At 63.8% G+C, this 112494-nt stretch carries 108 protein-coding genes, 2 pseudogenes and 1 riboswitch (1 of these 111 only partly in view); of the genes and pseudogenes, 67 read left to right on the forward strand and 43 right to left on the reverse strand.

Features of this window, described 5'->3' with window-relative positions:
* Positions 1 to 134: 134 nt before the first annotated feature.
* The 3 genes from Q4G22_RS01715 to Q4G22_RS01725 are packed head-to-tail and all read right to left on the reverse strand — an operon-like array spanning position 135 to position 3326.
* Complete coding sequence (locus tag Q4G22_RS01715; protein WP_303384170.1) at positions 135 to 830, reverse strand: ATP-binding cassette domain-containing protein; 696 nt, start codon at positions 828 to 830, stop codon at positions 135 to 137.
* Entirely contained in the window at positions 823 to 2373 is a 1551-nt protein-coding gene (locus Q4G22_RS01720; RefSeq protein WP_303384171.1) for a thiamine/thiamine pyrophosphate ABC transporter permease ThiP, read from the reverse strand. Before Q4G22_RS01720 ends, Q4G22_RS01715 begins: the two co-directional genes overlap by 8 nt.
* Positions 2349 to 3326 carry a thiamine ABC transporter substrate binding subunit gene (locus Q4G22_RS01725; RefSeq protein WP_303384172.1) on the reverse strand — a complete coding sequence of 326 codons (978 nt, stop codon included), beginning with the start codon at positions 3324 to 3326 and terminating at the stop codon, positions 2349 to 2351. The genes Q4G22_RS01720 and Q4G22_RS01725 overlap by 25 nt, the downstream gene beginning before the upstream one ends.
* A gap of 32 nt (positions 3327 to 3358) precedes the next feature.
* Positions 3359 to 3455, reverse strand: a riboswitch (TPP riboswitch).
* Between the two features lie 46 nt (positions 3456 to 3501).
* Between Q4G22_RS01725 and mutS the strand changes: the two genes are divergently transcribed.
* The 8 genes from mutS to phoB all read left to right on the forward strand — a co-directional run bounded on the left by mutS (position 3502) and on the right by phoB (position 13343).
* Positions 3502 to 6144 (forward strand): DNA mismatch repair protein MutS, encoded by a 2643-nt coding sequence (gene mutS / locus Q4G22_RS01730; RefSeq protein ID WP_303384173.1) that lies wholly within the window; start codon positions 3502 to 3504, stop codon positions 6142 to 6144.
* Positions 6141 to 7241, forward strand: coding sequence for a chorismate synthase (aroC, locus tag Q4G22_RS01735; RefSeq protein WP_303384174.1), 1101 nt, complete (start codon positions 6141 to 6143; stop codon positions 7239 to 7241). Before mutS ends, aroC begins: the two co-directional genes overlap by 4 nt.
* A 148-nt stretch (positions 7242 to 7389) precedes the next feature.
* On the forward strand, positions 7390 to 8415 hold the full coding sequence (locus Q4G22_RS01740; protein ID WP_303384175.1) for a substrate-binding domain-containing protein: 1026 nt from the start codon (positions 7390 to 7392) through the stop codon (positions 8413 to 8415).
* Between the two features lie 91 nt (positions 8416 to 8506).
* On the forward strand, positions 8507 to 9712 hold the full coding sequence (pstC, locus tag Q4G22_RS01745; RefSeq protein WP_303384176.1) for a phosphate ABC transporter permease subunit PstC: 1206 nt from the start codon (positions 8507 to 8509) through the stop codon (positions 9710 to 9712).
* Positions 9709 to 11070, forward strand: a complete 1362-nt coding sequence (gene pstA / locus Q4G22_RS01750; protein ID WP_303384177.1) for a phosphate ABC transporter permease PstA — start codon at positions 9709 to 9711, stop codon at positions 11068 to 11070. The genes pstC and pstA overlap by 4 nt, the downstream gene beginning before the upstream one ends.
* A 22-nt stretch (positions 11071 to 11092) precedes the next feature.
* Positions 11093 to 11890 carry a phosphate ABC transporter ATP-binding protein PstB gene (pstB, locus tag Q4G22_RS01755; RefSeq protein ID WP_303384178.1) on the forward strand — a complete coding sequence of 266 codons (798 nt, stop codon included), beginning with the start codon at positions 11093 to 11095 and terminating at the stop codon, positions 11888 to 11890.
* A gap of 18 nt (positions 11891 to 11908) precedes the next feature.
* Positions 11909 to 12646 carry a phosphate signaling complex protein PhoU gene (gene phoU, locus Q4G22_RS01760; protein ID WP_303384179.1) on the forward strand — a complete coding sequence of 246 codons (738 nt, stop codon included), beginning with the start codon at positions 11909 to 11911 and terminating at the stop codon, positions 12644 to 12646.
* A gap of 4 nt (positions 12647 to 12650) precedes the next feature.
* Positions 12651 to 13343, forward strand: a complete 693-nt coding sequence (phoB, locus tag Q4G22_RS01765; RefSeq protein WP_303384180.1) for a phosphate regulon transcriptional regulator PhoB — start codon at positions 12651 to 12653, stop codon at positions 13341 to 13343.
* A gap of 50 nt (positions 13344 to 13393) precedes the next feature.
* On the opposite strand, the gene Q4G22_RS01770 is transcribed toward phoB, so the two are convergent.
* From Q4G22_RS01770 to Q4G22_RS01810, 9 genes and pseudogenes are all read right to left on the reverse strand, one after another.
* Entirely contained in the window at positions 13394 to 14044 is a 651-nt protein-coding gene (locus tag Q4G22_RS01770; RefSeq protein WP_303384390.1) for a fumarylacetoacetate hydrolase family protein, read from the reverse strand.
* 5 nt (positions 14045 to 14049) lie between these two features.
* Entirely contained in the window at positions 14050 to 14919 is an 870-nt protein-coding gene (locus Q4G22_RS01775) for a ribokinase (protein WP_303384181.1), read from the reverse strand.
* Positions 14920 to 15013: 94 nt separating this feature from the next.
* Positions 15014 to 15832 (reverse strand): cytochrome c1, encoded by an 819-nt coding sequence (locus tag Q4G22_RS01780; protein WP_303384182.1) that lies wholly within the window; start codon positions 15830 to 15832, stop codon positions 15014 to 15016.
* A gap of 12 nt (positions 15833 to 15844) precedes the next feature.
* Complete coding sequence (gene petB, locus Q4G22_RS01785) at positions 15845 to 17167, reverse strand: cytochrome b (RefSeq protein WP_303384183.1); 1323 nt, start codon at positions 17165 to 17167, stop codon at positions 15845 to 15847.
* A gap of 11 nt (positions 17168 to 17178) precedes the next feature.
* The gene (petA, locus tag Q4G22_RS01790) at positions 17179 to 17739 is read right to left on the reverse strand and encodes a ubiquinol-cytochrome c reductase iron-sulfur subunit (RefSeq protein WP_303384184.1); all 561 of its coding nucleotides are present in this window, start codon (positions 17737 to 17739) and stop codon (positions 17179 to 17181) included.
* A gap of 235 nt (positions 17740 to 17974) precedes the next feature.
* Entirely contained in the window at positions 17975 to 18754 is a 780-nt protein-coding gene (radC, locus tag Q4G22_RS01795) for a DNA repair protein RadC (protein ID WP_303384185.1), read from the reverse strand.
* 51 nt (positions 18755 to 18805) lie between these two features.
* Entirely contained in the window at positions 18806 to 19966 is a 1161-nt protein-coding gene (gene dnaJ, locus Q4G22_RS01800; protein WP_303384186.1) for a molecular chaperone DnaJ, read from the reverse strand.
* A 75-nt stretch (positions 19967 to 20041) separates the two neighbouring features.
* Positions 20042 to 21985, reverse strand: a pseudogene (gene dnaK / locus Q4G22_RS01805) (molecular chaperone DnaK); the annotation flags it as partial.
* A 191-nt stretch (positions 21986 to 22176) separates the two neighbouring features.
* Positions 22177 to 22998, reverse strand: a complete 822-nt coding sequence (locus tag Q4G22_RS01810; protein ID WP_303384187.1) for an ABC transporter permease — start codon at positions 22996 to 22998, stop codon at positions 22177 to 22179.
* 125 nt (positions 22999 to 23123) lie between these two features.
* Here Q4G22_RS01810 and cysQ point away from each other — a divergent pair, with 125 nt between their 5' ends.
* The 8 genes from cysQ to Q4G22_RS01850 all read left to right on the forward strand — a co-directional run bounded on the left by cysQ (position 23124) and on the right by Q4G22_RS01850 (position 32032).
* Entirely contained in the window at positions 23124 to 23921 is a 798-nt protein-coding gene (gene cysQ, locus Q4G22_RS01815) for a 3'(2'),5'-bisphosphate nucleotidase CysQ (RefSeq protein ID WP_303384188.1), read from the forward strand.
* Positions 23922 to 23923: 2 nt separating this feature from the next.
* Entirely contained in the window at positions 23924 to 24724 is an 801-nt protein-coding gene (locus tag Q4G22_RS01820) for a 3-deoxy-manno-octulosonate cytidylyltransferase (RefSeq protein WP_303384189.1), read from the forward strand.
* Positions 24725 to 24912: 188 nt separating this feature from the next.
* Positions 24913 to 25806 (forward strand): UTP--glucose-1-phosphate uridylyltransferase, encoded by an 894-nt coding sequence (locus Q4G22_RS01825; RefSeq protein WP_303384190.1) that lies wholly within the window; start codon positions 24913 to 24915, stop codon positions 25804 to 25806.
* A gap of 12 nt (positions 25807 to 25818) precedes the next feature.
* Positions 25819 to 26805 (forward strand): UDP-glucose 4-epimerase GalE, encoded by a 987-nt coding sequence (gene galE, locus Q4G22_RS01830; protein WP_303384191.1) that lies wholly within the window; start codon positions 25819 to 25821, stop codon positions 26803 to 26805.
* Entirely contained in the window at positions 26802 to 27860 is a 1059-nt protein-coding gene (locus Q4G22_RS01835; RefSeq protein ID WP_303384192.1) for a glycosyltransferase family 2 protein, read from the forward strand. The genes galE and Q4G22_RS01835 overlap by 4 nt, the downstream gene beginning before the upstream one ends.
* Before the next feature lie 110 nt (positions 27861 to 27970).
* Positions 27971 to 28963 carry a glycosyltransferase family 2 protein gene (locus Q4G22_RS01840; RefSeq protein WP_303384193.1) on the forward strand — a complete coding sequence of 331 codons (993 nt, stop codon included), beginning with the start codon at positions 27971 to 27973 and terminating at the stop codon, positions 28961 to 28963.
* Positions 28960 to 30630, forward strand: a complete 1671-nt coding sequence (locus tag Q4G22_RS01845; protein ID WP_303384194.1) for a beta-1,6-N-acetylglucosaminyltransferase — start codon at positions 28960 to 28962, stop codon at positions 30628 to 30630. The genes Q4G22_RS01840 and Q4G22_RS01845 overlap by 4 nt, the downstream gene beginning before the upstream one ends.
* Entirely contained in the window at positions 30623 to 32032 is a 1410-nt protein-coding gene (locus tag Q4G22_RS01850; RefSeq protein ID WP_303384195.1) for a hypothetical protein, read from the forward strand. Before Q4G22_RS01845 ends, Q4G22_RS01850 begins: the two co-directional genes overlap by 8 nt.
* Positions 32033 to 32395: 363 nt before the next feature.
* Here Q4G22_RS01850 and Q4G22_RS01855 read toward each other — a convergent pair whose 3' ends face one another.
* The gene (locus tag Q4G22_RS01855; protein WP_303384196.1) at positions 32396 to 33784 is read right to left on the reverse strand and encodes a phosphomannomutase; all 1389 of its coding nucleotides are present in this window, start codon (positions 33782 to 33784) and stop codon (positions 32396 to 32398) included.
* Between the two features lie 79 nt (positions 33785 to 33863).
* Entirely contained in the window at positions 33864 to 35957 is a 2094-nt protein-coding gene (locus Q4G22_RS01860) for an ATP-binding protein (protein ID WP_303384197.1), read from the reverse strand.
* Positions 35958 to 36096: 139 nt separating this feature from the next.
* Here Q4G22_RS01860 and Q4G22_RS01865 point away from each other — a divergent pair, with 139 nt between their 5' ends.
* The 5 genes from Q4G22_RS01865 to Q4G22_RS01885 all read left to right on the forward strand — a co-directional run bounded on the left by Q4G22_RS01865 (position 36097) and on the right by Q4G22_RS01885 (position 38927).
* On the forward strand, positions 36097 to 36498 hold the full coding sequence (locus tag Q4G22_RS01865) for a ketosteroid isomerase-related protein (protein ID WP_303384198.1): 402 nt from the start codon (positions 36097 to 36099) through the stop codon (positions 36496 to 36498).
* A complete protein-coding gene (locus Q4G22_RS01870) occupies positions 36495 to 37076 on the forward strand; it encodes a GNAT family N-acetyltransferase (RefSeq protein ID WP_303384199.1) in 582 nt (193 codons plus the stop codon). Before Q4G22_RS01865 ends, Q4G22_RS01870 begins: the two co-directional genes overlap by 4 nt.
* A complete protein-coding gene (locus tag Q4G22_RS01875) occupies positions 37073 to 37927 on the forward strand; it encodes a carbon-nitrogen hydrolase family protein (protein WP_303384200.1) in 855 nt (284 codons plus the stop codon). The genes Q4G22_RS01870 and Q4G22_RS01875 overlap by 4 nt, the downstream gene beginning before the upstream one ends.
* Before the next feature lie 86 nt (positions 37928 to 38013).
* Positions 38014 to 38442 (forward strand): alternative ribosome rescue aminoacyl-tRNA hydrolase ArfB, encoded by a 429-nt coding sequence (gene arfB / locus Q4G22_RS01880; RefSeq protein WP_303384201.1) that lies wholly within the window; start codon positions 38014 to 38016, stop codon positions 38440 to 38442.
* A 5-nt stretch (positions 38443 to 38447) separates the two neighbouring features.
* Positions 38448 to 38927 (forward strand): NUDIX hydrolase, encoded by a 480-nt coding sequence (locus tag Q4G22_RS01885; RefSeq protein WP_303384202.1) that lies wholly within the window; start codon positions 38448 to 38450, stop codon positions 38925 to 38927.
* 254 nt (positions 38928 to 39181) lie between these two features.
* On the opposite strand, the gene pncB is transcribed toward Q4G22_RS01885, so the two are convergent.
* Both pncB and pncA read right to left on the reverse strand, forming a co-directional pair.
* Entirely contained in the window at positions 39182 to 40474 is a 1293-nt protein-coding gene (gene pncB / locus Q4G22_RS01890; RefSeq protein ID WP_303384203.1) for a nicotinate phosphoribosyltransferase, read from the reverse strand.
* A 4-nt stretch (positions 40475 to 40478) separates the two neighbouring features.
* Entirely contained in the window at positions 40479 to 41075 is a 597-nt protein-coding gene (gene pncA, locus Q4G22_RS01895; protein WP_303384391.1) for a bifunctional nicotinamidase/pyrazinamidase, read from the reverse strand.
* Between the two features lie 188 nt (positions 41076 to 41263).
* Here pncA and Q4G22_RS01900 point away from each other — a divergent pair, with 188 nt between their 5' ends.
* The 4 genes from Q4G22_RS01900 (at position 41264) to Q4G22_RS01915 (ending at position 45911) form a co-directional block, all read left to right on the forward strand.
* Positions 41264 to 42850 (forward strand): SLC13 family permease, encoded by a 1587-nt coding sequence (locus tag Q4G22_RS01900; protein WP_303384204.1) that lies wholly within the window; start codon positions 41264 to 41266, stop codon positions 42848 to 42850.
* A gap of 36 nt (positions 42851 to 42886) precedes the next feature.
* Positions 42887 to 43792 (forward strand): rhodanese-related sulfurtransferase, encoded by a 906-nt coding sequence (locus Q4G22_RS01905; RefSeq protein WP_303384205.1) that lies wholly within the window; start codon positions 42887 to 42889, stop codon positions 43790 to 43792.
* Positions 43793 to 43858: 66 nt separating this feature from the next.
* Positions 43859 to 44725: a 3-mercaptopyruvate sulfurtransferase gene (gene sseA / locus Q4G22_RS01910; RefSeq protein WP_303384206.1), complete on the forward strand. Its 867-nt coding sequence runs from the start codon at positions 43859 to 43861 to the stop codon at positions 44723 to 44725.
* A 1-nt stretch (position 44726) separates the two neighbouring features.
* Entirely contained in the window at positions 44727 to 45911 is a 1185-nt protein-coding gene (locus Q4G22_RS01915; RefSeq protein ID WP_303384207.1) for an amino acid aminotransferase, read from the forward strand.
* 106 nt (positions 45912 to 46017) lie between these two features.
* Here Q4G22_RS01915 and Q4G22_RS01920 read toward each other — a convergent pair whose 3' ends face one another.
* Together Q4G22_RS01920 and greA are read right to left on the reverse strand one after the other, a co-directional pair.
* Positions 46018 to 46953, reverse strand: a complete 936-nt coding sequence (locus tag Q4G22_RS01920) for a hypothetical protein (RefSeq protein ID WP_303384208.1) — start codon at positions 46951 to 46953, stop codon at positions 46018 to 46020.
* A complete protein-coding gene (gene greA, locus Q4G22_RS01925; RefSeq protein WP_303384209.1) occupies positions 46950 to 47420 on the reverse strand; it encodes a transcription elongation factor GreA in 471 nt (156 codons plus the stop codon). The genes Q4G22_RS01920 and greA overlap by 4 nt, the downstream gene beginning before the upstream one ends.
* Before the next feature lie 204 nt (positions 47421 to 47624).
* Here greA and Q4G22_RS01930 point away from each other — a divergent pair, with 204 nt between their 5' ends.
* From Q4G22_RS01930 to Q4G22_RS01985, 12 genes are all read left to right on the forward strand, one after another.
* Entirely contained in the window at positions 47625 to 49280 is a 1656-nt protein-coding gene (locus Q4G22_RS01930; RefSeq protein WP_303384210.1) for an electron transfer flavoprotein-ubiquinone oxidoreductase, read from the forward strand.
* Positions 49281 to 49368: 88 nt separating this feature from the next.
* Complete coding sequence (locus tag Q4G22_RS01935; protein ID WP_303384211.1) at positions 49369 to 51204, forward strand: tetratricopeptide repeat protein; 1836 nt, start codon at positions 49369 to 49371, stop codon at positions 51202 to 51204.
* Entirely contained in the window at positions 51204 to 52007 is an 804-nt protein-coding gene (locus tag Q4G22_RS01940) for a 4-(cytidine 5'-diphospho)-2-C-methyl-D-erythritol kinase (RefSeq protein ID WP_303384212.1), read from the forward strand. The genes Q4G22_RS01935 and Q4G22_RS01940 overlap by 1 nt, the downstream gene beginning before the upstream one ends.
* Before the next feature lie 31 nt (positions 52008 to 52038).
* Positions 52039 to 52773 carry a pyridoxine 5'-phosphate synthase gene (locus tag Q4G22_RS01945; RefSeq protein ID WP_303384213.1) on the forward strand — a complete coding sequence of 245 codons (735 nt, stop codon included), beginning with the start codon at positions 52039 to 52041 and terminating at the stop codon, positions 52771 to 52773.
* On the forward strand, positions 52770 to 53231 hold the full coding sequence (locus Q4G22_RS01950) for a hypothetical protein (RefSeq protein WP_303384214.1): 462 nt from the start codon (positions 52770 to 52772) through the stop codon (positions 53229 to 53231). Before Q4G22_RS01945 ends, Q4G22_RS01950 begins: the two co-directional genes overlap by 4 nt.
* A gap of 8 nt (positions 53232 to 53239) precedes the next feature.
* Positions 53240 to 53647: a holo-ACP synthase gene (acpS, locus tag Q4G22_RS01955; RefSeq protein ID WP_303384215.1), complete on the forward strand. Its 408-nt coding sequence runs from the start codon at positions 53240 to 53242 to the stop codon at positions 53645 to 53647.
* Positions 53648 to 53701: 54 nt separating this feature from the next.
* Positions 53702 to 54496 carry a signal peptidase I gene (gene lepB, locus Q4G22_RS01960; protein ID WP_303384216.1) on the forward strand — a complete coding sequence of 265 codons (795 nt, stop codon included), beginning with the start codon at positions 53702 to 53704 and terminating at the stop codon, positions 54494 to 54496.
* Positions 54493 to 55176, forward strand: coding sequence for a ribonuclease III (rnc, locus tag Q4G22_RS01965; RefSeq protein ID WP_303384217.1), 684 nt, complete (start codon positions 54493 to 54495; stop codon positions 55174 to 55176). Before lepB ends, rnc begins: the two co-directional genes overlap by 4 nt.
* 87 nt (positions 55177 to 55263) lie before the next feature.
* Entirely contained in the window at positions 55264 to 56172 is a 909-nt protein-coding gene (gene era, locus Q4G22_RS01970) for a GTPase Era (protein WP_303384392.1), read from the forward strand.
* Positions 56165 to 56500: a DUF1491 family protein gene (locus Q4G22_RS01975; protein WP_303384218.1), complete on the forward strand. Its 336-nt coding sequence runs from the start codon at positions 56165 to 56167 to the stop codon at positions 56498 to 56500. Before era ends, Q4G22_RS01975 begins: the two co-directional genes overlap by 8 nt.
* 45 nt (positions 56501 to 56545) lie before the next feature.
* Positions 56546 to 57481 carry an EamA family transporter RarD gene (rarD, locus tag Q4G22_RS01980; protein WP_303384219.1) on the forward strand — a complete coding sequence of 312 codons (936 nt, stop codon included), beginning with the start codon at positions 56546 to 56548 and terminating at the stop codon, positions 57479 to 57481.
* A gap of 143 nt (positions 57482 to 57624) precedes the next feature.
* On the forward strand, positions 57625 to 58659 hold the full coding sequence (locus Q4G22_RS01985; protein ID WP_303384393.1) for a glycosyltransferase family 2 protein: 1035 nt from the start codon (positions 57625 to 57627) through the stop codon (positions 58657 to 58659).
* On the opposite strand, the gene ade is transcribed toward Q4G22_RS01985, so the two are convergent.
* Positions 58614 to 60410, reverse strand: a complete 1797-nt coding sequence (gene ade, locus Q4G22_RS01990) for an adenine deaminase (RefSeq protein WP_303384220.1) — start codon at positions 60408 to 60410, stop codon at positions 58614 to 58616. The two genes, Q4G22_RS01985 and ade, sit on opposite strands and share 46 nt — an antisense overlap.
* Before the next feature lie 62 nt (positions 60411 to 60472).
* Here ade and recO point away from each other — a divergent pair, with 62 nt between their 5' ends.
* Entirely contained in the window at positions 60473 to 61201 is a 729-nt protein-coding gene (gene recO, locus Q4G22_RS01995) for a DNA repair protein RecO (RefSeq protein WP_303384221.1), read from the forward strand.
* Complete coding sequence (locus Q4G22_RS02000) at positions 61198 to 61563, forward strand: glyoxalase/bleomycin resistance/extradiol dioxygenase family protein (protein WP_303384222.1); 366 nt, start codon at positions 61198 to 61200, stop codon at positions 61561 to 61563. The genes recO and Q4G22_RS02000 overlap by 4 nt, the downstream gene beginning before the upstream one ends.
* Before the next feature lie 6 nt (positions 61564 to 61569).
* Here Q4G22_RS02000 and Q4G22_RS02005 read toward each other — a convergent pair whose 3' ends face one another.
* Together Q4G22_RS02005 and Q4G22_RS02010 are read right to left on the reverse strand one after the other, a co-directional pair.
* Positions 61570 to 61980 carry an META domain-containing protein gene (locus tag Q4G22_RS02005; RefSeq protein ID WP_303384223.1) on the reverse strand — a complete coding sequence of 137 codons (411 nt, stop codon included), beginning with the start codon at positions 61978 to 61980 and terminating at the stop codon, positions 61570 to 61572.
* 162 nt (positions 61981 to 62142) lie between these two features.
* A complete protein-coding gene (locus Q4G22_RS02010) occupies positions 62143 to 63759 on the reverse strand; it encodes an acyl-CoA dehydrogenase family protein (protein ID WP_303384224.1) in 1617 nt (538 codons plus the stop codon).
* A gap of 170 nt (positions 63760 to 63929) precedes the next feature.
* Between Q4G22_RS02010 and Q4G22_RS02015 the strand changes: the two genes are divergently transcribed.
* The 4 genes from Q4G22_RS02015 to rnr are packed head-to-tail and all read left to right on the forward strand — an operon-like array spanning position 63930 to position 68535.
* A complete protein-coding gene (locus tag Q4G22_RS02015) occupies positions 63930 to 64694 on the forward strand; it encodes a sulfite exporter TauE/SafE family protein (protein ID WP_303384225.1) in 765 nt (254 codons plus the stop codon).
* On the forward strand, positions 64691 to 65830 hold the full coding sequence (gene dapE, locus Q4G22_RS02020) for a succinyl-diaminopimelate desuccinylase (protein ID WP_303384226.1): 1140 nt from the start codon (positions 64691 to 64693) through the stop codon (positions 65828 to 65830). The genes Q4G22_RS02015 and dapE overlap by 4 nt, the downstream gene beginning before the upstream one ends.
* Complete coding sequence (locus Q4G22_RS02025) at positions 65827 to 66243, forward strand: GNAT family N-acetyltransferase (RefSeq protein WP_303384227.1); 417 nt, start codon at positions 65827 to 65829, stop codon at positions 66241 to 66243. Before dapE ends, Q4G22_RS02025 begins: the two co-directional genes overlap by 4 nt.
* A 45-nt stretch (positions 66244 to 66288) precedes the next feature.
* Positions 66289 to 68535, forward strand: a complete 2247-nt coding sequence (gene rnr, locus Q4G22_RS02030; RefSeq protein WP_303384228.1) for a ribonuclease R — start codon at positions 66289 to 66291, stop codon at positions 68533 to 68535.
* Between the two features lie 76 nt (positions 68536 to 68611).
* Here the strand turns inward: rnr and Q4G22_RS02035 are convergent, their stop codons facing one another.
* From Q4G22_RS02035 to argH, 5 genes are all read right to left on the reverse strand, one after another.
* Positions 68612 to 69496: a hypothetical protein gene (locus Q4G22_RS02035; RefSeq protein WP_303384229.1), complete on the reverse strand. Its 885-nt coding sequence runs from the start codon at positions 69494 to 69496 to the stop codon at positions 68612 to 68614.
* A gap of 85 nt (positions 69497 to 69581) precedes the next feature.
* Complete coding sequence (locus tag Q4G22_RS02040; RefSeq protein ID WP_303384230.1) at positions 69582 to 72119, reverse strand: DUF4175 domain-containing protein; 2538 nt, start codon at positions 72117 to 72119, stop codon at positions 69582 to 69584.
* Entirely contained in the window at positions 72110 to 73375 is a 1266-nt protein-coding gene (gene lysA, locus Q4G22_RS02045; RefSeq protein WP_303384231.1) for a diaminopimelate decarboxylase, read from the reverse strand. The genes Q4G22_RS02040 and lysA overlap by 10 nt, the downstream gene beginning before the upstream one ends.
* Complete coding sequence (locus tag Q4G22_RS02050; protein ID WP_303384232.1) at positions 73375 to 73506, reverse strand: hypothetical protein; 132 nt, start codon at positions 73504 to 73506, stop codon at positions 73375 to 73377. Before Q4G22_RS02050 ends, lysA begins: the two co-directional genes overlap by 1 nt.
* A gap of 146 nt (positions 73507 to 73652) precedes the next feature.
* Positions 73653 to 75050 (reverse strand): argininosuccinate lyase, encoded by a 1398-nt coding sequence (gene argH, locus Q4G22_RS02055; RefSeq protein ID WP_303384394.1) that lies wholly within the window; start codon positions 75048 to 75050, stop codon positions 73653 to 73655.
* A gap of 25 nt (positions 75051 to 75075) precedes the next feature.
* Here argH and Q4G22_RS02060 point away from each other — a divergent pair, with 25 nt between their 5' ends.
* Entirely contained in the window at positions 75076 to 75630 is a 555-nt protein-coding gene (locus Q4G22_RS02060; protein WP_303360432.1) for a TlpA disulfide reductase family protein, read from the forward strand.
* On the opposite strand, the gene Q4G22_RS02065 is transcribed toward Q4G22_RS02060, so the two are convergent.
* Positions 75608 to 76189 carry a DNA-3-methyladenine glycosylase I gene (locus tag Q4G22_RS02065; RefSeq protein WP_303360431.1) on the reverse strand — a complete coding sequence of 194 codons (582 nt, stop codon included), beginning with the start codon at positions 76187 to 76189 and terminating at the stop codon, positions 75608 to 75610. The two genes, Q4G22_RS02060 and Q4G22_RS02065, sit on opposite strands and share 23 nt — an antisense overlap.
* Before the next feature lie 88 nt (positions 76190 to 76277).
* Between Q4G22_RS02065 and Q4G22_RS02070 the strand changes: the two genes are divergently transcribed.
* Complete coding sequence (locus Q4G22_RS02070) at positions 76278 to 77093, forward strand: EAL domain-containing protein (RefSeq protein ID WP_303384233.1); 816 nt, start codon at positions 76278 to 76280, stop codon at positions 77091 to 77093.
* A gap of 269 nt (positions 77094 to 77362) precedes the next feature.
* Complete coding sequence (gene phbB, locus Q4G22_RS02075) at positions 77363 to 78088, forward strand: acetoacetyl-CoA reductase (protein WP_303384234.1); 726 nt, start codon at positions 77363 to 77365, stop codon at positions 78086 to 78088.
* Between the two features lie 1099 nt (positions 78089 to 79187).
* Here phbB and Q4G22_RS02080 read toward each other — a convergent pair.
* The 3 genes from Q4G22_RS02080 to Q4G22_RS02090 are packed head-to-tail and all read right to left on the reverse strand — an operon-like array spanning position 79188 to position 80885.
* Positions 79188 to 79322: a hypothetical protein gene (locus Q4G22_RS02080; protein ID WP_303384235.1), complete on the reverse strand. Its 135-nt coding sequence runs from the start codon at positions 79320 to 79322 to the stop codon at positions 79188 to 79190.
* A 57-nt stretch (positions 79323 to 79379) separates the two neighbouring features.
* Positions 79380 to 79973: a hemerythrin domain-containing protein gene (locus tag Q4G22_RS02085; protein WP_303384236.1), complete on the reverse strand. Its 594-nt coding sequence runs from the start codon at positions 79971 to 79973 to the stop codon at positions 79380 to 79382.
* 51 nt (positions 79974 to 80024) lie between these two features.
* Positions 80025 to 80885: a pirin family protein gene (locus Q4G22_RS02090; protein ID WP_303384237.1), complete on the reverse strand. Its 861-nt coding sequence runs from the start codon at positions 80883 to 80885 to the stop codon at positions 80025 to 80027.
* A gap of 392 nt (positions 80886 to 81277) precedes the next feature.
* Here Q4G22_RS02090 and Q4G22_RS02095 point away from each other — a divergent pair, with 392 nt between their 5' ends.
* The 5 genes from Q4G22_RS02095 (at position 81278) to Q4G22_RS02115 (ending at position 83535) form a co-directional block, all read left to right on the forward strand.
* On the forward strand, positions 81278 to 81565 hold the full coding sequence (locus tag Q4G22_RS02095) for a hypothetical protein (protein ID WP_303384238.1): 288 nt from the start codon (positions 81278 to 81280) through the stop codon (positions 81563 to 81565).
* Positions 81566 to 81952: 387 nt separating this feature from the next.
* On the forward strand, positions 81953 to 82108 hold the full coding sequence (locus Q4G22_RS02100; RefSeq protein ID WP_303384239.1) for a hypothetical protein: 156 nt from the start codon (positions 81953 to 81955) through the stop codon (positions 82106 to 82108).
* A gap of 50 nt (positions 82109 to 82158) precedes the next feature.
* The gene (locus Q4G22_RS02105; RefSeq protein WP_303384240.1) at positions 82159 to 82467 is read left to right on the forward strand and encodes a GNAT family N-acetyltransferase; all 309 of its coding nucleotides are present in this window, start codon (positions 82159 to 82161) and stop codon (positions 82465 to 82467) included.
* 11 nt (positions 82468 to 82478) lie between these two features.
* Positions 82479 to 83126, forward strand: coding sequence for an isochorismatase family protein (locus Q4G22_RS02110; protein WP_303384241.1), 648 nt, complete (start codon positions 82479 to 82481; stop codon positions 83124 to 83126).
* Between the two features lie 232 nt (positions 83127 to 83358).
* Positions 83359 to 83535 (forward strand): hypothetical protein, encoded by a 177-nt coding sequence (locus Q4G22_RS02115; RefSeq protein WP_303384242.1) that lies wholly within the window; start codon positions 83359 to 83361, stop codon positions 83533 to 83535.
* Between the two features lie 9 nt (positions 83536 to 83544).
* Here Q4G22_RS02115 and Q4G22_RS02120 read toward each other — a convergent pair whose 3' ends face one another.
* The 5 genes from Q4G22_RS02120 to Q4G22_RS02140 all read right to left on the reverse strand — a co-directional run bounded on the left by Q4G22_RS02120 (position 83545) and on the right by Q4G22_RS02140 (position 85201).
* On the reverse strand, positions 83545 to 83847 hold the full coding sequence (locus Q4G22_RS02120) for a type II toxin-antitoxin system RelE/ParE family toxin (RefSeq protein ID WP_303384243.1): 303 nt from the start codon (positions 83845 to 83847) through the stop codon (positions 83545 to 83547).
* A gap of 7 nt (positions 83848 to 83854) precedes the next feature.
* The gene (locus Q4G22_RS02125; RefSeq protein ID WP_303384244.1) at positions 83855 to 84121 is read right to left on the reverse strand and encodes an antitoxin; all 267 of its coding nucleotides are present in this window, start codon (positions 84119 to 84121) and stop codon (positions 83855 to 83857) included.
* Between the two features lie 80 nt (positions 84122 to 84201).
* Positions 84202 to 84582, reverse strand: a complete 381-nt coding sequence (locus Q4G22_RS02130; protein WP_303384245.1) for a type II toxin-antitoxin system VapC family toxin — start codon at positions 84580 to 84582, stop codon at positions 84202 to 84204.
* A complete protein-coding gene (locus Q4G22_RS02135) occupies positions 84582 to 84794 on the reverse strand; it encodes an AbrB/MazE/SpoVT family DNA-binding domain-containing protein (RefSeq protein WP_303384246.1) in 213 nt (70 codons plus the stop codon). Before Q4G22_RS02135 ends, Q4G22_RS02130 begins: the two co-directional genes overlap by 1 nt.
* Positions 84795 to 84895: 101 nt before the next feature.
* Positions 84896 to 85201, reverse strand: a complete 306-nt coding sequence (locus Q4G22_RS02140) for a hypothetical protein (RefSeq protein WP_303384247.1) — start codon at positions 85199 to 85201, stop codon at positions 84896 to 84898.
* A gap of 151 nt (positions 85202 to 85352) precedes the next feature.
* Here Q4G22_RS02140 and Q4G22_RS02145 point away from each other — a divergent pair, with 151 nt between their 5' ends.
* From Q4G22_RS02145 to mprF, 3 genes and pseudogenes are all read left to right on the forward strand, one after another.
* Entirely contained in the window at positions 85353 to 86309 is a 957-nt protein-coding gene (locus tag Q4G22_RS02145; RefSeq protein WP_303384248.1) for a cation diffusion facilitator family transporter, read from the forward strand.
* A gap of 121 nt (positions 86310 to 86430) precedes the next feature.
* Positions 86431 to 87902 (forward strand): annotated as a pseudogene (locus tag Q4G22_RS02150) (acetyl-CoA hydrolase/transferase family protein).
* Between the two features lie 61 nt (positions 87903 to 87963).
* A complete protein-coding gene (gene mprF, locus Q4G22_RS02155; RefSeq protein ID WP_303384249.1) occupies positions 87964 to 90588 on the forward strand; it encodes a bifunctional lysylphosphatidylglycerol flippase/synthetase MprF in 2625 nt (874 codons plus the stop codon).
* Between the two features lie 58 nt (positions 90589 to 90646).
* Here the strand turns inward: mprF and Q4G22_RS02160 are convergent, their stop codons facing one another.
* Complete coding sequence (locus Q4G22_RS02160; RefSeq protein WP_303384250.1) at positions 90647 to 92050, reverse strand: ferric reductase-like transmembrane domain-containing protein; 1404 nt, start codon at positions 92048 to 92050, stop codon at positions 90647 to 90649.
* A 268-nt stretch (positions 92051 to 92318) separates the two neighbouring features.
* Between Q4G22_RS02160 and Q4G22_RS02165 the strand changes: the two genes are divergently transcribed.
* Complete coding sequence (locus Q4G22_RS02165) at positions 92319 to 93047, forward strand: cytochrome c oxidase assembly protein (RefSeq protein ID WP_303384251.1); 729 nt, start codon at positions 92319 to 92321, stop codon at positions 93045 to 93047.
* Complete coding sequence (locus Q4G22_RS02170; RefSeq protein ID WP_303384252.1) at positions 93044 to 93538, forward strand: CopD family protein; 495 nt, start codon at positions 93044 to 93046, stop codon at positions 93536 to 93538. The genes Q4G22_RS02165 and Q4G22_RS02170 overlap by 4 nt, the downstream gene beginning before the upstream one ends.
* 5 nt (positions 93539 to 93543) lie before the next feature.
* On the opposite strand, the gene Q4G22_RS02175 is transcribed toward Q4G22_RS02170, so the two are convergent.
* Positions 93544 to 94059 (reverse strand): DUF2231 domain-containing protein, encoded by a 516-nt coding sequence (locus tag Q4G22_RS02175; protein WP_303384253.1) that lies wholly within the window; start codon positions 94057 to 94059, stop codon positions 93544 to 93546.
* A 15-nt stretch (positions 94060 to 94074) separates the two neighbouring features.
* Here Q4G22_RS02175 and Q4G22_RS02180 point away from each other — a divergent pair, with 15 nt between their 5' ends.
* From Q4G22_RS02180 to Q4G22_RS02190, 3 genes are all read left to right on the forward strand, one after another.
* The gene (locus tag Q4G22_RS02180; protein WP_303384254.1) at positions 94075 to 94803 is read left to right on the forward strand and encodes a cytochrome c oxidase subunit II; all 729 of its coding nucleotides are present in this window, start codon (positions 94075 to 94077) and stop codon (positions 94801 to 94803) included.
* 89 nt (positions 94804 to 94892) lie between these two features.
* On the forward strand, positions 94893 to 97331 hold the full coding sequence (gene ctaD / locus Q4G22_RS02185; protein WP_303384395.1) for a cytochrome c oxidase subunit I: 2439 nt from the start codon (positions 94893 to 94895) through the stop codon (positions 97329 to 97331).
* Positions 97331 to 97639, forward strand: coding sequence for a hypothetical protein (locus tag Q4G22_RS02190; RefSeq protein ID WP_303384255.1), 309 nt, complete (start codon positions 97331 to 97333; stop codon positions 97637 to 97639). The genes ctaD and Q4G22_RS02190 overlap by 1 nt, the downstream gene beginning before the upstream one ends.
* Before the next feature lie 61 nt (positions 97640 to 97700).
* Here the strand turns inward: Q4G22_RS02190 and Q4G22_RS02195 are convergent, their stop codons facing one another.
* The 3 genes from Q4G22_RS02195 to Q4G22_RS02205 are packed head-to-tail and all read right to left on the reverse strand — an operon-like array spanning position 97701 to position 102763.
* Positions 97701 to 100853, reverse strand: coding sequence for an efflux RND transporter permease subunit (locus Q4G22_RS02195; RefSeq protein ID WP_303384256.1), 3153 nt, complete (start codon positions 100851 to 100853; stop codon positions 97701 to 97703).
* A gap of 3 nt (positions 100854 to 100856) precedes the next feature.
* Complete coding sequence (locus tag Q4G22_RS02200) at positions 100857 to 102026, reverse strand: efflux RND transporter periplasmic adaptor subunit (protein WP_303384257.1); 1170 nt, start codon at positions 102024 to 102026, stop codon at positions 100857 to 100859.
* Positions 102027 to 102076: 50 nt separating this feature from the next.
* Positions 102077 to 102763, reverse strand: a complete 687-nt coding sequence (locus Q4G22_RS02205; RefSeq protein ID WP_303384258.1) for a TetR family transcriptional regulator — start codon at positions 102761 to 102763, stop codon at positions 102077 to 102079.
* A gap of 208 nt (positions 102764 to 102971) precedes the next feature.
* Here Q4G22_RS02205 and Q4G22_RS02210 point away from each other — a divergent pair, with 208 nt between their 5' ends.
* The 5 genes from Q4G22_RS02210 to Q4G22_RS02230 all read left to right on the forward strand — a co-directional run bounded on the left by Q4G22_RS02210 (position 102972) and on the right by Q4G22_RS02230 (position 107784).
* Positions 102972 to 104030 carry a methionine ABC transporter ATP-binding protein gene (locus Q4G22_RS02210; protein WP_303360035.1) on the forward strand — a complete coding sequence of 353 codons (1059 nt, stop codon included), beginning with the start codon at positions 102972 to 102974 and terminating at the stop codon, positions 104028 to 104030.
* On the forward strand, positions 104020 to 104688 hold the full coding sequence (locus Q4G22_RS02215; protein WP_303384259.1) for a methionine ABC transporter permease: 669 nt from the start codon (positions 104020 to 104022) through the stop codon (positions 104686 to 104688). The genes Q4G22_RS02210 and Q4G22_RS02215 overlap by 11 nt, the downstream gene beginning before the upstream one ends.
* A 26-nt stretch (positions 104689 to 104714) precedes the next feature.
* A complete protein-coding gene (locus Q4G22_RS02220; RefSeq protein WP_303384260.1) occupies positions 104715 to 105488 on the forward strand; it encodes a MetQ/NlpA family ABC transporter substrate-binding protein in 774 nt (257 codons plus the stop codon).
* 149 nt (positions 105489 to 105637) lie between these two features.
* Complete coding sequence (locus tag Q4G22_RS02225; protein WP_303384261.1) at positions 105638 to 107038, forward strand: FAD-binding oxidoreductase; 1401 nt, start codon at positions 105638 to 105640, stop codon at positions 107036 to 107038.
* Positions 107039 to 107199: 161 nt separating this feature from the next.
* A complete protein-coding gene (locus Q4G22_RS02230; protein ID WP_303384262.1) occupies positions 107200 to 107784 on the forward strand; it encodes a transferrin-binding protein-like solute binding protein in 585 nt (194 codons plus the stop codon).
* A 49-nt stretch (positions 107785 to 107833) separates the two neighbouring features.
* Here Q4G22_RS02230 and Q4G22_RS02235 read toward each other — a convergent pair whose 3' ends face one another.
* Together Q4G22_RS02235 and Q4G22_RS02240 are read right to left on the reverse strand one after the other, a co-directional pair.
* A complete protein-coding gene (locus Q4G22_RS02235; RefSeq protein WP_303384263.1) occupies positions 107834 to 108367 on the reverse strand; it encodes an adenine phosphoribosyltransferase in 534 nt (177 codons plus the stop codon).
* Positions 108364 to 108960 carry a flavin reductase family protein gene (locus Q4G22_RS02240; protein WP_303384264.1) on the reverse strand — a complete coding sequence of 199 codons (597 nt, stop codon included), beginning with the start codon at positions 108958 to 108960 and terminating at the stop codon, positions 108364 to 108366. Before Q4G22_RS02240 ends, Q4G22_RS02235 begins: the two co-directional genes overlap by 4 nt.
* A 112-nt stretch (positions 108961 to 109072) precedes the next feature.
* Here Q4G22_RS02240 and Q4G22_RS02245 point away from each other — a divergent pair, with 112 nt between their 5' ends.
* Both Q4G22_RS02245 and Q4G22_RS02250 read left to right on the forward strand, forming a co-directional pair.
* A complete protein-coding gene (locus tag Q4G22_RS02245; protein ID WP_303384265.1) occupies positions 109073 to 109690 on the forward strand; it encodes a GNAT family N-acetyltransferase in 618 nt (205 codons plus the stop codon).
* Positions 109650 to 110447 (forward strand): EcsC family protein, encoded by a 798-nt coding sequence (locus tag Q4G22_RS02250; protein WP_303384266.1) that lies wholly within the window; start codon positions 109650 to 109652, stop codon positions 110445 to 110447. The genes Q4G22_RS02245 and Q4G22_RS02250 overlap by 41 nt, the downstream gene beginning before the upstream one ends.
* Positions 110448 to 110582: 135 nt before the next feature.
* On the opposite strand, the gene Q4G22_RS02255 is transcribed toward Q4G22_RS02250, so the two are convergent.
* Positions 110583 to 112109, reverse strand: a complete 1527-nt coding sequence (locus tag Q4G22_RS02255; RefSeq protein ID WP_303384267.1) for an ATP-dependent RecD-like DNA helicase — start codon at positions 112107 to 112109, stop codon at positions 110583 to 110585.
* A gap of 119 nt (positions 112110 to 112228) precedes the next feature.
* Between Q4G22_RS02255 and Q4G22_RS02260 the strand changes: the two genes are divergently transcribed.
* Positions 112229 to 112494: the 5' portion of a septum formation initiator family protein gene (locus Q4G22_RS02260; protein WP_303384268.1), read on the forward strand. It continues 28 nt past the right edge of the window; 266 of the gene's 294 nt are visible here — the first part of the coding sequence; its start codon is at positions 112229 to 112231; its stop codon lies off the right edge, out of view.

Genomic DNA, 112494 nt, shown 5'->3' on the forward strand with positions numbered 1-112494 from the left:
TCGATCTCGCATGCGCTATGGCATGGATCACTTAAATGAAGACGCCGCCTAGCCGCCAGATCTGACAAAACCGTGAATATGATGTGTTGATATGATGACAGATCAGAGGGTTGGCCCCGTGTGGGTGCTGCCCGTTATCCGCCCAGATAATCGCGCAGGCCGGGCGGCGGGTTATCCAGCAGCGGCGCGGTGGACATGGGCGGATGCGCGCGCCTGTCCTGCACCAGCAGCGTTTCCGGGGCAAAGGTGCGGGCATCGGCGGGGTCATGGGTGACCATCAGCACGGTGGCGCCGGTGTCGGTCGCGATTTCGGCCAGCAGCGCCAGCATTTCGGCCTTTAGCGCCGGGCCAAGTGCACCAAAGGGTTCGTCCAGCAACAGGATGGGCCGCGCCCGCAGCAGGACGCGGGCCAAGGCGACCCGGCTTTGCTGGCCGCCCGACAGTTGTGCCGGGCGGCGCGTTTCCATCCCTGACAGACCGACGCGGGCAAGGGCTGCGGCGACGGCGGCCTTTTGGTCGCGGTTCAGCCTCAGGTCGGGACGCAGGCCAAGGCCGGTGTTCTGCGCGACGGTCAGGTGTGGGAACAGGTTCTGGTCCTGAAACAGGATCGAAACCGGGCGCTGCCCCGGCGGCACCGGGGCCAGATCGCGCCCGTTCCAGCGGATCGCGCCCTGATCCGGGTGCAGGAACCCGGCGATCAGCGACAGCAGCGTGGATTTGCCCGACCCCGATGGCCCGATCACCGCCACGCGTGCGCCGGAGGAGATGCTGAAATCGGCGCTCAGCCGGAAATCGCCCAGTGTTAGCCGGACCCCCTGAAACTCAAGCATTCAGCCGCCCCCCTTGGTCAAAGGCCCAGAACAGCGCAAAGCTGATGCCCATAAGCAGCACCGCACAGGCCGCCGCATCGGTCAGCCGATAGGTGGACATCAACTGATATAACATCAGCGGCAGCGTGGCGCGCCCGGCATCGGCAAAAAGCGCGATGACCCCCAGATCACCCATTGCCAGCGCCGCCGCCAGCCCGCCCGAAAAGCCCAAAGGCCGGGCCAGACGCGGCAGCACCAACAGCCGCAGCCGCGCAATCCCGCGCAGGTTCAGCGATTCCGCCAGCCGCCCGTAATCGGCCTGCAAGGCCCGCGCCGCCGGGATCAGCGCGCGCAGGGCAAAGGGCAGCGCCATGATCGCGTTGATCGCTACCGTGACGGGCAGGGCGATCTGCCCCGGCGTCACATAGGGCCGCAGGATCAGGAACAGCCCCGTTCCCAGCACCAGGGGCGAGGCGACGATGGGCAGCATCCCCGCGCCCTCGACCCAGCGGCCTCCGCGACGGACGGCGGCCAGCGCGATCATCAGCGTCAGCGCCAGCGTGGCAAAGGCGGAAATCAGCGCCATCGTGACAGACCGCCCCGCCGCCGCCCAGACCTGATCCGGCAGGGCCGGGATACGCGGCAGGCCGGTTGTGATCACGCTGGCCATCGGCAGGATCAGAAAGCCCGCCGCAACTGTGATCACAAGCGCATCCGCCCCGCGCCGCCAACCGCCCGACCCGCTCATTTGTGCGCGCCCGTCCATCCCCGCGCCAAAGGCCGCCGGCATGGCGACAAAGGCAGCCAGCACCATCGCCCCGATGGACAGCACCACCTGCACCAGCCCCAAGGCAGCAGCGCGGCCAAGGTCGAAATCGAACCGGAACGCCTGATAGATGGCCAGTTCTACCGTGGTCGCCCTCGGCCCGCCGCCAAGCGCCAGCGCCACCGCGAACGAGGTCAGGCAGACAAGAAAAACCGCCAGCCAGACGCCGGGCAGCACTTCGCGCAGCATCGGGCGTTCCAGATGGCGGGCGATGTCGCGCGGGGTAAAGCCAAGGCTTTGCGCAAGGCGGAACCGCTCGGACGGGATCGCCTGCCAGCCGTGCAGCACCAGCCGCACCGACAGCGGCAGGTTAAAGAACACATGCGCCAGAATGACCCCCTGCCAGCCATAGATGCTGACGGTTGGCAGCCCGGCCCACGTCAGCGCCGCATTCGCCATGCCATTGCGCCCGAACACCGCGACCAGCCCCATGATCGCCACGATCACCGGCAGGATGAACGGCGCCCCCAGCAGCGTGACCAGCCCCGCGCGCCCCGGAAAATCGCGCCGCGCCAAAGCCTTGGCGACCGGCACTGCCAGCACTGCGGACAGCGTGGCCGACAGCGCCGCCTGCCACAGCGTGAACCGCACCGCCGCCCAGTCCCACGGGCCAAGCCGCGTCAGCCCGCCCGCCTGCCACGCAACAGCGGCCAGCGTGCCAAGGATCAGCGCGGTCAACCCGGCGGCGGCAATCGTGCCGGGCCAGCCCGGCCTTAGCGCGACAGCGCCGTCAGCCATTCGTTCAGCGTGGGTTGACGCAGCGCCTCGGCCTCGGTTTCGCTATAGAACAGCGTTTTTTCGGGCCGGGGCAGATCGCGCATCACCTGCGGCCATTCGTCCTGCGGCAGTTTCACCGGCAGCGACCAGTTGGCCAGCGGGATCACGCGCTGAAATTCGGGCGTCAGGATCCAGTCCATGAATTGCTGCGCCAGTTCCGGCTGATCGGTGCCAGCCACCTTGGCGGCCAGTTCGGCCATGAAATAATGCCCCTCGGGGAAGATGGCGGCGTGTTTCGTCGTGTCGTTTTCAGCCGCGATGTGATAGGCGGGCGAGGTGGTGTAGGACAGCACCATATCCGCCTCACCCTCGGAAAACATGCCGTAAGATTCCGACCAGTCGCGGGTCACGGTCAGGATTTTCGGGGCCAGCTTGCGCCAGGCGTCTTCGGCCTCGTCCCCGTAAACCGCCTTGACCCACAGCAGCAGCGCAAGGCCCGAAATCGAGGCGCGCGGGTCCTGGATCACGATCTTCAGATCATCGGGCGCGTCCAGCAATTCGGCAAAGCTGGCGGGCGGGTTGTCCAGCCGGGTTTCGTCATAGATGAACGCCGTCTCGCCCCAGTTATAGGGCAGGAAAATCTCGTCCGTCCATTCGATCGGCAGGTTCAGCGCGCTGGTATCCTGTCCGTGGGGGGCAAAAATCCCCGCTTCGCGCGCGCGGGCGGTGGTGTCGGTGTTCAGGCCGAACACGATGTCGGCCTGCGTGCGCGCACCCTCCATCAGAATGCGGGGCAGGATGTCGCCTGCGACGAATTGCAGATCGCATTCACAGAATTTCTCGAATTCTTCTTCGATCTTTGGCCCCGGCCCCCATTCCGAGGTGATGTAATCGCCTGCATAGACGGTCAGCACGGGGCGGTCTTGCGCCATTGCGGGGCTGGCCAGCACGGCGATCAAGGCAGCATATTTCATCGCTTGTCCTCCTGTCGTTAGGGTTCCGAAAGAAAGGGCAGCGAAACCTTCCCTCCGCCGGGGTGAGCCGGATCAGGTTCAACGGGTTCGCGGTTGCGTCTCAGCCATGTGGCACCCCGAGGTGAAATTGAATGTAGGGATTTCCCCGTGCGGCACAAGCGGATAGAACGCCGCCATGACCGATCAACCAACCCCCATGATGGCGCAATATCTGGCGATCCGGGATGCCAACCCCGGCGCGCTGCTGTTCTATCGTATGGGCGATTTCTACGAGATGTTCTTTGACGATGCCGTGGCGGCGGCGGCGGCGCTGGATATTGCGCTGACAAGCCGCGGCACGCATCAGGGCGCGCCGATCCCGATGTGCGGTGTGCCGGTTCATGCCGCCGAAGGATACCTGCTAACGCTGATCCGCAAGGGTTTTCGCGTCGCCATTGCTGAGCAACTGGAAGACCCGGCCGAGGCGAAAAAGCGCGGCTCGAAATCGGTCGTCGCCCGCGATGTGGTGCGGCTGGTCACGCCCGGCACCCTGACCGAAGAATCGCTGCTCGAGGCGCGGCGGCACAATTATCTGGCCGCCTTTGCGCAGGTGCGCGATGAATCGGCGCTGGCCTGGGTCGATATTTCTACCGGCGCGTTCCGGGTGATGGACTGCCCGCCCGCGCGGCTGGCCCCCGAACTGGCCCGTCTGGCCCCGCGTGAGGTGCTGGCGGCGGATCGTTCGGGTCTGGATGATCTGGCGGCGGATGCGGGGGCGGCTTTGACCGAACGCCCGGCGGGGGCGTTTGACAGCGGCGCGGGCGCGCGGCGGCTATGCGCGCTGTTCGGCGTTGAAACGCTGGATGGGTTCGGCAGCTTTGGCCGGGCGGAACTGGCCGCGATGGGCGCGATTGCCGATTATCTGGACCTGACGCAGCGCGGGCGCCTGCCCTTGATCCGCCCGCCCGTGCGCGAGGTGGCGGGCGGTTTGATGCAGATCGACGCGGCGACCCGGCGCAATCTGGAACTGACACAGGCTTTGTCCGGTGGGCGCGATGGCAGCTTGCTGGCGGCGATTGATCGCACGGTGACGGCGGCAGGCGCGCGGCTGCTGGAACGGCGGATCAGCGCGCCGTCGTGTGATCTGGCCGAGATTTCGGCGCGGCATGATGCGGTTGCGGCCTTGGCTGATGACGCGCGGCTCGCGGCGGATTTGCGCGCTGATCTGGCCCGCGTGCCGGACATCGACCGCGCGCTGTCGCGGCTGGCGCTGGACCGGGGCGGGCCGCGCGATCTGGCGGCGATCCGGGCCGGGCTGGCTCAGGCGGCGGCGATTGCGGCGCGGCTGCCGGGCGATGCGCCTCGGGTGCTGGCGGATGCGGCGCGCGATCTGCGCGGCCACGATGATCTGACCGCGCTATTGGACGATGCGCTGGTGGCCGAGCCGCCCTTGCTGGCGCGCGATGGCGGGTTTGTGGCGCAGGGCTATGACGGCGATCTGGACGAGACGCGCCGCCTGCGCGACGAAGGCCGGGGCGTCATCGCCGGGATGCAGGCGGATTATGCCGCCAAGGCCGGGGTCAGCAGTCTGAAGATCAAACATAACAACGTCTTGGGTTACTTTATCGAAACGACGGCCACCCATGCGGAAAAGATGCTGGCCCCGCCGCTGAATGAAATCTTTATCCACCGCCAGACCACCGCCAACCAGATCCGCTTTACCACGGTCGAGCTGTCCGAATTGGAAACCCGCATCCTGAACGCCCGCGACCGCGCCTTGCAGATCGAACAGGGCATCTTTGCGCTGCTTCGCGGGGCGGTGCTGGAACTGGCCGGGCCGATTGGCGCGGCGGCGCGGGCCTTGGCGGACATCGACCTGACCGCCGCCTTTGCCGATCTGGCCACGGGCGAGGGCTGGACCCGCCCCCGCGTCGATGACAGCCGCGCCTTTAAGGTGCAGGGCGGGCGGCATCCGGTCGTGGAACGTGCTCTGCGCCGCAAGGGCGAGGCGTTTGTGGCCAATGACTGCGACCTGACAGCGGGGACGACGCCTGCGATCTGGCTGCTGACCGGGCCGAATATGGCCGGGAAATCGACCTTTCTGCGGCAGAACGCGCTGATCGCGGTGCTGGCGCAGGCGGGGGCGTTTGTGCCTGCGCGCACGGCGCACATCGGGCTGGTCAGCCAGCTGTTCAGCCGCGTGGGGGCCGCCGATGATCTGGCGCGGGGGCGGTCCACCTTTATGGTCGAAATGGTCGAAACCGCTGCCATTCTGAATCAAGCCGACGACCGCGCCCTTGTTATCCTTGACGAAATCGGGCGCGGCACGGCGACCTGGGATGGCCTTTCCATCGCTTGGGCGGTGATGGAGCATCTGCACGGCGTCAACCGCTGCCGCGCGCTGTTCGCCACCCATTACCACGAGATGACGGCCCTGACGGCGCGGCTGGAGGGGGTGGAAAACGCCACCGTTACCGTGCGCGAATGGGACGGCGAGGTGATCTTTCTGCACGAGGTCCGCCGGGGTGCCGCCGACCGCAGCTATGGTGTGCAGGTGGCGCGGCTGGCCGGTCTGCCCGCCGCCGTTGTCGCCCGCGCGCGCGAGGTGCTGGACGCGCTGGAATCGGGCGAGCGAGAGGGGGCGGCCCGCCCCGCCGCGCTGATCGACGATCTGCCGCTGTTCCGCGCCGCGCCGCCTGCCGCGCTACCCGCACCCGCGCCCGCCAAGGCGTCGCCCTTGGATGCACGGATGAAAGACATTCACCCGGACAGCCTGACCCCGCGCGAGGCGCTGGACCTGATTTATGACCTGAAAGCCATGACCGAGGACACGCCATGAGCTATAATACCTTTGGCCGCGAATTTCGCGTGACGACATGGGGCGAAAGCCACGGTCCGGCGCTTGGCGCAACCGTCGATGGCACCCCCCCCGGCATTCCGCTGGACGAGGCGTTCATCCAGCAATTCCTGGACCGCCGCCGCCCCGGCACCAGCAAGCATACGACTCAGCGGCGTGAAGCCGACGCGGTGCGCATCCTGTCGGGCACCTTTGAAGGCCGCAGCACCGGCACGCCGATCCAGCTGATGATCGAGAACACCGACCAGCGCAGCAAGGATTACGGCGAAATCGCGCAGGCGTTTCGGCCCGGCCATGCCGACATCACCTATCATCAGAAATACGGGCTGCGTGATTATCGCGGCGGCGGGCGCTCATCCGCGCGGGAAACGGCGGCGCGGGTGGCGGCGGGGGGCGTCGCGCAGGCGGTGCTGGCGCAGCTGCTGCCCGATCTGCGCATCACCGGCTATATGGTGCAGATGGGGGTGAAACATCTGGACCGCGCGCGTTTCAACGCTGCGGACATCAATGAAAACCCGTTTTTCCTGCCCGATAGTGTCGCCGCGGCCGAATGGGGCGATTATCTGGATGCGATCCGCCGCGATCAGAACAGCGTCGGCGCCGTGATCGAGGTCTTGATCGAGGGCTGCCCCCCCGGCCTTGGTGCGCCGGTCTATGCCAAGCTGGACACCGATCTGGCTGCGGCTATGATGTCGATCAACGCCGTAAAAGGCGTCGAAATCGGCGAGGGCATGGCCGCCGCCACCCTGACCGGTGTCGATAACGCCGATGAAATTCGCATGGGGCCGAACGGGCCGGAATATCTGTCGAATCACGCGGGCGGAATCCTAGGTGGCATTTCCACCGGGCAGGACATCACGGTGCGATTCTCGGTCAAACCGACCAGTTCCATCACCACGCCGCGCCGGTCGATCACCCAAAAGGGCCAGGAAATCGACCTTATCACCAAGGGCCGTCACGATCCTTGTGTCGGGATTCGTGCCGTTCCCGTGGCCGAGGCGATGGCGGCCTGCGTGATTCTGGATCACCTACTGATGGACCGCGCCCAGACCGGCGGTGTGCGCGGCCACATCGGCTGATTTTCTGCAAAGACCCAAAAGGCGCGGAATATGTCGCGCCTTCCTGCGTTGTCACAAAAGCGTCACGCCTTTTTTGCATAAGCGTCACGCGCCCCCGATAGACGGGCGGCAGGCCGCGAAGGCCCTGTTAACGACTCAGGAGAGGTCAATGAAATCCGTGAAATTCACCGCCTCGGCAATCGCGCTGCTTGCTGCTTCGGCGACCGTGGCGACCGCACGCGATCAGGTTCAGGTTGCTGGCTCGTCCACCGTGCTGCCCTATGCGACCATCGTTGCTGAACTGTTTGGCGAAAACACCGACTTTGCCACGCCGGTTATCGAATCAGGTGGTTCGTCCACGGGTCTGCGCCGCTTCTGCGAAGGCGTGGGTGAAAACACCACCGACATCGCCAACAGCTCGCGCCCGATCCGTGACAGCGAAAAGCAGACCTGCCATGACAACGGCGTGACCGACATCATGGAAGTGCGCATCGGTTACGACGGTATCGTGTTTGCGAACCTGGCCTCGGGCAATGCCTTCCAGTTCACCCCGACTGAATGGTTCAACGCGATGGCGGCCCGCCGCGTGGTTGACGGCCAGATCGTGGACAACACCACCACCAACTGGAACGAGATCAACCCGGAACTGCCCAGTCAGGAAATCATGGCTTTTGTGCCCGGCACGCGTCACGGCACCCGTGAAGTGTTCGAAGAAAAAGTCATCATGGTCGGCTGCGAGGAATCCGGCGCGAAAGCCGTGTTCGAAGCCGAACTGAGCGAAGAAGACGCCAAAGAAGCCTGCCACGTTCTGCGCGCCGATGGCCGCGCCGTGGACATCGACGGCGATTACACCGAGACGCTGGCCCGCATCAACAGCTCGCCCAACGGGATCGGGGTATTCGGTCTGTCGTTCTATGAAAACAACACCGACACCCTGCAAGTGGCGACCATGGGCGGCGTCACCCCCTCGACCGAAACCATCGCTTCGGGCGAATACCCGGTGTCGCGTCCGCTGTTCATCTATGTGAAAAAAGCGCACATCGGCGAAATCGCCGGCCTGAAAGAGTTCGTCGAATTCTTTGTGTCGGATGACGTTGCCGGTCCGAATGGCCCGCTGGCGGAATATGGTCTGGTTTCCGACCCGGAACTGGCCGCAACCCAGCAGGCTGTCGCCGACGAAGCGACCATGAACTGATAACGACGGGGTGGTGCGGGCACAGCCCCGCGCCACCTGTTTCTTTTTGCAATTTTCCGCATCAATCCGCCCCTTTGCGAGGATTTGACCGATGCCAATGTCCTGGGCTTTGCTGGCCAGTCTGCTGCTGGCGATCGCCGGTTACGTCGTCGCGCGCAGCCGCGCGCTTGCCTCTGTCGGCCACGACATCCGCCAGTTGCACAGCCGCCCCACCTATCACGGCATGAATGCCGCGCTGAACGCCTTTCTGCCGCCGATCATCATCATGGCGCTTGCCTCGCTGCTGCGTATGGCCGGGGTGCTGACTGCCGGAGCCATGCCGATTGTCGCGGTGATCGCACTGGCCGCGGGGATCGCCGGGCTGGGCTGGGGCCTGACCCGTGTCAACGCCGCCTTTCGCGCCCGCAACACGGTTGAAAAAATCATCCTTGGCATTCTGATCTTTTGTTCGTCGATCGCCATCGCCACCACCATTGGTATCGTGCTGTCGCTGATCTTTGAAACCGGACGGTTCTTCCAGTTGCATTCATGGCAGGATTTCCTGTTCGGCACGCAATTCGCTCCACGCCCCGAAGGCATTTCCCGCCTGGGGATGCTGCCGCTGCTGTGGGGGACGCTGTATATCTCGCTTATCGCGCTGCTGTTTTCGGTGCCCATCGGGCTGTTGGCCGCGATCTATCTGTCGGAATACGCCAGCCCCCGGATGCGCAGTATCGCCAAGCCGGTGGTCGAAGTTCTGGCCGGTATCCCGACCATCGTTTACGGCTTGTTCGCGCTGGTGACGGTTGGCCCGATGCTGCGCGATTACTTTGCCGCGCCACTGGGGCTGGGTAATTCGGCATCTTCGGTGATGACCGCCGGTCTGGTCATGGGCATCATGCTGATCCCCTTTGTCAGCTCGCTGTCCGATGACATCATCAACGCCGTGCCGCAAAGCCTGCGCGACGGTGCGCTTGGCCTTGGCTCGACGCCTTCGGAAACGGTGAAGCAGGTGGTGCTGCCCGCCGCCCTGCCGGGCATCGTCGGTGCCGTTCTGCTGGCGGCCAGCCGCGCCATCGGTGAAACGATGATCGTGGTGCTGGGGGCTGGTGCCGCCGCCACCATGAGCCTGAACCCGTTCGAGGCGATGACGACGATCACTGTGAAAATCGTGGGTCAGTTGACCGGCGATAACGACTTTTCCTCGCCCGAGATGCTGGTGGCCTTTGCCCTTGGCCTGACCCTGTTCATCATCACGCTGGGGCTGAACATTGTCGCGCTGTATATCGTGCGCAAATATCGCGAGCAGTACGAATGACCGATATGCCCGTTGAAAACAACCGCTCCGCACAGCCCCGCGGCACCAGTTCGCTGTTGGCCAAGGATGTGCGCACCCGCCGCCGCAATGCCGCCGAAAGCCGGTTCCGCAGCTATGGTCTGGCCGCCATCGGTATCGCCGTGCTGGCGCTGATTATTCTGGTCTCGACCATCCTGCGCGACGGTTCGTCCGCCTTTCGGCAGACCTATCTGGACCTGCCGGTTTACCTGAACCCCGAGGTCGTGGACCCGCAGGGCAACCGTGATCCGGCCGAAATGTCGCGCGTGCTGACGCTGGCCTACAGCCGGGTTCTGGACGCCTCGCTGGATGCCGCAGTGGCCGGGATGAACCTGAATATCGAAGGTCTGACCGAACGCGACATTCAGGGGATCATCTCGCGCGAGGCGGCGGCGCAACTGCGTTCCAGGGTGCTGAACGACCCGGAACTGGTGGGCCAGACCGTCGATGTGAACGTGCTGGTGAATGGCCGCGTGGACGGTTATTTCAAGGGCCGCGTGACCATGGCCAGTGCCGAACGCGACAGCAACACCTCGCCCGCGCAGCTGATGCTGGCTGACGAGCTAAAGCGTCAGGGCCTGCTGGTCACGCGCTTTAACCGCGAATTCATCACCAATCCCGACGCATCCGACCAGCGCCCCGAAGCGGCGGGTCTGGGCGTGGCCATTCTTGGTTCGCTCTACATGATGCTGGTGGTGCTGTTTTTGTCGGTTCCCATCGGGGTTGCCGCCAGCATCTATCTGGAAGAATTCGCCCCCAAGAACCGTTGGACCGACGTGATCGAGGTGAACATCGCCAATCTGGCCGCCGTGCCGTCCATCGTTTACGGTATCCTTGGTCTGGCCGCCTTCATCAGCTTTGCCGGCCTGCCGCAATCGGCGCCCATCGTTGGCGGTCTGGTGCTGACGCTGATGACCCTGCCCACGATCATTATCGCTACCCGCGCGTCGCTGAAATCGGTGCCGCCGTCGATCCGTGATGCCGCTCTTGGGATCGGTGCCAGCCGGATGCAGACGGTGTTTCACCATGTTCTGCCGCTGGCCATGCCCGGTATCCTGACCGGCACCATCATCGGTCTGGCGCAGGCCCTGGGTGAAACCGCGCCGCTGCTGCTGATCGGGATGGTTGCCTTTGTGCGGACCTACCCTGACGCACCCTGGGCGGGCGGTCTGATGGACCCGGCCTCGGCCCTGCCGGTGCAGGTCTATAACTGGACCCAGCGGTCTGACCCGGCCTTTATCGAGCGCGCCTCGGGGGCCATTATCATCCTTCTTATCTTCCTGCTGTGCATGAACGTGCTGGCCATCTATCTGCGCCGCAAGTTCGAGCGTCGCTGGTAAGCGCGGCGCAAGGAGTATTATCATGTATGACGCCAATCGCGCGGAGACCAACGTGACCAACGACGACATCAAGATCGCTGCCCGCAAAGTGCAGGTCTATTATGGCGATAAACATGCCATCAAGGACGTGGACGTTGATATTCTGGACAAGACCGTGACGGCCTTTATCGGCCCGTCTGGTTGCGGCAAGTCCACCTTTTTGCGCTGTATCAACCGCATGAACGATACGATCGACATCTGCCGGGTCGAAGGCTCGATCACGCTGGATGGCGAAGACATCTATGACAAGCGCGTCGATCCGGTGCAATTGCGCGCCAAGGTAGGGATGGTGTTTCAGAAACCCAACCCCTTCCCCAAATCGATCTATGACAACGTGGCCTATGGCCCGCGCATTCACGGTCTGGCCCGTGGCAAGGCCGAACTGGATGAAATCGTCGAAAAGGCGCTGCGCGGCGCCGCGCTGTGGGAAGAGGTCAAGGACCGCCTGAACGAAACCGGCACCGGCCTGTCGGGCGGTCAGCAACAGCGCCTGTGCATCGCCCGCGCCGTCGCCACCGCACCCGAAGTCCTGCTGATGGACGAACCCTGTTCGGCGCTGGACCCCATCGCCACCAGCCAGGTCGAGGAACTGATCGACCAGCTTCGGCAAAAGTTTTCGGTGGTGATCGTGACCCACTCGATGCAGCAGGCCGCGCGTGTCAGTCAGAAAACCGCGTTTTTCCACCTGGGCAACCTTGTGGAATACGGCAACACTGACGAGATCTTTACCAATCCGCGCGACCCGCGCACCGAGAGCTATATCTCGGGCCGGATCGGCTAAGTCAAAGGGCAGATGAATATGAATCGTGACAAACACATCTCCAGCGCCTTTGACCGGGATTTGGAAACCGCGCAGGCTCTGGTCGTCAAGATGGGTGGTCTGGTCGAACAGGCCATTATCGACGCTGCCGCCGCACTGGAAACCCGCGACGCCGAACTGGCCGAGGAAGTGCGCCTGCGCGACCGCACCATCGACGCGCTGGACCAGCAGATCAACGAAGAAGCGGCGCGTCTGATCGCCTTGCGCGCGCCGACCGCCACCGATCTGCGTCTGGTGCTGTCGGTCATCAAAATCGCGGCCTCGCTGGAACGGGTCGGGGATTACGCCAAGAATATCGCCAAGCGCAGCAATGTGTTGCTGGCGATGAGCCAGGTCAACGGCTCGGCTGCGGCGTTGCGCCGGATGGCCGGCACGGTCGAGGCGATGCTGAAAGATGCGCTGGACAGCTATATCCGCCGCGATGTCCAGCTGGCCGCCGATGTGCGGTCGCGCGACATCGAGGTGGACCAGATGTATAACGCGCTGTTCCGTGAATTCCTGACCTATATGATGGAAGACCCGCGCAATATAACCGCCTGTATGCATCTGCATTTCATCGCCAAGAATATCGAGCGCATGGGCGACCACGCCACCTCGATTGCAGAACAGGTGATTTATCTGGTCACGGGCGACATGCCCGATGAAAGCCGCCCCAAAAGTGACAGCGTGACCAAGGCCGGTGTGGCCGAGGCCCTGAACCAGCAACCGCAGGAATAAGCAGATGAGCGCGCGTCAGGTCTCGAAAGTGTTGGTGGTCGAAGACGAAAGTGCGCAGCGCGAGGTTTTGCAATACAATCTTGAGGCCGAGGGTTTCGGCGTCGTCATGGCCGAAAACGGTGATGAGGCGCTGTTGCTGGTGGCCGAAGAACAGCCCGACCTGGTGGTTCTGGATTGGATGCTGCCGAACGTTTCCGGGATCGAGGTGTGCCGTCGGCTCAAGGCTGATCCGATGACCCGCCCGATCCCGATCATCATGCTGTCCGCCCGTGGTGATGAAGGCGACCGTGTGCGGGGGCTGGAAACCGGGGCTGATGATTACATGGTCAAGCCCTATTCCGTGGTCGAACTGATGGCACGGTTGCGCACGCAGCTGCGCCGCACCCGTCCCGCCAGCATGGGCGAGCGGCTGTCTTTTAACGACATCGTTCTGGATGCCGCCGAACACCGCGTCTTTCGCGGCGGCCAACCGCTGCATCTTGGTCCCACCGAATTCCGGTTACTGTCTACGCTGATGGAAAAGCCGGGCCGGGTCTGGACGCGCGAACAACTGCTGGATCGCGTCTGGGGGCGCGATATTTACGTGGATACCCGCACCATTGACGTGCATGTCGGGCGTCTGCGCAAGGCGCTGATGGCCAATGGCGGCGACAATCCGGTGCGCACGGTGCGCGGCACCGGCTATGCTTTGGGCTGATCTATCGGTCTGGTTGCGCGGTTGCCGGGGTATTCGGGCAGGCAAGATAGCTAGGTGATATGGGCGGTCAGCGCGGGCAGGCCGTCCACTTCAGCCCGGATCGTGTCGCCGCGCTGCAAGGGGCCGACGCCGGCGGGCGTGCCGGTCATCACCAGATCGCCGGGCTGAAGGTGATACAGCGTGGACAGATAGGCGATCAGCGCCGCTTCGGGAAAGATCATATCGGTCAGTTTGCCATTTTGCCGTTCCGTGCCGTTAACCGACAGACGGATGCCCGGTCCGGGCGTGGCGGATGACAGCGGTGCCATGACCGCACTGGCGTCGAAATCCTTGGCGGCGTCCCAGGGGCGGCGCTTGTCCTTGGCTTCGGCCTGAAGGTCGCGGCGCGTCAGGTCCAGCCCGACGGCGCGGGCGATAATGGCGGCGGCGGCCTGTTGTTCGGTGGCGTTCGACAGCGGCACGCCGATGGCCAGCACCAGTTCGACTTCGTGGTGCAGATCGGCGGTGCCTGGCGGATAGGGGATCGCGCCGGGACGGGCCAGCGCATGGGCGGATTTGGTAAAGAAAAACGGCTTTTCGCAGTCGGCTGTCGTGCCCATTTCTGCGGCGTGATCGGCATAGTTGCGCCCGATGCAGAAAATGCGGCGCACTGGAAAGCTGGCACCCTCCAGCGGCAGGGTGGGGCAGGGCAGGCTGAACATGGCGGTCACGGCTGATCCTTTAGAAAGCGGTCCACTTGGGCGGTGTCGGGCATGGCGTCGCTGGCACCGGGGCGTGTGACCTGAATGGCGGCAGCGGCCGATGCGCGACGCAGGGCGGCGGCGATGTCGTGCCCGGCGTCCAGCCCGGCGGCGAACCAGCCCGCAAAGCAATCGCCCGCGCCCGTGGTATCGACCGGACGAACCGGAAAGGCCGGGCAATGCGTAATAGTGCCGCTGCGCAGATTGCGGTAATCCGCACCATCGGCCCCGCGTGTCACCAGCATCCCCTCGACCGGCAGATCCTGACCCAAGGCGGCAAAAACGGCCTTGGCTTCGCCCGCATTCATGGCCAGAATTGTGGTCAGGCCCAGCATCTTGCGCACGGCATCCACATCGAACGGCGCGGCGGAATAGATCACGCGCAGCCCCTTGTCGCGGGCAATAGCGGCGGTTTCTGCCTGAAGATTGGTCTCGTTCTGGATCAACAGCGTGTCGCCAGCGCGCATCGCATCGACCACAGCCTGAGGCAGAGACAGCGCGCGGTTGGCACCGGGGTGGATGATAATGGCGTTTTCGCCCGCTGCATCCAGTTGGATGATCGCATGGCCGGTGGCGTGATCGGGCAGGCGAGCAATATGTGTGGTGTCGATTCCGGCCCCCTGCAACTGATGGATCACCCAATCATCGCCAGTGCCTGTCGCACCGATATGGCGCACGGCCGCGCCTGCCCGTGCCGCCGCGACCGACTGGTTTGCGCCTTTACCGCCCAGCCCCTGCGCAAAGCTGTGTGCGGCGATGGTTTCGCCGGGCTGAACCAGATGGTCCAGCCGATACACATGGTCGATGTTGATCGAGCCGAGATTCCAGATCGTCATAGCGCCCCCTTGGCGGCATCAGACGCCGGGCAGGCGTGATTGTCCAGAAACGAAAACGCGCCCCGAAGGGCGCGCTCGTAACATGATGTCAGGATCAGCTCTGATTTTCGGGCAGATGCTTGTGCTTGTAGGGCGCCCACAGCCGCTTGTTCGTCAGATACAGCAGCGCGGTCAGCAGGATCAGGAACAGAACCGAGATAAAGCCAACCTGCTTGCGCTCCATCATCTTGGGTTCCGCCGTCCAGGTCAGGAAAGCGGCCACATCACGGGCCATCTGATCGACGGTCGCGGGAGTGCCATCCTCGTAGGTGACCTGATCGGGGTTCAGCGGGGGTGGCATACCGATCAACCCGCCGGGAAAGGCCGTGTTGTGATAGAAGATGCTACCGGCCTGTTCGGTGTCTTCGCCGGTGTAATCCACCAGAATGGCGTGGATATATTCCGGCCCGCCGATGCCCCGGAACAGCTGGTTCAGGCCAGTGCCATAAGGGCCGTGGAACCCGGCGCGTGCCTTGGCCATCAACGACAGGTCAGGCCCCATGCCGTCGGTGTGCGGGATGGTCGGGAAGTGGTCGGTCAGAATGCGCGGACGCTCTTCGCCGGTTTCCTCGTCCATGATCGGTGCCAGATTGGCGGCATAAGCGCGCACCTGATCTTCGGGCAGGCCCGGCCCGTTGGGGTCGGACAGCGTGCGGATCGGCACATACTGAAGCCCGTGGCAGGCCGAGCAGACCTCGGTATAGACCTGAAGCCCACGCTGAAGCTGGTGCTGGTCATATTTGCCGAACGGACCTTCAAAGCTGAATGTGATGTCCTGAACGTGACCTTCGGCCCCCGCCGCATGGGACACAACCGGCATCGACAGCAGCGACAGCGCCGCAACAGCCGAGAGCGTAAGTTTTCTCAGTGTCATTGCAGCCTCTCCTTATTCGGCCGGGTGGGCTTTGGGACCATAATGGTCGTTGAAATCTTCCTCGATCGTGGCCGGCATCGGTTCCGGTTTTTCGATCACGCCAAGGATCGGCAAAATCACGAGGAAATAGGCGAACCAGTAAGCCGCGCCGACCAGCGAGATATAGGGGTAGATTCCCTCGGCAGGCATGGCACCGGCCCAGGTCAGGATGATGAAGTTCGCGGCGAACAGCCAGAACCACCACTTGAACTGCGGACGATAACGGCCCGAACGGACGCGGCTGGTATCCAGCCACGGCACCAGCGCCATGACCAGAATGGCCCCGAACATCGCGATCACACCAAAAAACTTGGCGTCGATGATGCCAAAGGTCAAAAAGCTGACCAGTTGCACCAGCCAGACATCGGCGGTGAAGGCACGCAGGATCGCATAGAAGGGCAGGAAATACCATTCAGGCACGATATGCGCAGGCGTCGCCAGCGGGTTCGCCTCGATATAGTTGTCGGGGTGGCCCAGATAGTTCGGCATAAAGCCGACGATGGCAAAGAACACCACCAGAATCAGCGCCAGTGCGAACAGGTCTTTGATGACGAAATAGGGCCAGAAGGGCAGGGTGTCCCGCTCGGCCTCTTCTTTCGAAGTGCGGCGCACTTCGATGCCGGTCGGGTTGTTGTTGCCGGTGTGGTGGAAGGCCCAGATGTGGACGATCACCAGCGCCGCGATCACGAAGGGCAGCAGATAGTGCAGCGAGAAGAAGCGGTTCAGCGTCGCGTTATCCACCGCCGGGCCACCCAGCAGCCAGGTCTGGATATCGGGACCGATGCCGGGGATGGCGCCGAACAGGCCGGTAATCACGGTCGCACCCCAGAAGGACATCTGCCCCCAGGGCAGCACATAGCCCATGAATGCGGTGCCCATCATGCACAGATAGATCAGCATGCCCACGATCCAGGTCACTTCGCGCGGGGCCTTGTAGGAACCGTAATACAGGCCGCGGAAGATGTGGATATAGACCGCCACAAAGAACAGCGAGGCACCGTTGGCGTGCAGGTAACGCAGCATATAGCCGCCGTTCACGTTCCGCATGATATGTTCGACGCTGGCAAAGGCCAGATCGACATGCGGGGTATAGTGCATGGCCAGCACGATGCCGGTCGCGATTTGCAGGACAAGGCAGAACGCCAGAACGATACCCCAGATCCACCACCAGTTGAGGTTTTTCGGGGTGGGGATCATCAGCGTGTCATAGACCAGCCCAACGATGGGCAGGCGGCGGTGCAGCCACCGCTCGATGCCCGTCTTGGGCTCATAATGGTCGTGCGGAATTCCCGACATTGGTGTCCCCCTCAGCCCAATTGGATCGTTGTGTCGTTGATGAATTCGGCCACCGGAACGTGCATGTTCTCGGGGGCCGGGCCACGGCGGATGCGGCCAGACGTGTCATAGTGGCTGCCGTGGCAGGGGCAGAACCAGCCGCCGAAATCACCGGCGCCATCACCGATCGGAACGCAACCCAGATGGGTGCAGACGCCGATCTGCACCAGCCATTCGCCCGCCTCGTCCAGAGAACGGTTCACGTCGTCGGAATTGGTGCCGGGTTTGTTGGCGTTCTGCGAGGTCGGGTCGATCATCGGATCGCTGTCGGCGGCGCGGGCCGCGTCGATTTCCTCTTGCGTGCGGCGACGGATGAACACCGGTTTGCCCAGCCATTTCACGGTCAGTTGCGTGCCTTCGGCCACGCCGCTGATATCGACCTGGATCGAGGACAGGGCCTGCACATCGGCCGAGGGGTTCATTTGGTTAATCAGCGTCCAGCCGGCGGCACCGGCGGCCACCGCACCAGCGCCCGCGGTGGCATAGTAGAGGAAATCCCTCCGGGTGCCTGCGTGATCTTCTGCGTGGGACACGGCTTTTTCTCCAATTCAGGCCGCGTTTGCAGGGCGGCCGATACGACAATCCGGGCCGCCAGATCGCAGCCTTCGCCCGGCGTTTCTAGCGATCAATTCCCCGTCAGTCCAGCGGGTTCGCGCCCGCGCGTATGGGCAAAAGGCCGCATGTGGCGCAAATGACCCGGCCCCGTGACAGCGGCAAAATGCGTCCGTGTCGGGACAGCCGAACGGCCCGGACGCACAATGAACTCACCTACAGATAGCCTGATGATCTGAGGCTCACCTCCTGCGATTTGCCGATAATCAGGTGATCGTGCAGCGTGATTCCCAAGGGTGCGCAGGCATCCTGAACCTGAAGCGTCATCGTAATATCGGATTGCGAGGGGGTCGGGTCGCCGGATGGATGATTATGCACCAAAATTAATGCTGAAGCATTCAGCTCAAGCGCGCGGCGGACGATCTCGCGCGGATAGACAGGAACGTGATCGACGGTGCCGCGGCCTTGTTCCTCGTCTTCGATCAGGACGTTTTTGCGATCCAGATACAGCACGCGAAACTGTTCGGTTTCACGATGCGACATGGCGGTGTGGCAATAATCCAGCAAGGCGTCCCAGCCTGACAGAACCGGACGGTTCATCACACGGGCGCGGGACAGGCGCTGTGCTGCGGCCTCGACGATTTTCAGTTCGGTCACAACGGCAGGGCCAACGCCGGATAGTGCAGTCAGCCGTGCGGGCGGGGCAGACAGAACGCGGTTGAAATCGCCGAAATGTTCGATCAGTCGCCGCGCCAGAGGTTTGACATCCTGACGCGGAATGGCGCGAAACAGCACCAGTTCCAGCATTTCGTAATCGGGCATGGCAGCCGCTCCGCCCGCCATGAAACGTTCGCGCAACCGGGCGCGGTGATCGGCCAGATAGGACGGCGCTGCCCGCGCCGCGCCCGGCTGAACCGGGATCATCGCCTCATCCGTGGCGGGCGCGAACAGAGGCATCGGTGCCTCGGCAAAGTGGTTGGGACGATTCGCTTCCATACCGACAGGGTGGCATGGAAGCGATGAATAAAGCGTTAAGACCCGGCGACCCTAGCTGCGCATTCCGTCCCAGAAGCCTTTCACCTTGTCGAAAAAGCTGGCGGATTGCGGACTGTTATCGGCCTTGATCGATTCGAATTCGCGCAGCAATTCGCGCTGGCGATGGGTCAGGTTGACCGGCGTCTCCACGGTGAGTTCGATCAGCAGATCGCCTGCCTCGCCGTTCATGCCGGCTCCATGACGCAGCGGGGGCATCCCCTTGCCGCGCAGGCGCATCTGCCGGCCCGACTGGCTACCCGGCGGAACCTTGACGCGCGACCGCCCACCGTCGATGGTGGGCACCTCGACTTCGCCGCCCAAGGCAGCCGTGACCATGCTGACCGGCACCTGACAGGCCAAAGCCTTGCCGTCGCGCATGAAAATCTCGTGCTCGCGCACGTCGATAAAGATATACAGGTCGCCCGGATGGCCGCCGCGCATTCCGGCCTCGCCCTCGCCGGCCAGACGGATGCGAGTGCCGGTTTCAACCCCGGCGGGGATGTTGACCGACAAGGTGCGTTCGCGTTCGGTGTGGCCTGCGCCGCCACAGGCCTTGCACGGGTTCTTGACGATCTGACCCTGCCCGCCACAGGTGGGGCAGGTGCGTTCGACAGTGAAAAAGCCCTGCTGCGCCCGCACCTTGCCCATGCCTGCACAGGTCGGGCAGGTGGCCGGTTGGGTTGCACCCTCGGCCCCGGTGCCGTTGCAATCGTCACAGGCGGCCGAGCCGGGGACAGTGATGGTTTTCTGAATGCCGGTATAGGCTTCTTCCAGGGAAACCCGCAGGTTATAGCGCAGATCCTGCCCGCGCTGTGCCCGGTTGCGACCGCCGCCGCCACCGGCCCGACGACCCATCATATCGCCGAACAGATCCTCGAACACATCGGCAAATGCCGTGCCAAAATCGCCCGGATGGCCGCCGCGCGCGCCGCTGAAGCCGTTGCCACCTTCAAACGCGGCATGGCCAAAGCGGTCATAAGCCGCCTTGCGCTGATCGTCTTTCAGGCAATCATAAGCCTCGTTCACCTCTTTGAAGGCGGATTCGGCGTGTTTGTCATCCTTGTTGCGATCAGGATGCAGTTCTTTTGCCTTCTGGCGGTAGGCGCGCTTGATTTCATCGCCCGACGACCCGCGCGTTACCCCCAGAACTTCGTAATAACAGCGTTTTGCCATGTCGTTCCCACCGGCCCTTTACGCAGTGGGCCGGCCCGCAGGGTCGCGGACCGGCCCGGTTGATGACAGTCCAGATCAGTTGCGCTTTTTGTCTTCGCCCAGATCTTCGAAGTCGGCGTCCACGATGTCGTCATCGACACCACGAGGGCCGGGTTCGCCCGCGTCGTCGCCACCGGGGCCTTCGGACTGCGCCTTATAGATCGCCTCGCCCAGCTTCATCGAGGCATCCATGACGTTCTGGATTCCGCCGCGGATCTTGCCCGCGTCGTCACCTTTGAGCGTGTCTTCCAGCGCGCCGATGGCCAGTTCGATCGCCTCGACCGTCGAGCCGTCCACCTTGTCGCCATGCTCGTCCAGCGATTTCTTGGTCGTATGGATCAGGCTTTCGGCCTGGTTCCGGGCTTCGACCAGTTCGCGGCGGGATTTGTCGGCCTCGGCGTTGGCTTCGGCGTCTTTCACCATCTTTTCAATGTCTTCGTCGGACAAGCCACCCGAAGCCTGAATGGTGATGTTCTGCGTCTTGCCGGTGCCTTTGTCCTTGGCCCCGACCGAGACGATGCCGTTGGCGTCGATGTCGAACGTCACCTCGATCTGCGGCAGGCCGCGCGGCGCGGGCGGGATGTCTTCCAGATTGAACTGGCCCAGCAACTTGTTGTCAGCGGCCATTTCACGCTCGCCCTGGAACACCCGGATCGTCACCGCGTTCTGGTTATCCTCGGCGGTCGAGAAGATCTGGCTTTTCTTGGTCGGAATCGTGGTGTTGCGGTCGATCAGGCGGGTAAAGACGCCGCCCAGCGTTTCGATGCCCAGCGACAGCGGGGTCACGTCCAGCAGCACAACATCCTTGACGTCGCCTTGCAGAACGCCGCCCTGAATGGCCGCGCCAAGCGCCACAACTTCATCAGGGTTGACGCCCTTGTGCGGCTCCTTGCCAAAGAATTTGGTCACTTCCTCGATGACCATCGGCATCCGGGTCTGACCGCCGACAAGGATCACCTCGTCGATTTCATCCTTGCTGACACCGGCGTCTTTCAGCGCGTCCTGACAGGGCTTCATTGTCCGCTTGACCAGATCGCCGACCAGCGATTCCAGTTTCGCGCGGGTCAGTTTCACCACCATGTGCAGCGGGGTGCCGCTGTTTTTATCCATGCTGATGAACGGCTGGTTGATCTCGGTCTGGCTGGCCGAGGACAGTTCGATCTTGGCCTTTTCCGCCGCCTCTTTCAGACGTTGCAGCGCCATCTTGTCCTTGGTCAGATCGACGCCGTGTTCTTTTTTGAACTCTTCCGCCAGATAGTTGACGATGCGCATGTCGAAATCTTCACCGCCAAGGAACGTGTCCCCGTTGGTCGATTTCACCTCGAACAGACCGTCGTCGATTTCCAGAATGGTGATATCGAACGTCCCGCCGCCAAGGTCATAGACGGCGATGGTTTTCGATTCTTTTTTGTCCAGACCATAGGCCAGTGCGGCGGCGGTCGGTTCGTTGATGATGCGCAGCACCTCAAGGCCCGCGATCTTGCCGGCGTCCTTGGTCGCCTGACGCTGCGCGTCGTTGAAATAGGCCGGAACGGTGATGACGGCCTGCGTCACCGGCTCACCCAGATAGGATTCGGCGGTATCCTTCATCTTTTGCAGGATCATCGCGCTGATCTGGGCGGGGGAATATTTCTCGCCATGCGCTTCGACCCAGGCGTCGCCGTTGCCGCCGTCAACGATGGCATAGGGGACAAGGTTCTTGTCCTTTTCCACCTCGGCGTCGGTGACGCGGCGGCCGATCAGGCGCTTGACCGCGAAAATGGTGTTGGCGGGGTTGGTGACGGCCTGACGCTTTGCCGGCTGGCCGACCAGACGTTCGCTGTCGGTAAAGGCGACGATCGAGGGGGTGGTGCGCGCACCTTCGCTGTTTTCGATGACCTTGGGCTGGCTGCCGTCCATGATGGCGACGCAGCTGTTGGTGGTGCCGAGGTCAATTCCGATGACTTTGGACATGAATAAGAGCCTTTCTTGCGGCGATCTGCGGGCGTTCGGGTCCGTTACGGCCCCCGCCGCCCGATCCCTTGGGTTGTTCCGACAGCCGGCTGGCGGGCTTGCGCTGTCAACCGGCTTCGGCGTCTATATAGGAAGCGATTTGCGCGCCGCAAGCGCGGGCGGCGATCCGTTGCAACGTGCGGGCGCGACGGATGCAATACCTGATGCGCTGCGCCCGGTCATTTCCCCATCGACCAGCTAAGCGAGACGCGGTTGCGGGTCACGAATTCCGCCATCAGCCCGAACATGATGATGGCGGCCGTCAACCACAGCACATATTCCAGCGAGGTGCGCTGCGGGCTGTAGTTGATAAAGGCGAAACCGCGCGCCTGATCTATGATGTGAAAGAGTGGGTTCCAGTAAAACCACGGCAGCATGAAGCCGGGAATGGTGTTGGCCAGAAACATCTTGCCCGACGCGATCATGTTGATGCGCTGATACACCATGGTGATGATCCCCGCCGCCTTGGGCCACCAGGGTCGCATCGCCAGAAACACCATGCCGACGCCACAGCCCGACAACCAGCCCAGCATCAGCATGGCAAGGCAGCCGCGCCAGTTTTCAATCTCGATCGGGGTGATGAGGGCGTGATACAGCCACATGATGACGATGCACGCCAGCATCTGTTTATACAGTGTCGCCAGTGCCGCGCCGGAAATCAGAACGGCCGTATTCAGGGGCGCGTGTTTTATCATGTTCGATGTCAGCGCGCCCGACCCGGACACGGCCCCCACGGCCTGAATATGGGTCATGAAGATGAAGATGCCCGACATGATGAACAGCATGAAATCGCCGCGCACCAGCGACCCCCGGATGCCTAAAACATAATACATGACGTAAAATGCCAGCACCATCAGCGAGCTTTGCAGGATCGCGGTCAGCAGGCCCACGACCGCATTCCGGTCGCCCATGCGCATATTATAGACTGTCTGATGGTGAATCAGCGCCAGCGTGGTGAATGCGGCCTGAAGCAGATTACGGTTCTTGCGCTGAACGAACATGGTTGGCCAGATGGTCGGGGCAGGCGCGGTGCTTGCCCATTGCGGATCGTCGGATCATAAGGACACAAAGGTTTCGATTCAATGAACGCCGCCGTATCTTTGCTGGCCGCGACGGGATGAAAACGATGGATTTTGAACGACTGACCACGGAAATGCGCCGCCTTGCGCTGCAAGCCGGTGAAAAGATCATGGAAATCTATGGTTCCGATGATTTCGAGGTGCGGGCGAAATCCGATACTTCGCCGGTGACGGCAGCAGACGAAGCGGCGGATGCGCTGATTGCCGCCGGGCTGCGCGCGGCCTTTCCCGATGTCGCGCTGGTGACAGAGGAACAGGCCGAAACCCATGGGCAGTCGGCCAATACCTTTCTGATCGTTGATCCGCTGGACGGAACCAAGGAATTCGTTCAGCGCCGCGGCGATTTTACGGTGAACATCGCCTATGTCGAAAACGGCCTGCCTGTGCGCGGGGTGGTGTATGCCCCTGCCAAGGGGCGGCTGTTCTATACCACCGCCGATGGCCGCTCGGTCGAGGAAACCGGGCCGTTCGGGCCGGAACCCGGCGAGATTGCCTCGATTGGCGTCAACGCGACCCCCGACAATCGCGGGCTGATGGTGGTTGCCTCGAAATCGCACCGGGATGCGGCGACGGACAATTATATCGGTTGTTATGGCGTGCGCGACATGACCTCGGCCGGGTCGTCGCTGAAATTTTGCCTGGTCGCCACTGGCGAGGCGGATCTTTACCCCCGGCTTGGCCGCACGATGGAATGGGACACGGCAGCCGGTGACGCCGTGCTGCGCGGCGCGGGCGGCGAGGTGGTCCGCTTTGACGATCACACCCCGCTGGCCTATGGCAAGCCGGGGTTCGAGAACCCGTTCTTCATCGCCTACGCCCCCGGCGTTCTACTGTTGAAAGACTGAATATGAGCGTGGTCATCGTTATCCCGGCGCGCTTTGCCTCGTCGCGCTATCCGGGCAAGCCGCTGGTCGAATTGCGCGGTGCGCAGGGCGAGGCGCGCAGCCTGATCCGCCGCAGTTGGGATGCCGCGATGCAGGTGCCGGGCATCGACCGGGTGATCGTCGCCACCGACGATTCGCGCATCGCCGATCACGCCGTGGGCTTTGGGGCCGAGGTGGCGATGACCGCAACCACCTGCCGCAATGGCACTGAACGCTGCGCCGAAGCGATGGCCAATCTGGGCCTTTCGCCGGAAATCGTGGTGAATTTACAGGGCGATGCGCCCTTGACGCCCGCCTGGTTCATCAGCGATCTGGTGGCCGGTCTGCGCGCCGATCCGCTGGCCGAAGTGGCGACGCCGGTTCTGCGCTGCACCGGACAGATGCGCGCCGATCTGATCGCCGACCGCCATGCCGGGCGCGTGGGCGGCACCACCGCTGTGTTCGGGGCGACCGGACATGCGCTGTATTTTTCCAAGGAAGTCATCCCCTTTGTTCCCGGCGATGTGGCGCCTGATGCGCCCAGCCCGGTGTTCCATCATGTCGGCGTCTATGCCTATCGGCCTGCCGCGCTGGCCGCCTATGCGACTTGGGACGAGGGCACACTGGAAAAGCTGGAAGGGTTAGAGCAGTTGCGCTTTCTTGAACGCGGCCGTCCGGTTTTGTGCGTCGAGGTTGATTCGCGCGGGCGCGAGTTCTGGGAGCTGAACAATCCGCAGGACGTGCCCCGGATCGAGGCGATGATGGCGCGCATGGGGTTGACCTGACCGAAAAGACAGGCATCCTGTTACCTTGTCTGCGAAAAACCGCCTGTTTCGTGTGAGTAACGGCGAATTTTAGGCAGAATCCTGTTCGTTTGGGTGCGCGCTCTTGATAGTGTAACCCGATGTTATCATAACGCCGCTGCGGCGGGCGTTGTCCGGTTGTGCGTATTATGTTGAGCAGGAGCTTCTGAATGAGTCGCAAAGTCACCAAGGCCATTTTTCCGGTCGCCGGTTTGGGAACGCGCTTCCTGCCTGCCACGAAAAGCATCCCGAAAGAGATCATGACGCTGGTTGACCGGCCCCTGATCCAATACGCCATCGACGAGGCGCGGGCCGCCGGCATCAAGGAATTCATCTTTGTGACCTCGCGCGGCAAGGGCGCGCTTGAGGATTATTTCGACCATGCGCACGAGCTTGAGGCAAGCCTGCGTGAAAAAGGCAAGAAAGACCTGCTGGATACCCTGCGCGCCACCAATATGGAATCGGGTGCGATCGCCTATATCCGCCAACACAAGGCGCTTGGGCTGGGTCATGCGGTCTGGTGTGCGCGCCGTCTGCTGGCCGACGAACCCTTTGCCGTTATTCTGACCGATGACGTCATTCTGGGCGAACCGCCCTGCCTGCAACAAATGATCGAGGCGCATGAGGAAACCGGTGGCAGCATGGTCGCCACGATGGAGGTCGCGGCAGACAAGGCGTCGTCCTATGGTGTGCTGGACGTGGCTGAAGATATGGGGGCCATTGTTCGCGCCAGAGGTATGGTCGAAAAACCCGCCCCCGGCACCGCGCCGTCGAACCTTGCCGTGATCGGGCGCTATATTCTGGCACCGACGGTGATGCAGAACCTGAACAAGCTGCGCGCCGGTTCGGGCGGGGAAATTCAGTTGACCGACGCCATTGCCGACGAAATCACCGAAGGCCGCGACGTGTTTGGCCTGCGCTTCCGCGGGCAGCGCTTTGATTGCGGCAGCAAGATCGGCTTTTTGCAGGCGACTGTCGCTTTTGGTCTGGAACGGGATGAGCTGAAGGGTGAATTCTCGGACTATCTGTCCAATCTGATGTCGGTTCGCCGCGCGGCGGAATAACGGCAGACAAGCATGGCAGACAAGGTTCTGGTGACGGGTGGTGCGGGCTATATCGGTTCGCACGCATGCAAGGCGTTGGCGGCGGCGGGCTATGTGCCGGTGACGTTTGACAGTCTGGTGACGGGCTGGCGCGATGCGGTGAAATTCGGCCCGTTTGTGCATGGCGATCTGGCGGATCGTGTGGCGCTGGATGCGGCATTTGCCGAACACCGCCCGGTGGCCGTGATGCACTTTGCCGCGCTCAGCCAGGTGGGCGAGGCCATGGCCAAGCCCGGCCTTTATTGGCGTGCCAATGTCGCCTGCTCCCTGAACCTGATCGAAGCGACGCTGGCCGCCGGGGTGCGGGATTTCGTGTTCAGTTCGACCTGCGCTACCTATGGCGACCATGATGGCGTCGTGCTGGACGAAAACACCCCGCAACAGCCGCTGAACGCCTATGGCGCCAGCAAGCGCGCGATCGAGGATATGTTGCGTGATTTCGGGGCGTCGGATGGGCTGCGCAGCGTGATTTTTCGCTATTTCAACGTCGCCGGTGCCGACCCGGATGCCGAGGTGGGCGAATTTCACCAGCCCGAAACCCATCTGATTCCGCTGATCCTTGATGCGGTGGATGGGCGGCGTCCGGCGCTGACCATTCATGGCACTGATTACCCGACGCCCGACGGCACCTGCATCCGTGACTATGTGCATGTCAGCGATCTGGTCGATGCACATGTTCTGGGCCTGAAATGGCTGCGGGACGGGCGCGACAGCCGGGTGTTCTGCCTTGGCACCGGCACTGGCTTTTCCGTGCGCGAGGTGGTGGACGAAACCCGCCATGTCACCAACCGCCCCGTGCCGATGACCGAGGGGCCGCGCCGTGCTGGTGATGCCGTGCAACTGGTCTGCGGCAGCGCGCGCGCCCGTGATGAGCTGGGCTGGTCGCCGGATCGCTCAACCATGCGGCAGATGATCGGTGATGCCTGGCGCTGGCATCAGAACGGGCATTATCAGGGGTGAACGTCACTCTGCCGCCACCGCCCGTGCATCCTGTGCGCGATCTGTGGTCGGCTTGGCGGGCGCGCTGGAAACGGCGCGAACTGCTGTGGCGGATCATCCGCGCCCGCCGCGCGCTGACCTGTCTGCGCGATCAGACCCAGGCGATCCGCCCCGGTGATCTGCTGGCATTTGCGGTGATCCGCGATGAATCGCTGCGCCTGCCGGGCTGGCTGGATCATTACCGCGCCATGGGGGTGCGGCATTTCCTGATCGTCGATCACGACAGTCGCGATGACAGCGCCGATCTGCTGACCGCTGCGCCCGATGTATCGCTGTGGCGGGCGCAGGGTGGATACCGGGCGTCGCGCTTTGGCATGGACTGGCTGGGTTGGCTGTTGGCGCGTTACGGACACGGGCACTGGTGCCTGACGGTCGATGCCGATGAACTGCTGGTCTATCCCGGCTGGCCGGATCTCCCGCTGCCCGAGGTGACTGCCGCGCTGGAAAGCGTGGGGCGCAGCGCCATGGGTGCGCTGATGCTGGACCTGTTCCCCAAAGGCCCGCTGGATACGCCGATTGCACCGGGGCAAGGGCTGCTGGATCACCTGTGCTGGTTCGACGCTGGCCCGTATCAGACGCAGATTCAGCGCCCGCGTCTGAACCGCTGGACGCAGGGCGGCACGCGCCTTCGTGCCTTTTTCGCAGATCAGCCCCAGCGCGGGCCAACGCTGAACAAGCTGCCCTTGGTGCGCTGGAATCGGCGGTGGGTTTACGTCGTCTCGACCCATTCGATGCTGCCGCGCGGGCTGAACGCCGCCTATGACGGGCCGGGCGATCCGCGCCTGTCAGGCGTTCTGCTGCACACGAAATTCCTGCCCGACGCCCCTGCCAACGCACTGCGCGAGGCCGCGCGGGGCGAACATTTTTCCGAACCCGAGGCGTTTGGCCCCTATTACGCCGCTGTCGCGGCGGCCCCCGATCTGTGGCACCCTGGGGCGCATCGCTGGTCGGGGGATTGGCGACAATTGGCCGAATTGGGGCTGATGGGGAAAGATGATCGTCTTATGCGTGTGTGAAGTCTCTTGCATCGGGGTGATTTAGACAGCACTGCACAAGAGTCCTCCAGAAACCCTGGCGCATAGGCTGAATGTTTTCGTCTCAATGGTTTCAGCAACAATGGCGCGGGATGCGCAAGCGGGCCGAGCGGCAATGGCTGCTGGGACGCGCTATTCGCCGCCGTCACGCGCTGTCGCCGGTGGCGGTGCGGGCGGCGCAGATCAGACCCGATGACATCTTGCTGTTTTCCGCCATGCGCAACGAACGTATCCGGCTGCCCTATTTCATGGATTATTATCGCCGGATGGGGATTTCGCATTTCCTGATCGTCGATAATGACAGCACGGATGACAGCCGCGACTGGCTGGCGGATCAGCCAGATGTATCGCTGTGGCAGACGCAGGCCAGCTATAAGACCGCGCGCTTTGGGATGGATTGGATCAACTGGCTGCTGATGCGTTACGGCAACGGGCATTGGTGCCTGACCGTCGATCCCGATGAATTTCTGGTCTATCCGCATTGCGACCGCCGCCCGCTGGCGGCGCTGACCGATTGGCTGGATACGGCGGGCCTGCGGTCCTTTCCTGCGATGCTGCTGGATATGTACCCCAAAGGTCCGGTTGATGCCCAGCCTTATACCGAGGGTGCCGACCCGTTCACCATCGCCCGCTGGTTCGATCCCGCGAATTACTCTATCCGCAAGGATCGCCGCTATGGCAATCTGTGGATTCAGGGCGGTCCGCGTGCCCGCGCCTTTTTTGCCAACAATCCGCTGTCCGGCCCGGCGCTGAACAAGATTCCGCTGGTGAAATGGCACTGGCGCTATGCCTATGCCAGTTCGATGCATATGCTGCTGCCGCGCGCATTGAATCTGGTCTATGACGAAGACGGCGGCGAGGCGGTCTCGGGCTGTTTGCTGCACGCGAAATTCCTGTCCACGCTGGCTGAAAAAGCCTCCGAGGAACTGGATCGGCGACAGCATTATGCCGGCGGTCAGGAATACCGCGCCTATCACCGCGCGGTCGGGCGGGGCATTGATCTGTGGTGCCCGGCATCGCAGGAATACCGCGACTGGCAGCAGTTAGAGGATCTGGGCCTGATGTCGCGTGGGGGCTGGGCATGAGCGGGGACCATGTGCGCCTGGGCGTGATTCTGCTGTGCCATCAGCGGCTGGATCTGGCGGCGCGGATGGCCCGGCTGTGGGCAGAAGGCGGTGCGGCGGTGTCGGTTCACATCGACGGCAAAACTCCGATCATCGAGGCGCAGAAGATGCGCTATGATCTGGCCGATCTGCCGCAGGTGCGGTTCTGCCGCCGTCGCCGATGCGAATGGGGTCACTTCAGTCTGGTGCAGGCCACGCAGGATGCCGCTGAACTGTTGCTGGATCAGTTCCCCGATCTGACGCATGTGCTGCTGGCGTCGGGTTCATGCCTGCCGCTGCGCCCGGTCGTCGAACTTTGCGCCTTTCTGGGCCGCGACCCCACGCGGGACCATATCGAAAGCACGAACGCGACTGACGTGAACTGGGCTGTCGGGGGCTTAGACAGTGAACGCTTCACGCTGTTTTTCCCCTTTGACTGGCGCCGCCATCCCAAGATGTTCGATGGCGCTGTGCGGCTTCAGCTATGGCTGGGTATAACCCGCCGGATGCCCGCCGGGATTGCGCCGCACCTGGGGTCGCAATGGTGGTGTCTGACCGCGCGGACACTGCGTGCCATCCTCTCTGATCCCCGGCGCGAGGAATTTGACCGCTATTTTCGCGGCACCTGGATTCCTGACGAATGCTATTTCCAGACCCTGGCACGCCGCCATTCTGCCCGCATCGAAAGCAGGTCGCTGACGCTGGCGAAATTTGACGATCTGGGCCGCCCCTATCAGTTCTACGACGACCAGCAGGATATGTTGCAGGCGTCGGGCTGTTTCGTCGCGCGCAAGATCTGGCCGCGCGCCGCCGGTCTGTATGCGCATTTCCCGCAACCCGCGCCCGATGCCGCGCAGCCCGATCCGGGCGGCATTTCCCGTCTGATCGACCGCGCGGTGGAACGGCGCAAGCTGGGGCGACCGGGCCTGTATATGCAAAGCCGTTTTCCCCGCAAGGATCGCGAAAATGGCAAGACATCGGCCCCCTATGCGGTGTTTCAAGGCTTTACCGACCTGTTCCCCGATTTCGAGGCATGGCTGGCCCCGCGGATCAGCGCCGATGTGCATGGCCATCTTTTCAGCCCCGATCAGGTCGAATTTGCCGGGCGTCCTGCCATCGGGCCGGGGGCCATTCCCGACAGCCCGGCCCTGCGCGATCACGATCCCAAGGGGTTTCTGACCTCGCTGATCCGTATCAGCCCGCGAATGCAGGTGTTTCAATATGCCCCCCGCGACAGTCAGAAACTGAACTGGTTCATGGCGACCGACCCGAATGCGCGGCTGTTTGTCATCACCGGCGCATGGGCGGTGCCGCTGATCGGGTCAGAGATGCCCTTTGACGACATCCGTCGTGCCGCTGCGCTGTTTCAGCGGGCAGAACAGGCGCATCTTCAGATTCTGCGCTCGGTCTGGGTCAAGGCGCAGGTGGGGATCTGGGATCTGGCCGCGTTTCTGGATCGGCCCGATGCGGTGCTGGATGCGGCTCTGCGCCAGTTCGACGGTTCTGCCGCAGGTGCCGCGCCGTTGCCGCCGATGCGATCACTGGATGGCCTGCCTGATTTGCTGCGGCGGTTGCGCAATGCCGGGCTTCAGTCCTACCTGACGGGGAATATCAACCCCGCCGACGAATCCGAGGCCGCCGATGTTTGATCCCGCCTATCGCAGCTATGTCATCTTTGCCGGGATGCGCACCGGGTCCAATCTGCTGGAAGCGACCCTGAACCGGATTCGTCGCGTTACCTGCTTTGGCGAGGCGTTCAACCCTTATATGATGGGATGGCCCGACAAAGACGAATTGCAGGGCGTCACCCGCGCCGAACGCGAGGTCGATCCGCATCTGCTGCTGCGCAAGATTCTGGACAAGCCGAACCATCTGCCGGGGTTCCGTTATTTTCCGGGGCATGATCCGCGTGTGCTGGATGCGATCTTTGCCGACCGCGGCTGCGCCAAGGTTGTGCTGACCCGCAACCCGCTGGACAGCTATGTGTCCACCCGGCTGGCGCAAGAGACGAACCAATGGAAGCTGAACGAAACCGAAACTCCGATCCCGGCCAGCATCACCTTTGACCCCGCCGGCTTCCGCGAGATGCTGTCCGAAACCGAAGGGTTTCTGGCCGACATCATGCAGCGTTTGCAGGTCAGCGGGCAGTCGGCCTTTTGGCTGGGCTATGACGATCTGCGCGACGGTGATGTGATGACGGGGCTGCTGCACTGGCTGGGACGTCGTGATCTGGAACGGGTCGAGCCTGCCACCGATCAGGTGCCGCAAAACCCGCGCCCGATGGCGGAAAAGGTCAGCAATCTGACGGTGATGCGCGATGCGCTGGCGGCGATGGACCCGTTCGGCCTGACTCGCATTCCGGGGTTCGAGCCGCGCCGCGGCCCCGCCGTGCCGTCTTTCCTGACCACCGATGCCGGGCGCGGCCTGCTGTTCATGCCGGTGCGCGGCGGCCCGACCGAAGCGGTGCGCGACTGGATGGCCGGACTGGGGCAACTGGGGCGCGATTACACCCAGTCCAGCCTGCGGGGCTGGCGGCGCGACCACCCCGGCCACCGTGCCTTTACCGTGCTGCGCCACCCTTTACTGCGCGCATGGGGGGCGTTTCAGCATGTGCTGGCCGCGGCCAAGCCTGACCTGCGCCGCACCCTGCGCGATGTTCACCGCGTCGCGCTGCCCCCGGATCACGAACTGGCGCTGATGGATGACGCCGCGCTGGCCCGACACTTTGGCGAATTTTTGCTGTTCCTGCGCCGTAATCTGAACGGCCAAAGCAGTCTGCCCACGCATCCCGGCTGGGCCAGCCAGTCCGAGGTGATCGCCGGCTTTTCCCGTTTCGGCAGCCCCGACCTGATCGCGCGCGAGGATGATCTGACCGACGAACTGGCCATGCTGACACGCCGCACCGACATTTCCCCCGTGCCCAATCCACCCGCATCCGAAACATGGCCCGCATTTCTGGCCGACCCGGATCTCGCCAACGCCGCCCGCAACGCCTATGCGCGCGACTTCGCGGCGTTTGGTTTCGAAAGCGCGCCGCACCTCAGGGGCTGAACGTCACTAATTCATCAACGCAGCGGTATATTGCGGGCAGAGCCCCCAATATCCGGTTCGTTAAAAAAGCGAGAATAGCCAGACAAAGCCGCATGAACCGCCAGACCACGGCGCATCATCCCCGCGCGTCTGGAGCGATCCATCTGGCCATTCATACGCGCTTTGACCGCACGGTCACTGGCTCTGCTCCCTGCGCTTGGACCGACCGCGCCAGTCGCCAAGGGTGCAGATCATCTGCCAGCCAAGGCCCGGTTCGATCTTCACCCGTCAGACAATCCGTTACAGGGCCGACACCGGCCTCATGTCTTTCGTTTTCAAATATCCTCGGGGGTCCGGGGGCGGAAAGCCCCCGGTTGCGACGCTTCAGCCCTGCAAGACAGCGACGATTTCAGCCTGTTTTTCCTGAACCAGATCGCTGTCACCATCCGATTCCAGATTCAGACGAACCACAGGTTCGGTGTTCGACTTGCGCAGGTTGAACCGCCAGTTGCCGAAATCCAGCGAAACCCCGTCCATATCGTCGCGGCCTTTGGCTGCCGGGCCAAAGGTTTCGATGACGCGGGCGATGGATTCGTCAGGGTTGCTCAGACGATAGTTGCTTTCGCCCGACGACGGGTAAAGCCGCATCCGTTCCGACAACAGATCCGCCAGCGATTTCCCTTTGCGCGACAGCAGCTCCACCACCAGTAGCCACGGAATCATGCCGCTGTCGCAATAGAAAAAGTCGCGGAAATAATGATGAGCCGACATCTCGCCGCCATAGATCGCGCCGACATCGCGCATCTTGCGCTTGATAAAGGCGTGGCCGGTCTTGGATTGCACGGCCTCGCCCCCGGCCTCGGCGATCATGGCGCGGGTGTTCATCACGACGCGGGGATCGTGCACCACCTTTTCGCCCGGTGATTTTTCCAGAAATGCCGCGCCTAGCAGACCGACGATGTATTCGCCCGGAATGAACCGCCCGGTTTCGTCAAAGAAGAAGCAGCGGTCAAAGTCGCCATCCCAGGCCACGCCCAGATCCGCCCTTTCGGCCCGCACCGCATCCGAGGTGCGCGGCTGGTTTTCGGGCAGCAGCGGGTTGGGGATGCCATTGGGGAAGCTGGAATCGACATTGTGATGCATCCGCACAAATGTCAGCGGGGCGCCGCGGCGCTCCAGTTCGGCGGCGATGGCATCAAATGTCGGGCCTGCGGTGCCGTTTCCGGCGTTGACCAGAATTCTCATCGGGCGCAGTGCGGCCACATCGACGAAATCGGCCATGGCCTTGGCATAGGTGTCGCGCGCCTCGCGGAAATCGATGACGCTGCCGACCGGCGCGGCGGCAAATTCGCCATTCTGCGCCAGTTCGATGATCGGCGGCAGTTCGGTCGCCGGGTCCAGGGGTGCAGACCCCTGACCGACGATCTTCATGCCATTATAGCTGATCGGGTTGTGCGAGGCCGTGACCTCGATCCCGCCGTCAGCACCGAAATGGCCTGTGGCAAAATACACTTCCTCGGTGCCGGCCAGCCCAAGATCCAGCACATCGGCCCCGCCTTCGGTCAGGCCACGGATCAGCGCTGCCGCCAGTTCGGGCGAAGATTCGCGGCTGTCGCGACCGACCACGACCTTTTTAGCGCCGCGTGCCTGCGCAAAAGCGCGGCCCACGCGATAGGCAACATCGGCGTCCAGATCGACGCCCAGTTCGCCGCGCACGTCATAAGCCTTGAAGCAGGTGATCGGGCGATGGCCCATGGAAAGTGGCGTCGTCATCTTGGAACCCTCGAATCCAGTAATACTGTGCTCTCGCTAACAAATCCGTGCCTGATTGCAAACAGGCCGCGAACCGTCATCATGCCGCTGCGCCATGATCTGCCGGCAGGGGCGGGCGTGCATCGGCTGGCGCATGGCGGACAAGCTGTTCGGTTAGCGCAGCGCGGCGCACCGGCTTGGTCAGCACCTCGTCAATGCCCGAGGCCAGCACCTCGGCCTGGTCCTCGTCACTGACGGCGGCCGTGACGGCGACGATGCGGGTGCGGGGCAGGCCAGAGGCCTGTTCGATGCGGCGGATGGCTTGCGCGGCCTGTTTGCCATCCATGACCGGCATCGACACATCCATCAGGATCAGGTCGGGCCGATTCTGCTGCCAGATCGTCACCGCCTGCTGCCCGTCTTCGGCCGGCAGCAAGATACAGTCGCAATGCCGCAGCATCTTTTCGACGACCAGCCGGTTGGTGGCATTGTCATCGGCGACCAACACTTTCATCTGCCGCAACTCGTCCGGCGGGGGCGGGTTCTCGGTCGTCAGAGATGCCGACACCTGCGCGATCATGGGTGTCAGCAACGCCTCGCGGATCACGGGCAGGGTAACAACGCGGTCGAATTTCTGCGAGGCCGGATGCTGCTGGCTGGCACTGACCATCAGCCAGATCTTGGTGTCGGGCGCGCGGCTGCGCAGCAGATTCAGACGCTGTATGATCCGGTCGCGGTCTCCGGTGCAGAACAGCAGAGTCAGCGCGGGTTGCAAACCGCCATCCAGCGCATCCTGCAAACCTTCGTCATCGTTGCGGATGTCCATGCGCAGGCCAGTTCCGGCGATCATCCGGCGCAGATGCCGCGACAGGGCGCGATCATCCTGCACGGCCAGAACCGTGCCTGCCTGTGGCGACACTGGCGGCAACGGATGCTGGACACCGCTTACGGGGACCAGCGGCAGGCTGACCCCAAAGGTCGAGCCGGTGCCCGGATGGCTGTCCAGCCACAGCCTGCCGCCCATGGCCTGCACCAGTTGCGCCGTGATCGCCAGCCCCAGCCCGCTGCCGCTGATCCCGGTCAGGCCCGGTTCGGCCAATTGGCTGAATTCCTCGAAGATCGAATCGACCCGTTCATCCGGGATGCCGGGGCCGCTGTCATAGATCAGCACATTCGGGCCGTCGCTGCCCGGCGTCACGATCAGCCGGACAAAGCCTGTCTGCGTATATTTCACAGCATTACCCAACAGGTTAACGACAACCTGCCGCACACGCCCCTCGTCGCCTTGCCAGCGTGTTGGCATCATCGGATCGCACATCACCCGCAGATCCAACCCCTTGGCGCGGGCGGCGGGTTGCAGCAGGGTCGCCACCTCGACCACGACCTTTTCCAGATCAAAGCTGGCTTGGGTCAGGCGGATGCCGTCACTGCGCCCGCGCGAGAAATCCAGCACGTCATTGATGATGGTCAGCAGCGCCTCGGCCGAATTGCGGATTGTTTCGGCATAACGCTGGCGTTCGGGGTCAAGCCCGCTGTCGCACAGCATTTCCGCCATGCCGATGACACCGTTCATCGGTGTGCGCAGTTCGTGGCTCATATGCGCCAGGAAGGTTGTCTTGGCGTCACTGGCGCGGCTGGCCTCGGCCATGAGATGTTCCAGTTCGGACTGGCGGGTCATCTCGCGCGAGATGTCGCTGGCGATCATCACAAGATTGTTGAACGGATCGCGGCGGATCGACCAGCGAAATATCGCGCCCGAGGCAAGGCGCACGATCAGCGGTTCGGCATCGTCCGTGACGGCGCGCATGACCCATTCCGTCATCTGGGTGCCGGACAGGTCGGTCATCTGATGCCGGTCAATTGCATCGCACAGCAGTTGCAGATGCACCCCGGTGTCGATCCGCACCTTTTGTCTGAAAAATGTGCGGAACGAATTGTTGGCAAAGATCAGCCGCTGATCGCTGCCAAAAATCGCAAACCCGTCGCGCAGCGTTTCCAGCCCGTGCATCAGGCTGAGGTTTTTGGCCTTGATCCGCCCGGTGACGTGCAGAAACTCGGTTGCAATGGCCTGACTGGTGGGCGGCAGCAGGCTGACATCAGCCTCTGGCACCCGCCCCAGCCGCAACTGAGTCAGGCATTCGGTCATCAGATTGTGCAGTTGCGTCACCTCATCCGGGCTGCTGTCTGGTTCCATCCGCGCCATGTCCGATTCGCTGTTCCGTCCCCGGTTTTTATCCGCCGAGGGATGAAGATCGGGTTAAACTGGTCCCAAGGGCTGGGGTGACGGCGGCATTTGCCCGCGCTATGCCAAAGGGGCCGACAAGGAGAAGATGATGGACGCCAAAGCCCTGATCGCCGCCTATTACGATGCTTTCAACGCCGGTCGCACGGACGAGATGATGGACCTGCTGCATGATGAAGTGGAACACCACGTCAACGAAGGCAAAATCCGCAAGGGCAAGGCTCTGTTTGCCGAATTTAACGCCCATATGACCGTCAGCTATCGCGAGAACCTGACGGATATGGTGATCTTTGCCAATGACACCGGCGACCGTGCGGCGGCGGAATTCGTGGTGAACGGCACCTATCTGAAAACCGACCCCGGTCTGCCCGAGGCGCGCGGTCAGACCTATCGTCTGCCCGCCGGGTCGTTCTTTACCATCCGCGACGGCCAGATCGCCCGCGTCACCACCTATTATAACCTTGCCGACTGGGTGGCGCAGGTTTCGGCATGATCGAAACCCGCGTCCTGACCGGGGATGATCTGACTGCCGCGCTGGATGATGTGGCGCGGCTGCGCATTACGGTGTTCCGCGACTGGCCGTATCTTTACGATGGCGATCTGGCGTATGAGCGGGACTATCTGCGCGCCTATCAATCGCCTGGCGCGGTGGTCGTGGCGGCGCTGGACGCTGGGCGCGTGGTGGGCGCGGCCACCGGCGCGCCGATGACGGATCACGCCGCAGATTTCGCCGCCGCCTTTGCCCACCGCCCCGAACCGCTGGAGCAGATATTTTACTGCGCCGAATCGGTGCTGCTGCCTGAATATCGCGGCCACGGCCTGGGCCATGCCTTTTTTGACGCGCGCGAAGGCCACGCCCGCGCCTTGGGCCACCGCTATTGCGCCTTTTGCAGCGTGATCCGCCCGGTTGACCACCCCGCACGCCCGGCCGACTATCGCTCTTTGGACGGGTTTTGGCGCAAGCGCGGATACGAAAAGCTGCCCGGCGCAATCGCCTCGTTCACATGGCGGGATGTGGGTGATGCCGCCGAGACCCGTAAAGACCTGCAATTCTGGATGCGCCCGCTATGAAAATTGCCGCTGCCGCCTATCCGCTGGACTGGTTCGACAGCTTTGCCGATTATCAGACCAAACTGACCGCTTGGGTCGATGACGCCGACGATGCCGATCTGCTGGTTTTCCCCGAATATGGCGCGATGGAGCTGGCCAGCCTTGGCGGGCGGTCGGTGGCCGGTGATCTGGAACAATCGCTGCACGAGGTGGCGCGGCACATGCCCGCAGCCGCCGCGCTGCATGAACGGCTGGCGCGGGAACGTGGTTGCCACATCCTTGCGGCCTCGGGGCCGGTGTTTCAGGGTGCGCGCCCGGTGAACCGCGCGGTTCTGTTTGGCCCGGATGGCGTGATCGGCCATCAGGACAAACAGGTGATGACCCGGTTCGAGCGCGAAAGCTGGAATGTTGTCGGCGCGCCGGGCTTGCGGCTGTTCGACACCGCCTTGGGTCGGATCGGGGTGCTGATCTGCTATGACAGCGAATTTCCCTTGCTGGCGCGGGCATTGGCGGATGCGGGGGCCGAACTGCTGCTGGTGCCGTCCTGCACCGATACGGTTGCGGGCTTTAACCGGGTGCGGATCGGGGCGATGGCGCGGGCGCTGGAAAATCAATGCATTGTCGTGCAATCGCCCACGGTCGGCCTGTGCGACTGGTCGCCTGCCGTGGATGAAAACCGGGGCAGGGCAGCCATTTATGGTCCGCCGGATGGGCTGTGGCCTGAAACCGGGATCGTGGCCCAAGGTGCGATGGACGTGCCCGGCTGGGTGTTTGCGCAGGCCGATCTGGCGCGTGTCCGGCAAAGCCGTGAGGGGGGCGCGGTTCTGCCATTCCGTGATTGGCCTGAATCAAGTCACGGGAAAGTGACCTGAAATCTGCGACCATTCTGCGTCAGATTTCACTTTAAATTAATCAACATGTCTTTTCATGCAGGCATAACGCGCCGTAAAAAGGCCAAATGCTCTATGTGTCAGACACTATCTCGCTCCATGAATGGGAGCTGTCGGAACATTTCACCCGGTCGCAGGGGCCGGGGGGGCAAAATGTGAACAAGGTTTCGACCGCCGTTGAACTGCGCTTCGAGGCTGAACGCTCGCCCAGCCTGACCGATTCGGTCAAACGGCGGTTGCGGCGGCTGGCCGGGCGACGCTGGACGCAGGATGGTGCCGTGGTGATCCTGGCGCAGGAAACCCGCAGTCAGGCGCGCAACCGCGAATTGGCGCGTGAACGGCTGGCGGAACTGATCCGGGCGGCAACCGTTGTGCCAAAAAGGCGCATTGCCACACGCCCGACCCTGGGCAGCCAGCGCAGGCGGCTGAAGGCCAAGACGGAACGTGGTGCGATCAAGCTATTGCGCGGCAAGATTGACGAGAGGCAGGACGATTGACTGAAATGAGCGCCAATATCACGGCGGCTGTCGCCGTGCCCTCTGCTGTGATGCCCACTTTGAAAATTCAGGTGGGGGCGCTGTGCCGCGATCCGGCCAGCGGTAAGGTGCTGTTGATTACCAGTCGCGGCACCGGGCGCTGGATCATTCCCAAAGGCTGGCCGATGACAGACCGCAGCGATGCCGATGCCGCCATGCAGGAGGCGTGGGAAGAAGCGGGTGTCAAAGGCAATATCAGCCGGGACGAAATTGGCCGCTATGACTATGACAAGCTGAACGATTCCACTGGCGGCATCATCCCGGTTCAGGTGCGGGTCTTTACCGTCGAAGTGTCCGAGCTTGCTGACAGCTATCCCGAAGCAGGTCAGCGCACCCGCCGCTGGGTGTCGCCGGGCAAGGCTGCGCGGATGGTTGACGAAAAGGGCCTGAAAAAGATCCTGCGCAATCTGCCCAAAATCGAAGCCCGCTCTGGTAAGAGGAAATAATCCGGCCAAAGCGCGGCAGTCGTCAGTGCACGGGCTGCCGCGCAGCCATATCTGCGGATATTCGGCCTTGGCCTGATGCCGGTCGCGCAAAACACATGCACGGGCAATTCCCGCGCGGACGATCACCCCAAAAGCACACCCAGCACAGGCATTCAGCCCTGTTCGATTACGCCGAATCCCTCAGCCTGTCGCCGCCGCATCCCAATCAGACGGCGTGCAATGCCCGCCCAAGGCGAAAAAGCGACGCTCTGCCGTTAGACGATGACCTGCTGCGCCTGCTGATCGCCGACCCCGAACACGCGGCGATAACGGGTGATTTCATCCTCGGGTCCGGTGGCTTTGGCGGGGTTGTCGGACAGTTTGACGGTGGGCCGCCCGTTCGCCGCCACCGCCTTGCAGACCAGCGAAAACGGCGCCAGACCATCGCCCGCGACAAGGCCGCGGAAATCGTTGGTCAGCAGCGTGCCCCAGCCAAAGCTGACCTTCACCCGGTTGTGGAACTGCTGATACAGGTTGTTGATCTGCTCAACATCCAGCCCGTCGGAAAAGATTATCAGCTTTTGCCGGGGGTCTTCGCCGCGGTCCTGCCACCAGCGGATTGCGGTTTCCGCACCCGTCGCCGGATCGCCGCTGTCGATGCGCACCCCGGTCCAGCCCGCCAGCCAGTCGGGTGCGCCGTCCAGAAAGCCTTTGGTGCCATAGGTGTCGGGCAGGATCACGCGCAGATTGCCGTCATGTTCCTCGTGCCAGTCGGCCAGAACGCGATAGGGGGCCTGCCGCAGATCATCGTCCGTATCGGCCAGCGCGGCATAGACCATCGGCAATTCGTGGGCATTGGTGCCGATGGCCTCGATGTCGCGGCGCATGGCGATCAGGCAGTTCGAGGTGCCGATAAAGCGGTTGCCCAGACCTTCGATCATGGCCTGCACGCACCAGTCCTGCCACAGAAACGAGTGACGGCGGCGGGTGCCGAAATCGGCGATACGCAGCCGGTCCAGATGCCGCAGGTTCTGGATCTTTTCCCAGATCCGGGTCATGGCGCGGGCATAGAGCACCTGCAATTCGAACCGCCCCATCTCGCCCAGCACCGCGCGTGAACGCAGCTCCATCAGGATGGCCAGCGCGGGAATTTCCCACAGCATCACCTCGGGCCAGCGGCCTTCGAAGGTCAATTCATACTGGTCGCCCCTGCGTTCCAGATGGTAGGGCGGCAGGCGCAGGTTTTCCAGAAACTCCATGAAATCAGGGCGAAACATTTGGCGTTTGCCATAGAAGGTATTGCCGCGCAGCCATGTGCTTTCGCCGCGCGTCAGTGACAGGCCGCGCACATGGTCAAGCTGTTCGCGCAATTCGCCCTCGTCGATCAGCCGGGCCAGCGGCACATTGCGGGATCGGTTAATCAGGCTGAATGTCACCTGCGTATCAGGCCGGTTACGGAACACCGACTGGCACATCAGCAGTTTATAGAAATCGGTGTCGATCAGCGATCGCACGATCGGGTCGATCTTCCATTTGTGGTTATAGACGCGGGTGGCAATATCGACCATCTGATTACTCCTGCATCACGCCGGCGGCGGCCATGTCGGCGCGGGCACGGCCCAGCGACCCGTCAAGGTCGATGGCGCGGGTTGCGGATTCGATCACGCGGGCGCGAAAGCCCAGTCGGGCCGCGTCAATCGCCGACCATGCGACGCAGAAATCATGCGCCAGCCCGACAAAGGTCAGATCATCCAGCCCACGGTCACGCAAATATCCCGCCAGCCCGGTCGGCGTCGTGCGGTCGTTTTCAAAGAACGCGGAATAGCTGTCGATGGCCGGGCGAAATCCCTTGCGGATCACCAGATCGGCGACATCCACGGCCAGCGCGGGGTGAAACCCGGCCCCCTCGGTCGCGATCACGCAATGGTCGGGCCACAGCACCTGCGGGCCATAGGGCATCTGCGCCACGCTGAACGGCGCTGCGCCGGGGTGGTTGCTGGCAAAGCTGGCGTGATCCTGCGGGTGCCAGTCCTGCGTCAGCACGACTGCATCATAATCAGCCATCAGATCGTTGATCCCTGCCACGATTTCATCACCGCCAGCCACAGCCAGACGCCCACCGGGGCAGAAATCCAGCTGCATGTCGATAACGATCAAGGCGCTTGCCACAGCGGTTCCCCCCACGATTACGCTGAACGACACTGGTAACATCTGACGGGGGCGCGTCAATGGCGGCGATTCCCGGCGATAAATGCGGCCCAAAGTCGCATGATGCTTGACCCTTACGGCGGGTGCATCGCAGTAAGAGAAGATGATACGGGAAAATTGATGGAAATGAGCAAGGGGGGAAACTCATTATGGATGAACCACGCCATCAGGGGCAATACGAAGAATATCCTGACGGGCCGGGTGCCGGCAGTCAGTGGATCTGGATTTTCCGTGCTGGCGGGATCATTGCGGCGCTGATCGTTTACATGCTGTTGGGCAACGCGGCAGAGCTGTCGCATGATGCCCGTGTGGTCGCATCCATCGGCACGCTGATGGCGATCTGGTGGATGTCCGAGGCGATCCCGCTGTCGGCCACATCGCTGCTGCCGGTGGTGTTGATCCCGGCGCTGACCGAGCGGACGGTGGGGCAAACGACTTCGGCCTATGCCAATTCCATCGTATTCCTGTTTCTGGGCGGTTTCCTGATCGCCATCGCGATGGAGAAATGGAACCTGCATCGCCGTATCGCACTGTTGACGCTGCGCAAGGTCGGCGTTGAACCCAAGCGGATCGTGCTGGGGCTGATGCTGGCCACCGGTTTCCTGTCGATGTGGGTGTCGAACACGGCCACTACGCTGATGATGCTGCCGATTGCGCTGTCAGTGCTCAAGCTGGTGATCGCAAGCAAGGCCACTGCGCAAAGCGCCGATAGCGTGGGCGATGCGCTGGATGAAGGCGCCACCCTGTCGGATGCGATCCGCGATCCTGAAATCCGTGCCTTTGGCGTCTGTCTGGTGCTGGCGATTGCATGGTCGGCCAGCATGGGCGGGCTTGGCACGCTGCTGGGCAGCCCGCCCAACGCCATCGTTGCCGGCTATGTCCGCGATGAACTGGGGCGCGAGATCGGCTTTCTTCAGTGGATGATGGTTGGCACGCCGCTGGCCTTTACCTTTATTTTCATCGCGTGGTTCCTGATGACCAACGTGCTGTATCGGTTCAACCTGACCGAGATTCCGGGCGGGCGTCAGATGATCGACCGTGAAATCGCCGGTCTTGGCCCTGTGTCGCAGGGCGAACGGATGGTGATGCTGGTGTTTGGCGGCGCGGCGTTTTTCTGGGTCGTGCCTGGTCTGCTGAAAAGCCTGCTGGGGTTGGATCTTGGACCGCTGGGCAATCTGGATGACACGGCTATCGCCATTGCGGCGGGGATCATCCTGTTCATCCTGCCGGGCCAGGGCACACAGCGCATGGTTCTGGAATGGAAGGATGCCGAGGACGGGCTGCCTTGGGGTGTGCTGCTGTTGTTCGGCGGTGGTCTGGCACTGGCGGGCGCGGTTGCGGCCTCGGGGCTGGACCAGTGGTTCGGCGCGCAGGTCACAGGTCTTGGCGCGCTGCCGATTCTTGCGCTGGCGGGTGTTGTCACCCTGCTGATCCTGTTCCTGACCGAGATCACCTCGAACACCGCGACGGCGGCGACCTTTATCCCGATTCTGGGCGGGGTTGCGCTGGGTATCGGGGCCGATCCGATGACGCTGCTGATCCCGGCGGCATTCGCGGCGACCTGTGCTTTCATGCTGCCGGTCGGCACGCCGCCGAACGCCATCGTGTTCGGTTCGGGTTATGTGACCATCGGCCAGATGGCGCGGGGTGGTCTGGTGCTGAACATTGTCGGTGTCGTGCTGATTACGCTGTTCTGCTATTTGCTGGGCGGCATGGCGCTGGGCCTGCGGTTCTAGGTTGCGACCAGGCAGCGCGGCGGCTAAGGGCAGCATATGCTGACTGTCGCCGCGCTGTATCACTTTACCCGATTTGACGATCCGGCGGCCCTTCACGGGCCGCTGTTGTCTGAGTGCACCAGCCATGGCGTGCGTGGCACGCTGTTGCTGGCGCGTGAAGGCATCAACGGCACCATTGCCGGACCGGCGGCGGGCATTGCCGCTGTGCTGGATCACATCCGCGCCCTGCCGGGTTGTGACGGTCTGGTCTGGAAGGAAAGCCGGGCCGACACCATGCCTTTTGCTCGCATGAAGGTGCGGCTGAAACGTGAAATCGTCACCATGGGCCAGCCTGACGTGGACCCGACAGCGGCCGTCGGGCGCTATGTCGCGCCGGGCGACTGGAACACGCTGATTTCGGCCAATGATGTGGTGGTGATCGACACCCGCAACGATTACGAATACGCCATCGGCAGCTTTGCCCGCGCCATCGACCCCGGCACCCGCAGCTTTCGCGATTTTCCGGCGTGGTGGCGGGCGAATGCCGATCAGTTCGCGGGCAAGCGGGTGGCGATGTTCTGCACCGGCGGCATCCGCTGCGAAAAATCCACCAATTTTCTGCTGGGCGAAGGCGTGCCCGAGGTGTTTCACCTGCAAGGCGGCATCCTGAAATACCTTGAGGATGTGCCCGAAAGCGAAAGCCTGTGGCACGGCGATTGCTTTGTGTTCGATCAGCGGGTCAGCCTGACGCACGGGCTGGCGCAGGGTGCGCATGACGGGCTGTGTCACGCCTGCCGCCGACCTTTGTCGCCCGGAGATCGTGCCCGTCCCGAATACGAAACCGGGGTCCAGTGCCACCACTGCGCCGGTGAATACAGCGATGCCGACCGCACCCGCTTTCGCGAGCGTCAGCGTCAGGTCGAACTGGCCGAGGCGCGCGGGACGACGCATCTGGGCGGATAGGCCGTTGCCCCGCGCCCTGACTGCGGTTAAATCGGGGCGATTTGCATCAGCACGGGGGCGCGCGGGATGAGCGATACGGCAAAGGACGATCCGCAGGTTCTGGTTTCAACCGGGTGGCTGGCTGATCACATCAAAGACCCCGATCTGCGCATTATCGACGCCAGCTGGCACATGCCCGCGCTGGGACGCGATGCCCGCGCCGAATACGAACAGGCGCATATCCCCGGCGCGCGCTTTTTCGACATCGACGAGATTGCCGACAAACGCAGCGGCCTGCCGCATATGGCGCCGCAGCCGGAAATGTTCATCAGCCGGATGCGCGCCATGGGCATCGGTGATGGGCATCAGGTGGTGGTCTATGACAATTCCGACGTGCGCAGCGCCGCGCGGGTCTGGTGGACCTTTCGCCTGATGGGCAAGAATGATGTGGCGGTTCTGGACGGCGGTTTCCAGAAATGGCAGGCCGAAGGCCGCGAGGTCGAGGACATGCCCCCGATCCTGCGCGACCGTCACATGACGGTGCAGCGGCAGGCGCATCTGGTGCGCGACGTGACGCAGGTGGCGGCGGCATCCAAGTTGGGCGATTACCAGATCATCGACGCGCGCAGCCCCGAACGCTTTCGCGGCGATGTGCCCGAACCGCGCCCCGGCCTGCGCTCGGGCCATATTCCGGGCGCGCGCAACCTGCCGTTCGGGCAGGTGCTGAACGCCGATGGCACGATGAAATCGCCAGATGAGCTGCGCGCGGCCTTTCAGGCGGCGGGCGTCGATCTGACCCGCCCGGCCATCACCACCTGCGGCAGCGGCATCACCGCCGCCGTGCTGTTGCTGGCGCTGGAACGCGCCGGACACCGCGACCATTCGCTTTATGACGGAAGCTGGACCGAATGGGGCAGCTTTGACGACCTCAAGATCGCAACCGGAGACGCCTGAGATGCTGTCCAATCTGAAAGCCCAAGCCCCTGACAAAATCCTGATGCTGATCGAGGAATTCAAGGCCGATACCCGTCAGGGCAAGATCGACCTGGGTGTTGGCGTCTATAAGGATGCGCAGGGTCTGACCCCGGTCATGCGCGCGGTCAAGGCCGCCGAACAGCAGATCTGGGAAAGTCAGACCACGAAAACCTATACCGGGCTGGCGGGCGAGGCGGATTACCGCAACGCGCTGACCACGATGATTCTGGGCGAGGGTTGGCCCGCCGACCGAGTGGCCAGCGTTGCTTCGGTGGGGGGCACAGGTGCGGTGCGTCAGGCGCTGGAACTGGCGCGGCTGGCGAACCCCGGTGTCACTATCTATGTATCTGACCCGACCTGGCCGAACCACAACTCGATCCTGAAATTCATGGGGCTGCCCTCGGTCGAATACCGTTACTTCGACCCGGAAACCCGTGGCGTCGATTTCGAGGGGATGAAGGCCGATCTGGCCCGCGCCCGCAAGGATGACGTGGTGTTGCTGCACGGTTGCTGCCACAACCCCACCGGCGCCAACCTGACGCTGGATCAATGGGCCGAAGTTGCCGATATTCTGGAAAAGAGCGGCGCCATCCCGTTGATCGACCTGGCCTATCAGGGCTTTGGCGACGGGTTGGAGGAAGACGCGGCAGGCACCCGGCTGATCGTGTCACGCCTGCCGCAGGTGCTGATCGCCGCCTCGTGCAGCAAGAACTTTGGCATCTACCGCGAACGCACCGGCCTGCTGCTGGCGGTCTGCGATAACTCTGTTATCCGCGATCTGACGCAGGGGTCGATGGCCTTTCTGAACCGGCAGAACTTTTCCTTCCCGCCCGATCATGGCGCGCGCATCGTGTCCACCATCCTGACCAGCGACGCCCTGCGCGCCGATTGGGCCGCCGAGCTAGAGGACGTGCGCAAGGGGATGCTGGCCTTGCGCGAACAGCTGGCTGGCGAATTGCGCGACCTGACCGGCTCGGACCGTTTCGATTTCATTGCCCGGCATCGCGGCATGTTCTCGCGGCTTGGGGCCACGCCGGAACAGGTGCAGCGGCTGAAACAGGACGCGGCGATCTATATGGTCGGCGATTCGCGGCTGAACATCGCCGGACTGAACCAGCAAACGGTCCCGGTGCTGGCCCGCGCTATTGTGGACGCCGGGATCTGAGAAAAGGGGCCGGGGGCCGCACAGACGCGCGCCCGGCCCTGTTTGGTCGTTACGTGAAAACGGCGGCGGGCTTGATGTTTGCCCGAATACGCACCGCAGAGGCAGCCTAGCCAAAGATATGCGCCGCGCGCCCCAACAGCATAAAGGCGCGTGCCGAGCGGGTCTGCGCCAGTTCGGCGATGTCGTCATCGCTCATCCCCGAAATCACCCGCGTCAGTGCCAGATCGAAATGCCGCAGAAAATGATGGGCGCTGTCGCGGAAAATCTCGTCGTTTTTCAGCAGGGCAGAGGCGATCTCCAGCGCGGTTTCGTCATGGATGCCGCCAATCGCCGCGACCGCACTGCCACGCGCGCCATCGGCAAAGCGGCGCCATAATTCAGGCGGGGCCGGGTCGGGGCGCAGGCTGTCCATATACAGGTCCGCTTCGGCCAGCAGCGTCACCACATCCTGCGCGGCGCGGATCAGCCGGGCGGTGTCATGGTCGCGCAGCGCGGCGCGAAGGGCGTCGATGGCGCGCAGATCGTCGGGACCATCGGGAAAGTTCAGCGCCAGAATAAGGTCGGTCGTGTCGATAGGCACGGATTCCGGCGCGTCAAAGCGCATTGCGGTCTGACGTGTATCCGCAGGCCGCACCCGCGCGAGGGCGGCGGACGGCGGCGGGGCAGGGGTGACGGGGGCCGCGGCAGCGGGTGTCGCCGTTGCCGCTGGGGCAGGGGGCGTTGCCGGTGCGGTGGCGGGGCGGATCGTATCCCCCCCGGCGGCGCGCATCTGCGCCAGCCTTGCGCGCAGATCATCGGCCTCGGCGCGCAGGGTGGCGATGGACCGCGCCAGCCCGACCGCCAGCCAGATCAGCGCCAGCGGCATCACCACACCGATGGCCGACACCAGCCGCGCCAGACCGCTGGCCGTTCCGTCACCCGCCGGGCCGAACAGCCAGAACACCAGCACCATCAGCAGCCAGACGGCGCTCAGGGCAAAGCCGACGGTCAGCGCGCCGTCGCGCTGACGCAGCAGTTCGATCCTGTCGCGCAACCCGTTCATTCGTAGCGGATCGACAGGATTTCGTAATCTTTCTGCCCGCCCGGCGTCACCACCTCGACGGAATCACCTTCCTCTTTGCCGATCAGGGCACGGGCCAGCGGTGATTTCATGTTCAGCAGACCACGTTCCAGATCGGCCTCGGCCTCGCCGACGATCTGAAAGGTTTTTTCTTCGTCGGTGTCTTGGTCCAGCAATGTCACCTTGGCGCCGAATTTCACCGCCCCCGACAGGCGCGAGGTGTCGATCACCTCGGCCCGCGACAGGATCATTTCCAGTTCCTTGATCCGGCCCTCGATAAAGCTCTGCTTTTCGCGGGCGGCGTGGTATTCGGCGTTTTCAGACAGATCGCCATGTTCGCGCGCTTCGGCGATCTGGCGGATCACCGCCGGGCGATCATTCGCCTTGAGATCGCGCAACTCGTTTTCCAGCGCGTGATGGCCCGCGCGCGTCATCGGTATCTTTTCCATCGCAACCTCTCCGGCTGTGGTGTTAATCGAACGCCCCCGCCAATCTGGTGGCAGGGGCGCAGCTGTTGCGGCAAGCCTGACCCCAAGCGGGGGGGATTTGCAACCCCACCGGACAGGTTCGGCACGATTCTTCCCACCGTCACGATTGCCCTGCGCAGACAGGCGGGTTACTGATTCTGCCGAACAAAGGGGAAGGACGCAGCCATGAGCGACGAGAGCCTCATCGAACGCGAATCGATGGATTATGACGTTGTGATCGTGGGGGGCGGCCCGTCCGGGCTGTCGGCCGCGATCCGGCTGAAACAGATCGACTCTGATCTGAATGTGGTCGTTCTGGAAAAAGGGTCCGAGGTGGGGGCGCATATCCTGTCGGGCGCGGTGCTGGATACGTCCGGCCTTGATCGGCTGATCCCCGACTGGCGCGAAAAGGGCGCGCCGGTCACCACCGAGGTGACGGACGACAATTTCTATATTCTGGGCGAGGCGGGCCAGATCCGTGTGCCGAACTGGCCAATGCCGCCCCTGATGTCGAACCATGGCAAATACATCGTGTCCATGGGCAATGTCTGCCGCTGGTTGGCCGAACAGGCCGAGGCGCTGGGCGTGGAAATCTTCCCCGGCATGGCCGCCAGCCAGGTGGTCTGGGACGGCGACCGTGTGGCGGGCGTGGTCGCGGGCGAATTTGGCCGCAACCCCGACGGCAGCATCGGCGACGGATACGAACCGGGCATGGAGCTGCGCGGCAAATATGTGTTCATCGCCGAGGGTGTGCGCGGCTCGCTGGCCAAGGTCATCATGTCGCGGCTGAACCTGTCAGAAGGGCATGATCCGCAGAAATTCGGCATTGGCATGAAGGAAATCTGGGAGGTCAGTCCCGAGAAATTTCATAAAGGCCGCGTCGTGCATACGATGGGCTGGCCGCTGGGCAAGAATGCGGGCGGTGGCGGCTTTATCTATCACCTTGAGAACAATCAGGTTCTGGTCGGGTTCGTGGTCCATCTGAACTATCAGAACCCGCATCTGTATCCCTATATGGAATTCCAGCGGCTCAAGCATCATCCGATGATCGCTGAACTGTTAGAGGGCGGCAAACGGGTTGCTTATGGCGCCCGCGCGATCAGTGAGGGCGGCTGGCAGTCGATCCCGCGCATCGCCTTTGACGGTGGCGTGCTGCTGGGCTGTTCGGCCGGTCTGGTGAACGTGCCGCGCATCAAGGGCAACCACAACGCCATGCTGTCGGGCATCGCCGCGGCCGAGGCCGCCGCTGCCGCCATTGCCGCCGGGCGCGAAGGGGACCGCCTGACCACCTATGAAGACGAAGTGCGCAGTGGTCCGATCGCCAAGGATCTGAAACGGGTGCGCAACGTCAAGCCGATCTGGTCAAGGCTGGGCCTGTGGGCCAGCCTGGGTCTGGGCGGGTTTGACATGTGGGTGGCCAATATCACCGGCTGGAACCCGCTGGGCACCTGGCGCCATGGCAAAACCGACGCTGCCGCGACCGGCAAGGCAGCCGATTTCCCGGTCATCGACTATCCCCGTCCTGACGGCAAGTTAAGCTTTGACCGCCTGACCAACGTCGCCTTCAGCTTTACCAACCACGAAGAATCGCAGCCCTGTCACCTGCGGCTGCGTGATCCTTCGGTGCCGATTGCGGTGAACCTGCCCGAATATGACGAACCGGCGCAGCGGTATTGCCCGGCGGGCGTGTATGAGGTGATCCGCGATGATTCCGGCCCGCGTTTCGTCATCAACTTTCAGAACTGTGTGCATTGCAAAACCTGCGACATCAAAGACCCGTCGCAGAACATCGACTGGGCGACTCCGCAGGGTGGCGACGGGCCGAACTACCCGAATATGTGATCTGGCCGGGCCGGGGTGGCGTTGCCCGCCGCCCGGCCTGCCATTAGGGTATCGCCGCAGATGCGACACTACCGACAGGACGGATGATTTGACCCGCAGCACCCGCAGACACGCCGCCTTGATCGTAACCCTGATTGCCGCCATGGCGGGCCAGACGGTCGCGGCGCAGGATGATGCCGCCCCGGCAGAAGCCGCCGAACAGGCTGAAACCGCGTCATCGGCCCCGCTGACGCGCGGTCTGGCCGGGCCGTATCTGGCGGGGCGTATGGCGGCGACCGACAATGATTTCCGCGCCGCCGCCGATTATTTCCTGCGCACCGTCTCGCAAGATCCCGGCAATGCTTACCTTGAGGATTCGGCCCTGATCGCGCTGGTGTCTTCGGGGCGGTTCGATCAGGCGGCGACTGTGGCGCACCGCATTGCGGATCAGCAGGAACATCCCTCGGAATTGTCGGGTCTGGTCCGCCGTGCGGATCTGGCGCGGGCGGGCGACTGGCCCGGCCTGATCGCGCTGCTGGATGCCGCCCCGCCGCTGGCGCAGGGTGAGCCTCCGGGCCGGGTTTTGCTGGACGAGATGCTGCGTGGCTGGGCGCAGATGGGGGCCGGACAGGCGACCGAGGCGCTGGCCACGTTCGAAGACCTGACCCGGATTCCCGGTGCGCAGGGGATGGTTAACTATCACCTTGCACTGGCCCGTGCGATGGCTGGTGATTACGAAGGTGCCGCGGATTTGCTGGCCGATCCGCAGACCGGGGCACATATTCTGGGCTTTATCGCCCGCGCGCAGATTCTGGCGCAGCTTGACCGCCACGAAGATGCGATTGACATGCTGGACGCCATTCAGGGCATCGAATCCGAACCGATGCTGCTGGCGCTGCGCGCGCAGCTTGTGACCGGGATGCCCGTGGCCTTTGACGTGATCCGCTCGCCTCAGGACGGGATGGCGCAGGTGTTCCTGACTTTTGGCATGGCGATGGCGCAGGCCCCCGGACCCGACCCTGACCCGCTGGCGCTGATCCATGCCCGGCTGGCAAGCTGGCTGGCCCCGGAACTGGGCGAAGCGCGGCTGATGGTCGCTCAGCTTTTGCAGTCGCAGGGGCAGTTTGATCTGGCTGAACAGGAATTCGATGCGCTGGCCGGGTTGGGTGCGGTGCGCCCTGTGGCCGAACTGGCGCGCATCGACGCGTTGTCCCGCGCCGAACGCAAGGACGAGGCCGAAAAGGCCGCGCTGGCCCTGACTGCCGCTTATCCTGATCTGCCGCAGGCGTGGATCGCACTGGGTGATCTGCTGCGCCAGCAGGCCAAGCACGCCGCCGCTGTGCCCGCCTATGACAAGGCGCTGACACTGCTGGCCGATGCCCCGGACGAAGCGCGCTGGTTCCCGCTTTATGCGCGGGGGATCGCGCTGGAACGGTCAGCCCAGTTCGACCGGGCCGAGGCTGATTTTCTGGCCGCCATCGAGATTCGCCCTGATCAGGCCAGCCTGCTGAATTATCTGGGCTATTCCTGGATTGACCGGAACATGAACCTGGAACGCGGGCTGGACATGATTAAGCAGGCCGTCGAACTGGCGCCGAATGACGGTTATATTCAGGATTCGCTGGCATGGGCCTATTACCGACTGGGCCGTTATGACGAAGCGGTTGCGCCGATGGAAAACGCCGCGCGCAGCATGTCGAATGATCCGCTGATTAACGATCACCTTGGCGACATCTACTGGATGGTCGGGCGCAAACGCGAGGCCGAAATCCAATGGCGCCGGGCCTTGTCCTTGCTGGGCAGCGGTGCCCAGACCGAGGAAGACATGGACCCTGACCGCCTGCGCGCCAAGCTGGATCGTGGGCTGGATGCGGTGCTGGCTGATGAACCGGCGGGCAACGGTGGTGCGCGGTCCCCCGCAGGCGACGCCGATCCACAGCCGTAATGCCAACCGAACCCGCGCCAGCCAAGCTGAACCTGACGCTGCATGTCACCGGGCGGCGTCAGGACGGCTATCATCTGCTGGATTCGCTGGTGGTGTTTGGCGATGTGGGCGATGTGATCGACCTGTCGCCCGGCCCGCTGTCGCTGACCATCGACGGCCCCTTTGCTGCGGGGTTGAGCGCGGGCGATGACAACCTGTGCCTGCACGCGGCCCGCGCCATCGGCGGGCAGGCGGCGATCCGGCTGACCAAGAACCTGCCGGTCGCCAGCGGCATCGGCGGTGGCTCGGCCGATGCGGCGGCGGTGCTGCGCGGCTTTGCCCGGCAGGGGCTGGCGCTGCCCGATGCGCTGGAACGGTTGGGCGCGGATGTGCCGGTTTGTCTGGCCGGTCGCCCCGCCCGGATGCGCGGCGTGGGCGAGGTGCTGGACCCGGTTCCCGCCATTCCGCCCGTGCCGGTGGTGTTGGTCAATCCGGGGGTGGCGGTGGCAACCCCTGCTGTCTTTGCCGCGCTGGATCGCCGCGACAACCCGCCCATGCCGGTGCCGGAATGGCGCGATGCCGATGGGCTGATCCGCTTTGCCGCGGCCTGCCGCAACGATCTGCAAGCGCCCGCGCGGCGTCTGGTTCCGGCGATCGGCGATGTGCTGGATGCGCTGGCGGCAACGGGGGCACGACTGGCGCGCATGTCGGGGTCGGGGGCCACCTGCTTTGGTCTGTTCGACACGCCGGCGCAGGCGCGGGCGGCGGCGGATGCGCTGCGCCGCCCCGGCTGGTGGGTGGCGCAGACCGAACTTCACGGCTAATCTGCCCGCAGATCAGGGAAAAGGTAATCTTATGCTGCGTCTTGGCGTCAATATCGACCACGTTGCCACGATCCGCAATGCGCGCGGCACACCTTGGCCTGACCCCTTGCGGGCCGCAAGGCTGGCCGAACAGGCGGGCGCGGATGGCATCACCGCCCATCTGCGCGAGGATCGCCGCCACATCACCGATGCCGATATTGACGCGCTGATGCGAGAACTGCGCCTGCCGCTGAACCTGGAAATGGCGGCGACGGCGGAAATGCAGGCCATTGCGCTGCGCCACCGCCCTCATGCCGTCTGCATCGTTCCCGAAAAGCGTGAGGAGCGCACGACCGAGGGCGGGCTTGACGTGGCCGGGCAGGAATCGCGCATGGCCGATTTCATCGCACCGCTGCGGGATGCGGGCTGCCGGATGTCGCTGTTCATCGGGCATGAACCGGCGCAAATTCAGGCGGCGGCCCGGATTGGCGCGGCAGTGGTGGAACTGCACACCGGCGCTTATTGCGACTTTGACACCGAGGGGCGGCTGGCCGAACGCGACGCTGAACTGACCGGCCTGCGCGAAGGCGCGGAACTGGCCGCATCGCTGGGGCTAGAGGTTCACGCAGGCCACGGCCTGACCTTTGCCACCGTCGGGCCCATCGCCGCGATCCCGCAGATTGCGGAACTGAACATCGGCCATTTCCTGATCGCGGAATCGGTGTTCATCGGGCTGGACGCGGCGATCCGCGAGATGCGCCGCTGTATGGAGGAGGCGCGCCTATGATCCGTTTCGCTGTGGTCTTGACCCTGACCGCCGCCCCCGCCGCCGCGCAAGCCGTTAACCCCTGCGGCGACTGGACGCGGGCCGATTCGATTGCCGAACCCTGGGAACAGATGTCCGCCAGCTATGCCAATGGCGAGGTGCGGCTGGCGCAGATTGACAGCATCGAACCGGCGGCGGCCTCGGTGCATCTGCTGATCCTGTCACCGCCCTATGACGAGGCGCAGGCCCGGCAGTGCCGCGTCGTGTCGCTGCACGAGGCGGTGCGGGGCGGCTGGCCCTCGGGCTTTTACGCACTGGATTTTCCGGCGCGCACCGCGACCTATGACCCGGCCAAAGGGCTGGTGGTGACGATGCCGGCGGAAACCTTTGTGCCGGAAACCGGCGGTGGCGCCCCGGCGACGCTGACCGTCACGATCAATCAGGCGAGCGGGCAGATTACCGCGCGGCTGGTCGAGTAAGTCCGGCCATGATCCTCGGTATCGGCACTGACCTGTGCAACATCGACCGCATCGCTGCTGTGCTGGGCCGTCACGGTGATCGGTTCCGCAACCGCGTGTTCACCGAACGCGAACTGGCCCGTGCGCGGTCGCGCCCGCACGAGGCCGCGACGCTGGCGAAACGTTGGGCGGCGAAAGAGGCGTGCTCCAAGGCGCTTGGCACCGGGCTGCGTATGGGAATCGCGTGGCGGGATATGGCGGTTGGCAATCTGGATACCGGACAGCCGGTCATGGCGTTGACCGGATGGGCGGCGCAGCGGCTGGCCGATATGACCCCGCCCGGCCACCGGGCCGTGGTTCACGTTACCCTGACCGACGATCACCCCTGGGCGCAGGCTTTCGTCGTGATCGAGGCGCTGCCGTTGCCCGGCGCTTGACTTTGCCCGCCCCGCCGCCCCATGACGGTTGCGAACCGGAAAGGACCGCAGCACATGGTAGACCGCAGCACCGCCCGCAAAGAGGGCGGCATCATCGAAACGATCCGCACCATCTTTTGGGCGCTGGTAATCGCCGGGATCTTTCGCACGCTGTTCTTTCAGCCGTTCTGGATTCCCTCGGGCAGCATGAAAGACACGCTGCTGATCGGGGATTTCCTGTTTGTGAACAAGATGGCCTACGGCTATTCTCGGCATTCTTGCCCGTTCAGCATGTGCCCGATTTCCGGTCGGATTCTGGCCAGCGAACCTGTGCGCGGCGATGTGGTGGTGTTCCGGCATCCGACGCGTAACGTCGATTTCATCAAGCGGCTGATCGGGATGCCCGGCGATACCGTGCAGATGCGCGGCGGGCGGCTGTTCATCAACGGGCAAGAGGTGCCGCAGGTGCCCGACGGCATATTCTCGGAACCCAAAGAGCCGCAGGGGCCGCAGCGTCTGGTGCCTGCCTGCGCCAATGATCCCGTGCCGCCGGGCGGGGTCTGCGAATATCCGCGCTTTACCGAAACCCTGCCCAATGGCGTGTCCTATGATGTGCTGAACATCCGTGACGGCTGGATCGCCGATGATACGCCGGTCTTTACCGTCCCCGAAGGGCAGTATTTCTTTATGGGCGACAACCGCGACAATTCCGAGGATTCGCGTTTTGGCGCCATCACCGGCGGTCTGGGCTTTGTTCCAGCTGAATATCTGATCGGTCGTGCCGACCGGATCATGTTTTCGTCCGCGGGGAACTCGCTGCTGTATTTCTGGACCTGGCGGGCGGATCGTTTCTTCAAGGCGGTGCATTGAAGGTCGCGGCTGACACACGGGCCTTTATGGCGCGGCTGGGGCATGATTTTTCCCGGCCCGAATTGCTGGCACGTGCGCTGACGCATGGGTCCATTTCCAGCGTCAGCCGCCCCGATAACCAGCGGCTGGAATTTCTGGGCGACCGGGTGCTGGGGCTGGTGATCGCGGAAACGCTGATCGCCGCCGACCGTCAGGCCAGCGAGGGCCAGCTTGCGCCGCGCCTGAATGCGCTGGTGCGCGGCGAAACCTGCGCCGAGATTGCCCGCCAGATCGGTCTTGGCGATGTGTTAAAGCTGGGCCGGTCGGAACAGCTGTCGGGCGGACGGCGCAAAGATGCCTTGCTGGCCGACGCGATGGAGGCGGTGCTGGCCGCTGTTTATCTGGATGCGGGGCTGGATGCGGCGCGCGACGTGATCCTGACGCTGTGGGCGGAACGGCTGGCGAATGTGGCGGCGGATGCCCGCGATGCCAAGACCGCCTTGCAGGAATGGGCGCAGGCGCAAGGAATGCCGCCGCCGGTTTATGAGCAAACCGGGCGCGAGGGGCCGGACCACGCGCCGGTGTTTCAGGTGACGGTGCGGCTGGCGGATGGTCGCAGTGCCGAGGCGTCGGGCAGCGGCGCCAAGCGCGGGGTCGAGCAGGCGGCGGCGGCGGTTCTGCTGGCGCAGGTGTCGGGTTAGGCGGCGGCGTTGCTGCCGGGGGGTTTTGCACCCCCCGGACCCCCGCAGGATATTTAGAAACGAAAGACGGGCAGGATGGCTGAGAATATGGAAACGCGCGCGGGTTTCGTCGCCCTGATCGGCGAGCCGAATGCGGGAAAATCGACATTGCTGAACCGGATGGTCGGGGCCAAGGTCTCGATCGTGACCCACAAGGTTCAGACCACACGCGCGCGCATCCGTGGCATCGCCATCGAGGGGCGCGCGCAGATCGTGTTCGTGGATACGCCGGGGATTTTCCGGCCACGGCGGCGGCTGGATCGGTCGATGGTTGCGGCGGCCTGGGGTGGGACAGATGATGCCGATGTCGTTTGCCTGCTGATCGAGGCGCATCGTGGTCTGACCGACGGGGTCGAGCGGATTCTGGATGCGCTGATGGAACGCGGCAAGGGTCGCACCGTTGCGCTGGTCATCAACAAGATCGACCGGGTCAAGGCCGAGGCGCTGTTGGCTTTGGCGGACAAGATGAATGCGGCTTTTCCCTTTACTCGCACCTTTATGGTGTCGGCGGAACGTGGGCATGGCTGTGACGATCTGCGCGAATGGCTGGCCGAACAGATGCCGGCGGGGCCGTGGCTTTACCCCGAGGATCAGATCGCCGATCTGCCCATGCGCATGATCGCCGCCGAAATGACCCGCGAAAAGCTGACCCTGCGTCTGCACGAGGAAATTCCCTATCAATTGACGGTCGAGACCGAAGCCTGGGAAGAGCGGCAGGACGGGTCGGCCCGTGTCGATCAGGTGATCTATGTCGCCCGTCCCGGTCACAAGGGGATTGTGCTGGGCAAGGGCGGCGAGACGATCAAGGCCGTCAGTCAGGCTGCCCGCGCCGAGCTGGAGGAGTTCATGGGCCGACGCGTTCATCTGTTCCTTCAGGTCCGGGTGCGCGAAAACTGGCTGGACGAGGCCGAGCGGTATTCCGAAATGGGGCTGGATTTCCGCGACGGCGATGGCTGAGGCGCGGCTGGCATCCGGCCTGTGGGTGTCGGCCTATCTGGCGCGGCTGGGGCAGGCGCATATCCCGGCCTATGTGCTGGCACGCGGTGACGGCACGGCGGGGGCGGTTCTGGTGAAATGCGCCCGGCTGGACGGCAGCGCCGATCTGTGGGCGCGCGAATATGATCTGGACAGCGGCGCGCGCATCTGGTCGCAGATCGCCGGTGGCCCGGAACGCGATGTGGATGCCGCCATCGCCCGCCAGCGCGGTTTTGACCCCGACCTGTGGGTGATCGAGATCGAAAGTCGCGATGGCACGACTTTGCTGGATCATGATGGGCTGGGCTGAGTTTTGGCCATGGCACCTGCCACACCCTGCCGCTAGCGTGCCGGAATGAGCACTGCCCTTGACCAAAGCGATTCCCCTTCGGGGCTGACCCTTGCGGTCGGCACCTATGTCTTTTGGGGGTTTCTGCCGCTGTTCATGAAACAGTTGGCCCATATCCCCCCGGCCGAGGTGATCGCGCATCGGATCATCTGGTCGCTGCCGATTGCGCTGGCCGTGCTGCTGGCGCAGCGCAAGGGGGCACATGTCTGGCAGGCGCTGCGCAACCCGCGGCTGCTGGCGATGGCGGCGATTTGTGCGACGCTGATCTCGGTGAACTGGCTGATCTATGTCTGGTCGATTGCCAATGACCGCGCGATCGAGGCCGCCCTTGGCTATTACATCAACCCGCTGTTCAGCGTTTTTCTGGGCGCCACCCTGTTGGGCGAGCGGCTGAACCGGATGCAGATTGTGGCCATTGTGCTGGCGGCGGCGGCGGTTCTGGTGCTGACGGTTTCGGCGGGGCGTCTGCCCTTGGTTGCATTGGGGCTGACCTTCAGTTGGGGTTTTTACGCCTATTTCAAGCGTCGCCTGCCGCTTGGCCCCAATCAGGGCTTTACGATGGAGGTCTTGCTGCTGTTGCCGCTGGCCTTGGGCTATGTGATCTGGCTGACGGGGCAGGGGCAGGCGCATTTTGCTACGACCGGCTGGCATGATACGCTGTTCCTGCTGGGCTGCGGCCCGGTGACGGCGATTCCGCTGTTGATGTATGCCAATGCGGCCAAACAGGTGCGCCTGTCCACGATGGGCGTTCTGCAATATATCGCACCGACGATGATCTTTCTGACGGCTGTCTTTGTCTTTGGCGAAACCTTCCGCGGCGCGCAGATGATTGCCTTTCCGATGATCTGGGCCTCGCTGGTGATCTATTCCGTTGTGCTGGTCCGGCAGGCGGGGGCACGGCGGCGGATGCAGCGGCAAAGCCCCACCAGGCGGATGCAGTAAGCGGGTGGCTTTCCTGCGGGGCGACATCCGTCTATAGTCCGGCGCGTTAAGCAGGTCGCCGTCGCGCTGTCATGTTCCGGCGGAATATTACGTTTGATAGAAGGTAAAACTGAATGTCCATATTCGGGGATGTTTATCGCGCCATGGTCGAGGCGCGCCGCCGCCACCACGTGCGCAAGACCTTTCGTCATATATCTGGCCCAAAACAGGTTACGCTGGGTGAAGACCAGATTGGTCTTGTTCTTCTGGGGCGTAATAACGCCTATTTTCTTGAAGAATGCGTTCGGCACCATCGCCAGATGGGGGTTGATCATGTGGTTTATGTGGATAACGGATCGACTGATGGTTCCGTCGAGATCGCATCATCCCTGCCGAATACCACGGTTGTGACCTGTTCCGCCTCTTTTCGCGACAATCAGAAATATATCCGGCGACTGGCCGTGACGGATTATCTGAAAGGTGGTTGGCGGCTGGCGATAGATTGTGACGAAATTTTTGATTATCCGCATTCCGACAAGGTTTCACTGAAAGATCTGGTCAAGCGGCTGGATGCGGGCGGATATACCGGGATGATTTCCTATATGCTGGAAATGGTTCCATCAGATCCGGTCAAGAATTACGATGAAACGGTGTCGTTCTCGCAGGTGCGGAAGGAATTTTCCGGCTATAGCCTCGACGGCATCGAAAGCTTTGACTATACGTCCGCTGACGCGCCCTTGGCGTATTTCCTGCAACAGAACCAGATTGCCGGAGGCGGTGTGCCAATCCTGTTTGGCGGCATCAGAAGGCTGGTATTCAATGAAAATTGTTGCCTGATAAAGCATCCGTTGTTCAAGATGTCGCGCCATGTCGATCCGATGGTCCATCCGCATGTGACGACCGGTCTGCGCTGCCCCAGTTTCACCGGGGTTCTGTATCACTATAAATTCGCCGGTGGTGTGGTTCAGCGCGAACAAAAGCTGATCGAACAAAAACGGCTGAGCCATAACGAAGCCGAAAGCCGCGCCAGGGTCTTTGCCGATAACAGCGATTTCAGTTTTCAGCCGTTTATTTCCGGGCATAATCCTGATCCGACGGTCATGCTGGAACAGGGTATCGTAAACGGGTGCCCCGAGGCTGAAAAGCTGATCGGTTATCCCCTTCCCGGCATGTCCGAGACCAGCAGATCCACAAGCTGAAACCGCGTTACATCGACGATGCCCTTGTCGGAAATACGCAGGTCCGGGATCACCACCAGCGCCAGCAGTGAATGCTGCATGAAGGCGTTGTTCAGCGTGCAGCCGCAGTCCTTCATTGCGGCTGTCAGGGCCTGTGCCGCGGTCGCCACCTGATCCGCTGGCGCATCCGACATCAGCCCGGCAATCGGCAGCGGCACGGTTGCCAGTTCCGCACCGTCGCGCCAGATCGTGACACCGCCTTGCAGATCGGCCAGATGCGTCACGGCTGCCGCCATCGTCTCGCGGCAGGTGCCGGCGACGATGATGTGATGACTGTCATGCGCCACGGTCGAGGCCAGCGCCATCCGCCCCTGCCAGCCAAAGCCCGAGACAAAGCCGTTCGTCACGCCTCCGGTGCCATGGTGTCGTTCGACAAGCGACAGGCAGGCCACATCGCCCTTTGGTTCGATCACGCCGTCCCTGACCGGCAGATCCAGCGTCAGCGCGCGCGTGGGCGCTTGATTTTCGACAACGCCGATCACGCGAACCCGCGCGCTGTTCCCTTTTGCGTAGGCGGCGAAATCGGCGGCGGTCAGGGCGCGCCCCAGCCGCACCGATTGCCGCGCCGCATCAGGCCAGTCGATGCGCGGGCAATCGACCAGCAGCGCGCCATCCTGCGCGACCACTTGGCCTTGCGCGATCACCAGTTCCACCGGCAGGGTTGTCAGATCGCTGGACAGGATCACATCCGCCCGCCGCCCCGGTGTGATCGAGCCGATCTCTTGCGCCAGCCCGAAATGCGTGGCCGGGTTGATCGTCGCCATCTGAATCGCGATCAGCGGATCGCAGCCACAATTGATTGCGTGGCGCACCACCCGGTTCATATGTCCGTCATGCACCAGGGTGCCAGAATGGCTGTCATCGGTGCAAAGGATGAATCCACGCGGATCAAGGCCGCGCTCGGTTATCGCGGTGATCTGCGACTGCACATCATACCACGCCGACCCCAGCCGCATCATACAGGCCATGCCTTGCCGGACGCGCGCGATCCCCTGCGCCTCGGTCGTGGTTTCGTGGTCGTCCTGCGCCCCACCCGCGACATAGGCGGCAAAGGGGCGGCCCAGATCGGGGCTGGCGTAATGCCCGCCGACCACCTTACCCGCCGCCCGCGTCGCGGCAATTTCGGCCAGCATCTGCGGATCGCCCGCAGCCACGGCGGGAAAGTTCATCATCTCGCCCAGGCCCACGATCCCGTCCCAGCCCATGGCCTGCGCCACATCGCCTTCGGTGATCGGCTGGCCGGTGGTTTCCAACGCCGGGGCCGAGGGGGCGCAACTGGGCATCTGGGTAAAGATGCTGATCGGCTGGATCACGCTTTCATCGCGCATCAGCCGCACGCCCTTGGGGCCAAGCACATTGGCGATTTCATGCGGGTCGTGGAAAATGCTGGTGGTGCCATGCGGGATGACGGCGGCGGCGAAACCGGCAGGCGTCAGCATCCCCGATTCGATGTGCATATGCGCATCAATCAGGCCCGGCACCATGAAACGCCCGGCGGCATCAATCACTTGCGTATCCGGCCCGATATTTTCCGACGCATCGGGCAGCACGCAGGCGATGCGCCCGTCGGCGATGGCGACATCCTGGCCCTCGACCACCTCGCGCGTGTGGACGTTGGCCCATCGCCCGCCCCGGATCACCAGATCGGCGGGTGCGCGCCCCGCCGCCACCTCGACCAGCCGCGCCTGCGCTTGGAGCCATGGTTTCAGCATCGCGCCCTCCTTTTCGTTCCGTGCAGGATGGTGCAGGCTGCGGCGAAAGGAAAGGGCAGCGGATGGAGTGGCAGGCCGAAGGCACCGTGATCGCGCGCCGGATGCACGGCGAAACGGCTGCCATCATCGAGGTGATGACCGCCGAATATGGCCGCCATGCCGGACTGGTGCCGGGCGGGGCCTCGTCGCGCCGGGCGGCGCTGTTGCAGCCGGGGTCGCGGCTGGCGCTGCGCTGGCGGGCACGGCAGGCGGATGCTTTGGGTCATTTCGCGGCGCAGCCGGTGCGCGCGCGGGCCGGGCTGCTGTCTGATCCGCTGGGGCTGGCCGGGCTGAATGCGGTCTGCGCGCTGCTGTCTTTTGCGCTGCCAGAACGTGACCCGCACCCGCACCTGGCGTTGATGACCGAAACCTTGCTGGATCAGATGGACAGCGGCGGGGATTGGGCGCAGGATTACCTGATCTGGGAAATGCGCCTGCTGGACGAGATGGGCTTTGGCCTTGACCTGAGCAGCTGCGCCGTGACCGGCGTGCCCGAGGGGCTGGCCTATGTCAGCCCGAAATCAGGCCGCGCGGTCAGCCGGGCCGGGGCAGGGGAATGGGCTGACCGCCTGCTGCCACTGCCCGCGATCATGGGCGGTGCGGGCGACAATCGCGGCAATGGTCTGGCCGAGGGGCTGGCCATCACCGGGCATTTTCTGGATTCGCGGCTGGCGGGCGAACTGGTCGGCCGCCCCTTGCCCGCCGCCAGGGACCGGCTGGTGCTGCGCCTGATCCGAAAGGAAAAAGAATGAGCTATAAACCACAGGGTTATACCGATCTCGCCCCCTATCTGCTGGTGTCTGACGCGAATGCGGTGCTGAGTTTTTGCGAGACCGTGTTCGGCGCGACCCGGCTGCGGATTATCCACCGCGAAGAGGGCGGCGTCATGCACGCTGAATGCCGCATCGGCGATACCGTGCTGATGATGGGCGAGGCCGAGGCGCCGCCCGTCATGCTGCATCTTTACCTGCCCGATCCTGACGCGGCGATGGAACGCGCCGCCGCCGCAGGGGCCGAGATCATCCAGCCGATTGCCGAAAAAGGCGACGGCGACCGCAGGGGAGGCTTTCGCGCCCCCGACGGCACAGAATGGTTTGTCTCAAGGCAGGTTTAGCCGCGCTTATTGCGCCAGCGTCCCGGCCTCGTATGTGATCCAGACCGGACCTTTGACCACCAGAACGCCGCCGTTGTATTCGGCGCTGCTTGCCTGTTGCAGCGCCGAGAAATAACGGCTTTCCATCGCGGAATCACGGCAGGTCGATTGCCCGGCCTGGAACGCGGTGATCTGAATCGCCGGCAGCGTGGCGGCATTGGTGGCGACAAAGGTATTGCACGGACCTTGCCCGGTGATCTGGCCGGGGGCCAAATTCAGCGTGGCATTCCGGGTTGGAACGGCGTCGCGGCCCAGACCGACGATGTAATAGGGGCCAAGCGGAACCCCACCTTCCTGTGTGGCCGGCGTTTTCGGCGTGGGCGTGCAAGCGGCCAAGGCGGCAGCGGCTGTCATGGCAAGGGCAACGGGACGGAACATGCTGGCGTCTCCTCAGGGCATTTGAGTTGTCATAAATCCGGCAACCCCCTAGCCCGGATTTCAGTTCCCGTCCACATCACGCCTGCGCGACCACCGGCAGGGGTTTCCTGTTTGCAACAAATACGCCGCAGGGGGGGCAAGCCCCCGCCTCTGGGCACGGCCTTAACCCAGCAGGCGGCGGGCGATCACCTGTGCCTGAATTTCCGCCGCGCCCTCGAAAATATTCAGGATTCGCGCGTCGCACAGCACCCGGCTGATCTGATATTCCAGCGCAAAGCCGTTTCCGCCGTGGATTTGCAGGGCATTATCCGCCGCAGCCCAAGCCACCCGCGCGCCCAGCAGCTTCGCCATCCCCGCCTCAAGATCGCAGCGGTTGCCGTGGTCTTTCTGCCAGGCGCTGAAATAGGTCAGCTGCCGCGCGATCATGATTTCCACCGCAGACAGCGCCAGCTTGTCGGCCACACGGGGAAAGTTCACCAGCGCCTTGCCGAATTGCTTGCGGTCCAGCGCGTATTGCAGCCCCAGTTCCAGCGCGTTCTGCGCCACGCCAATCGCCCGCGCCGCCGTCTGAATCCGCGCCGATTCAAAGGTCTGCATCAACTGTTTGAAGCCCTGGCCGGTGACGCCACCCAGCAGGTTGTCGCCCTTGACCTCGAACCCGTCAAAGCCAAGCTCGTATTCCTTCATGCCGCGATAGCCCAGAACCTCGATCTCGCCGCCGGTCATGCCGGGGGTGGGGAAAGGCTCGGTATCGGTGCCGGGGGTCTTTTCGGCCAGAAACATCGACAAGCCGCGCCAATCGTCTGTCTCTGGCTCGGTCCGGGCCAGCAGCGTCATCACATGGGTGCGCGCGGCATGGGTGATCCAGGTTTTGTTGCCGGTGATCTTCCAGTTGTCGCCATCGCGCACCGCGCGGGTGCGCAGGCTGCCAAGGTCAGACCCGGTGTTCGGTTCGGTGAACACTGCCGTGGGCAGAATTTCCCCGCTGGCCAGTTTCGGCAGCCACTGTTTCTTTTGCGCCTCGGTGCCGCCGCAGATGATCAGTTCGGCGGCGATTTCGCTGCGGGTGCCAAGGCTACCAACGCCGATATAGGCGCGCGACAGTTCTTCGCTGACGACGACCATGCTGGCTTTGGACAGGCCAAGCCCGCCAAATTCCTCGGGGATGGTCAGGCCGAACACGCCCAGTTCCGCCAGTTCGGAAATGATTTCCATCGGGATCAGTTCGTCCTGCATATGCCAGTCATGGGCATGCGGCACCACCTTGTCATCGGCCCAACGGCGGAACTGATCGCGGATCATTTCCAGATCCTCGTCCAGCCCGGTCTTGCCAAAGGTGGCCGCGCCCTGATTGTCCGCCAGAATCGCCGCCAGTTGCGCCCGCGCCTGCGCCGTATTGCCCGCCATCAGCGCCCGTGCCGCATCCGAGGGCTGCCATTCGACGCCCATATCCGACAGGCGGGCGAATTCCGTCTGGCTCATCGGGATGCCGCCCGCGATTTGCGACAGATATTCGCCAAAACCGATCTGAAGGATCAGCCCTTCGGTTTCCCCCTGCACGCGCCCGGCCCAAGCGGCCAGTTGCCGCAGCGATTCCACATACGTCGCCAGCCATGACAGAGCATGGGCGGCGCGCTGATGTACCTCCAGCGCCACCGCATCGACCTTGCCATCGGGGGCGACCAGCGCCAGCACAGCGGCTTTGGCGCGGGATTGCAAATCTTCCAGTTCGGCGATGACGGCGGCTGTATCTGCGGGCATGTCTTTCATCGAATCCATCCGTTTCGGCGTTGCAGCATGTCTAGGGCTTTCGCATGTGCAGCGCAATGATAATGCGCGGCAAGGCTTAATAAAGACTGAAAATGTCGCGCAGATTGCGCGGTTCCATGCGTGTTTTGGCAAACAGGAGGCGTATTTTCTTTTGTTTTTCGCAGCGATAGGGTGACGGCATGTTCGGGCTTGATCCTGTGGTTTTCTGGGCGGCGATGGCCGTCACTCTGTTTGCGGGCTTTGTCAAAGGCGCGGTCGGCTTTGCCATGCCGATGATTATGATGTCGGTTTTCGGGTCGATGATGCCTGCGACCATGGCGCTGGCCGGGCTGATCCTGCCGACTTTGGTCACGAATATCGGGCAGGCGTTCCGCTGGGGGCCGGCGGAGGCATGGGCCGCGACCGCCTGCTATCGCTGGCATATCGGCGCGGTGGCGCTGTTCATTCTGGTCTCGGCGCCCTTTGCCGCGATGATTCCGCAAGGTGCGATGTATCTGATGCTTGGCGCCCCGATCACCGCTTTCGCGCTGTGGCAATTGTCGGGGCGGCCCTTGGCGCTGCCGATCCGCCACCAGCGGCGGGCCGAGGTGGTCAGCGGCGTGATTGGTGGGCTGTATGGTGGGATTTCGGGCATCTGGGGGCCGCCGCTGATCGTCTATCTGCTGTCGGTCGGCGTGCCAAAGCGCGAACAGGTGCTGGTGCAGGGCGTCGTGTTCCTGCTGGGCGCGGTGGTGCTGAGCGTGGCGCATCTGTTCACCGGCATTCTGTCCGGGCCGGGGCTGGCGTTTTCCGCCGCGCTGATCGTGCCTGCGGTGATCGGGCTGCGCTTGGGCTTTGCCTTGCAAGACAGGTTGGATGTGGTGCAGTTTCGGCGCTGGACCTTGGTTCTGCTGGTGCTGACTGGCGCCAACCTGATCCGCCGCGCTGTGCAATTGGGGATATGATGACCGACGCTGCCGACCTGACCGCCCGCCTGATCCGCTGCCCCTCGGTCACGCCCGAGGAAGGCGGCGCGCTGGTTCTGCTGGCTGACCTGCTGAGCGCGGGGGGCTTCACCTGCACCCGCGTGGATCGAAACGGTGTGTCGAACCTGTTTGCCCGCTGGGGCGCGCGGGGGGCGCGGACATTCGGGTTCAACGGCCATACTGATGTCGTGCCGCCCGGCGATCTGGGGTCGTGGACGCATCCGCCCTTTTCCGGCCATGTCGAGGACGGCATGATCTGGGGCCGGGGCGCGACCGATATGAAGTCGGGCGTCGCCGCCTTTGTCTGCGCCGCGATGGATTTCGTGCGCGAAACGCCGCCCGATGGCGCGGTGATCCTGACCATCACCGGCGACGAAGAGGGGCCGGGCCGCGACGGCACCCGCGCTTTGCTGGACTGGATGAATGAAAACGGCGAACGCATGGATGTCTGCATCGTGGGCGAGCCGTCGAACCCCGACACCTTTGGCGAGATGATCAAGATCGGGCGGCGCGGGTCGGTCACGTTTCGCATCACGGCCACCGGAGTGCAGGGGCACGCCGCCTATCCGCATCGCGCGCGCAATCCCCTGCACGCGCTGACCCGCTATCTGACCGATCTGATCGCCAGTCCGCTGGATCAGGGAACGGCGCATTTCGACCCCTCGGGGTTGCAAATCACCAGCATCGACTGCGGCAATCCGGCATCCAACGTGATCCCGCAAACGGCGACGGCGGTGGTCAATATCCGCTTTAACGACCTGCATACAGCCGACAGTCTGACTGCCGACCTGACCGACCGTGCGCAGGCACTGGCGACCGAAACCGGCGTCGCGCTGCACCTGTCTGCCGAGGTTACGGGCGATGCCTTTCTGACCGCGCCCGGCCCCTTCGTCGATCTGGTGCGCGGCGTGATCCGCGCGGAGACCGGGCTTGACCCGGTGTTGTCCACCACGGGCGGCACCTCGGATGCGCGCTTCATCAAGGACCACTGCCCGGTGGTGGAATTCGGCCTTGTCGGCCGTTTCATGCACCAGGTGGACGAGCGTGTGCCGGCGGGTGAAATCCACGCGCTGACCCGCGTATATCGCCGCATCCTGACCGAGTATTTCGTATGAACATCACCATCACCGACGATCTTGCCGCCTGCCACGCGCTGCGCCGCACCGTGTTCATCGAAGAACAGAACGTCTCGGAATCCGACGAGATGGACGATCTGGACGGTGCCGCCATCCACCTGCTTGCGACCGATGACCACGGCCCCGTCGGCACTGCCCGCCTGCTGATCGACGGCGAGACCGGCAAGATCGGGCGCGTCTGCGTGCTGCCTCGGGCGCGCGGCACGGGGCTTGGGGCGGCGCTGATCCGCGCTTCGATGGACCATCTGCGCACCATCCCCGGTGTGACCCGCGCAAAGCTGGGTGCGCAGACCCATGCGCTTGGCTTTTACGAAAAGCTTGGTTTTACCGCCTACGGCCCTATCTATGACGACGCAGGCATCCCGCACCGCGACCTGGCGCGGGATCTGTAGGAAACGGCGGGTGAGACCTTCACGCGCGCAAAAAAGGATGCGGGCATGAGCGATCTTCCCTCGAAACAGCAAATCATGGCCTGGCTGGCCGACCACCCCGAGGCCAATTCCAAGCGTGACATCGCCAAGGCGTTCGGCGTCAAGGGTGCCGCGCGCATCGACCTGAAACGCCTGCTGAAAGAGCTTGAGGCCGAGGGCCAGCTTGAGCGCAAACGCCGCCATTACCGCGACGGCCATACCCTGCCGCCGGTCTCGGTCATCCAGATCATCGGGCCGGACGCTGCGGGCGATCTCTTCGCGCGCCCGATGGAATGGCAGGGCGAAGGGCCGGAACCGCGCATCCTGTTCATGCCCCGCGACGCCGATACGGCGGTCGGCGCGGGCGAACGGGTGCTGGCCCGGCTGATCCCGATCACGGGCGAGGATCACCATTATCAGGCCCGGCTGATCCGCCGCATCGGCACCGCGCCGCATAAGATTGTCGGCATTTTCCGCAAGGAAACCGAGGGCGGGCGCATCGTTCCCATCGACAAGGGCGCCGACAAGGAATGGCGCGTGCGCGCCGACGCGACCCTTGGCGCCAAGGGCGGCGAGCTGGTCGAGGCGGAACAGATCGGTCCCAAGGGCCGCCTTGGCCTGCCGCTCGCGCGCGTGACCGAGGTGCTGGGCGATCCCTCCGCCCCCCGCGCCGTCAGCCTGATCGCGATTCACCAGCACGGCATCCCCGACGATTTCCCCGACGAAGTGATTGCTCAGGCTGATGCCGCGCAGCCCGCGCCGATGGCGGGGCGGATGGACCTGCGCGACCTGCCCTTGGTCACGATCGACCCCGCCGATGCGCGCGATCATGACGATGCCGTGGCCGCCGTGACCGAAGCCGATGGCGGCGCGACCATCTGGGTCGCCATCGCCGATGTGGCCCATTATGTCCGCCCCGGCACCGCCCTTGACCGCGAGGCGTGGAAGCGGGGCAATTCCACCTATTTCCCCGACCGCGTGGTGCCGATGCTGCCTGACATTCTGTCGGGGGATCTGTGCAGCCTGCACGAAGGCGTTGACCGCCCGGTGATCGCCGTGAAAATGCGGCTGGACGCGCAGGGCAACAAGACCGGCCACAGCTTTCATCGCGGCATGATGAACAGCCGCGCCAGCCTGTCTTACGAACAGGCGCAGGCGGCGGCGGATGGTGCGCCCGATGATCAGGCCGCGGCGCTGATGGATGACGTGATCGGCCCTCTGTGGCACGCTTACGGCCTGCTGAAATCGGCGCGCGACCGCCGCCAACCGCTGGAGCTCGACCTGCCCGAACGCCGGATCGAGCTGACCCCCGATGGCCGGGTCAAATCGGTGAACTTCCGCGACCGGCTGGACGCGCACCGGCTGATCGAGGAATTCATGGTGCTGGCCAATGTCGCCGCCGCCGAAGAACTGACCCGCCGCAGCCGCCCGCTGCTGTTCCGCGTTCACGAGGAACCCAGCCCCGCGAAACTGGACGCGCTGCGCGAGGTGGCGCAGGCGTCTGGTTTCGTGCTGGCCAAGGGGCAGGTTTTGCAGACCAGCCACTTGAACCGGCTGCTGGCGCAGGCCGAAGGGTCTGACTTTGACGAACTCATCAATATCAGCACCTTGCGGTCGATGACGCAGGCTTACTATGCGCCGGAAAACTTTGGCCATTTCGGGCTGGCGCTGACCCATTACGCGCATTTCACCTCGCCCATCCGCCGCTATGCCGATCTGATCGTGCATCGCGCGCTGATTACCGGCCATGGCTGGGGCGATGACGGGCTGTCGGGCGGCGATACCGACCGGCTGGCCGAGACCGCCGAACACATCAGCGCCACCGAACGCCGCAGCATGGAGGCCGAGCGTGACACCACCGACCGCTATCTGGCCGCCTATCTGGCCGATCGCGTTGGCACGGAAATGTCCGGGCGGATCAGCGGCATCCAGCGTTTCGGTGCGTTTGTGAAACTGGACGAGACCGGGGCCGACGGCCTGTTGCCGATCCGCGAAATCGGCGCCGAATATTTCCACTTTGACCCCGACGCGCAGGTGCTGATGGGGTCGGAAACCGGCGTCGAAATCGGCATCGGCCAGCGCGTCACCGTCCGCCTGACCGAAGCCGTGCCGACCACCGGCGGGTTGATGCTGGAACTGCTGGAACTGGACGGCAAGCCCGTCCCGCAAGGCCCCAAGGGCCGCCGCAAGGGTGGCCCGATGCGCCGCAAATCCACGCAGGCCCGTCTGGCCGAGGTGAAACGGGCGACGAAACGCCGCCGCAAGCGCGGCTGAGCCTGCGCGCGTTGCGGTTTTGTATATTGGCGCAAACAGGTGGCGGCCTGCGGTGGTTACATCGGGCGGCGCATGGTTATTGCTGGTCCTTGGACAATGCCTCTGGCCATCCAGGCGGATTGCCGAGCCAGAACCAATCGGCCCATAACTGGCCATCTGCCGTATCAGAACGAAACGAGACAAGCTCGATCACATCGTCCTGTTCAGCCACTGGCCTTGCGTTAAACCTTTGCAGGACCGGAAAATCAAACCCGACAAAGCCAAGTATCGCCTGATGTGCCATTAATTGCGCAAGCCTGGTATCAAGCTCGATCCCTGCAACTTCGCCTTCATGGCTCAGGTGCATCAGATGATCGGCTCCGTCGCGCATGTCGATGGCCAGCAGATCGCCGTTGGGGGCAATGGCAAAGGGAAAGCCCGCATCATAGAAATCGAGGATCTGTTGAAAATGGTCGCGTTCGACGTTGTTGGCTGCGCGCTCCGGATCGTAAAAGTCGCGCCAGCTTTCCCGGTGACGAAAGGCGGCGGCCACCCCGGACGGGCCGCTCAATGCCAGCACCAGAGCTGCGCCTTCAATCTCGGGTGATTTGTAATTATCCGGTCCGGGATCGCCGTCCGGGCCGGGGGCATAGGCCCATTGCATGAAAGCTTCGGGCGGCTCCTCGGGGTATATACGTCGCCCCCATTCATCGGCGAGGTTGGCTGGCCGCGATGGCAGGCCCCAGCGGATAACGATTTCTTTGCTGACATACAGAAAGAAATTTTGCAGCTCTTGCGGCATCGCTGTGCCGATTTCATCTTCGACTGCGGTGATTTCGGCTTGGGTCGCGGGCGCGTCAAAGATGATCTGTCGATAAGAACTGGAATCTGTGCGGAGCAAACTCATCTCGGGTGTCAAAAGGCGTTTGACGGTTTCCAGAAGGTAAGCCCGGAAAACCTGATACTGGGCAATGGTCGGCATGTGTCACCCTTTGTCACTGCATCTTCGCTATATCTTGAAAGTGAGAGATATGCGTGACCAGCACAAGCACCAGAAAAGTCTGGCGTTAAAACCGCTCCAGCAACCGGCCCAGATAGTCGCGCTCATCCTCGGGCCGGGTCAGCTGCCCACTGCGGCGGCGGATTTCATCCAGCAGATCGCGGGCGCGGCGGGTCGGGTCGGCCCCTTCGGATAAAGGATCGCCGGTGGTGATATTGCGTCCGCCGCCCGACAGGTTGCGGCCCAGAGGGTCCAGCATCCGCTGCCCCGGCGGAATGGCACCGCGCTGATCGCCGGGACGGGTGCCTGCGGGGCCGTCGGGTTGCTGACCGTCGGCCCCCTCGCCCTGTTGGCCCTGCTGCGCCTGCTGGCCTTCGGGGCGCAGCAGATCGCCCAGGGCGCGCATCCCTTCGCGCATAGACTGGATGGCGTCGGCCTGCCGCTCCATCGCGCCGGACATGTCGCCATCGCGCAGCGCCTGTTCGGCCTGCTCCATCGCCCGGCCCGCCTGATCCAGCGCCTCGCGCGCGGCGTCGCCCTGTGGTGATCCCTGACCGGGCATCAATCCGCGCTGCTGGCCCAGTTCATCGCGCAGGCTTTGCTGCCGATCGGCCATCTCACCGGCATCGCCCGGCTGCCCCGGCTGGCCATTGAACCGGCGTTGCATTTCACGAAACGCCTGATCCGACAGTTCCTGCTGCTGGCGCAGCGTATCGGCCAGACGGTTCATCGGCTGACCACCGGGCTGCCCGTCCTGCCCCTCGCCGCCCTGTGACTGACGGACCTGCAAATTCTCCATCATCCGGTTGAATTGTTCCAGCAATTGCTGGGCCTCAGCCATCCGTCCCTCGTTCATCAGACGCTGGATTTCGTCCATCATCTGCTGAATCTGGTCGCCGGTGATCTGCTGCCCTTGTTGCGGGCTGCGGTCGAATCGCGCTGCCGGATCTTCGCCCTGTTCGGCCAGCATCTGCGTATAGGCGTCGGTCGCCTCTTTCAACTCGTCCATCAGCCGCTGAATTTCGTCGGGGCTGGCGCCTTGGCGGATCGCCTCGGACAGCCGTTCCTGCGCACGGCGCATCCGGTCCAGCGCGTCGGCCAGCCCACCATCCTCAAGCTGAACAGCGGCCTGCCACAAGGCTTCCGCCAGCTTGTCACGCGCATCGGGTGACAAGGGACCACCATCCAGCAGACCAGCCGCCCCGCGCAGTTCCTGATACAGTTCGGGCGCGACAAAGTCTTCGGGCTGCCATGTCACCGCCCGCAGAATTTCCGCGCTACGCCCGGCATTCGCGCGCGACCACAGCAGATCGCGGCGGGTTTCGATCAGCGCCGCCGCCAGCGGATCGAAAAAGCGCCGCCCCGGCAGGATCACCTGCGCCGGACCACTGTCGCCGGTCTGGCCGATGCCATCCGTGGCGCGCAGAGTGATGGTGACGGGCATATTAGCCCATGGATGGCGGGCCAGATCCTCGGTCAGCGTGCCGGTGATCTGCCGGGTGTCGCCGCGCGGAATCGGCAGGGGCAGCGCCAGAGGATCGCGTGGTTCGGGCGTCAGGGTCAGGCCATAACGGCGGTCCACGGCAGCCAGATCCAGCGCGATCTCCGCCGCGCCTTCGGTGATGCCAAAGTCATCCTCGGCCTGAAATTCCTGTGCCATGCGACCATCGGCACGCCGCAGTGGCTGCGCGCCCGCCCGGATCACCGGCGCATCGTCGGGCTGCACGATCACGTCAAAACGCCGCCCGGATACGGTGATGCTGCCCGATTCCTCGGCGCGGAAAGCAGGGGCCAGAGGGTCATCGCCGCTGGCCGGACCAATGTCCTGATCCATCGCAATGCCGTCGCCATAAAAGCGGAACGTCACCTCGCTACCCTTGGGCAGAACCAGCGGATCGCCCTCGGGCAGTGCATTCAGATACAGCGCCGGGCGACGGGTATAAGTAGGCGGCTCGGCCCAGCCTTCCCATGATGGCGCGACCGTAGCCGTATCGCCGCGCTCATCCGGCAAGCGCAAGGTCGCGGCGATGGCCGACATGCCCTGACCAATCTGCCCCGCACCCCCAAACAGCAGTGCCATGACCAGCGCCACAAGGGCCGTCAGCCGCAGGGCAAAGGGATCACGGTGCCGCAGCCCGGTATCGGGTGGCACCGCCCGCGCCTGTGCCGCCCGCCCCGCCATCTGCGCCAGATGCGCGCGCCATAAATCACCCTCGCCCCCCAGGGCCGCATGATCGGCCAGCGCAGCCAAAGGCCGCCCCGGCAGAGCAGCATCCACCCGCGCTGCAACCTCGGCCCCTGAAATCCGCCGCCAGCGCATTCCGCCGCGCACCGCCGCCACCAGCGCCGCAATCATCACGGCCCCGGACAGCCACGGTAAAATCGGCGCAGGAACCAGAGTCACCACCCCAAGCGCCAGCAGTGCCAGCCACAGCGACACAATCACGAACAGCGGCCAAAATGCCCGCGCCGCCTGCTCCCACGCCATCCCCCAGCGGGTCAGAACCAGTGCACGGGCTATCTTCTGTCCGGAAATATCCTCGGGGGTCCGGGGGTGGAAAACCCCCGGTTCTGACCGCGCCGCCCGGAACCGTCCTATAACCATTCAGGGATGGTATCGCGGTTCAGGATTTCCTCAACCGTTGGCCGCGCCCGGATGACGGCGAAGTGATCGCCTTGGACCAGCACTTCCGGCACCAAGGGCCGGGTGTTGTATTCGCTGGCCATCACCGCGCCATAGGCCCCCGCCGACCGGAAGGCGACCAGATCGCCCGTCGCAAGCCCCGGCAGATCGGCACCCTTCTGAAAGGTGTCGCCCGTCTCGCAGACCGGGCCGACCACATCAAAGGGCCGCACATCGGCGGCGACCATCGGCTGGATCACCGGCACGATGTCGTGATGCGCGCCATACATCGCCGGGCGCAGCAGATCGTTCATCGCCGCATCAAGAATCAGGAAATCGCGCCCCTCGCCCTGTTTCACATAGATGACCGAGGCCAGCAGCACCCCGGCATTCCCGACGATATTTCGCCCCGGCTCGATCTCGATCTCGCAGCCCAGATCGCCCACAGTATCGCGGATCACCTGACCATATTCGATCGGCAAGGGCGGGGCGTTATTGTCGCGCCGGTAGGGGATTCCCAGCCCGCCGCCCATATCCAGCCGGGTGATCTGATGCCCGTCAGCGCGCAAAGCCCGCACCAGCTCGGCCATCTTGGTATAGGCTTGCCGGTAAGGCTCCAGATCGGTCAACTGGCTGCCGATGTGCATATCGACGCCCACGACGGCCAGACCGGGCAGACGCGCCGCCTCGGCATACACCTCGCGCGCGCGGGCGATGGGGATGCCGAACTTGTTTTCCGACTTGCCGGTGGCGATCTTCTCATGCGTTTTCGCATCGACATCGGGGTTCACGCGAATGGCAATCGGCGCGACGACGCCCATGGAATCAGCCAGTTGCGACAGGGCGCGCAGTTCGGGTTCGCTTTCCACGTTGAACTGCCGGATATCGCCCTCCAGCGCCTGCCGCATCTCGGCCAGCGTCTTGCCAACACCGGAAAACACGATCCGTTCGCCCGGCACACCTGCCGCCCGCGCCCGCGCATATTCGCCGCCAGACACCACATCCATGCCCGCGCCCATATCGCCCAGCAGTTTCAACACCGCCAGATTGCTGTTCGCCTTGACGGCAAAGCAGACGAGGTGATCGGTCCAATCCAGCGCCTGCTGGAACAGCCCGAAATGGCGGCGCAGCGTGGCGGCGGAATAGACATAAACAGGCGTGCCAACCTCTGCCGCGATGCGGGTCAGCGGGACATCTTCGGCGTGCAGGACGCTGCCGTGATAGTTGAAATGATCCATCAGCCGCCCGTGACGATGCCCACCCGCGCCTCGCCGTCCAGATGGACACCCGGCGCGGGCCGTTCAGGCGCGCCATCGACGCCGCAGGCGGACAGGATCAGGGCAGTGGTCAGGAAAAACACGATACGCATCAGGGGAACCCTTTCAGATGTGGCCGCGACTATGCGCCAAGGCGTCCGCGCGGGCAATATCGCCGCTGCCCCCAAAGATGAGTATTTATGCAAACAGGAAGCAGCCGGGTTTCCTGTTTGCCCAAATATTCAATCAACCGTGTGGGTCAGGCCAACGCCTGCCGCCAGCGCGCGATCTGTTCGCGCACCCGTTTCGGCGCGGTGCCGCCATAGCTTTGCCGCGAGGCGACAGAGTTCTGCACCCCCAACACCTCGAAAATCGCTTGGGTGATGGCGGGGTGAACCGATTGCATCTCGGCCAGCGTCAGATCGGGCAGATCGATGCCGGCCTTTTCCGCGCGTGCGACCAGCGCGCCGGTGACGTGATGAGCGTCGCGGAAGGGCAGCCCCGCCTCGCGCACCAGCCAGTCGGCCAGATCGGTGGCGGTGGAAAAGCCGCTGGATGCCGCGGCTTCCAGCACGTCGGGGCGGGCGGATAAGTCGGCCATCATCCCGGTCATCGCCGCCAGTGCCAGCATCAGCGAATCGGCGGCGTCAAAGACCTGTTCCTTGTCCTCCTGCATGTCCTTGGAATAGGCCAGCGGCAGGCCCTTCATCACCGTGAACAGCGCCACGGTCGCGCCCAGAATCCGCCCGATTTTCGCCCGGATCAGTTCCGCCGCATCGGGGTTTTTCTTTTGCGGCATGATTGACGAGCCGGTCGAGAACCGATCCGACATTGCCACGAACCGGAACTGGGCCGAGGACCAGATCACCAGTTCTTCGGCCAGCCGCGACAGGTGGACGGCGCAGATGCTGGCGGCGGACAGAAACTCCAGCGCGAAATCGCGGTCGCTGACGGCATCAAGGCTGTTCGCCATCGGGCGGTCGAAATCCAGCGCCTTGGCCGTCGCCTGACGGTCAATGGGGAAGCCGGTGCCAGCCAAAGCCGCCGCGCCAAGGGGCGATTCGTTCATCCGGCGGCGGGCATCCCCGAACCGCCCCAGATCGCGGCCGAACATTTCCACATAGGCCATCATGTGATGCCCCCATGTCACCGGCTGCGCGGTTTGCAGATGGGTGAACCCAGGCATGACCCAATCGGCCCCCGCCTGCGCCTGATCCAGCAGCGCGGCGATCAGCGAGCGCAGCCCCGCATCCGCCGCATCGCATTGATCGCGCACCCAAAGCCGGAAATCCGTCGCCACCTGATCGTTGCGCGACCGTGCCGTGTGCAGACGCCCCGCCGCATCGCCGATAAGATCTTTCAGCCGCGCCTCGACATTCATGTGAATGTCCTCAAGATCGGTGCGGAAGGTGAAATTCCCGGCCTCGATCTCTGACAAGACCGTGTTCAGCCCTTCCCGGATCGCCTCGGCATCGTTACTGCTGATGATGCCTGTCGCGGCCAACATGGCGGCATGGGCCCGGCTGCCCCGGATGTCCTGGGCGTAAAGCCGCCGGTCGAAACTGATCGAGGCGTTGATCGCCTCCATGATCGCATCCGGCCCGGCGGCAAAGCGCCCGCCCCACATTGCGTTGGCGGTCTTGGGCTGGTCGGTCATCGGCGTTCCCTGTGCGGAGGATTTCATGCTGCGATCCCTTTATCTGGCCGTTGCTTTCGGCGCAATCGCGCTGCCTGCCCTCGCGGGCGAGGGCAACCCCGTGGATGTGCCCGCCGCGCAGGCGGCAGGTCTGGTGCGGCTGGCCGACACCTTTCCGGCCCAGATTGCGGATGCCACATTTGGCGATCTGGATGGCGGGGAACACCAGCTTTCCGATTGGCAGGGGCAGGCGCTGCTGGTGAATTTCTGGGCGACCTGGTGCGCGCCCTGCCGCGAAGAAATGCCCTCGCTGGATGCCTTGCAGCAGGAAATGGGCGGCGATGATTTTCAGGTGCTGACCATCGCCGCAGGCCGCAACCCGCCCGAGGCGATGCGCAAATTCTTTGCTGAAACGGGCATTGAAACCCTGCCTCTGCTGACCGATCCGCGGATGGAGCTGGCCCGCGCGATGGGCGTTGTCGGCCTGCCGGTGACGGTGCTGATCGACCGCGAGGGCCGCGAGGTAGCGCGTCTGAACGGCGAAGCAGATTGGGCGTCGGATGCCGCGCTGGAGGTGGTCAGGGCGCTGAAAGCCGACTGACCGGGCCGTGCCGGTGGCAGGTAGTGATGTGGTCGTTCACGATCCCCACCGCCTGCATGAAGGCATAACAGATCACCGGCCCGCAAAAATTGAACCCCTGCTTTTTCAACGCCTTGGACATGGCCTGCGATTCGGGCGTCTGCGTGGGAACCTGCGCCAGCGAGGACCATTTGTTCTGCACGGTTTTTCCGCCGGTGAAGCCCCAGATGAAAGGCGCGAATCCCTCGCCCGTTTCCATGTCCAGAAAGATGCGCGCGCTGCGCACGGTTGATTCGATTTTGCCGCGGTGGCGGATGATTCCGGGGTTGGACAGCGCCTTTTCGATGCGGGCGGTGTCCCAGCTTGCCATGCTTTCGGGGTTGAAATCGTCAAATTCCTCGCGAAAGGCATCGCGCTTGCGCAGGATAGTGATCCAGCTGAGACCGGCCTGAAACCCGTCCAGAATCAGCTTTTCCCACAAGGCGCGCGGATCACGTTCCGGCACGCCCCATTCGGTGTCGTGATAGTCTTGATACAGCGGATCAGTGCCGCACCAGCCACAGCGGGATATATCGTTCATTAACCGGGAATCCAGAAAGCAGTCATCATTTACGTGAAATTAGGCAATCATGGCGATAGTGCAAAGACAACCGTGCAAGAGGTGAATCGTGTCCGCCGGAACCCAGCAGAGCGCATCCCCGCTCGATTACGCCATCGACCAGCAAAGCCGGGTTACGCTACCCACCGTGCGACTGGCGGTTGAACGTGGCAATGGCGTGCTGGCTTTTCAGCCCGTCGTTCAGTCGGGCCGGACCGAACGCCCCGCCTTTTATGAGGGGCTGATCCGCATCATCGACGAATCTGGGCGTATCGTGCCGCTGCGCGACTTTATGCCCGTGGCCGAAACCACCGAACTGGGGCGGCGGATCGACTGTCTGTCGCTGGCTCTGGGGCTGCAATCATTGCGCGAAGATCCCTCGCTGCGGTTGTCGATCAACATGTCGGCCCGCTCGATCGGTTATCCTGACTGGATCACTACGTTGCGCGATGGCCTGATTGCCGAACCGCAGGTCGCCGAACGACTGATTCTGGAAATTACCGAAAGCAGCGCGATGGAAATGCCCGATGTCGTGCATCAGTTCATGCGTGAGGTGCAGGGATATGGCGTCAGTCTGGCGCTGGATGATTTCGGTGCGGGCTATACCTCGTTCCGCTATCTGCGCGATTTCTGCTTCGACATGATAAAGATCGACGGGCAGTTCATCCGCAACATCGCCAACCACCCCGACAATCAGGTGCTGACCCGCGCCTTGCAGTCCATCGCGCATCATTTCGACATGTTCACGGTCGCGGAATCGGTGGAAACTGCGGATGAGGCGGCATTCCTGATCGACATGGGGATTGACTGTATGCAGGGCTATTACTTTGGCGCGCCGACCATTGCCCCGCCGTGGAAAAGCCCGCCGACGATGGTGCAGCGGTAATATGATACGGCTTCCAGCCCTTGCCGGGGTCATTGGCGTGAAAATGCCTGCAAAATGCCCGGTAAGGGTTGACGGCTGATCGTCAACTCGCAACCTTTCCTCTGAAATCCGGACCAGAGTGTTCCTTTGGCATTGCTGATTGCAGGCAGGGCGGAGGTAACAATGGGGATGTTCTGGCCCGGTCGGTCCATGTTGCGCGAAACCATATTGCGTGGCGAGGGCCGTTTGGGTAGCAAGATTTCAAGACTATGACCTAAAGGGGGGATACCATGTCGAAAGTTGCTCTCGTTACCGGTGGTTCGCGCGGGATCGGTGCTGCCATTTCCAAGGCGTTGCTTGATGCGGGCTATACCGTTGCCGCAAACTACGCTGGCAACGACGATGCCGCCAAGGCCTTCACCGAGGAAACCGGCATTCAGACCTATAAATGGTCGGTCGCCGATTACGATGCCTGCGTCGAAGGCATCAAGAAGGTCGAGGACGAACTCGGTCCTGTTGCCGTGCTGGTTAACAACGCTGGGATCACCCGTGATTCCATGTTCCACAAGATGACTGCCCAGCAGTGGAAAGAGGTGATCGACACCAACCTGACCGGCCTGTTCAACATGACCCATCCGGTCTGGGGGGGGATGCGTGATCGCAAGTTTGGCCGCATCATCAACATTTCCTCGGTCAATGGCCAAAAGGGGCAGGCCGGGCAGGCCAACTATTCCGCCGCCAAGGCCGGTGACATCGGCTTTACCCGCGCGCTGGCGCAGGAAGGGGCGCGTGCGGGTATCACGGTAAACGCCGTGGCACCTGGCTATATCGGCACGGAAATGGTGCGTGCGATTGATGAAAAGGTGCTGAACGAACGGATCATCCCGCAGATCCCGGTGGGGCGTCTGGGTGAACCCGAAGAAATCGCCCGCGCTGTGGTCTTCCTTGCTTCGGATGAGGCTGGTTTCATAACCGGATCGACCATCTCGGCCAACGGCGGCCAGTTTTTCGGCTGACCCAAGCGCCGACACGAAAAGGCCCGCCAGGCGCGGGCCTTTTCCTTTGGCGCCGCCCCCGGTTGGGTCAGACTGGACACCATCGGCCCTGAACGTTCCGTCAGTGCTGGCGCAACATGTGACCCGGACTTTTCAGAGTTAAATCCGCTCAAGACTGCCCGATGAAGCAAGTGTATCGGGTGTGATAACTGCGATATTTCCCACCGCTTGCCAGCAGTCCTTTGCCGATAACGCTGTAACGCAATAAGGATGGTCGTGCCAATTCGACAGGATTGCCTGGGTATCGGGCGGTTCATGTCGGCGAAATTCCTGATTTTCCTGGCTTGGCATTGGCATACCTTCGCTCATCCTGACGCTAGTCACAGATGAAGGAAAATCCGGTGGCAGGTCAGTGCAGACCCAAAAGTATGCTGCGGAAATGAGGGCTTGCGGATGCTCGACCGTATCGTGCAACTTTCGATCAAAAGCCGGATTCTTGCTGATCCGCCCGCCAGCCCCCGCTATATTCCTCGCTGTTGGCGCGATCGCCGCTTAAACGGGTTGGATGGGCAGAATTGCTTATTGTGTGACGGGGCATGGATGGGGTTGATCCCCCCGCTGGCTCGCCTTGGCGGCAGATGAAGCGGAGTTGCTGGGCTGGCAAGGTGCCGTATGGGTGCGATGGTCGAAGCCATGGTGTTTGTCATATAATCGCGCTTGGTCACCGTGGCGCAGGACCGTAGGGCAGCGATATGGCGGTGGCCAAGGAACTGCTGGTCGGCTTCTCGGGCGTATCCCGCGTCTCCTCCATAATGATCCCTGACCCGTGCCATCGTCCTGGGCGTCTCTTACCGCACCGTTGCCGTCATTACCGGCGAACCGTGCAAGTTCGGCCACAGCCTTGGCATGGCCGCCGGATTGATGAATGCCAGCAGTATCGGCCCATAGACTCTGCATTGGCCGCAACGCTTATCATCATGATCGTTAATAGCGACAGTTTCACTGCGGTGCGATGCGGCTCAGTATCCATTACGTCGCCTGCATCCCTAAGGATAGGATAGTAGCCACCATCAGCACGGGCGCTGTCACCAATAGCCACACCAACGCCTCGGTCCCGTCGTCACTGAAAAGCTGCCTCTAACCCCGGAAGCGCCGGGCTGATGGTGGCGTTTGACAGGGCCGTCAGCATGGGGGCAAGGATCAGCACCCATGCCCTCGGGGCGCCCGCCAAAGGGCGTTCGATTGTCTGTTGCATGGTTTGTCCATTTAAGGTCGGCGCGGGCGGGCCAAGCAAGGCCCCGCCCGCGCAGGGTTATCCAAGTTCCGGATCAACCCGTGCGCGTTCCAGTAGCAGCGGGATGACGATATCCTCCTCATCCGCCAGATGCTGACGCAGCAGCGGCGCGATGCGGTTCACCACCCTGGCCAGTTCATCGACCGCGAACCGCTGGTCGCTGGTCATCACGCCTTCAGCCGTGCCAAGGCGGCGTAGGCTGCCTTGCGTCACCGCCGTCAATTCGTCGATGGCGTCGTGGATCATGTCGTGATCCGCATCCAGCAGTTCGAACCCCCGGAGCAGGCGTGGCTCGGCGCGGCTGAACATCGGGAAATAGTGGTTATCCTCGATCCGGTGATGGCCGTCCAGACTGCCCAGCAGACTGCCGATATGGCGGCGCAGGCCGGGGGCGCTGTCGTAACTGGTCGTGGCCTCTTCGCGCAGGCGGGTCAGTTGTTCGGCGATTTTTGCCGTGATGGCGCGGAAATAATCGTGATTGGCCAGCCAGATTTCCCCGGTCCCGGCCAAGGCGGATTGTCCGCGCCACGTCCCGCGTGGGTGTTTTTCGGCCAGAAACAGCCATTCAGAGGGCAGCCCCGTGCGGGCGCCAAGCTTGAGCGAATCGTCCATGATTTACCCTTCCGGAAAAGGGGCGGCGGTGGTGCCCGCCGCCCGTGTCGTTTACAGCCGACCGAATTTGCCAGAGTTGAAGTCAGTGATCGCCTGCCGGATCTCGGCCTCGGTGTTCATCACGAAGGGACCATAGGCCACGATCGGTTCGTCGATCGGCTCACCCGCAAGGATCAGCAGCTTGGCATCGGTTGTGGCCTCGATCACCACATTGCCGCCTTCGCGCGACAGCCGGGCAGATGCGGGGCCGGTCAGCTTTGCCTCGGCATTCACGGTCACATTGCCGGACAACGCCACGACGATGACGTTATACCCTTCGGGCGGGGTCAGCCTGGTGGTGGCCCCGGCGTTCAGCCGCAGATCCAGCACATCCATCGGGGTAAAGGTCCGCGCCGGGCCTGTCGCATCGCCATAGCTGCCCGCGATCACCCGCACCCGGCCCGCGCCGTCCGGCAGATCGACCACCGGAATATCGGCGTCGGTGATGCCCTGGTAACCCGGCGTGGCGGATTTGTCCCGCGCAGGCAGGTTCACCCAAAGCTGCACCATCTCGAACGCGCCGCCCTTGGCGGTAAAGTCGTGGCTGTGGAATTCCTTGTGCAGAATGCCCTCGCCCGCTGTCATCCACTGCACATCGCCGCGCCCGATGACGCCGCCGCGCCCAGTGCTGTCGCCGTGCTCGACCTCGCCTTCATAGACGATGGTGACGGTTTCAAAGCCCTTATGCGGGTGAACGTCCACACCGCGCGGGCGGCTGGCCGGTTCAAAGTCATAAGGCCCGCCGTAATCCAGCATCAGGAAGGGCGTCGTCTCAGACCGGCCCGACATGTGCGAGAACAGCGAACGGACGGGAAAGCCGTCGCCGACCCAGTGACCTTGCGGTGCGGTGGTGGTTTCAATGATCTTGCGCATCTTGTTCTCCGTTCTGGCGGGTATTTCCGCCGGTTGAGGCAAAGATGGGGCCGGTTGTGGTGTGCGCCAAGGACTGCGCTGTTCGCTCTGAGCGAACGCCGAATTTTCGGTCAGGGGACTGGCAGGACACAATGCTGCGTCGCATTGAGACCGGCACAGGGGGCCAACTGCCCGAAAGGGCATGGTTATAAGCAAGCTGAACATCTCTGTTCGCATCGGCTCGACCCGCAAGGCGCATTTCGCCGACAAATCCGTGCCTGGCTGTTGGAACAAGGGGCCAAGCGCGACGCTAGGATGTTCGAGATTGGTCAATCTGCGCGATTTCGGCCTGCTGCCGTTGGGCGCTGCTGATCTCGATTGCGGAGGCCCCCCAGCGATTTTCGCTTGGTGGCGTGGCAGGGCAGGATCAGGCGTATAAGGAAAAGAACAGCAATCCGATGGCCGCCTTTGGTTATGGTGGCGTTGGCGTGGTGCGCGCCATCGAGTATCTGCGCGGTATATCACCATCGAATTACAGATGGTGCCGGTGCAGAGTGCTGTGCGTTTTCTTCAAGGCCTCGCCTCTGGGCCAGAACGTTGGCATGGACAGGGTGGCCGTCGTGCTGAAACCCGGCTTGAATGCGATACTGGGCGAACTGGCCTGTTGGGCGAAAACATCTAAAGCCACGCGTAAGACATGACATCCGAGAGGGCAGCCCATGTTGCGACGGGAGGCGCAGATGAGCGTGCCTGACACAGAACTGATCCTGCCTGTCATGAGGCCGGTGCGACCACATCGCAAAGCCGCTTGCCCATGTGGGGCTGCGGCTTGCGGAATGCTGGCAACCCAGAGCTGAGCCGGGATCGTCGCACTTTTTGTGATGGCGGGTTTTACCGAAAGCAGCGGCATGTGTCGTGGTTGCTTCTGGTCGGCAGGGCGGGCGGTGCTATAATTCGTGGGCCGTCTGATGATCTTGGCGAGCGCTCTGATCCGGCCAGCCGCCTTGGCCAGCGGGGTGATGCTGGCCGTGACCTGTTGGCTCTACGCCACGCACCCTTAAGGCAGTGTAATCCTGACGCCTGCGCGCATGGCCGCGCTGACGGATCATGCGGCATTGTTTGTCGCAGACGATATACGTAATCTGGATGCAAATGGCGGCGCGATGTTCCCGTATATGGCGCAACTCAGGGCTGAGGGGTTGTCGGCGCTCTGGTCCCTGGCTGTGCGGCCCCTTGCCGCCTGAGGCGCGGCCTGCTCTTGATTAACCGCAGCATCTGCAATGGGAGTTCTGACATGACCACCATCACCAAAGAAGACGGCACCCGCCATGGTCGCTATGTCGCCCGCATCGACGGCATTGATGCCGAGGGCGAAATTACCTTCACCCATCGCGGCCCCGGCATCATCAGCGCCGATCACACCGGCGTGCCCGAGGCGATGAACGGCAAGGGCGTGGCCAAGGCGCTGCTGAATTTTATGCTGGAGGATGCGCGGGCGTCCGGGTTCCGCATTATCCCCATTTGCCCCTTCGTGCGCGGCCAATATGCCCACCACCCCGAATGGGCGGATCTGTTCACCACCAAACCCGGCGAAGACCCCTGAAGGGGAACTTCATGGCCAAGATCCAGCCCGAACCGATCCGTGATCCGGTCAGCGATCGGCTTTTGACGCCGGAAAACTGCGCTATTGCGCTGATCGACTATCAGCCCGAGCAATATCGCACCGTGACATCTTCCACGCCTGATGAGATCAACCTGAACGTCATCGCACTGTGTAAATTCGCGCGCGCCTATGATGTGCCGGTGATCGTCTCGACCGTTGGCGTTGATATGGGCGTGAACACCGGCACGGCCGAGGAAATCATGGCCGAACTGCCCGGCGTCAAGGAAATCGACCGCACCGGCGTCAATTCCTGGGAGGACGAGGAGTTTCGCACCGCCATTCTGGCAACGGGGCGCAAGAATATCGTCATCGCGGGCCTGTGGACCGAGGTTTGCCTGACCTTCCCGGTCATCGACATGCAGGCCGAGGGGCTGCACTGTTACCCCGTGGCCGATGCGGTGGGTGGCATCTCGCCGGTCGCGCATGATGCCGCACTGGACCGGATGCGGCAGGCCGGCGCCACGCCGATCACTGCGATTCAGTTCGGCTCGGAATTGATGCGCAACTGGGCGCGACCGGATTCGGGCAAGTTCCGCGAGGTCCTGCAATGGTATTTCCCGCGCCGCTTTGGCCTGATGAGGGACGGCAAGATCGGCTGATCTCGCGCAGGCTGTCGGCAAGACCCGCTGCGCAAGCTGGTCGCGGGGTAGATTGCCGTCATCCTCGAACGGCCCGCCCGTGAGCGACAGCAATAACCGCCCCAGCCCGGCGCGCCGCGCAGCATACGCAACAGCCAGTGAATCTGCGCCAGCCCTGTGCCGAACCCGCCCGGCGAGGCTGAAATAACCCCTGACCCTTGAGGGCTGGCAGGTCTGGGATCTGGCCGGCCGGTTGACCGGGCAGATCCGCGCTATCCCCGGCGCGGTCATTGGCTGGGATATTGGCGTCGCGCTGGCCATCGGACAGGCGCTGGACGTGCCTGCCATTGCTATCGCGCAATTACTGCCGGTGATTGAGGCGGGAATGGTGCGGAAGCTGAACGAACAGATCGGGAAGGATCAGCCGTAGCCCTGCGACCTACTCCAATCGTCGCTGCAACTGCGCAAAAAAGTGCATCCGCTCATGCAGGACGGCAATAATGACCGGGCGATCACCGGACATCCAGACAACATAATGATGTTCGCAGCGATGCAGCGATACGGCCTCGGGCAGACCGTCTATGCGTTTGGCACGCGCTTTACCCAGCGCAATTGCTTCACATCCCGCCTCGATCTGGTCGAGATAGCGTTCGGCCTGATCAGCCCCCCATTTGTCGTAGGTATAGCGCCAGATGTCCTTCAGGTCCGCCTCGGCGGCGAGCGTCAGATCATAGCGCCGCATCGGTGGCTCAGCGCCCGACCTGCGCGCGAGCTTCGCGGCGGATTTCAGCGAAGGACTTTTGTGACAGCTCGCCCCGCTGCGCCTGTTCGATCCGAGGGGCAAGAAAATCCGACAGCGCGGCCACGGCGTCCGTGTCGCTCATCCCATGCACGGCGGGTGCATCGCCCAAAGTCCGGTTCAGGACATAGTCCTTGATGCTTTGCCCCTTGAGGGCAGCGAGGGCCTTCAGGCGCTGGTGGTCTTCCTGGGTGATGTCGATCGAGAGTCTGGGCATGGGCGCAGGCTAACACAACAGAATGCACAAAACAACATTTGAGCGCATACAAAGATCATGGTGAGAACAATCCCTTACCCTCAAACCTTGATCTTCTCGATCACCTTCACGCCCGGCAGACCGTCAAAATGCGCATCGCAAGTGATCAGCGTGGCGTCGTGGGCGCGGGCCGTTGCATAGACGATGGCATTCGCCGTTGCCAGCTTGTGGCTTCGGCACGCCTCGGCAGCGGCTAGCGCAGTTTCGGTATCCAGCGGCACGACGGCGCAAAGCTGGGTGAAGGCGATCACCTGATCGGCCTTGTCCTCACCCACCTCGCGGGTCAGCCATTTCGCCAGCTCCAGCTGCACCATGGTCGGCACCAGCCATTCGTCCTGTTCGGGCAGATGCGGGGCGACCGCCTGCCCGGTCGGGGAATCAATCAGCCATTCGATCCAGGCCGAGGTATCGACCAACCGCATCAGGCGCGATTCGCGCGGTCGCGATAATTCTGCGCGGACGCACCCTTGGCGATCCCGGCCAGCGTCTCGCGTTTGGGGACGGGGACAAGCAGCACCCCGGTTCCCTTCGGGATGAAGGCAAAGGTCAGCCCGGCCTCCCAATGTTGGGCCGTGCGGATCGCCTTGGGGATCGAGATCTGGAACTTCGAGGACAGTGTCGCGGTCTGCGGCATGATCCTACCCTTTTTCGTTCGATAATATAAACGTAAGACGCCGCCGGCCCAAAATCAAGGAACCTCGCTGCCATCGCCCGTCAGATGCTGGACTGGACCATTTAACGTTCCACCTGCCCATGGGCTTCGCGCAGGATACCGACGACGGATTCGTGCGCGATCTCCGTTCCGGTCAGGCGCAGGACTTGCGCAACCAGGCGATCCGGCAGACGTCCCGATACGCGGATGGGTGCGTTTGCGCGATTGGCGAGTGCCGGGCCTCCGTCCGGGCGGAGCCGTACACGCCACTTGTGCACGGTCTGCGGCGAGACGCCGAATGTGACCGTCCTCTGTCCGGCAACGATGCACGCGATGGTCTGCTCTCGACTGTAAAGCGGAAGGTGTGCCCTTTGGTGTGGCTTGTTCATCCGATAAAGTTCTCGGCTGAAGTTTGGCAATTGCAGCCTAACCCCGACTCGGGGAAAAACTGATGACAGTTAATCGTTCGAGACCCGAACAACGATATACGCCCTTGCCAGCGATCAAGCCCGCGCGCATCCCTTGCAGACAGGTGACAAGATGAACCAGACGACCAGCCACGATCACGATCACGATCATCACCACGCCGGGCACAGCCACGCGCCGCAGGTGACAGGGGCGAATGAACGGCGCATTGCGATCGTGTTTGCGATGACTGCCGGATATGCGCTGGTGCAGGCCGTTGGCGGTTGGCTGTCGGGGTCTTTGGCGCTGATTGCCGATTCCGGGCATATGGTGTCGGATGCGGCGGCGCTGTTGCTGGCGCTGATTGCCTATCGCGTGGCACGGCGGGCGGCGACGCCTCGGGTCAGCTATGGCTTTCACCGGGTGCGGGTGCTGGCGGCGTTGGCCAATGGCGCCACGCTGTTGCTGCTGGTGGCGTGGATCGCGTGGGAGGCGGTGGCCCGGTTCCGCCAGCCCATCGAGGTTCTGGCCGGGCCGATGCTGATCGTCGCCGCCATCGGGCTGGCGGTGAACATCGCCGGGTTTGCGATCCTGCGCGCGGGCGACAGCGGCGACGGCAATCTGCGCGGTGCCATGCTGCATGTGCTGGGCGATCTGCTGGGGTCGGTGGGGGCCATCGCCGCAGCCATTGGTATCATGCTGACCGGCTGGACGGTGCTGGACCCGATCCTGTCGGTGCTGGTGGCGCTGCTGGTGGTGCGCTCGGCATGGGGGTTGGTGCGCGCTTCGGTCTTCACGCTGATTCAGGGCACGCCCACGCATATCGACCCGGATGCGGTGCTGGCCGATCTGGTCGGCCTGCCCGGCGTGGCCGAAGCGCGGCATTTTCACGCATGGGCGCTGGCCGACAGCCGCGCGGTGGCCACTGTCCATGTCAGCCCCGCACCCGGCACCGATCCGCTGAGTCTGCCGCCCGTCGTTGCCGCATGGCTGGCCGAGCGCCACGGCGTAGCACATGCCACGGTCGAGGTGAACGCCCCCGGTGCCATCCGCGACGCCGAGCAACCGCCAAGCCATGAGCACGGGGCATAGCTGATCGCCATTACCCGTCCGGGCAGGTCATGGCTTGTTGGCGGCAACGGCAGAATCGCCTGCATCCGGCAGCGGCGGCGCGGCCATTCTGGCCCCGCCCGCCCGGCATCAGGAGATCGCCATGACCACGCCCGACCTGTCCCGTATCCGCAATGCCGCCCTGCGCGACCGGATCATGACCGCAGATGAGACGGCGGCGATTCCGGCTTTACCCGCGCGGGCGAGGCCAAGGCGGTGCCGATGGCACTGGCCGAACGGGCACGGCAGCATCCGTTGCAGATCACGCTGATGACCGGGGCCAGTCTTGGCAATGATCTGGACAAGACGCTGACCGAAGCTCATGTCACCGCGCGCCGCATCCCGTTTCAGTCCGACCCGGCACTGCGTCGGGCGATCAACGCGGGCGAGGTGATGTTCATCGACCAGCACTTGTCGGAAACCGTCGAAATGCTGCGCACGCGGCAATTGCCGCCGGTGGATATTGCCGTGATCGAGGCGGTGGCGATCACCGAAGGCGGTGGCATCGTGCCCACTACATCGGTTGGCAATTCGGCCAGCTTTGCGATTCTGGCGGATAAGGTGATCGTGGAAATCAACCTCAGCCAGCCCGAGGCGCTGGAGGGGCTGCACGACATCTATATCCCCACCTGGCGCCCGAACCGGATGCCGATTCCGGTGGTCGCCCCCGAAAGCCGGATCGGCCTGCCGTTCATCCCCGTGCCGCCCGAAAGGATCGCCGGTATCGTTCTGACGCAAAAGCAGGACAGTTCCGCGACCATTCTGGACCCCGATGATGAGACCCGCGCCATCGCCCGGCATCTGTCGGATTTTCTGCTGAACGAGGTGGCGCAGGGGCGGATGACGAACCGGCTGCAACCGCTTCAGGCCGGGATCGGGACCATCGCCAATGCAGTGCTGCACGGCTTTATCGACACGCCCTTCCACGATCTGAAGCTGTATTCCGAGGTTTTGCAGGATTCGACCTTCGATCTGTTCGACGCGGGCAAGCTGGATTTCGCATCCGGGTCGTCGATCACATTATCGGCGGGGCGCTATCACGATTTTCTGGCGCGTCTGCCGGAATATAAATCCCGGCTGATCCTGCGCCCGCAGGAAATTTCCAACCACCCCGAGGTCGTGCGCCGTCTGGGCTTGATCGCCATCAACACGGCGCTGGAGTTCGATATTTACGGCAACGTGAACTCTACCCATGTGCGTGGCAGTCAGATGATGAACGGCATCGGCGGATCGGGCGATTTCGCGCGCAATGCCTATTTGTCGGTGTTCGTGACCAAATCCATCGCCAAGGGCGGGGCGATTTCATCGGTCGTGCCGATGGTGTCGCATGTCGATCATACCGAACATGACGTGGATATTCTGGTGACGGAACAGGGGCTGGCCGATCTGCGCGGACTGGCCCCGCGCGAACGGGCGCGGCTGGTGATCGACAACTGCGCCCACCCCGACTGGCGCGACGATCTGAACGATTATGTGCAGCGCGCCAATGCCCGTGGCGGCCATACCCCGCATTTGCTGGACCAAGCCTGCACATGGCATGAGAATTTGCGCCTGATCGGGCGGATGCGCGATTAAGGCCCGCGCCTTGCCGATCCGGCCCGGTGCGCTATGACTGGCGGGCCAGAGGGAGGCGAGGATGCCCGAACCAGCCGATGAACACCCGCCCGTGACGGGTTGGATGGCGCGCTTGCGCTATGCCGCGCCCTGGGTGGTGGCGGGGGTGCTGTTTCTGCTGGGCCTGTTCGCGCTGCAACGGCTGCTGGCGCCGGTCGATCTGGATCAGATCACCGCGCAGATTGCGGCAACGCCGTTGCATATCACCGGGCTGGCGTTGCTGACCACGCTGGCGGGCTATCTGTGCCTTGCCGGATATGACTGGTCGGCGCTGCGCTATATCGGCAAGCCGCTGCCGCTGCCGGTGGTGATGACGGGCGGGCTGATGGCCTATGCGTTCGGCAATACCATCGGACTGACGGCGATTTCGGGCGGAGCGGTGCGCTGGCGGGTGTATGCGGGCTTGGGCCTGGGCGGTTATGACATCGCCGCGATTTCCACCTTTGCGGCGGTGTCCTATGGCGTGGCGGCCACGCTGGTCGGGCTGGCGGCGCTGGCGCTGTATCCGACGGCGCTGGCGATGCTGCTGCCCCTGCCGCCTGCGTCGATCCGTCTGCTGGCGCTGGCGGTGATCGCGGCCATGGTGCTGCCGCTGATCTGGGCCTCGGCCACAGGGCGGGCGTTGCGCATCCGGCGGCTGGAACTGCGTGCACCCTCGTTGCCGATTCTGGGCGGGCAGGTGGCGATCAGCATCGGTGACATGTGCTTTTCGGCGCTGACGCTGTATCTGTTTCTGCCGGTGACGGATTACGGTTTTTTCACCTTTCTGGCGGTTTTCGCCGCCGCCACCATGGCGGGGATCATCAGCCATGTGCCCGGCGGCATCGGCGTCTTTGAAACGATCATCATCGCCGCCATGCCCGCAGGCACGCCCGTTGGCCCGGTGGCGGCGGCGCTGCTGTTGTATCGGCTGGTTTACTATCTGGTGCCCTTCGCGCTGGCCCTGATCCTGCTGTCGGGATACGAGGCATGGCGGGCCTTGGGCCGGGGCGCGCCCGACAGCCGTCTGGGCCGGCTGCTGTCCGCGATGGAACCGGCGCTGCGCGCGGTGGCCCCCTTGGCCCCGCTGGTGCTGGGGGCGATGATCTTTGGCTCGGGCCTGTGGATGAGCATCGCCGCCGTCCTGCCCCCCATGACCGAGGCCGCCGAGGCCGCCGAAACCCTGTTCCCGCTGGCCTTTGTCGAAGGGTCGGCGCTGTTGTCCAGTGCGCTGGGGGCGGCGCTGATTGTGCTGTCGCTGGCGGTGGTGCGCCGCTCGCTGGGGGCGTTCTGGCTGGCGGTGGCGGCGATGGCGGCGGGGGCTGTGGTGGCGCTGATACACGCCGACCGGCAGCAGATGATGGCGTTGGTGCTGGGCATCGTGATCCTGCTGCCCTTCCGCCGGGCGTTTCGCCGCCGCGCCATCCTGACCCATGCCGCGCTGACGCCGGGCTGGGTGGCGATGCTGTTGGCGGCGGGGGCGGGGTTCGGCTTTGCGCTGTTCTTTGCGCATAAGGGCACGGTCTATGCCAACGAACTATGGTGGCAATTCGCCGTCGATGAACGTGCGCCGCGCGCGCTGCGGGCCGGTCTGCTGGCCAGCCTGATGCTGGGCGTCGCCGGTCTGGTGATGCTGCTGCGCGCGCCGCGTATCCGCCCCGAACCGCCCGCGCCGCAGGATCTGGATGCCGCCGCCGCGATCATCGCGGATTGGGGCAGCCCGGAAACGTCGCTGGCGTTGACCGGGGATAAATCGCTGATGTTTTCCGATGACCGCCGGGCATTTGTGATGTTTGCGGCCGCGGGCCGTTCGTGGCTGTCCTATGGCGGTCCCGTCGGCCCGCATGACGCGGCCGAGGAGGTCGCCTTCAGCTTTGCCGATGCGGCGCGTCGGGCCGGAGCCTCGCCCGTGTTCTATGAGATCGGCCCACAGGCGGTGCCGCAGATGCTGGAACTGGGGATGACCCTGCACAAGATGGGCGAGGAAGCCGTGGTCAGCCTGCCCGAATTCTCGCTCGACGGGGCGGCGCGCAAAAGATTGCGTGCGGCTTATGCGCGGGCCGGGCGCGAGGGGATGGTGCTGGACCTGATGCCGCCGCCGCATGACCCGGCGCTGATCGCGGACCTGCGCGCGGTGTCGGATGACTGGCTGGCGACGCGGCGGGCACGGGAAAAGGGCTTTTCGGTCGGGCGGTTCGATGCTGGCTGGCTGAACCGCTGGCCTCTGGCGGTCGTGCGGCATCAGGGGCGGATCGTCGCCTTTGCCAATATCCTGACCAGCGGTGGCAAGGCGGCGGGGATCGACCTGATGCGCCACTCTGCCAGCGCCCCGCCCGACACGATGGAATTTCTGTTCACGGCCCTGATGTTGCGCCTGCGCGATCAGGGTTATGCCGAATTTTCGCTGGGGATGGCGCCGCTGTCGGGCTTGATGCCGGAACGGACGGGGCGGCTGTGGGACAGGTTCGGCGCGGTCATCTATCGTCACGGCGGCAGCTTTTACAATTTCGCCGGGCTGCGGGCATTCAAGGAAAAATTCGCCCCCGACTGGCGCCCGCATTATCTGGCCGCCCCCGGTGCCCTGCCGCCGCTGATCGCGCTGGCCGATGCGGCACGGCTGATTTCGGACAACGCTCAGCCCAGCAGCAAGGCAAAGCCCACGGCATAGCCAATTGCCAGCAGGATCAGCGCGGCAGCCAGACATCGGGCAAGCAAGGGGCGCATGGTCACACCATCTCGAATATTTCGCTGTCGATCCGCGCGACGGGAACGCCCAGCTTTTGCAGATCGGCCTTTAGCGCCTTCAGCATCGGCGGCGGCCCGCACAACATATGCGGCCAGTCGCGCGAGGTTTGCGGTAAAAGGCGTGACAGCATGTCGCCGTCAATCCGCCCGGTTTCCACGATAAAGCCCTCGGGCGGCCAGTCGTCGTCGGGCGGGTCCTGGATGACATGGATCACGGTCAGGCGGATCTGTTCCGCCATCTGGGTCAGTTCGTCGCGAAAGGCCACGTCATCCCAGCTTTCGTTGGCATAAAGCACGAAAACCGACCGGGGATCGCGGCGTTCCTGCATCGCGTGAAGATTGGCGATGATCGGTGTGATGCCCACGCCACCCGCGATCATGACAAAGCCATCGGACCCGGCCTCGCGGTCGATCGAAAACTGACCATATGGTCCGTCGATATAGGCGATCGTGCCGGGTTCGGTCTGCGACAGGCGGGCGCTGTCATCGCCAAGCGGCTTGATCGAAAAGGAAACTTCTGGTCCCTTTTCCGGCGCGGTGGAAATCGTGAACGGGTGTTCGCGCAGGCTGAAGGGCGAGGTGCCGACTGTCAGCCACGCGAACTGCCCCGGTCGCCAGCCCGACAGCGGCTGCCCTTGGGGTCGCAGGGTCAGGGTTCGGATACCGTCACCCTCGTCGCGATTGTCGATAACGCGCCACGGATTGCGCCATTGCCGCCACGGGCGCAGCAGCCGGGTATAGGCGATCAGCCCCAGCCAGATCAGCGTCACCGCCAGCCACAGCGCGCGGGTGCCATCCGCCCCGGTGAAATGCCCCGCCCCCAGCACATGCCAGATGGCACAGCCGAACCCGGTCAGCGCCAGTGCCACATGCAGCCGTCGCCAATTCAGATACCCCAGCCCGATCCGCTGACGCAGTTCTGAGCTGAGGATCAGCGCGACAAAACACAGCAAGGCAACCCGCCCGGCGGTCATATGTGGCGGTGCGACCAACGGGTTCAGCGCCCCCAGATCATCGTGATGCCACAGATACAGGATGCCGAAATGCCCCAGCATCAGCGCGACCGCCCCCCAACTGACAAAGCGGTGGAACAAAAACACCACATCGGCACCGAACGGATGCAGCAAGGGCTTTAACCGCCCGGTCAGCGCGAATTGTAACCCCGCCAGCGCAAGTGCCGAAAACCCCAGCCCCAACGCAAAATCGCGCGAAAACCCTATGGCGGGCCGGGGATCGCCTGACAGGATGACGATAAACGGCAGGGCAAGCGTAAGCGCCGCCAGCAACAGCCAGAACGCCGCCCAGGCCCAGACCGCCCAAGGCCGATCGGTGGCGCGGATATGCGCCTTGGGATTTGCGCTTGGCTGGGCTGTTCTGTGGGCCATGTCGGACCAACGTCGCCCAAACGGTCGGGGTTCCGACAGGGTGCCCCTGTCTTGGGCGTCGTGTTCGTGGGGCCGGTGTAATTTGGGCATTTACACCAGTAAACAACGTTCCGGGCACGACCGCCGGGTCTCTAGGTAAAGACCCCGCAAGGTTTTGGCCGGGTGCGGCGGTTGTTCGGGGAACCGATGTCGGGCCGGGTGGTTAGGTTACAGCGCCGGTCGTCATCAGGGGCACCGGATCGTGTGGAACCGTCAGCGGGGACAAGACATGCCGATGAGAGTTCAGCCGACGCCCTATTGTGGTCCTGCGCCCCTGCCGGGCGAGTTGTGGCAATCGTGGAATTTCGATCCGACCCTGCTGATCGCGCTGGCGGTCTTTGGGGTGTTGTTGGCATGGGGGGCGCAAAGTCGTGTGGCGGCGGCGGTTGGCTGGGGGGCGCTGGTGGTGGCCTTTGTCTCACCGCTATGTGCGCTGACGGTCGCGCTGTTTTCGGCGCGGGCGGCGCATCATCTGCTGTTGGTGACGGTCGCCGCGCCTGCGCTGGCTTTGGCCTGGCCTTTGATGCGGCAGATGCCTGCGGCGCTGTCGCTGGCCGTGCTGTCGGCGGCGATGGTGGCGTGGAACCTGCCGCGTGTTTACGATGCGGTCTGGATTTCGGATGTGGTTTACTGGGGAATGCAGGCCGCCATGCTGTTGCCTGCATGGGTGTTCTGGTCGGCAGTGCTGGCCCCCAATGGCCCGGCCGAGGATATGATGCGCCGCGCCTTGCTGACCGGCGGGCTGGCCGGGATCATGGGGCTGATCGGTGCGGTGCTGACCTTTGCCCCGCAGCCGCTGTTCTTTCAGCATATCGAGGGCGCTGCGCTGTGGGGCGTGTCGCCGCTGAGCGATCAGCAACTGGCCGGGCTGGTCATGTGGGTGCCGGGCTTTGTGCCGGTTGCCATCCTGACGGCGCTGATGCTGCGGCGCGTCTGGCGGCAGGGGTTCGCCGCATGATCGCGGCACTGAAGTTTCTGCATATCGCCACGATGCTGGCATGGTGTGCCGCGCTGGTGGCATTGCCGGTTTTGCTGGCGGTGTATGGCGATACATGGCGCAACCGCGCGGGAGGGCAGGCACAGGCGCGCTATGCCGAATTCCGGCTGATAACGCATTACGGCTATATCGGTTTTGCTACCCCGGCGGCGATCATCAGCATCGCGGCGGGCACAGCGCTGATCTTTGCGGCGGGGGTGTTTGACCTGTGGTTCGCGGCCAAGCTGGCGCTGGTATCCGGCATGGCGCTGGTGCACGCGTGGATCGGTCAACTGATCCTGATTTCCGGCGAACAGCAGGGCCGTGCGCGATTGCCGCATCCGCTGATCGCACTGGCGTTGGGCCTGCCGCTGATGGCGGGGGTGCTGTGGCTGGTGCTGGCCAAACCAGATCTGTCGGGGGTCAGTGCATGGATGCCCGCCTTCATGCTGTCACCAAGGGGGGCGCTGTGATCCGCCTAGTCCGATTGATGCGTGCCGATCTGGTAATCGAACACCAGCTTGCCGCCATGCCAGCCGGTGATGCCGGTCATTCCGGCGGCCAGCAGCGACAAGAGCGCGCCCCATGGCAAAACCGCGCCCACCGGGTCATCCAGCCGGAAGCCCCAGTTCAGCCCCAGAACCGACAGCAGCATCACGGCCAGAATGAAATGCGTCCAACTGGCCGAGCGGATGCGGATGCCCGGCACCAGCAGCAGTTCAACCGTTCCCGCGATCCCGGCCAGCACGCCGATGGCAAAGGCCACGCCTGCGGCCCAGATGGCGACGCGCGGCCAGAAACTGTCGCCGGTCAGCCAATACATCGCATCGGCCCCCAGCGTGCAAAAGCACAGTGCAATCGGAAAGGCGACCATCATCGCATGGATCGGATGGCCTGCGACCGCGATCCTGGATTCGGTATCGCCAAAGGACGTGCGCTCTTCGATCGGATCGGACAGGCGGCGGCGCTGGCTGAGGCTGCGTTTCGGACGCATGGGCGATCCTTTCTGATGACGGGTTCCAAGACAAAGGCCATGGCGCTGCTATTGGTTCCCTTGGCGGGCTGCTCTGGCCCGCTCAGCACGTTGACGCCGGCAGGTCCGGTCGCGCGTGATATTGCGCTGCTGTGGTGGGCGATGCTGGCGGGGGCGGCGGCGATTACGGCGCTGGTGCTGGCGCTGGTCTGGTCGGCGCTGCGCCGCGCGCCCGCGCCGCAATCGGAACGGCGCTGGATCATGGGTTGGGGTCTGGGCTTTAGCCTGACGGTGCTGGCGCTGGTGCTGGGCTTTGCACTGTGGATCGGCGAACGGATGCTGGCGCGCGATGACGGTGCGGTGCAGGTGTCGGCCCATGCCTATCAATGGGGCTGGACCTTTACTCAGCCCGGACCCGACGGCGCGCCGGTCGAAACGCAGGGGGTGCTGTATGTGCCCGCGGGGCTGCCCTTTGACGTGACCCTGACCGCCGCCGATGTGATCCACAGCTTTTGGGTGCCGCAACTGGGCGGCAAGATGGACGCGATTCCCGGCCACGCCAACCGCCACCGGCTGATCGCCGACATCCCCGGCACGTATCAGGGGTTGTGCGCCGAATTCTGCGGCCTTGGCCATTCGGCGATGCGGTTCAGCGTGGTCGCCTATGATCCGGCGGGGCCGCTGCCCGATTTCGCCGATGCGCCGCCCGAAGCCGACCCGCCGCTGCCGTTCGATACGACCCAAGCCCCCGAGGATCAGCCATGACCGCCCCTCCTCAATCACCCCAGGGTCAGGCCGATACCGCCGCCATCGCGTCCAACCCGGCCCAACGCGCCATCCGCCTACACCGGGAAATGGATCGCGTCTGGCGCGATTTGCCCGGCTGGCGCGGGTTCTTTACCTCGGTGAACCACACAACCATCGGGCTGCGGTTCATGATGACCGCCTTTGTGTTCTTTGCCATCGGCGGCGTGCTGGCCATGCTGATCCGGGCGCAGCTGGCCACGCGGCAGGGCGCGTTTCTGGACACGGACCTGTATAACCAGATCTTCACGATGCACGGCAGCATCATGATGTTTCTGTTCGCCATCCCCATGCTAGAGGGGCTGGCGCTGTGGCTTTTGCCGAAAATCCTTGGCACGCGGGACATGGCCTTTCCGCGCCTGTCCACACTGGGGTATTTCTGTTACCTGTTTGGCGGCTCGGTCATTGTCCTGTCGCTGCTGTTCGGGGCTGCGCCCGATGGCGGCTGGTTCATGTATGTGCCGCTGTCGGGCCGCACCTATACGCCGGGGATCAACGCTGATGTCTGGCTGCTGGGCGTGACCTTTGTCGAAATCAGCGCCGTGGCGGCGGCGGTGGAAATCACCGTCACCATTCTGCGGTGCCGCGCGCCGGGCATGGCGCTGACGAAAATGCCGCTGATGGGCTGGTATCTGCTGGGAACCAGCGTGATGATGCTGGTCGGCTTTCCGCCGCTGATCCTCGGGTCCATTCTGCTAGAGGTCGAGCGCGCCTTTGACTGGCCCTTCTTCGATGTCGCGCGGGGTGGAGACCCCCTACTGTGGCAGCACCTGTTCTGGCTGTTCGGCCACCCCGAGGTCTATATCATCTTTCTGCCCGCCGCAGGGGCGCTGTCCACCATCATTCCAGTGCTGTCGCGCACAACGATTCTTGGCTATGGCGCGATTGTGGCGGCGGTGATCGGGCTGGTGTTCCTGTCCTTTGGCCTCTGGGTCCACCATATGTTCACGGTCGGCATTCCGCATATGGCGCTGGCGTTTTTCAGCGCCGCCTCGGCGCTGGTGGCGGTGCCGACGGCGGTGCAGATTTTCGCCTGGATCGGCACGATGTATGAAGGCCGGGTGCAGTTCCGCCTACCGATGCTGTATATCATGGGGTTTTTCGCCACCTTCGTCCTGGGCGGGCTGACGGGCGTCATGCTGGCGATGGTGCCGTTCAACTGGCAGGCCCATGACACCGCCTTTGTCACCGCGCATCTGCATTATGTGCTGGTCGGCGGATTCGTGTTTCCGATGCTGGCCGCCGTCACATGGTGGATGCCGCTGATCTGCGGCCGCTGGCGCGTGCGCGGCATGGGCGAGGCGGCGTTCTGGCTGATCTTCATCGGCTTTCACGGCACGTTTTTCCTGATGCACCTGACCGGGTTGCTGGGGATGCCGCGCCGGATCGACGTTTATCCGGGTAACCCGGAATGGGAATGGCTGAACCTGATCTCGTCCATCTTCGGGATGGTGCAGGCGGCGGGCTTTGCGCTGTTGGTGTTTGATCTGGGGATGCAGGCGCTGTTCGGGCGGCGCAGCTGGCGCAACCCGTGGGATGCACCGACGCTGGATTGGGCGATGCCCTTGCCCGCGCCCTCGTATAACTTTGCCTCGCTGCCACGGCCGGGCGAAGGGGCCGAAGCCTTGCTGCCCTTGGCGCGAGGCGAGGGGCTGCTGCCCGGTGCGCCCCGCGGTCTGCGCGAAGTGATCGTGACCGACGCCGGAACAGGCCGTCCGCAGCATGTGGCGGTGCTGCCCACGAACACATGGCTGCCGCTGATCACCGCGCTGGCGGTCGGCAGCTTTTTCGCGATGATGCTGGCGGGCTGGTATTGGGCGGCGCTGGTCGGCGTTGCGGCAACGCTGATGGCGGCGTGGCGATGGGGCGCGATCATGGGGACCGAGCGCGATACAGCGCCGATAGAGGTCGCGCCGGGGCTGGTCCTGCCGGTGCATTGGCAGGTGCGCAATACGCTGGGTTACAGCGGCTCGGTCGCGCTGCTGGTGGCGGACGGCACGCTGTTTGCCAGCCTGCTGTTTGGCGTCGGGTTTCTGACCGTTGTCGCGCCGGGCTGGCCCGCACCCGCCAGCGGGATCGACACGGGCGGCATGGCCGTCATGGCGGGGGCGGCGCTGGTGCTGATGGCGTTCGGGTCCATAGCGGCGCGGCTGGCCGAGGCGCGCCGGGTTGCGGCGGGCGGTTTGTGGGCCGGGGCCGGGCTGATGGCGGCGATTGGGGCGCTGGCGCTGCTGGCGGGTCTGGGTTTTGGTCTGGATGATCCGCGCCGCCATGCCCGCGATGCCCTGCGCGGGGCTGCGCTGGGTTATGTGGTGGCGCATGGGGTGATCGCCGCGATGCTTGCGCTGCGCAGCCTTGCCGATGCGCGGCAGGGCAGGCTGGGCGCGCATCGGCGCGGGGCAATCCCGATCTGGCGGCTGTTTCAGGATTTCTGGCTGGCGACCAGCGTGATCCTGGCCGCTGTCATCGCCGCGCAAGAGGTGCTGTGATGGGCTGGCTGGCCCGCGCCCTGGCCGGACCGACGCTGTGGGCGGTGTTGTTTGCCGCCGTCTATGCGCTGCATGGCGCAGGCTGCAATCTGGGCTGGACCGCCCGGCCCGCGCCGGTGGGCGATCTGCACCATTTTGCCATGTGGGCGGTCTGGGCGGTGGGGCTGGTGCTGCATCTGCTCAGCTTTCGGCTGATTCCGTCCGCGCCGGGGCGGGCGCGTGTGATTGTTACCGCCGGGGTCTGGACCGGGTTGGTCGCGACCGCTTTTACGCTGTTTCCGGTGGTTGCCGTCTCGACCTGCGGTTGACAACGAAAAACCCCCGGCGCGTGGCACCGGGGGTTTGTCTGTCAGACGGGATCATGCCCGTTCAGGTGGTTTGCGGCTGGGCCGTGCTGCGTGACCGGCCCGCAAAGATGCGGCTTATCAGCACGAAGAACACCGGCACGAAGAAGATCGCCAGCGCCGTTCCTGCGATTGTCCCGAACAGGGTCGCATAGCCGATGGCGTGACGCGCACCGGCACCTGCGCCGGACGAGATCACCAGCGGCACCACCCCAAGCCCGAAGGCCATCGAGGTCATCAGGATCGGGCGGAAGCGCAGGCGGGCGGCGTGGCGCGCGGCCTCCAATGCGGATTCACCCATATGCAGCATCCGGTCGCGGGCAAACTCGACGATCAGAATGCCGTTTTTGCCGGTCAGGCCAACCACGGTCAGCAGGCCGACCTGGAAGTAAACGTCATTCGACTGCCCGCCGATCCACGCCCCGATCAGCGCGCCAAGCACACCGACCGGCATCGCCAGCAGCACCGCGATAGGCACCGACCAGCTTTCATACAGCGCGGCAAGACACAGGAACATCGTCGCCAGCGCCAGCGCATACAGCGCCATCGCGCCCGCGCCTGCCTCTTTTTCCTCAAGCGAGAGGCCGGTCCAACGCAGGGTGAAACCGGGCGGCAGTTGCGTGGCCAGCTCTTCCATGATGTTCATCGCCTGACCCGAGGTAAAGCCGTCGGCGGCGGCGCCTTCGATCGCCATGGCGGGCAGCGCGTTATAGCGCGTCACCTGCTGCGGGCCGTAAACCCATTCCTGCGTCGAGAAGGTGTTGAAATCGACGAAATCGCCGTTGGCATTGGGGACGCGCCACAGGTTCATATCCTCGGGGCGGGTCCGGGCCGAAGGCTCGCCCTGCACATAGACCCGCTTGACCCGGCCTTCATACAGGAAGTCGTTGACATAGGCCCCCGACCAGACGGTGTTCAGGAAGGTGCCGACCTCGGCCGCGGTGACGCCAACCGCGCCAGCCTTGGCCCAGTCGATGTTCAGACGGAATTGCGTCGCATCCTCGACCCCGCTGGGGCGCACGCCGGTCAGGCGGCTGTCAGCCGATGCCAGCCCAAGCAGCTGGTTGCGGGCATTCAGCAACTGTTCATGCGTCTGCCCGCCCGAGGCTTGCAGATAGGCCGAGAAGCCCGAGGCATTGCCCAGTTCCAGCATCGCAGGCGGCACGATGGGGATCACCATCGCCTCGCGGATGCCGCCGAACAGTGGGCCAAAGGCGCGGCCTGCGATGGCCTGTGCCGACTGGTCGGGCAGGGGGCGGTCGTGCCAGTCCTTCAGCTTGATGAACATCATCCCCATGTTCTGCCCTTGACCGGCGAACGAGAAACCGCGGACGGCAAAGACCATCTCGACGTTTTCGGCTTCCTGACCAAGATAATATTGTTCAACCTTGGACAGCACTGCTTCGGTCTGTTCCGCCGTCGCGCCCGAAGGCAGCTGAACGATGGTCATCAGCATCCCCTGATCTTCGTCCGGCAGGAACGAGGTCGGGGTGCGTTGGAACAGCGCCATCATCCCCGCCACGATCAGGGCAAAGACGATCAGCATTTTCAGCGGCCCGGCGGTCGCGATGGCGACGCCGCGCGAATACAGATTGGTCAGGCCGGTAAAGTTGCGTTCAAACCAATCGACAAAGCCGCCGCCGATGCGGGCAAAGAACCCGGTGCGCTTTTCATGCGAATGGGGTTTCAGCAGCGTGGCGCACAGCGCCGGGGTAAAGACGATGGCGACGATGACCGAAAGGGCCATGGCCGACACGATTGTCACCGAGAACTGCTTATACATTTCCCCGGTCGAGCCGCCAAAGAAGGCCATGGGCACGAACACGGCGGAAATCACCACACCGATCCCGACCAGAGCGCCGGTGATCTCATCCATCGACTTGCGCGTGGCCTCGACCGGGTCAAGCCCCTCTTCCTGCATGATGCGTTCGACGTTTTCGACAACGACGATGGCGTCATCGACCAGCAGACCGATGGCCAGCACCATGGCCAGCATGGTCAGCGTGTTGATGGTGAACCCAAGCGCCGCCATGACGCCAAAGGTGCCAAGCAGAACCACCGGAACCGCCAGCACCGGGATCAGCGTCGCGCGGAGCTTGTGCAGGAACAGCAGGATCACCAGGAACACAAGGCCCATGGCCTCGACCAGAGTATGCACGACGGCTTCGATCGACAGCAGAACAAAGGGCGTGGTGTCATAAGGGATCAGATAGTTGACCCCGGCAGGCAGGTTGCGGGACAGTTCCTCGACCTGTGCCTTGACCAGATTGCCGGTTTCCAGTGCGTTCGCGCCGGATGCCAGCTGAATCGCCAGACCGGCGGCGGGCTGGCCGTTGATAAAGCTGCTGATTTCATAGCTTTCGGTGCCCAGTTCGGCCCGCGCCACGTCGCGCAGCAGCACCAGCCCGCCATCGGTATCGGCGCGCAGGACGATACGTTCAAAATCCTCGGGCGTGCGCAGCAGCGATTGCGCGGTGATGGTGGCGTTCAGCAACTGACCCGGAGGCGCAGGCATGGCGCCAAAGCTGCCGGCCGAGATCTGCGCGTTTTGCGCCGCAATAGCCGCCGTCACCGAAGCGGGCGACAGGTCATAGGATTCCAGCTTTTGCGGGTCCAGCCAGATGCGCATCGCGTATTCGCTGCCGAACACCTGCACGCTGCCGACGCCTTGCAGACGGGCCAGCGGCTCGACCATGTAAGAGTTCATATAGTCGGCAAGGTCGATATTGCTGCGCGCCCCGTCTTCGGACACCAGCGCCACCACCATCAGAAAGCCGGTGGCGGATTTTTCCACCGTGACGCCCTGACGGGTAACGGCTTCGGGCAGGCTAGCCTGCGCTTGCGCCAGCTTGTTCTGCACCTGAACCTGCGCGATGTCGGGATCGGTGCCGATGGTAAAGGAGATCGTGATCTGCGCCGAGCCGGTCGAGGTGGTGTTCGACGAGATATTGCGCAGCCCGTCAAGGCCGGTCATCTCTTTTTCGATGATCTGCACCACCGTATCGGCGACGGTTTCCGCCGAAGCACCCGGATACACCGCGCTGATGATGATCTGCGGCCCGGCGATGGACGGATATTGCGAGATCGGCAGGCGCATGATCGACAGCGCCCCCAAGCCCATAATCAGAATGGCAACGACCCATGCAAAGATGGGCCTGTCGATGAAAAAACGGGCCATGTGTTACTGCCCTTCCTGCGTGGCGGGGGCCGCGTCGCCTGCCGGGGCTTCGTTGCCCGCGGGTGCGGCGTCATGCGGCGGGGTATCCTCGACGATCTGCACATCGTCGCCCGGATTGACCTTCTGAAAGCCCGAGCTGATGATCTGATCGCCCGAGTTCAGGCCCGATGTGATCACCCAATTGTTGCCGGATGACGTCAGCACGGTCAGGTTGCGCACCGCAACCTTGCCGTCTTCAACCACCCAGACATTCGCCCCGCCGCTGCGATCGCGCATGACGGCATTCTGCGGCACCAGATAGGTGCCGGTCATCGTTGCCTGCGGCATCTCCACCTCGACATACAGACCGGGCAGCAAAAGGTGCTCGGGGTTCGGGATGGTGATGCGCAGGGTAATCATGCCGGTGGTGGGTTCCACCTGCGGTTCTGCGGCCTCCAGCCGACCTTTTTGGGGATAGATGCCGCCGGTGGGCAGAATCAGCGTGGCCTCGGTTTCGGGGATTTCGCCGGATTTGCCGCTGTCCTGCCAGCGCAGCAGGTCGTTGGCCGATTGCGTCACGTCCACATAAACCGGGTCCAGCGCACGGATGGTGGCCAGTGCGGTGGCCTGCTGTGCGCCGACCAGTGCGCCGGTGGTGGTCTGCGACAGGCCGATGACCCCTGCGATGGGCGCGCGGATCGTCGTCCGGTCAAGGTCGATTTCGGCGCTCATCAACTGGGCTTGCGCCAGTTGCAGTGCCGCATTGGCCGAATCGCGGGCGGCCACGGCGTTGTCGCGCGCCTGCGCCGACCCGGTGCGGTTGCGGAACAGGGTTTCCGCGCGGTCAAGATCGCGCACCGACAGATCGTAATTGGCCTGCGCCTGCGCCACAGCGGCGCGGGCGGCGGCGACAGCGGCGCTGTAGGTATCGTCTTCGATCTTATACAGCGGCTGGCCGGATTCGACCTGCGTGCCTTCTTGGAACAGACGTTCGCGGATGATGCCCGATACCTGCGGGCGCACCTCGGCCACGGTGGATGATTTGATCCGGCCAGGCAGGCGAGTGGTCAGGGTGAAATCCTGCGGCTGTGCGGTGATGGCCGTGACGGTCGGCGTCGGTGCTTGCTGTGCGGATGCGGACATCGGCAGCAGTAAGGCGACAACGGTCAGAGCTTTGGTCAAAAAGTTTTGCATGATGGTCTCTGATAACGAAATGCGGGATGCGGGGTGCCCGTCGGGGCAGGTCATTCGGCGGTCTGAACAGAGGGCGCGGACGCCCGCCTGTGTGATATGTCATTCGGGGGGCAGCCGGATGGCGGCATTGGCTGATGGGCGGCGCGTAGCATGGCGATTTGTGCCTGCAACAATTTGCCCCCGGTTTTGGCCAAAGGAAAGGCACGATCTGACCGCAGCCACTCATACAGCAATCCGTCCAGCGTTGTCATCAGCAGCAAGGCGGCCTCTTTCGCGGTGAAGTCGGGGCGAATCTGGCCCCGGTTCTGCGCCTGTTGGATGATGCGGTTCAGCAAGGCAAAAACCGTGCTTTTGTCCTTGGTCAGCCAGTCTGCTGTCGCGGTATCGCGGCTGCACCCGGACATGATCCAGAACATGCGCTGCGTGCTGAGATCGGCTTCAAAGATCATCAGCGCGTCCTGACCGGCCTGTTCCAGCAGGCCCATCGGGTCAGAATGCGCGGTTTTGGCGGCATGTTGCAGCATCGCCCGCTGCGGCAACTCGCTGCGCGTGGACAGCGCCTGCAACAGATCGGTCTTGTCGCGGAAATGCCAGTAAAACGCCCCGCGCGTGACACCCGCCGCGCGCGAGATGGATTCCAGCGTCGCGCCGTCGATGCCGCGCGCGCAGAACAATTCCTCGGCCGCGTCCAGAATCGCGGCTCGGGTCTGTTCGGCATCGTCCTTGGTGCGGCGCATGATGAATCCTTTCAGCGCGGCCTTTCAAACATTCGCGCGTGTATGTAAAGGGGGCATGAGGTTGAGCGGCGCAAAAAGAACCGCGCACCGCCCGGCCCGGCTTTGCCGGAATGCGGTTTCGGGTTGCGGCAGGGTGGGCGGAACCGCAGTCTTTTTTGCGGCGGCGCCCTTGTGTGCCGACTGCAAATAAGGCAACTCGCCGGGTATCATGGCAGAACCGGCACAAGACACCAGCCGCGGCGCGGCGATCACCTTTGACGGCGTGGGCAAGACCTTTGCAGGCGGCGCAACGGCGCTGCATGATGCGACGCTGCATGTCGAACCGGGCGCGATCTGCGGCATCATCGGGCGATCCGGCGCGGGCAAATCGACCTTGCTGCGCATGGTCAACGGGCTGGAGCGTCCGACCAGCGGCACCGTGACCGTGGGCGGGCGCGATGTGGGCGCGGCACGCGGCGGCGATCTGCGCGCGATCCGGCGGCAGGTCGGGATGATTTTCCAGCATTTCAACCTGCTGGCCTCGCGGTCGGTGGCGGGCAATATCGCGCTGCCACTGGAAATCGCCGGGGTGCCGGATGGCGAAATCCGCCCGCGTGTGGCGGAACTGATCGAACAGGTGGGGCTGAACGCGCTGGCCGACCGTTACCCGGCGCAACTGTCGGGCGGGCAGAAACAGCGCGTCGGCATTGCCCGTGCGCTGGCCACCCGCCCGCGCGTGCTGTTGTCGGACGAGGCGACTTCGGCGCTGGACCCGGAAACCACGCAGACGGTGCTGGCCTTGCTGCGCGAGATCAACCGCGATCTTGGGCTGACGATCCTGCTGATTACCCACGAAATGGCGGTGGTGCGTGACATCGCCAGCCATGTGGCGGTGATTGACGGCGGGCGTATCGTGGAAAGCGGGCCGACCTATGACGTGTTCGTGCGCCCGCAGCACGCCACCACACAGTCGTTCCTGTCCGCCGTCACCGGCATTCGCCTGCCCGAATTCATCGCCAGCCGTATGCTGCCGGATCGTCCGGCCACGGGGGGCGAGGAAATCATCCGCGTGACCTTTGCCGGTGTGCATGCCACCGATCCGATGCTGGCGCGGCTGACCGGGCAGATGGGCATCGGCGTCAACATTCTGGCTGGCGCGATCGAGGAAATCGGCCCGCATCCCTTTGGTAACCTGCTGATCGCCGTCGATGCCGCCCGTGCGCCCGAGGCGCGGGGCTTTCTGGAACAACACGGCCTGCTGACCGAGGTGCTTGGCTATGTCGGCTAATCTGATCGCGCTGCTGATGACCGCCACATGGCAGACCGTTTACATGGTCGCCATATCGGCCCTGCTGGGCACGCTGATCGGCCTGCCGTTGGGGGTGTTTCTGGCCACCTCGCAGCGGGGCGAGCTGTTGTCGGCGCCATGGGTGAACAAGGTGCTGGGGCTGGTGGTGAACGCCGCCCGCTCGGTTCCGTTCATCATCCTGGTGGTGGCGATCATCCCGTTTACGCGGGCGATTGTCGGCACATCCATTGGAACCAACGCGGCTATCGTGCCGCTGACCATCGCCGCCGCGCCCTTTATCGCCCGGCTGATCGAAAACGCCATCCGCGAGGTGGACGCCGGTCTGATCGAGGCTGCCCGCGCCATGGGGGCGACGCCGGTGCAGATCATCCGCAAGGTTCTGCTGCGCGAGGCATTGCCGGGCATCACGCTGGGACTGACGCTGGCAGTGGTGTCGCTGATCGGCTATTCCGCCATGGTCGGTGCCGTTGGCGGTGAAGGCCTGGGCGATCTGGGCATCCGCTATGGCTATCAGCGGTTCATGCCGGATGTGATGCTGGCTGTCGTGGTGATCCTGATCGTGATGGTGCAACTGGTGCAGTCCATCGGCGAATGGATCGCCGCCCGCGTGGACAAGCGTGCCCCGAAAGGCCACTGATTTTCGCAGAAGAAGGAGAAACTGACATGCTGCGACTGACCACCTTTGTTTCCACCCTCGCGCTGTCGGCCGCCGCCGCGATGGCCACCGACATCACTGTTGGCGTGTCGCCCGGCGAACATGGCGAGATCATGGAAGAAGTCGCCAAGGTTGCTGCGCCCAAGGGGTTGAACATCCGCGTGATCGAGTTTTCCGATTACGTCGTTCCCAATCAGGCGCTGGCTGACGGCGATCTGAGCGCCAACAGCTTCCAGCACCGGCCCTATCTGGAAAACCAGATCAAGGATCGTGGCTTTGATCTGGTCGAGGTCGGCACCACCATCACCACCCCGATGGGCGTCTATTCCAGCAAGATCACGGATCTGGCCGATCTGCCCCAGGGCGGTCGCGTCGCCATTCCGAACGATCCCACCAATGGCGGGCGCGCCCTGCTGGTGCTGCAACAGAAGGGCGTGTTGAAACTGGCCGAGGGCACCGGCCTTGTCCCCAGCCCGCTGGATGTGACCGAAAATCCCAAGGGTTTGCGCTTTATGGAGCTGGACGCCGCGCAACTGCCGCGCGCGCTGGATGATGCGGACATCGCCGTTATCAACACCAACTATGCGCTGGCTTCGGGGCTGAACCCGCAAACCGACGCCATCGCGATGGAAGAAAACAGCCCCTATGTGAATATCATCGTGGTCAAGAACGGCACGCAGGACGAACCCTGGGTTCAGCAACTGGTCGAGGCCTATCACAGCCCCGAGGTCAAAGCCTTTATCGAGGAAAAATACGACGGCGCGGTTCTGCCCAGCTGGTGATCGGTGCAGCGGGCGGCGCAGTGTCGCCCAAAGCCGGGGGTTTCATCCCCCCAGCCCGGCCCAAGAAGGGGGCCGGGCGTTCGTCGGGAAAAGGTCCACCGGACCTTTTTCTGATCCTCCTCACCCCGTGGGATATTTAGGGACAGAAGATGCCTTTGACTCCAGCAGATGAGCGTTTGGCTAGGGTCTTGCCCGAGGGGATTTTGCGTGAGGTGACGCCGGCCTATCTGGACGAGCCGCGCGGGCGCTATCTGGGGCAGGCCGGTCTGGTGGCGGCCCCGCGCGATCTGGACGAGGTGGCGGCGGTTATCCGGGCCTGTGCTGCGGCGCGGGTGGCGGTGGTGCCGCGCGGAGGCGGCACCGGGCTGGTGGGCGGGCAGGTGATGCCGGACGGCCCCGCCCCGCTGATCCTGTCGCTGGAACGGATGGCTGCTGTGCGTGCAATTTATCCCGATGAAGGGGTTTTGGTGGCCGAAGCGGGTGTCACCTTGCAATCGGCGCGCGATACGGCGGCGGCGGCGGGGATGCAGTTTCCGCTGTCGCTGGCATCGCAGGGGACGGCGCAGATCGGTGGCGTGCTGTCCACCAATGCGGGCGGGGTCAACGTGCTGCGCTATGGATCGGCGCGGGCGCTGTGTCTGGGGGTCGAGGCAGTTTTGCCGGATGGCACGCCAATGCGCGATCTGCGGCGGCTGCGCAAGGATAACACTGGCTATGCCATCCGCGATCTGCTGATCGGGGCCGAGGGTAGTCTGGGTATTATCACTGCCGCCAGTCTGGTGCTGGCCCCGGTCCCTGCCGAAACCGGCGTGGCGATGCTGGTGGTGGAAAGCCCCGAGGCGGCGCTGCATCTGCTGGCTATGGCGCAGACGCGGATGGCGGGCGGTGTCACGGCGTTTGAACTGATCGCCGGGCAGGGGCTGCGCTTTCTGGCCGAAGTGCTGCCCGATATTCGCCAGCCCTTCCCTCAGCCGCCCGACTGGTCGGTGCTGATCGAGGTGGGTCTGCCTGCCGGGTTAAGTGCAGCGGATGCCTTGGAGGGGCTGTTCGGCGAGGCAGCCGAAGCCGGGCTGGTCAGCGACGGGGTGATCGCGCAATCGGGTGCGCAGGCGGCTGAACTGTGGACCATGCGCGAACATATCCCCGACGCCAATCGCCGTATTGGCGCCATTGCCAGCCATGACATCAGCCTGCCCCTGACCGAAATTGCCGGGTTCATCCGCGAAGCGGGCGACTGGCTGGCCGGGCAGGGGGATATGCGGGTGAATTGCTTTGGCCATCTGGGCGACGGCAATCTGCATTACAATCTGTTTCCGGCACCGGGGCGGGTGCGTGGGGATTATGACCCTCAGCGCGCGGCCCTGTCGCGGCATCTGCATCAGATGGTGGTGGGACGGGGCGGATCGTTTTCCGCCGAACATGGCGTCGGGCGGCTGAAGGTGGCCGATCTGACGCATTGGGGCGATCCGGGGCGGCTGGCGGCGATGCGGGCGATCAAGGCGGCGCTGGACCCGGTGGGAATCATGAATCCGGGCGCGGTTCTGGGCTGAACATTTGTTCAGCGCACATCTGCTTCCGATTGATCTGGTTTGCTGTAACTATCGAAAATGGATATGATTTTTCTGTAATTTCGCTGCTTCACGCGGATGGGAATTGCCTTTTGCCCGCCATCCGCGCCACTGATGAAAATTATCCTTGGTGGGAGTATGTGATGGGCTATGCGATCCAGATTGGTGCCCTTGCGACGGTTGCCGTGCTTGCCGGATGTGGCGGGGGTGGCGGCGGTTCAGGCGCGACCCTGACCAGTGATCCGGCGCGGATGTCGTTTGACGCGATGCGCAACGGGCTGATGGCGATCGACCGCGAGATGGGGCAGGGGCAGGTCAATGCGGTTATGGCGCCGACGCAGGGCCGGGCGACCTATAACGGTTACATGACCGGCGGCGTCAGTCTTGAGGAGGCGCTGAATGACCCCGAATTCGCCAGCCGGGTGCAGCTGAACGCCAACTTTGACCGTCAGACCATGGACGGGCGGTTCTATCAGTTTGCCGACAGCGACAACAATCCGGTGCAGGGCGAACTGACGCTGAGCAATGGCCAGATCGACGGCAGCCGGTTCGAGGCCGATGTGGCCGGGCGTCTGACCGACAGTGACGGCACGCGCATCCGCGTCAGCGGCGAAACCTCGGGCGGGTTTTACGGGGCGGGCGCCTTGGGCATCGCGGGCGGGGTTGTCGTCCGCGATGATGTCTATCCCGATTCCGGGCTGGTCGGCGTTTACGTCGCGAAGAAATAACGCGGGGCGGCAGAATGGGTGGCGTGACGCAGCGCCGCCGTTGCAGGGCTTAACCGCCGTTGAAACTGGTCAGGGTGTGGACATCCATGCCCAACCCTTCCAGCCGCGCCCGCCCGCCCAGATCGGGCAGGTCGATGACAAAGGCGCAGCCGACGATTTCCGCCCCAAGACGCTGGCACAGGGTGATCCCGGCCTCGGCGGTGCCGCCGGTGGCCAGCAGGTCATCGACGATCAGCACCTTTTCGCCGGGCTTGATGGCGTCGTCATGCACCTCCATCACGGCTTCGCCATATTCCAGCGCATAGCCCTGCGAAATGACCGCGCCCGGCAGCTTGCCCTTTTTACGGATCGGCACAAAGCCGGTGGACAGCTGATGCGCCACAGCGCCGCCCAGGATAAAGCCCCGCGCCTCAAGCCCCGCCACCTTGTCGATGCGCAGGCCCGCATAAGGGTTCAGCAACTGGTCGATGGCCATGCGAAAGCCGCGCGCGTCGGCAAACAGCGTGGTCACATCGCGGAAAATGATTCCCTCGTGCGGGAAATCAACGATGGTGCGGATATAGTCGCGGACGGTGCGGCTCATGGGCGGTCCTGTTCAAACGTGTCGTGGATGCTGGCGTAATCTTTATAACCAAGCCGCGCCACCCATCCCGGACCACGCAGGTCAAAACGGCCATCAATGATGCAATCATCGCGCAGATGCACGCCGGTGACGACGCCGAACACGGCAAAATTCGCCTCGCCCGCCAGCCGCACGATCTGCGTCAGGCGGCATTCCAGCGCGGCGGCGGCCCCGGCGACGCGCGGGGCGTCGATGGTGGTGCAGTCGGCGGCGGTGATACCGCAGGCGTCGAATTCGCTGATTCCGGCGGGCAGGGCGACAGAGGTGGCGTTGATCGCCTGCGCCATGTCGGCATCGCCGATATTGACGCAGAACACCCCGCTTTCCGCGATCTGGGCCACACTGTCCTTGGTGCCGCGCCGGTCGTCCTTGGCCCCGGTCGAGGCAAACATCACCTGCGGCGGCACATAGGCCACGGCGTTGAAAAAGGAATAGGGGGCCAGATTATCGCCCGCCGGGCCGCGTGTGGAAATCCAGCCGATGGGGCGCGGCGCGATGATGGCGTTAAAGGGATTGTGCGGCAGGCCGTGGCCCGTTTCGGGTCGATAGAACATGGGGTTATATCCTTTGGTTGCGGCCAGCCTGCCACCGGGGCGCGGCTTGTGCAATGTGCCCTTGCATCCCCGGCCTTGCATGGTATCCGGCCCCGCATCAGCCGGAGGTCCGATGTTTGAAATCTGCCCCGAAACCGATCAGGACACGCCCGAGGTCGAGGCGCTTTATGACCTGTGTTTCGCACCGGGGCGGACGGCGCTGTCGTCCTATCGATTGCGTGAAGGGGTGCCCAAGGTGGCTGACCTGTGCCTTGTGCTGCGTGATTCGGCGAATATCCTGCTGGCGGCGATCCGGTTCTGGCCGGTGCGGGTCGGCGGGCGGGCCACGTTGCTGCTTGGCCCCATTGCGGTTCACCCCACCGCGCAGGGTGAAGGTCTGGGCGCGATCCTGATGCGCGATTCGCTGGAGCGGGCGCGGCGTCTGGGTTGGGGGCGGATTCTGCTGGTGGGTGATGCGCCCTATTACGCGCGCTTTGGTTTTTTCCGGCTGAATGGGGTCGAGATGCCGCCCCCCACCAACCCAGACCGCGTGCTGGGGCTGGCGTTGCAGCCCGGCGCATGGGACGGCATTTCCGGCCCCGTGACCCGCGAAGAACCGGGTGAAATGCTGACGGGGCTGGCAGAACCGGCCCGCCGTTCCCATATCGGTTCAGCCTGCGTCGAGGTCGCGGGTGCCAAGGATGGAACAGATGGCCGCACAAAATCAGGTGGTTCTGCCGCCGATCACTGATCCGACCGTTCACGCCGCGATCCAGCGGCTGGCTCGCCGTTATATCGACGCGGGCGGCATGGGCATGGACATTCTGCAATCCATCGGCACCAGCGCCGAAGGGCTGATCGCCCGGCTGCCTGCCCCGGTGCGCCAGCGGATGGACCGGATCACATCGGCGGCGCTGACGCGGGCCTTTGACGCTGCCGCCGGGTCGCGCCGGGTGGTGCGCGACCGGGGCGACTGGTTCAACCGTTTCGCATCGGCTGTCAGCGGTGCCGCAGGCGGCGCGGGCGGGTTGGCCGGGGCGGTGATCGAAACGCCGGTCACGGTCACGCTGCTGTCGCGGGCCATTCTGGAAATCGCCGCCGAACATGGCTTTGACCCCGAAGACCAGGCCATTCGGGCCGAGGCGCTGCGTGTCTTTGCCGCCGCCGGGCCGATTGCCGCTGATGATGCCACCGATCTGGGCCTGCTGGCGGCCAAGCTGTCGGTGACGGGGCAAACCATTCAGGGCCTGATTGCCCGCGTGGCCCCGCGCCTGTCCGCCGTGCTGGGGCAAAAACTGGCGGCGCAGGCCGTGCCGGTGCTGGGGGCTTTTGCCGGGGCCAGCATCAACTATACCTTCACCCGCTATTATCAGGAATTGGCGCGGGTGCATTTCGGCACCCTGCGTCTGGCACAGGAAAGCGGCATCCCGAAAGAGGCGCTGACCGAAAGGCTGCGGCTGGCGATCCTGTCCTTGCAAGACCGGCAGCGGGCGGTGAGCAGGGCCTGACCGCGCCCTTGGCGAACGTCCCCTGACGCCGCGCGGCTGTGGCGGCGTGGTATTTGGCACAAACAGAAAACGGCGGGCTTGCTGTTTGCCTGAATGCGCATCTGGGGGCGCAAGGTTTTTTACGGCGGTGCTGCCTTAGGCGTCGTCGGTCTGCGCTTCCAGCGACAGCGCGGCAGGGGCCGCCGTCAGGTCCGAGGTGTCCAGCGCGCCCGAGGGGCGGGCCAGCCGAGCCTGCGTGACCCACAGCAGGCGGTGCTGCGCGCGGGTGATCGCCACATAGGTCAGGCGTTTCCACAGCGGCAGGTCGGCCTCGGTCCGGTTGGACCATGCGGCAGCGGCAATGTCGGGGCCGAACACCTGCACATCGGGCCATTGCGAACCTTGCGCCTTGTGGATCGTGATCGCCGCGCCATGCAGGAAAGCCGCGCCCATGCGGGCGGCATAGGGGATAAAGGGTTCCTCGATGTCGGGCATCTCGATCTTGACAATGCTGGCGACGGATATGCGCGGGTCTTCGGCACCGATGACATGCAGGCGGGAAAAGCCCGGTTTGCTGCCCGGCCCCAGATACACCACCTGCGCCCCTTTGATAAGGCCGCGCGCCTCAAGGTCGATGCGCTTCTTTCGGTGTTTCAGTGGCAGTTCGATGCCATCACAGATCAGTGGCTCGCCTGGCAGCAGGGCATCGCCGGGCGCGCCGTGGGCGGTGCGAAAGGCGTGGATCAGACGGATGCGGGTGGCATTGCGCCAGACCAGCACAGGGCTGCGCGCCATCAGGTCGGATTCGACCCGTTCGGCCCAGACCACGCGGGGATCGCGGGCGGCGGCTTCGCGCACCATCGCTTCGAAGGCGCGGAAATCAAGGGCCGGATCGGCCAGCGCATGGGCCAGGTCAAGGATCGGGCTGTCGTCTGCCTGCCGGTGGATACGGTTCAGAATCAGCCGCTGCGGCGACGCCAGCTTGTCAAAAACCATCTGCCCGGATTGTCCCACCGGGGCCAGCTGCGCCGGGTCGCCGAACAGCACCAGCAGCGGGAAAATCTCGCGCAGGTCGTCGAACTGGCGGTCGTCCAGCATCGAGGCTTCGTCTATCAGGCCAACGTCCAGCCCGTCCTCGCGCCGTTTCCAGCCCTTGATGAAATCTGAACCGCGCAGCCCCGCCGCAGCCAGAGCGCCGGGAATCGAGGCGTGCTGATCGTAGAACGCCTTGGCGCGGTCCAGCGCCTCGTCCGTCAGCGCCTCGATCTTGGGACGCTCGCCTTCACCCGCCAGCCATTCCGCGATCCTTTCATATTCGGGATCATAAACCGGCGTGTAAAGGATGCGGTGGATCGTGGTGGCGGGCACGCCGCGGGTGCGCAGCACGAAGGCGGCCTTGTTGGTGGGGGCCAGCACCGCCAGCGTGCGGCGATCCTTGCGGCGACGGCCTTCGTAATCGCCGCTGATAAGGTCCACCCCGGCGTCGCGCAGCGCCTGTGTGATACCGGCCAGCAGCATCGTCTTGCCCGAACCGGCCTTGCCGATCACGGCCATGACGCGCCCTTTGCCGGGCTGGGGCGGCAGGATTTCCTCGGCCGTCAGGTCGATGCCGGCCTGCCCGAATGCGTCGGCCAGGGCATCCCAGGCTTCGGCCTGATCGGGGGAAAGGGCGGGCAGGTTCATGCCCCCCCCCATAACGCCGACAGCGATGAAAGCGAAGGGGGCATCTGCCCCGCAAAGGCGGGATTCCCCTTACCGCCCTGCTGTGGCATAGTCACGGCAAAACAAGACCCCGAGCAGATATGAACCAGCGTTTTCCCCTGTCATCCGTGATCTTCTTTTTGCTGGTGATCGCATTGGGCCTGTATTTCGCCTTTGCCGCCGTGCAAGGCCCGTCCGGCATCCTGCGCCGTGTGCAGATTGAGGCCGAGACCACCGAACTGGCCGAAGAACGTGACCGTCTGCGCGGTGAGGTCAGCGAAATGCAAAATCTGACCCGGCGGCTGTCCGACGAATATCTGGATCTGGACCTGCTGGACGAACGCGCCCGCGCGGTTCTGGGTGTCGC

Origin of the sequence: Paracoccus sp. (in: a-proteobacteria) (assembly GCF_030538655.1) — a bacterium.
Lineage (GTDB): Bacteria > Pseudomonadota > Alphaproteobacteria > Rhodobacterales > Rhodobacteraceae > Paracoccus.

Bases quoted from the DNA above. Each gene is read 5' to 3' on its own strand.
- Q4G22_RS02180 (WP_303384254.1), top strand. From the start codon at position 94,075: ATGACGGGTTCCAAGACAAAGGCCATGGCGCTGCTATTGGTTCCCTTG.
- Q4G22_RS02015 (WP_303384225.1), top strand. From the start codon at position 63,930: ATGTTCGGGCTTGATCCTGTGGTTTTCTGGGCGGCGATGGCCGTCACT.
- Q4G22_RS02165 (WP_303384251.1), top strand. From the start codon at position 92,319: ATGCCGATGAGAGTTCAGCCGACGCCCTATTGTGGTCCTGCGCCCCTG.
- Q4G22_RS02005 (WP_303384223.1), bottom strand. From the start codon at position 61,980: ATGTTCCGTCCCGTTGCCCTTGCCATGACAGCCGCTGCCGCCTTGGCC.
- mprF (WP_303384249.1), top strand. From the start codon at position 87,964: ATGCCCGAACCAGCCGATGAACACCCGCCCGTGACGGGTTGGATGGCG.
- pstA (WP_303384177.1), top strand. From the start codon at position 9,709: ATGACCGATATGCCCGTTGAAAACAACCGCTCCGCACAGCCCCGCGGC.
- Q4G22_RS02110 (WP_303384241.1), top strand. From the start codon at position 82,479: ATGGCCAAGATCCAGCCCGAACCGATCCGTGATCCGGTCAGCGATCGG.
- Q4G22_RS01930 (WP_303384210.1), top strand. From the start codon at position 47,625: ATGAGCGACGAGAGCCTCATCGAACGCGAATCGATGGATTATGACGTT.
- radC (WP_303384185.1), bottom strand. From the start codon at position 18,754: ATGGAAGCGAATCGTCCCAACCACTTTGCCGAGGCACCGATGCCTCTG.
- aroC (WP_303384174.1), top strand. From the start codon at position 6,141: ATGAGCTATAATACCTTTGGCCGCGAATTTCGCGTGACGACATGGGGC.
- Q4G22_RS01850 (WP_303384195.1), top strand. From the start codon at position 30,623: ATGTTTGATCCCGCCTATCGCAGCTATGTCATCTTTGCCGGGATGCGC.
- Q4G22_RS02230 (WP_303384262.1), top strand. From the start codon at position 107,200: ATGGGCTATGCGATCCAGATTGGTGCCCTTGCGACGGTTGCCGTGCTT.
- Q4G22_RS01945 (WP_303384213.1), top strand. From the start codon at position 52,039: ATGCTGCGTCTTGGCGTCAATATCGACCACGTTGCCACGATCCGCAAT.
- Q4G22_RS02225 (WP_303384261.1), top strand. From the start codon at position 105,638: ATGCCTTTGACTCCAGCAGATGAGCGTTTGGCTAGGGTCTTGCCCGAG.
- Q4G22_RS01770 (WP_303384390.1), bottom strand. From the start codon at position 14,044: ATGTTCAGCCTGCCCTGCCCCACCCTGCCGCTGGAGGGTGCCAGCTTT.
- Q4G22_RS02135 (WP_303384246.1), bottom strand. From the start codon at position 84,794: ATGCCGCAGACCGCGACACTGTCCTCGAAGTTCCAGATCTCGATCCCC.
- lepB (WP_303384216.1), top strand. From the start codon at position 53,702: ATGGTAGACCGCAGCACCGCCCGCAAAGAGGGCGGCATCATCGAAACG.
- acpS (WP_303384215.1), top strand. From the start codon at position 53,240: ATGATCCTCGGTATCGGCACTGACCTGTGCAACATCGACCGCATCGCT.
- Q4G22_RS01810 (WP_303384187.1), bottom strand. From the start codon at position 22,998: ATGTTCGTTCAGCGCAAGAACCGTAATCTGCTTCAGGCCGCATTCACC.
- arfB (WP_303384201.1), top strand. From the start codon at position 38,014: ATGCTCTATGTGTCAGACACTATCTCGCTCCATGAATGGGAGCTGTCG.
- Q4G22_RS02065 (WP_303360431.1), bottom strand. From the start codon at position 76,189: ATGAACGATATATCCCGCTGTGGCTGGTGCGGCACTGATCCGCTGTAT.
- pstB (WP_303384178.1), top strand. From the start codon at position 11,093: ATGTATGACGCCAATCGCGCGGAGACCAACGTGACCAACGACGACATC.
- phbB (WP_303384234.1), top strand. From the start codon at position 77,363: ATGTCGAAAGTTGCTCTCGTTACCGGTGGTTCGCGCGGGATCGGTGCT.
- Q4G22_RS02190 (WP_303384255.1), top strand. From the start codon at position 97,331: ATGGGCTGGCTGGCCCGCGCCCTGGCCGGACCGACGCTGTGGGCGGTG.
- Q4G22_RS02105 (WP_303384240.1), top strand. From the start codon at position 82,159: ATGACCACCATCACCAAAGAAGACGGCACCCGCCATGGTCGCTATGTC.
- Q4G22_RS02255 (WP_303384267.1), bottom strand. From the start codon at position 112,109: ATGAACCTGCCCGCCCTTTCCCCCGATCAGGCCGAAGCCTGGGATGCC.
- Q4G22_RS02240 (WP_303384264.1), bottom strand. From the start codon at position 108,960: ATGTTCTATCGACCCGAAACGGGCCACGGCCTGCCGCACAATCCCTTT.
- Q4G22_RS02205 (WP_303384258.1), bottom strand. From the start codon at position 102,763: ATGCGCCGCACCAAGGACGATGCCGAACAGACCCGAGCCGCGATTCTG.
- pncB (WP_303384203.1), bottom strand. From the start codon at position 40,474: ATGGTCGATATTGCCACCCGCGTCTATAACCACAAATGGAAGATCGAC.
- Q4G22_RS01985 (WP_303384393.1), top strand. From the start codon at position 57,625: ATGGTCGAGGCGCGCCGCCGCCACCACGTGCGCAAGACCTTTCGTCAT.
- dnaJ (WP_303384186.1), bottom strand. From the start codon at position 19,966: ATGGCAAAACGCTGTTATTACGAAGTTCTGGGGGTAACGCGCGGGTCG.
- petB (WP_303384183.1), bottom strand. From the start codon at position 17,167: ATGTCGGGAATTCCGCACGACCATTATGAGCCCAAGACGGGCATCGAG.
- Q4G22_RS02025 (WP_303384227.1), top strand. From the start codon at position 65,827: ATGAACATCACCATCACCGACGATCTTGCCGCCTGCCACGCGCTGCGC.
- galE (WP_303384191.1), top strand. From the start codon at position 25,819: ATGGCAGACAAGGTTCTGGTGACGGGTGGTGCGGGCTATATCGGTTCG.
- Q4G22_RS01740 (WP_303384175.1), top strand. From the start codon at position 7,390: ATGAAATCCGTGAAATTCACCGCCTCGGCAATCGCGCTGCTTGCTGCT.
- Q4G22_RS02000 (WP_303384222.1), top strand. From the start codon at position 61,198: ATGAGCTATAAACCACAGGGTTATACCGATCTCGCCCCCTATCTGCTG.
- Q4G22_RS02060 (WP_303360432.1), top strand. From the start codon at position 75,076: ATGCTGCGATCCCTTTATCTGGCCGTTGCTTTCGGCGCAATCGCGCTG.
- dapE (WP_303384226.1), top strand. From the start codon at position 64,691: ATGATGACCGACGCTGCCGACCTGACCGCCCGCCTGATCCGCTGCCCC.
- Q4G22_RS02080 (WP_303384235.1), bottom strand. From the start codon at position 79,322: ATGCAACAGACAATCGAACGCCCTTTGGCGGGCGCCCCGAGGGCATGG.
- Q4G22_RS02195 (WP_303384256.1), bottom strand. From the start codon at position 100,853: ATGGCCCGTTTTTTCATCGACAGGCCCATCTTTGCATGGGTCGTTGCC.
- Q4G22_RS01950 (WP_303384214.1), top strand. From the start codon at position 52,770: ATGATCCGTTTCGCTGTGGTCTTGACCCTGACCGCCGCCCCCGCCGCC.
- Q4G22_RS02050 (WP_303384232.1), bottom strand. From the start codon at position 73,506: ATGCGTATCGTGTTTTTCCTGACCACTGCCCTGATCCTGTCCGCCTGC.
- Q4G22_RS02215 (WP_303384259.1), top strand. From the start codon at position 104,020: ATGTCGGCTAATCTGATCGCGCTGCTGATGACCGCCACATGGCAGACC.
- Q4G22_RS02170 (WP_303384252.1), top strand. From the start codon at position 93,044: ATGATCGCGGCACTGAAGTTTCTGCATATCGCCACGATGCTGGCATGG.
- Q4G22_RS01920 (WP_303384208.1), bottom strand. From the start codon at position 46,953: ATGAACGGGTTGCGCGACAGGATCGAACTGCTGCGTCAGCGCGACGGC.
- Q4G22_RS02130 (WP_303384245.1), bottom strand. From the start codon at position 84,582: ATGCGGTTGGTCGATACCTCGGCCTGGATCGAATGGCTGATTGATTCC.
- Q4G22_RS01900 (WP_303384204.1), top strand. From the start codon at position 41,264: ATGGATGAACCACGCCATCAGGGGCAATACGAAGAATATCCTGACGGG.
- Q4G22_RS01940 (WP_303384212.1), top strand. From the start codon at position 51,204: ATGCCAACCGAACCCGCGCCAGCCAAGCTGAACCTGACGCTGCATGTC.
- Q4G22_RS01775 (WP_303384181.1), bottom strand. From the start codon at position 14,919: ATGACGATCTGGAATCTCGGCTCGATCAACATCGACCATGTGTATCGG.
- Q4G22_RS02210 (WP_303360035.1), top strand. From the start codon at position 102,972: ATGGCAGAACCGGCACAAGACACCAGCCGCGGCGCGGCGATCACCTTT.
- Q4G22_RS01855 (WP_303384196.1), bottom strand. From the start codon at position 33,784: ATGACGACGCCACTTTCCATGGGCCATCGCCCGATCACCTGCTTCAAG.
- phoB (WP_303384180.1), top strand. From the start codon at position 12,651: ATGAGCGCGCGTCAGGTCTCGAAAGTGTTGGTGGTCGAAGACGAAAGT.
- Q4G22_RS01915 (WP_303384207.1), top strand. From the start codon at position 44,727: ATGCTGTCCAATCTGAAAGCCCAAGCCCCTGACAAAATCCTGATGCTG.
- Q4G22_RS02175 (WP_303384253.1), bottom strand. From the start codon at position 94,059: ATGCGTCCGAAACGCAGCCTCAGCCAGCGCCGCCGCCTGTCCGATCCG.
- Q4G22_RS02245 (WP_303384265.1), top strand. From the start codon at position 109,073: ATGTTTGAAATCTGCCCCGAAACCGATCAGGACACGCCCGAGGTCGAG.
- Q4G22_RS01905 (WP_303384205.1), top strand. From the start codon at position 42,887: ATGCTGACTGTCGCCGCGCTGTATCACTTTACCCGATTTGACGATCCG.
- rarD (WP_303384219.1), top strand. From the start codon at position 56,546: ATGAGCACTGCCCTTGACCAAAGCGATTCCCCTTCGGGGCTGACCCTT.
- lysA (WP_303384231.1), bottom strand. From the start codon at position 73,375: ATGGATCATTTCAACTATCACGGCAGCGTCCTGCACGCCGAAGATGTC.
- Q4G22_RS01840 (WP_303384193.1), top strand. From the start codon at position 27,971: ATGCGCAAGCGGGCCGAGCGGCAATGGCTGCTGGGACGCGCTATTCGC.
- sseA (WP_303384206.1), top strand. From the start codon at position 43,859: ATGAGCGATACGGCAAAGGACGATCCGCAGGTTCTGGTTTCAACCGGG.
- Q4G22_RS01780 (WP_303384182.1), bottom strand. From the start codon at position 15,832: ATGACACTGAGAAAACTTACGCTCTCGGCTGTTGCGGCGCTGTCGCTG.
- Q4G22_RS01975 (WP_303384218.1), top strand. From the start codon at position 56,165: ATGGCTGAGGCGCGGCTGGCATCCGGCCTGTGGGTGTCGGCCTATCTG.
- Q4G22_RS02140 (WP_303384247.1), bottom strand. From the start codon at position 85,201: ATGAACAAGCCACACCAAAGGGCACACCTTCCGCTTTACAGTCGAGAG.
- Q4G22_RS02145 (WP_303384248.1), top strand. From the start codon at position 85,353: ATGAACCAGACGACCAGCCACGATCACGATCACGATCATCACCACGCC.
- Q4G22_RS01860 (WP_303384197.1), bottom strand. From the start codon at position 35,957: ATGGAACCAGACAGCAGCCCGGATGAGGTGACGCAACTGCACAATCTG.
- mutS (WP_303384173.1), top strand. From the start codon at position 3,502: ATGACCGATCAACCAACCCCCATGATGGCGCAATATCTGGCGATCCGG.
- Q4G22_RS02220 (WP_303384260.1), top strand. From the start codon at position 104,715: ATGCTGCGACTGACCACCTTTGTTTCCACCCTCGCGCTGTCGGCCGCC.
- greA (WP_303384209.1), bottom strand. From the start codon at position 47,420: ATGGAAAAGATACCGATGACGCGCGCGGGCCATCACGCGCTGGAAAAC.
- ctaD (WP_303384395.1), top strand. From the start codon at position 94,893: ATGGATCGCGTCTGGCGCGATTTGCCCGGCTGGCGCGGGTTCTTTACC.
- Q4G22_RS01725 (WP_303384172.1), bottom strand. From the start codon at position 3,326: ATGAAATATGCTGCCTTGATCGCCGTGCTGGCCAGCCCCGCAATGGCG.
- pstC (WP_303384176.1), top strand. From the start codon at position 8,507: ATGCCAATGTCCTGGGCTTTGCTGGCCAGTCTGCTGCTGGCGATCGCC.
- Q4G22_RS02200 (WP_303384257.1), bottom strand. From the start codon at position 102,026: ATGCAAAACTTTTTGACCAAAGCTCTGACCGTTGTCGCCTTACTGCTG.
- rnr (WP_303384228.1), top strand. From the start codon at position 66,289: ATGAGCGATCTTCCCTCGAAACAGCAAATCATGGCCTGGCTGGCCGAC.
- Q4G22_RS02035 (WP_303384229.1), bottom strand. From the start codon at position 69,496: ATGCCGACCATTGCCCAGTATCAGGTTTTCCGGGCTTACCTTCTGGAA.
- Q4G22_RS01825 (WP_303384190.1), top strand. From the start codon at position 24,913: ATGAGTCGCAAAGTCACCAAGGCCATTTTTCCGGTCGCCGGTTTGGGA.
- ade (WP_303384220.1), bottom strand. From the start codon at position 60,410: ATGCTGAAACCATGGCTCCAAGCGCAGGCGCGGCTGGTCGAGGTGGCG.
- phoU (WP_303384179.1), top strand. From the start codon at position 11,909: ATGAATCGTGACAAACACATCTCCAGCGCCTTTGACCGGGATTTGGAA.
- Q4G22_RS02120 (WP_303384243.1), bottom strand. From the start codon at position 83,847: ATGCGGCGCTATGATCTGACGCTCGCCGCCGAGGCGGACCTGAAGGAC.
- Q4G22_RS01845 (WP_303384194.1), top strand. From the start codon at position 28,960: ATGAGCGGGGACCATGTGCGCCTGGGCGTGATTCTGCTGTGCCATCAG.
- cysQ (WP_303384188.1), top strand. From the start codon at position 23,124: ATGGATTTTGAACGACTGACCACGGAAATGCGCCGCCTTGCGCTGCAA.
- Q4G22_RS01870 (WP_303384199.1), top strand. From the start codon at position 36,495: ATGATCGAAACCCGCGTCCTGACCGGGGATGATCTGACTGCCGCGCTG.
- Q4G22_RS02040 (WP_303384230.1), bottom strand. From the start codon at position 72,119: ATGGTTATAGGACGGTTCCGGGCGGCGCGGTCAGAACCGGGGGTTTTC.
- Q4G22_RS01715 (WP_303384170.1), bottom strand. From the start codon at position 830: ATGCTTGAGTTTCAGGGGGTCCGGCTAACACTGGGCGATTTCCGGCTG.
- Q4G22_RS02085 (WP_303384236.1), bottom strand. From the start codon at position 79,973: ATGGACGATTCGCTCAAGCTTGGCGCCCGCACGGGGCTGCCCTCTGAA.
- Q4G22_RS01720 (WP_303384171.1), bottom strand. From the start codon at position 2,373: ATGGCTGACGGCGCTGTCGCGCTAAGGCCGGGCTGGCCCGGCACGATT.
- era (WP_303384392.1), top strand. From the start codon at position 55,264: ATGGAAACGCGCGCGGGTTTCGTCGCCCTGATCGGCGAGCCGAATGCG.
- Q4G22_RS01875 (WP_303384200.1), top strand. From the start codon at position 37,073: ATGAAAATTGCCGCTGCCGCCTATCCGCTGGACTGGTTCGACAGCTTT.
- Q4G22_RS02100 (WP_303384239.1), top strand. From the start codon at position 81,953: ATGGCCGCGCTGACGGATCATGCGGCATTGTTTGTCGCAGACGATATA.
- argH (WP_303384394.1), bottom strand. From the start codon at position 75,050: ATGACCGACCAGCCCAAGACCGCCAACGCAATGTGGGGCGGGCGCTTT.
- recO (WP_303384221.1), top strand. From the start codon at position 60,473: ATGGAGTGGCAGGCCGAAGGCACCGTGATCGCGCGCCGGATGCACGGC.
- Q4G22_RS02090 (WP_303384237.1), bottom strand. From the start codon at position 80,885: ATGCGCAAGATCATTGAAACCACCACCGCACCGCAAGGTCACTGGGTC.
- Q4G22_RS02160 (WP_303384250.1), bottom strand. From the start codon at position 92,050: ATGGCCCACAGAACAGCCCAGCCAAGCGCAAATCCCAAGGCGCATATC.
- Q4G22_RS01885 (WP_303384202.1), top strand. From the start codon at position 38,448: ATGAGCGCCAATATCACGGCGGCTGTCGCCGTGCCCTCTGCTGTGATG.
- Q4G22_RS01820 (WP_303384189.1), top strand. From the start codon at position 23,924: ATGAGCGTGGTCATCGTTATCCCGGCGCGCTTTGCCTCGTCGCGCTAT.
- Q4G22_RS02235 (WP_303384263.1), bottom strand. From the start codon at position 108,367: ATGAGCCGCACCGTCCGCGACTATATCCGCACCATCGTTGATTTCCCG.
- Q4G22_RS02250 (WP_303384266.1), top strand. From the start codon at position 109,650: ATGGCCGCACAAAATCAGGTGGTTCTGCCGCCGATCACTGATCCGACC.
- Q4G22_RS01865 (WP_303384198.1), top strand. From the start codon at position 36,097: ATGGACGCCAAAGCCCTGATCGCCGCCTATTACGATGCTTTCAACGCC.
- Q4G22_RS02010 (WP_303384224.1), bottom strand. From the start codon at position 63,759: ATGGATTCGATGAAAGACATGCCCGCAGATACAGCCGCCGTCATCGCC.
- Q4G22_RS02125 (WP_303384244.1), bottom strand. From the start codon at position 84,121: ATGCCCAGACTCTCGATCGACATCACCCAGGAAGACCACCAGCGCCTG.